The organism is Pseudomonas sp. W5-01 (genome assembly GCF_046540435.1).
Taxonomy (GTDB): domain Bacteria; phylum Pseudomonadota; class Gammaproteobacteria; order Pseudomonadales; family Pseudomonadaceae; genus Aquipseudomonas; species Aquipseudomonas graminis_B.
Genome location: NZ_JAXCIP010000007.1, coordinates 113,383 through 228,725 on the forward strand (window position 1 = coordinate 113,383; position 115,343 = coordinate 228,725).

Consider the following 115,343-nt stretch of genomic DNA (forward strand, 5'->3'; position numbering starts at 1 on the left):
AAAGTAGGTCTCGGCGCCGCCGATCCACTCAGGGTGACTGCGCAGCCCCGGCAATTGACGAATCCTCTGATGGAAGCGCCGGCCGAGGAAGTACGACACCAGGTCGCCCAGGATACCGCCGAGGAAGCCCAGCAAAAGCGCTTCGCTCAATGGGAGTATCCCGCTGCCGGCCAGTGCGGCAATCGCGAACAGCACAACGGTGCCGGGGACGACGATGCCGGCAATCGCCAGGCATTCGATGAATGCGACGATAAAAATCGCCGCGCCGAGCCAGGAAGGGTTGGCGCTTAGCCAAGAAGTGATGCTGTCGAGCCATGCGCCCATGGGTTCAGTTTCCTTGCTCGATGAGAATATAGTCGCGCCCTTCGACTTGCCCGCGTCTGATCGGGTTCCGTGTGCAGAAGCGGGCATAGGCGGCGTCAACGAACCGGTACATCAGGTGCTCGTCACGCCCGGCGGGAATGCCCAGGCGCGTGGTTTGAATAATCCGCGGCGGTCGCTGACCCACGTCCTCGACAAAGAGTTGCTCTTCATCGAAGCGCCTGGCGTCCCACATCGGCACTTTCAGGCCCAGCGCCTTGCACAATAATGTCTGTCCAGCGCACAGCCGCTCGGGCGTGCGCACGTTGCCACTGGCGTCGGGATTGTTCAGCAGCATGCGGGCGAGGGCGTTCTCATCGGACACCGCATCGACCCAGGGATAGGCCGATTTGATCAACACCGCATTGCCCGGGCCCTCCGCACTGAAGTTCAGCGAATCACCGCCGCGGGCGTAATACATATAAATGTGCCCGCCTTCCAGAAACAAAGCTTTACGTTTTTCCGTGTAACCGAGGGACGCATGACTGCCTTTCTCGGCCACGTAATACGCCTCCGTCTCAATAATCCGCGCCGACAACCACACCCCGTCGACCTTGTGACGAATGACCTTGCCGAGTAACTCCCGGGCAAGCGTCTGCGCATCGCGATGAAAAAAACTGTCCGGCAGGGCGCGTGGCGATTGGTCAGGCATAAACAACGGCAGTCAGAGAATGGACCGCGATCATATCAACATCGGCCTTAATTGGAGCTGAATGGGTGAGGGTGGGCGCGAAGCCGGGGACAGATTGATTTACGGTGAAGCGCTGTAAATAAATCAGTCCCCTACCAACGGGGAGCAGATCAAAAATCTCATTGCCCACACGTGCGCCTTCCCGGCTAAAGCCGGTCCCACTAAAAAGCATCGCGTCCCGCCAGTGAGACCGGCGGCGATCCCTGTAGACCGGCTTCAGCCGGGAAGCTCTTGATCTGCCTAAACGCGCTTTTGATCTTGATCTTCGTACGCAAGATTTCCAGACACCGCCAAACGCGACTTGGGTGCAGGCTGAACGCAGGTCTCGCGCAGTGGGCCGAGCCGCATGGATGCGGCGAGAGCGCCGTCAGGACATGGATGTCCGTTCGGCGCGGGCCCACGGAGCGAGACCGGAGTGAAGGAACCCTGACGAAGGAAGGGCCCAACCAGGAGCAGGCACCCTTGGTTACTTGGGGTGCTTTTCCAAGTAACTCGCCGAAGGCGAAACAGTTCCGCCGTTAGGCGGAATCCACGCTCGGTGGGCCTGGTTCACTGAACAAAACCTCCTTATTCCGACCATCCGCCTGTCGCCGCTGTCGTTCAGCACGCCCGACAGCTATAATCCGCCGCTTTCCCATTTGCCAAGACTCCCGAGACCATGACTGAGTCCGTTCTTGACTACATGACCCGCCTGGGTCGCGCCGCCCGCGAAGCCTCCCGCGTGATCGGCCGTGCCAGCACCGCACAGAAGAACCGCGCCCTCGCAGCCACCGCTGCCGCGCTGGACGCTTCCCGTGCCGAGCTGACCGCCGCCAACGAACAGGACCTCGCCGCTGGCCGCGCCAATGGACTCGAACCCGCTCTGCTCGAACGCCTCTCCCTGACCCCGGCCCGCATCGACAGCATGATCGCCGGCCTGCGCCAGGTCGCCAGCCTGCCAGACCCCATCGGCACCCTGCGCGACATGAGCTTCCAGCCCTCCGGCATCCAGGTCGGCAAAATGCGCGTGCCACTGGGCGTCGTCGGCATCATCTATGAGTCGCGTCCCAACGTAACCATCGACGCCGCCAGCCTCTGCCTCAAATCCGGGAATGCCACCATCTTGCGTGGCGGCTCCGAAGCCATACATTCCAACCGCGCCATCGCCGCCTGCATCCAGCGCGGCCTTGATGACGCAGGTTTGCCTGCCGCCGTCGTACAAGTCGTCGAAACCACCGACCGTGCCGCCGTTGGCGCACTGATCACCATGCCGGAGTACGTGGACGTCATCGTGCCGCGTGGAGGCAAAGGCCTGATCGAACGCGTCAGCCGTGATGCCAAAGTCCCGGTCATCAAACACCTGGACGGCATCTGCCACGTCTACGTCAGTGCCCATGCCGACCTGGCCGCTGCCCAGCGCATCAGCTTCAACGCCAAGACCTACCGGTATGGCATCTGCGGCGCCATGGAAACCCTGCTGGTCGATCAAGCCATCGCCGCAGAGTTTCTGCCTCCCATGGCTACCCAGTTTCGCGAGAAAGGCGTCGAACTGCGCGGCTGCGAGCGCACCCGCGACCTGATCGATGTCTTGCCGGCCACCGAAGACGACTGGCACACCGAGTACCTTGCGCCGATCCTGTCGATCCGCATCGTCACCGGTCTGGACCAGGCCATCGAACACATCAATCACTACGGCTCGCATCACAGCGACGCCATCATCTCCGACTCGCAAGCCCAGACTCGCCGCTTCATGGCTGAAGTCGACTCGAGCTCGGTGATGGTCAACGCGCCCACCAGCTTTGCCGACGGTTTCGAATACGGCCTGGGCGCGGAAATCGGCATCTCGACCGACAAGATTCACGCGCGCGGTCCCGTGGGGCTTGAAGGCCTGACCTGCGAGAAATACATCGTCGTCGGCGACGGCACGCAGTTGCGCGGGCAGGGGCCGGTCTGACTTGGTCCACGTCGGTCAGGCTTCAGGCAGCGGCGCGCAGGCAATGGCCGATCCGATTGCGGTTCCGCTGAACACGGCACGGGTGCCACAGCGCATCGGCATACTCGGCGGCACGTTCGACCCGGTGCACATTGGCCACTTGCGTGGCGCACTGGAAGTCGCCGAACTGCTGGAACTCGATGAGCTGCGCCTGACGCCCAGCGCCCGACCGCCTCATCGCGACACGCCAAGTGTCTCGGCGCAGGACCGTCTGGCGATGGTGCAGTGCGCGGTCGCCGGGGTGCCACCCTTGACGGTGGATGACCGCGAGCTGTTGCGCGACAAGCCGTCGTACACGATCGACACGCTGGAATCGATGCGCGCGGAACTCGCCGCCGATGACCAGCTATTTTTATTGCTGGGTTGGGACGCCTTTTGCGGGCTGCCTTCCTGGCATCGGTGGGAAGAGTTGCTGGAGCACTGCCATATCGTGGTGCTGCAACGCCCGGACGCCGACAGCGAGTCCCCGGATGCGATGCGAAATCTGCTCGCGGGACGTGCCGTCAGTGATCCAAAGGCCCTCAAGGGCCCCGGCGGAAAGATTACGTTCGTCTGGCAGACGCCGCTTTCGGTGTCTGCCACCCAGATCCGTCAACTGCTGGCCAGCGGTAAGTCGGTACGTTTTCTGGTGCCAGACGCGGTACTGGCCTATATCGATACGCACGGGCTGTACCGTGCGTCGAACTAAAGGTGTGTCGCTACGCAGCCAAGTGCGCGAAGAAACGCCCAAACATACGAGTTAAAAGAGTTTTTTATGACTGACAAACGCGCTGTAAACCCAATCATCGAAGTGATCAGGGCTGCCCTGGAAGACGTCAAGGCCCAGGATATCCAGGTGCTGGACGTTCGTGACAAACAAAGCATCACTGATTACATGGTCATCGCGACCGGTACCTCCAACCGCCAGATCAACGCGATGCTCGACAAGGTCCGCGAAGAAGTCAAAAAGCAGGGCCTCAAGCCGCTGGGCGAAGAAGGCAAGGGCGACAGCGACTGGGTGCTGCTCGACCTGGACATCGCCATCGTTCACATGATGACCGCCTCCGCTCGCCAGTTTTACGACCTCGAGCGTCTGTGGGCCGGTGCCGAGCAGAGCCGTTCGGCCAGCGCTGCACACCACAGCCCGGAAAACGCTCACGAGCATTTCGACAAGCTGAACAAAGACCAGGCCTAAGGCGTCGTTGTGCGTCTGCGTCTGATCGCTGTCGGTTCCCGCATGCCCAAGTGGGTGGAAGAGGGTTGGCATGAGTATGCCAAGCGTCTGCCATCCGAGCTGGCGCTGGACCTGGTGGAAATTCCGCTCAATACCCGTGGCAAGAACGCCGACGTGGCACGCCTCATCCGTCAGGAAGGCGAGGCCATGCTGGCGAAAGTGCAGCCGGGCGAGCGGATCGTCACGCTTGAAGTGCATGGCAAGCCCTGGAGCACCGAGCAACTGGCGGGCGAGCTCGATCGCTGGCGTCTGGATTCGCGCACGGTCAACCTGATGGTCGGCGGTCCGGAAGGGCTGGCGCCGGAAGTCTGTGCACGGGCCGAGCAGCGTTGGTCGTTGTCGCCACTGACGTTGCCGCACCCGCTGGTGCGCATCCTCATCGGCGAGCAGATTTATCGTGCCTGGACCGTGCTGTCCGGTCACCCTTATCACAAGTAGCGCCGCTGCCTTCACTGTGAACCTGCCCTAAATGTCTCAGCCGATCCGCCTGAAAGACCACGAAAAGGACGCACGCCTGGTGCGCAGCCGAGTCGTGGTCGGTGCAGTCGCGGTCGTCGTGCTGATCTGCGTGCTGATCGCGCGGCTGTATTTCCTGCAGGTCATCCAGTACGAGTACCACTCGACGCTGTCCGAGAACAATCGCGTTCACGTGCAGCCGATTCCGCCGAGTCGCGGGCTGATCTACGACCGCAACGGCGTGGTCATTGCCGACAACCGGCCGAGCTTCAGCCTGAGCATGACCCGCGAACGTTCCGGTGACTGGACCCAAGTGCTGGACACCATCGTTCAAGTGCTTGAGCTGACGCCGGATGATCGGATCATCTTCGAAAAACGCATGAAGCAGGGGCGACGGCCGTTCGAGCCGGTGCCCATTCTGTTCGAGCTGACCGAAGAGCAAATCGCCCGTATCGCCGTTAATCAGTTCCGGCTGCCGGGCGTTGAAGTGGTGGCGCAGTTGGTTCGTCACTATCCGCAGGGCGAGCACTTCGCCCACTCGGTGGGTTACATGGGGCGGATCAACGAGAAAGAGCTGAAAAGCCTCGATCCCGTGAATTACAGCGGCACTCACCACATGGGCAAAACCGGTATCGAGCGCTTTTACGAGCCCGAGCTGCACGGCCAGGTCGGCTACGAAGAAGTCGAAACCAACGCCCGCGGCCGCGTCTTGCGCGTGCTCAAACGGACCGATCCGGTGCCCGGCAAGGACATCGTCCTGAGCCTCGACATCCAGTTGCAGGAAGCCGCCGAAGCCGCGCTGGCCGGGCGTCGCGGCGCCGTGGTGGCGTTGGACCCAAGCACCGGCGAGGTGCTGGCGATGGTCAGCCAGCCGAGCTTCGACCCGAATCTGTTCGTCACTGGCATAAGCTTCAAGGCCTACTCCGAGCTGCGCGATTCGGTCGACCGCCCGCTGTTCAACCGTATCTTGCGGGGCCTGTATCCACCGGGTTCGACGATCAAGCCGGCGGTGGCGATTGCCGGTCTCGATACTGGCGTTATCACGGCGAGCACGCGGGTGTTCGACCCCGGCTATTACATGCTGCCGAACTACGACCACAAATACCGCAACTGGAACCGCACCGGCGATGGCTGGGTGGATCTGGACACGGCGATCATGCGCTCCAACGACACCTACTTTTACGATCTGGCCCACAAGGTCGGGATCGATCGGCTGTCGGCCTACCTGAACAAGTTCGGCATCGGCCAGAAAGTCTCGCTGGACATGTTCGAAGAATCCCCCGGCCTGATGCCCTCCCGTGACTGGAAACGTGTCACCCGGCGGCAGGCGTGGTTCCCGGGTGAAACACTCATTCTGGGGATCGGCCAGGGCTACATGCAGGCCACCCCGCTGCAGTTGGCCCAGGCCACCGCGCTGGTGGCGAACAAAGGCAAATGGAACCGCCCGCACCTGGCCAGGACCGTCGAAGGGCAGAAGCCGGTGGACCACAACCCGATGCCTGACATCGTCCTGCGTGATCCGTCTGACTGGGCCAAGGTCAACCACGGCATGCAGCAAGTGATGCACGGCGCTCGCGGCACCGCGCGCAAGGCCGCGATCGGTGCCCAGTACCGCATCGCCGGCAAGAGCGGTACGGCCCAGGTCGTGGCCATTCGGCAGGGCGAGAAGTACGACCGCTCGAAAGTCCAGGAACGCCACCGCGACCACGCCTTGTTCGTCGGCTTCGCGCCGGCCGACAGCCCGAAGATCGTCGTTGCGGTGATGATCGAAAACGGCGAGTCGGGATCGGGCGTTGCCGCGCCGGTGGTGCGGCAGGTCATGGACGCCTGGCTGCTTGATCCCCAGGGTCACCTGAAACCCGAATACGCCAGCAATGCACAGCCTCCGGAGACCGCGGCCCGTGAAGAGTAATTTCGACCGCATCCTGTCCAGCGAAGATGTGATGCGCCGTCGCGCCACGTTTCTGCAGAAGATTCACGTCGATGGCCCGCTGCTGATCCTGCTGCTGACGTTGGCGGCGGGCAGTCTGTTCGTGCTGTATTCGGCCAGCGGCAAGAGTTGGGACCTGCTGATCAAGCAAGCGACCTCCTTCGGCATCGGCCTGGTGTCGATGTTCGTCATCGCGCAGCTTGAACCCCGATTCATGGCCCGCTGGGTGCCCGCCGCCTATGTGATCGGCGTTCTGCTGCTGGTGGCGGTGGACGTCATGGGCCACAACGCCATGGGCGCGACGCGCTGGATCAACATTCCCGGAGTCATCCGCTTTCAGCCCTCGGAATTCATGAAGATCATCATGCCGGCGACCATCGCCTGGTACCTGTCCAAGCGCACGCTGCCACCGCACCTCAAGCACGTGGCGGTGAGCCTCGGGTTGATCGGTCTGCCGTTCATTCTGATCGTGCGTCAGCCGGACCTCGGCACCTCGCTGCTGATTCTGGCCTCCGGCACCTTTGTGCTGTTTATGGCCGGCCTGCGCTGGCGCTGGATCATCAGCGTGGTGGCGGCAGCGGTCCCGGTCGCGGTGGGCATGTGGTTCTTCTTCATGCACGACTACCAGAAGCAGCGGATCCTGACCTTCCTCGACCCGGAGAGCGATCCGCTCGGCACCGGCTGGAACATCATTCAGTCCAAGGCGGCGATCGGTTCGGGCGGCGTGTTCGGCAAAGGCTGGCTCATGGGGACGCAGTCGCACCTGGACTTCCTGCCTGAAAGTCACACCGACTTCATCATTGCGGTGCTCGGCGAGGAATTCGGGCTGGTGGGGATTTGCGCGCTGCTGCTGATCTATCTGTTGCTCATCGGCCGCGGGCTGGTGATCACCGCCCAGGCGCAGACGCTCTACGGCAAGCTGCTCGCGGGCAGCCTGACCATGACCTTTTTTGTTTACGTTTTCGTCAATATCGGTATGGTCAGCGGTCTGCTGCCGGTCGTAGGCGTGCCGTTGCCCTTCATTAGCTACGGCGGAACTTCGCTGGTGACGCTGCTGTCAGCGTTTGGTGTTTTGATGTCGGTCCATACGCATCGCAAATGGATCGCTCAGGTTTGATTAAGGTGAAGAACTCAATGCAAGTAGTGCGTGGCTGGGCTGCTCGATATGCGCCGCTGGTCGGTCTGATGGGCATCTTCGGCTCAGTGCAGGAATCACTTGCCGGTGACTATGACGGCTCTCCTCAAGTCGCCCAGTTCGTCAGCGAAATGACCCGCGATTATGGATTCGCGGGTGAACAACTGATCGATGTGTTCCGCAATGTGCAGCGCAAGCAGGCAATCCTCGATGCCATTTCCAGGCCTGCCGAACGCGTCAAGCCGTGGAAAGACTATCGCCCGATGTTCCTCACCGACGCCCGCGTTGCCCGGGGCGTCGACTTCTGGCGTCAGCACGAGGCCGCCCTGGCGCGCGCCGAGCAGGAGTACGGCGTGCCCGCTCAGGTGATCGTATCGATCATCGGCGTCGAGACGTTTTTCGGCCGCAATACCGGGAATTACCGGGTGATGGACGCATTGTCGACCCTGGCGTTCGACTATCCCCAGCGCGCCGACTTCTTCCGCAAGGAGCTGCGCGAGTTCCTGTTGCTGTCCCGCGAACAGCAGGTCGATCCGCTGACGCTCAAAGGCTCCTACGCCGGGGCGATGGGCTTGCCCCAGTTCATGCCGAGCAGTTTCCGCGCCTATGCAGTGGACTTCGACGGCGATGGCCACATCAACATCTGGAACGACCCGGACGATGCAATCGGCAGCGTGGCCAGCTACTTTCAGCGTCACGGCTGGGTGGCCGGCCAGCCGGTTGTCAGCCGCGCGGACGTGCGCGGTGACCGCGTCGATCAGGGCTTGAGCCCGGGCATCGATCCGGTGAAGACTGTTGGGGAGTTGCGAGCGTTGGGCTGGGCGAGTCATGATGCGCTGCGCGACGACATGCCGGTCACGGCATTTCGCCTCGATGGCGACAAAGGCCCTGAATACTGGATGGGCCTGAAGAATTTTTACGCAATCACGCGATACAACCGCAGCGTGATGTACGCCATGGCCGTGCATCAACTGTCTGAAATGCTTGTTCAAGCCCGGGACGTCAAGTAATGCGGCCACTGCCGATGCACCAACCATTGAAACTGATGGCCTTCACGGCACTGACGTTGCTGATCGTCAGCTGCTCGACCAGCCGCCCGACGACAACGACGCAGCGGCAGCAGGGCAACGTCATTCGCTCGCAGCCAGGGCTGGACATCAACAGGGCGCACAAAGACGGCGCGCCCTGGTGGGACGTTGATGTGTCGCGCATCCCCGATGCCATTCCGACCCTGCACACCGGCCCGTACAAGGCCAACCCGTATACGGTGCTGGGCAAGACCTATTTCCCCCTCAGCGATTCCAGGACCTATTCCCAGACGGGAACGGCGTCGTGGTACGGCACCAAGTTTCACGGGCAGAACACGGCCAACGGCGAAGTCTATGACCTGTATGGCATGAGCGCGGCGCACAAGACGCTGCCACTGCCCAGCTATGTTCGCGTGACCAACCTGGACAACAACCGCACCGTGATCCTGCGGGTCAACGATCGCGGCCCGTTCTATTCGGACCGCATCATCGACCTGTCCTATGCAGCGGCGAAGAAGCTCGGTTATGCCGAAAACGGCACGGCGCGGGTAAAAGTTGAAGGCATCGACCCTTCTCAGTATTGGGCGCAGCGCGGCAAACCGGCGCCGCTGATGCTGGATCAGCCGCAAGTGGCAAGCAGCAATCCGCCGCCTCGGCAGGCAGCGGCGCCGGTGATTACCGCATCGGCCGGTACGATCGAGCAATGGACGCCGCCACCGCAGCAACACGCCGCTCCGGTCACGCCCGTGCCGATCGACGCAAAAAAAAACGCTTCCGGACAAGCGTCTGGGCTGTTTCTCCAAGTGGGAGCCTTCGCCAACCCGGACGCTGCGGAACTCCTGAGGTCGAAATTGAGCGGGATGGTCCGCGCGCCGGTGTTCGTGAGTTCGATCGCGCGCAACCAACAGACGCTCTATCGCGTGCGGATGGGACCGGTCGACACGCCGGGTGAAGCCCAGCAGCTGCAAAACAGCGTAAGGTCGGCCAATCTCGGCTCGCCAAGCGTCGTCACGTCGGACCAGTAACGCTTTCATCAGCGATTAACGCCCCGGCAACGGAGGCGCGTTTCGCTGCCTGACCGACGACATGCCGACCGGGTTTGTCGTTGTCAGCAGCTTTTCACGGCACGTTCTGTAGAATGTGAGCCCGTTTGCCGGGGTAGCCCGGCACCCGCTTTGCCCGCAAGGGCATGTTTGCCCATTAGCATTTTCGAGAGACGGATGAACATCACCAGCTTTGCAAAACGCCTTTGCCTGCTTATCCCGCTATTCACCACGCCTGCCGTGTTTGCGGTCGAACAGATGACGCCATCGCCACCGCAACTGGCTGCCAAGGCTTATGTGCTGATGGACGCCAACAGTGGCAACGTTCTGGTCGAAAACAATGGCGACCAGCGCCTGCCACCGGCCAGTCTGACCAAGCTGATGACCGCCTACATCGCCACGCTGGAAATCCGTCGTGGCCAGATCGGCGAAAACGACCCGGTGACCGTCAGCGAAAACGCCTGGCGCACCGGCGGTTCGCGGATGTTCATCAAAGTGGGCAGCCAGGTCACCGTCAGTGACCTGCTGCACGGCATCATCATTCAGTCGGGTAACGACGCCAGCGTTGCGCTTTCCGAGCACATCGCCGGCAGCGAAGACGCCTTCGCCGACCTGATGAACAAGACCGCTGCCGACCTGGGCATGGTCAACAGCCACTTCATGAACCCGACCGGCCTGCCGAACCCTGATCACTACGCCACCGCCCATGACATGGCCCTGCTGGCGCGCGCGATCATCCACGAAGACCCGGCGCACTACGCGATCTACTCGCAGAAAGAGTTCTTCTGGAACGGCATCAAACAGCCAAACCGTAACTTGCTGCTGTGGCGTGACAAGACCGTCGACGGTCTGAAAACCGGTCACACCGAAGAAGCCGGCTACTGCATGGTGTCCTCGGCCGTGCGTGATGGCATGCGTCTGATTGCTGTCGTGTTCGGCACCAACAGCGAGCAAGCTCGTGCTGCCGAAACCCAGAAGCTGCTGACCTACGGTTTCCGTTTCTTCGAAACCCAGACCTTCTATCAGAAGGGCACCGAACTGGCTCAGGCGCCGGTCTGGAAAGGCACAGAGCGTCAAGTCAAAGCCGGTCTGGCTGAAGACCTGACCATGACCATGCCAAAAGGCGAGCTGAAGAAGCTGGCCGCGAGCATGACCATGAATCCACAGCTGGTTGCGCCGATCGCCAAAGGCGACGTCATCGGCAAGGTTGAGGTCAAGCTGGACGACAAGGTCGTGCACAGTGCCAACCTGATCGCTCTGGACGCCGTCGAGGAGGGTGGTATCTTCCGCCGCCTGTGGGATAGCATCCGCTTGTTCTTCTACGGTCTGTTCAACTGATCAACGATTGATCAAAAGCTGACCGTTGCTCCGTACGCCCCCGTCGCCGACCGCGCCGGGGGCCTGTCCGTTTTCCGGCTTACGAGGCCGTTACTGCCATGACAGATACCGAAGTAAAAGCGCCAAAAATCGAATTTCCCTGCGCCGACTATCCCATCAAGATCATCGGCGACACGGGCGTGGGCTTCAAAGACAAGGTCATCGAGATTCTTGAGAAGCACGCCACCGTTGACATGAAAACCCTGGCCGAGCGCCAGAGCAGCAACGGCAAGTACACCACCGTTCAGCTGCACATCATTGCCACCGGGCAAGACCAGCTTTACGACATCAACAGCGAATTGCGGGCCACCGGCTTCGTGCACATGGTGCTGTGATGGGGGCGGCTCTGGGCTTTCGTGAACTCGGTCTGACCGACTACGAGCCCACCTGGCAGGCCATGAAACGCTTCACCGACGGCCGCGACCGCGAAACCGCCGATGAGGTCTGGCTTGTGCAGCATCCGCCGGTCTTCACCCAGGGCCAGTCCGGCAAGCCCGAGCATTTATTGCTCCCGGGGGATATCCCGGTGGTGCAGGTCGATCGCGGCGGCCAAGTGACTTATCATGGCCCCGGCCAACTGGTGGCGTATCTGCTGCTGGACGTGCGCCGTCTGGGCTTTGGCGTTCGCGACCTGGTCACCCGGATCGAACACAGCCTGATCGACCTGCTGGCTGGTTATGGTGTCACCGCCACAGCCAAGGCTGATGCGCCAGGGGTCTACGTCGACGGCGCCAAGATTGCCTCACTGGGGCTGCGCATCCGTAACGGCTGTTCGTTTCATGGCCTTGCGCTGAACGTCGATATGGATCTGGACCCTTTTAAACGGATAAATCCCTGCGGGTATGCGGGGCTGGCAATGACCCAGCTGCGCGAACAGGCAGGTCCGATTGAATTTGCCGAGGTTAGTGCCCGGCTGCGTGCGCAGCTCGTCAACCACCTCGACTACGCTGAGCAGACGACCCTAACGGGCGGAATCGATTGATATGACTACTGCGTATGAGGCAGCTGACACTGTCGTGAATACAGAGAATGCCGTACAAACCCTGATCCCGACGGTGAACGTGGCCACGCCTGAGCGTGTGGCGCGTCCTAAAGTGGAAGCCGGCGTGAAGCTGCGCGGCGCCGAAAAAGTCGCGCGCATCCCGGTGAAGATCATTCCGACGGTCGATCTGCCCAAGAAGCCGGACTGGATTCGTGTGCGTATCCCGGTCTCGCCGGAAGTCGACCGCATCAAAGCGCTGCTGCGCAAGCACAAGCTGCACAGCGTGTGCGAAGAGGCGTCCTGCCCGAACCTGGGCGAGTGCTTCTCTGGCGGCACCGCGACCTTCATGATCATGGGCGACATCTGCACCCGTCGCTGCCCGTTCTGCGACGTCGGCCATGGCCGTCCGAAGGCGCTGGACACCGATGAGCCGAAGAACCTCGCCGTCGCCATCGCTGACCTCAAACTCAAGTACGTCGTGATCACTTCCGTGGACCGTGACGACCTGCGCGATGGCGGCGCTCAGCACTTCGCCGACTGCATCCGCGAAATTCGCCTGCTGTCGCCGAACGTGCAGCTGGAGACCCTGGTCCCGGATTACCGTGGCCGTATGGACATCGCGCTGGAAATCACCGCCGCGACGCCGCCAGACGTCTTCAACCACAACCTGGAAACCGTACCGCGCCTGTACAAGGCCGCGCGTCCGGGTTCGGATTACCAGTGGTCGCTGACCTTGCTCAAGCGTTTCAAGGAAATGGTTCCCCACGTGCCGACCAAATCCGGGCTGATGCTGGGCCTGGGCGAGACGGATGAAGAGGTCATCGAAGTCATGCAGCGCATGCGCGAGCACAACATCGACATGCTGACCCTGGGTCAGTACCTGCAACCGTCGCGCAACCACCTGCCGGTGCAGCGCTTCGTGCACCCTGACGTATTCGACTGGTTCGCCGAAGAAGGCTACAAAATGGGCTTCAAGAACGTCGCCTCCGGCCCGTTGGTCCGCTCCTCGTACCATGCGGACGAGCAAGCCAAGCTGGTCAAGTCGCTGCTAACGGCGGGTTGATCACGGCGTCGCTGACGCAGAAAGCAAAACGGGCCGGATAGAAATATCCGGCCCGTTTTTTTTATGTTGCGTTTGATTCTGCGCAGTTACGGCTGGCGTAACTGCTGCAGCAATTCCTGGGTCGGGTACCCGTCCGCCGGCCAGCCAAAGGATTGCTGCGCGCTGCGAATCGCCTTGCGCGTGTTGGCGCCGATGATCCCGTCCGGCGCGCCTGCGTCGTACTGTCGGGCCGAGAGCAGCGTCTGCAGCTCGATACGTTCGGTGCGGCTCAGCGGACGATCACCGCGCGGCCAGCTTCCCTGCACATAACCGCCGCCGCTGAATCGTTCGGACAGCAAGCCGATCGCCATCGCATAGGACGACGAGTTGTTGTACTTCAGGATGGCGCGGAAGTTATCCATCACCAGAAAGGCCGGGCCTTTATAGCCCGCAGGCAGCAGCAAGGCGGCTTGCTGTTGCAGCAGATTGGCCGGCAGCGCAGAGCCGCTCGGCAGCTTCAGGCCCAGCTGCTGCCATTCGCCGATGGATTTGCGCGTTGAGGCGTCCGCCAGGGCGTAGTCAAACCCCTGAGCCAGCTGCACTTCGAATCCCCAGGGCTGGCCTTTCTGCCAGCCCGAGCTTTGCAGGTAATGTGCAGTGGAGGCCAGTGCGTCGGTGGGGGAGTTCCAGATATCACGGCGACCGTCGCCGTCGAAATCCACCGCGTGGGTGTTGTAGGTCGTCGGTATGAACTGCGTCTGGCCCATGGCGCCAGCCCAGGAGCCCAGCATGCTCGGCGCATTGATGTCGCCGTGCTGAATGATCTGCAGCGCGGCGATCAGTTGATCCTGGGCGAACTGTGGTCGGCGTCCCTCATAGGCCAGCGTCGCCAGCGAGCGAATCACCGACTGCGTGCCCTGGAACTGACCGAAGCTGCTCTCCATCCCCCACACGGCGACCAGTGCCTGGCGATCGACGCCATAACGCTGCTCGATGGCGCTCAGCGCGTCGGCGTATTGATTGAGCAGGGCCTGACCCTTGCGTACACGCACGGCGGACATGGCGCCGTCGAGGTATTCCCACACCGGACGACTGAACTCCGGCTGGCTGCGATCGGCCTTGACCACGCTCATGTCCGGCGTGACGCCGGCAAATGCGTTATCAAACACCTCCGGGCGCACACCCGCGTTCAGCGCGAGAGCACGAAACTGGCTCTGCCACTCGCTGAAGGTCATTGCGGGCTGGATTTCAAAGTTACCGTCGTCAGGTTGCGCAACAGCGCCGGAGGGCACGGGCAGACTTTTGACGACTTGCGCCGCGGGTGCGGCCTGGAGCGGGGTGGCAACGGCAGCGGTAGGCTGCTCGGCACAGGCAACCAGCGCGAAGAGGCTGGAAGCGGCGATCAACTGGCGGAGGTGCCAGCGACGGGGAAAGCTTGGGGGCATTCTGGGGTCCACAGGGCTAAACCGGAAGGTGCAGACCTTAACATGCCGGCCCTGTCGGTGGGGCGTCAGTCAGTAACCTGAAGTTTTCAAGCCGCCATAACGGAAGAAGCCTCCCAGCTTTTAGACTGGAAGGCTTCGCGGCGGTAGCTGCCTTTGCCCTTGCCGGGTTGTTCCTGACGGCTGCGGAACAGTGGCTGGGCGATGATGGATTTGGCCTTGTTCGGCCGCTTTTTGGCTTTGCTCATGGCGTTCTCGCTCAAGTGGTGGGGTGGAGCAGCGGGGATATTCTGCCAGTTAGGCGCCGCTGTCCAATTAACCTGAGCTATCGAAACGTTACAGATTATTCCGCCGGCAATGCCAGCCGTTGCCCCGCCATCAGCAGCGTCAGACGACTGAGGCTGCTCCAGACCGATCCTTGCGCCTGGCCTTTGATTTGCGCGTCGATGTGTTGGGCGTCCATCAACAACTGGCCCCAGCGTCGCGCCGAGTGGCGTTGCAGGGCTTTGCTCATCAACGGCTTGCGCTTGTCCCAGATGGGCGGACGCGCCTGGCTGAAGGCTTTGTCCAGCGGGATGCCCTGACTGAACTGCAACGCCAGATTGGCCAGCACGCGAAGCTCGCGGGACAGCGCCCAGAGAATGACCGGAGGCTCGACGCCTTCGCCGCGCAGGCCTTCGAGCATCCGCAGCGCGTGGGCCGCTTCACCGTTTAGGATGGCGTCAGTCAGACCGAAAACATCGAAGCGCGCGCTGTCGGCCACCGCCGCCTGCACGGTCTCGACCGTGATCTGGCCTTCTTCGGCCATCAGCTTGAGCTTTTCGATTTCCTGCGCAGCGGCGAGCAAGTTGCCTTCAACCCGCGCCGCGATCAGTTCGATGGCGTCCGGGGTCGCTGCGAGGCCGGCCTGTGACAGGCGCTGACGAATCCATTGCGGCAACTGGCTGGCGTCCACCGGCCAGATCTGCACGAACTGTGTCTGCGGCCCTTCGACCAGCGCTTTGCCCCATTTGGTTTTCTGCGCCGAGCCGTCGAGCTTGGGCAGGCTGATCAACAGCAGCGTGTCTTCGGCAGGGCGGCCGCAGTATTCCAGCAGTGCGGCGGCGCCTTTGTCGCCGGGTTTGCCGGACGGCAGGCGCAACTCCAGCAGCCTGCGCTCGGTGAACAGCGACATGCTCGCGCCCGCCTGAAGCAGGGTGCCCCAGTCGAAGCTCGAGTCGGCGCTGAACACCTGACGTTCGTCATAGCCTTGCTGGCGCGCAGCCGCACGGATGGCGTCGCACGCCTCCTGACATTGCAGCGGGTCATCGCCGCTGACGATGTAGACAGGCGCAAGCGCACCTTGAAGGTGTTTGGAAAGCTGGGCGGGGGCGAGTTTCATGGGTCAGAAAAGATCAGGGCCGGCGAACCGGCCCCGACGCCGTCACTTGGACGGGATTTCGATAGGCGACTGCTGTGGCGTCTCGTCGCGAATGCGCTGAGCAGCGGCTTCGGCATCCGCCTGGGCGCGGGCAGCGGCGTCGGCTTTGGCTTGCAGCTCGTCAAGGCGCTGAGGTGTCAGCTGCTGCAGACGGGCCAGCACTTTCTGCACGAGGTCAGTGCGCATTTCCTTACGGATCTGATCGGCTTCCTGGTCAGAGCCGATCAGGTTGTTGCCGTCATGGACAAAGACTTTCTGCGACTGCACGGAGTCATCGAGCAGCAGAACATCTTTGCTGCCGTGAATTTCGTACTTCAGCACGGTGGTCAGCTCGTATTCGGCGGAGCGACCGGAGCCGGCGTAGCTCGCCGTGCGCTGGGCTTCGTCTTCACGGGCGATGAACAGCTTGTACTGGGCGCCGGTGTAGACGTGCACGCCGCTGTTGGTCAGGGTCTGACGCAGCTGGGTGACGACGTCGCCGTAAGCGTCGCGCGCGCTCACGTCCAGTTCCTTGATCGACAGGGCGTTGGTGCCGGTGCCGCGCAGCTGGAAACCGCAGGCGCTCAGCAGAACCGCGAGTCCCATTACCAGCAGATTGCGTTTGATCATCTTGTTGCTCCCTTGAATCCGTTAAAACCCGGCATCCCGGGTTCTTGAAATTTATGCGGGGCCTGCAGACAGGCGCCCGATGATTGCGTCAGCTGGCGACGATATTCACCAGTTTGCCCGGCACCACGATGACCTTGCGGATCGTCAGGCCGTCGATGAAGCGCAGCACGTTTTCGTTGATCCGTGCGGCAGCCTCGACTTCCTCGCGGGTGGCGCTGGCCGGCATCTCGATATGGCCACGCAGCTTGCCGTTGACCTGAATCACCAGCTGCAACGTGTCCTGCACCAGTGCCGAGTCATCCACCACAGGCCAGCCGGCGTCGATGATTGGACCTGAGTGGCCCAGCGCCGCCCACAATTGGTGGCTGATGTGCGGGGTGATCGGCGCCAGCAGCAGGGCGACCGTCTCCAGACCTTCCTGCAACAGCGCGCGGTCCTGAGCCGACACCTGCGGCGCTTTTTCCAGGACGTTCATCAGCGTCATCACCTGAGCGATAGCGGTGTTGAATTTGTGGTGCTGGCCCACGTCCTGACCTGCCTGCTTGATGGCCAGGTGGATCGAGCGGCGAATGGCCTTCTGGTCGTCGTTCAGCGCGGTTTTGTCGAGTGCGCCTGCAGCGCCCGCCGTCACGTGAGCCTGCGCCAGACGCCAGACGCGCTTGAGGAAGCGGTGGGAGCCTTCCACGCCGGAGTCAGACCACTCCAGGCTCATGTCAGGCGGCGAGGCAAACATCATGAACAGGCGGCAGGTGTCGGCGCCGTACTGGTCGATCATCGACTGAGGGTCGACGCCGTTGTTCTTCGATTTCGCCATCTTTTCGATGCCGCCGATTTCAACCGGCTGGCCATCGGCAATCAGCTTGGCGCCGATGATCTTGGCCTTGCTGTCGCGTTCGAACTCGACATCCGCCGGGTTGAACCAGGTTTTGCTGCCGTTGGCTTCCAGACGATAGAACGTCTCGGCCACGACCATGCCCTGGGTCAACAGGTTCTTGAACGGCTCGTTGGAGCTGACCAGGCCTTCGTCGCGCATCAGCTTGTGGAAGAAGCGCGCGTACAGCAGGTGCAGGATCGCGTGTTCGATACCGCCGATGTACTGATCAACCGGCAGCCAGTGGTTCGCGGCCTTCGGGTCGACCATGCCGCCTTCGTAGTGAGGCGAGGCATAGCGGGCGAAATACCACGAGGACTCGACGAAGGTGTCCATGGTGTCGGTTTCGCGCTTGGCCGGCGCACCGCAGGTCGGGCAGCTGCACTCGTAGAACTCGGGCATGCGCGCCAGCGGTGAGCCCGCGCCGTCCGGTACCACGTCTTCAGGCAGCTTGACCGGGAGTTGATCTTCCGGGACAGGCACGTCGCCGCACGTGTCGCAGTGGATGATCGGGATCGGGCAGCCCCAGTAGCGCTGGCGGCTGATACCCCAGTCGCGCAGGCGGAACTGGGTGCGTGAGTTGCCCAGTTCTTTCTTGAGCAGCGCGGCTTCCATGGCGTCGAACGCGCCGGTGAAGTCCAGACCGTCGAACTCACCGGAATTGATGAGCTGGCCGTGCTCGCCGTACGCGTCCTGCCAGGGCGCAGGGGTTTCATCGCCCGCGCTGGTGCGCACAACGGCTTTGATCGGCAGGCTGTACTTGGTGGCGAACTCGAAATCGCGTTCGTCGTGTGCAGGCACGGCCATGACCGCACCGTCGCCGTAATGCATCAGCACGTAGTTGGCGACCCACACCGGGAGCTTCTCGCCGGTCAGCGGGTGTTCGACGAACAGCGAGGTCGGCAGGCCTTTCTTTTCCTGGGTAGCGACGTCGGCTTCGGCGACGCTGCCGCTTTTGCATTCGTTGATGAACGCTTGCAGCTCGGGATTATTCTGCGCCGCGAGGGTCGCCAGCGGGTGCTCGGCGGCAACGGCGACGTAGGTCGCGCCCATCAGGGTGTCGGGGCGGGTGGTGAAGACTTTCAGGGTGCCGGCTTCGCCGATGGACGCCTGGTCGTACGGGAACTGCACTTCCATGCCGCGGGATTTGCCGATCCAGTTGCGCTGCATGGTCTTGACCTGTTCAGGCCAGCCCGGCAACTCGTCGAGGCTCTCCAGCAGCTCATCCGCATAGGCGGTGATCTTGAAGTAGTACATCGGGATTTCGCGCTTTTCGATCACCGCGCCCGAACGCCAGCCGCGCCCGTCGATGACTTGCTCGTTGGCCAGGACGGTCTGGTCGACCGGGTCCCAGTTCACGGTGCCGTTCTTGCGGTAGATCACGCCTTTTTGGAACAGGCGAGTGAACAGCCATTGTTCCCAGCGGTAGTAATCGGGTTTGCAGGTGGTGATTTCGCGGGACCAGTCGATCGCCAGACCCAGGCTCTTGAGCTGGTTCTTCATGTAGGCGATGTTTTCGTAGGTCCACTTGGCGGGGGCGACGTTGTTCTTCATCGCGGCGTTTTCCGCCGGCATGCCGAACGCGTCCCAGCCCATCGGCTGCAGCACGTTTTTGCCTTGCATGCGCTGATAGCGGGCGATCACGTCGCCGATGGTGTAGTTGCGCACGTGACCCATGTGTAGCTTGCCGCTGGGGTAAGGGAACATCGACAGGCAGTAGAAGGTGTCCTTGCCTGGCTGTTCACTGACTTCAAAAGACTTTTGCTCGTCCCAGAAGGTCTGGGCGGCGGCTTCGATTTCGCGGGGCTGGTAGAGTTCGTGCATGGCTACTTTTGGCTGAAATGAGTGACCCTTGACCGCTTCTCGGCGTGACCGGATCAGGAAGCCTTCGCATGCCAGACGGGGCCGTCCGCATTGCGATGCTTCCATGCCCGGTTGGGCGGAAGTGGATTTACAGGAAGCGCCGTAGCATACATGAGGCTACCAAGCCGAGGGAAACCCTGATTGCGTGCTCAAGACTCGGCATCTGCGGCATCCGCCGTTGGTCGCGGCATCGCGCCGGTTTTTGCAGTGGCGCTAAGCTCACTGACGGGGGTAAGTGTTTATCTTCAGTGAGGTGAACGGATGGCAGAGCTGCAGCATGAAGTAGAGCAACCTGATGTGTATGACCGTCTGATCGATCGTCTGGGCCTGGCTCTGGACACGGCAAAAACAGCGGTGCGACTTCGAAACGAATCCCCCGTTGAGCTTGAGTTGCGTGGCTTGAGTCACGCCGAGTTTCAGTTGATCGAGGCTTATCTGGGCAGAACTGAAGTCGTTGTCAAAGAGGATTCTCCGATCGCCACGAGGGGAAGTTCCAGCACCTCACGGGAGCCTTCAGAGCCGATGCGAGCGTCCCATCCCCACGCCAATGTCATCTGGCTCAAGGATCAGCGCCGAGCCAAGGTGTCGGCAAAGTTGAGTCGCTACAGTTCCAGCAAACATTTCAAGCGTTAACTTCTGCGGGGGCTGACCCCGGCCAATCGAGCATTGCTGCTTAGCGTCATTGCTTCTAGGCTTCGGGCATCTTTGGAGATGCCCGATGCCCTTTCGTTACTTCATCAAAAATCTGCTGCTGCCTCCGGGCCTTTTCCTGCTGTTGTTAGTGCTCGCCTGGTGGTTGAGAAACAGGCGACCGGTGTTGGCGCGGGTGCTGTTCGTGATGGGCGTTGGCGGGATGGCCGCGATGAGTCTGCCGATTGTGGTGGAGTGGTCGGCGAAGGGCATCGAGCGCATCCCGCCGCTGCCGCAGAGCGAGTGGGCAACGCTGGCCCAGCGCGCCGATGCGATCGTGATTCTGGGCTCGGGCCGGGAACGCAATGACCCGAGCTGGGGCACCGACATCCCTACGGGGGTTGCGCTGGAACGCATGAGATATGCCGCGCGTCTGTCGAAGGCGTCGGGCCTGCCGATCCTCACCACCGGCGGGCTGCATTACGGCGAGCCGCCGAGCGAGGCGGCGATCATGGCCGACTCCCTGCGCGACGACTTTGGCGTGACTGTCCGTTGGCAGGAAGGTGAAAGCCGCACGACCTGGGAAAACGCCAAGATGACGGCCGCGATCCTATTGCCCCAGGGCATCAAGCGTGTGGTCGTGGTGACCCAAGCGTGGCACATGCCGCGTTCGGTCTGGAGTTTCGAGAAGGCCGGGTTCAGCGTGGTTCCAGCCCCGGTCGGCTTCCTGAGCGTGGACAACGCCCGCCCGTTCGGTGGCTGGACGCCGGAGGCGAGGGCGGTGTGGCAGAACGGGCAATTGATCAACGAAGCGGCGGGATTGGTGGGGTATCGGTTGTTTTACCGGTGGGCTGAGCAGCAGGCGTTCGGTCCCGCTGTCAAAGCGCGTATCCCCTGACACCGCGCACGCTGTTAGTGGGACCGGCTTTAGCCGGGAAAGCGTCAGGTGTCACACCGCATGTTTGATGGTGTTCGTGCCGGCCTCTTCCCGGCTGAAGCCGGTCCCACTAATGGTCCGCGTGCATTCAGTCAGGCGGGTGCAGGTCAGTTGTAGGACCAAGCGCAGTCAGGGGAGCTGGCTGCGCTCGAGGGCTCACACCGCCTTCGCCATCCTGCCCGCGAAGAACGCCCAGCCGATCAGCAGCAGTGACAGCACGATCAACGGCCACGAGCGCCAGTGCAGGTACGGCGTGAGGTTTTGCATCGGGGTGACTTCGCCGTACATCACGGCGCGCTCGAACTGCGGCACGGTGGTAGTGATTTCGCCGAACGGGTCGATCAGCGCGCTGACGCCGTTGTTGGTGGCGCGGATCATCCAGCGGCCGGCTTCCAGGGCGCGCATCTGCGCCATCTGCAAGTGCTGCAGCGGACCGATCGAGGTGCCGAACCACGTGTCATTGCTCACCGTCAGCAGCAGATCGCTTTGCGCCGACAGCCCTGCGGCGAACTCCGGGTACACCACTTCGTAGCAAATAAACGGCGCGATCTCATAACCCTTGGCCTGCAACAGCGCTTGCCCGGACGGGCCGCGCGCAAAGTCGGACATCGGCAGGTTGAAGAACCCGATCAACCCCCGCAGCAGGTCCTGCAACGGCACGTACTCACCAAATGGCACGAGCTTCTGCTTCAGGTAAGTGCCATCGCCTTCACCGGTTACGGTAATGGCGTTGTAGTAACGGTATTCCCCATGGGTGCCTTTCTCTCGCAGTGGCACGCCGGTGATCAGCGCCGAATCGCGCTCGGCCGCAAACTTGCCCATCACCGACAGGTAGCCTTCGACCGATTCCTTGAGCACAGGCACGGCGGTTTCCGGCCAGATGATCAGGTCAGCTTTCTTCGAGGTGAACGTCATGTCGCGGTACAGCGCCAGTTGCGCGTTGAGCGCCGCCGGGTCCCACTTCATGCTCTGTTCGACGTTGCCCTGCATGGCTGCGACGGTCAGTGGCTTGCCGGAAGGCTCGGTCCAGGCGTGATGCTTCAGCGCCATCCCGGCAACCCATGGCGCCAGCAGCAACACAATGCCTGCCGCCAATTTTGGCGCGCGTGTCCGTAAGCGGGGCAGATTGCACAGCAGCGCGGCACTCAGGGCGAGCACAAAGGAGATCAGCCACATGCCGCCCAGTGGCGCGAGTCCTTTGAGAGGGCCGTCCAATTGGCTGTAGCCGGAATAAAGCCAGGGGAAACCGGTGAGGAACCAGCCGCGAAACATCTCCTGGCCGAACCACAGGGCTGCGAAGGCCAGAGAGTCTGCCAGCGGCGCTTCGTTGCGACGGATCCAGCGGGCCCAGATCCACGCCGGCAGGGCGAAGAAAAACGCCACCGCTGCGCAGAACAGCACCATCAGGAAAGCCGCCAGCCAGACCGGCGCTTCGCCATAGGTGTGGATGCTGACGTAAATCCAGCTGGTGCCGCCGCCGAACAGGCCGAACCCGTACGACCAGCCGCGCCAGAGGGCCTGACGCGGTGTGAGGTCACGCAGACCGAGATAGAAAACCACCAGCGCGACAATCGCCAGCGGCCAGATATCGAACGGTGCCAGGGCCAGGGTAATCAACGCGCCGGCCACCATGGCCAGCAGGTTACCGGGCCAGCCGGGGCGGGTGATCCAGCGCATTTACATTCCTTAAAGCGGGTAGGGCATTACGTGCGGTTGATCGGGCTCAGGCGCAGCAAGTGAATACGACGGCTGTCGGCATTCAGGATGCGGAAACGGTACGCGCCGATTTCGGTGATTTCATTGCGCTTGGGCAGATGCCCGAACGCGTTCATCACCAGACCGCCGACGGTGTCGAATTCGTCATCGGAGAACCCGCTGTCGAAGAACTCGTTGAAGCTCTCGATCGGGGTCAGCGCCTTGACCAGGAAATCGCCACTGGGCAGCGGCTTGATGTAGCTGTCTTCCTCGACGTCGTGCTCGTCTTCGATGTCGCCGACGATTTGCTCAAGCACGTCTTCGATGGTCACCAGACCCGCCACGCCGCCGTATTCGTCGATGACGATGGCCATGTGATTGTGGTTGGCGCGGAATTCCCGCAACAGCACGTTCAGGCGCTTGGATTCAGGGACGAAGGTCGCCGGGCGCAGCAGGCTTTTCACGTCGCCGCTGCCACCGTCTTCCTTGAGAATCAGCGGCAGCAGGTCTTTGGCAAGCAATACGCCCAGCACGTCATCGTGGCTTTCGCCGATGACCGGGTAGCGCGAGTGCGCCGAATCGATCACGGCCGGCAGGAATTCGCGCGGGGTCTGGCTGGCCTTGATGCTGATCATCTGCGAACGCGGCACCATGATGTCGCGGACCTGCAGGTCGGCGACCTGGATAGCGCCCTCGACGATGGCCAGCGCTTCACTGTCCAGCAGCTTGTTCTGATGGGCTTCGCGCAGCAGCTCCAATAGCTCCTGACGGTTTTTCGGCTCATGGGCAAATGCCTGGGTCAGTTTGCCCAACCATGACTTTTGCCCGTTGCTCGATCGGTCTTCGCTCATAGCCCTTACTCGTGGTCCTTGGCTGATGTTTCTAAATGGGGTGTATCGGAATGCGATGCTTCTGTATGAACAGCGTCGACAGGTTCGTCGTCTGCGTAGGGATCCGGATAGCCAAGTTCTGCAAGCAACTCCCGTTCCAGCGCTTCCATCTCTTCCGCTTCGTCATCATCGATGTGATCGTAGCCCAACAGATGCAGGCAACCATGAATCACCAGATGCGCCCAATGGGCATCCAGTGATTTGCCCTGTTCAGCGGCTTCACGGGTGACCACAGGCACGCAGATGACCAGATCGCCCAGCAACGGAATGTCCAGCATCTCGTCGGGGACGTCGGCAGGAAACGACAACACGTTGGTGGCGTAATCCTTGTGCCGCCACGTGTTGTTCAGCTCTCGGCCTTCCGCTTCGTCGACGAGGCGAATGGTCAGTTCCGAGTCAGCCGAACGCTGGCGCAGGCCCATTTCACACCAGAGGCGGAACTGGGCTTCGCTCGGGGCGCTGGCCTGACTCGCAAGTTGCAGATCCAGCTCAAGCATCGCGGCGAGTGTCCGGTGAGCCGTGGGGAGCGGCCGGATTGTCGGTGCGTTCTTCGTAGCGCTCGTAGGCTTCGACGATGCGCTGCACCAGCGGGTGGCGCACGACGTCCTTGGGCTTGAAGTGGGTGAAGCTGATGCCCGGCACGTCCTTGAGCACTTCAATGACGTGGTTCAGACCGGATTTCGTGCCCTTGGGCAAGTCGATCTGGGTCACGTCACCGGTGATCACGGCCGTGGAGCCGAAGCCGATACGGGTCAGGAACATTTTCATCTGCTCGACGGTGGTGTTCTGACTCTCGTCGAGAATGATGAAGCTATTGTTAAGCGTGCGACCGCGCATGTACGCCAGCGGCGCGACTTCGATCACCTGCTTCTCGATCAGCTTGGCGACGTATTCGAAGCCGAGCATTTCGTACAGCGCGTCATACAGCGGGCGCAGGTACGGGTCGATTTTCTGGGACAGATCGCCGGGCAGGAAGCCGAGCTTTTCGCCCGCTTCTACGGCAGGACGCACCAGCAGAATGCGGCGGATGGTCTCGCGCTCAAGCGCATCCACCGCAGCGGCCACCGCCAGATAGGTCTTGCCGGTACCGGCCGGGCCGATGCCGAAGTTGATGTCGTTGGCGAGAATTTCCTTCACGTACCGCTGCTGATTCAAGCCACGGGGGCGAATCATGCCTTTCTTGGTACGCAAAGCGACGCCGACCTCGGCAGCAGGGTGGTTGTCCAGCTCTTCGACGCCGGATTCCTGCAGAAACAGATGGACCATGTCCGGTGACAGCTCGGTCGCTTTCGTTTCCCGATACAGCCGGCGCAGCAGGTTCTCTGCCGAGGTGGTTTGTTTGCGTTCGCCGATCATCTCGAACTGGCCTCCGCGATTGCGGATCTCGATGTCCAGGCGCTGTTCGATCAAGCGCAGATGCTCGTCGAATTGCCCGCACAGATTGGCGAAGCGGTGAGCCTCGATAGGTTCGAGGCTGAAGCGATGTGGTTCGATAGGTGCGTTCAAAGTGGTTTTGGGCCGCCCGACGGCAATGTGAAGTGACGTGAAGGATAACCCCTGCAGGCAGTGTCCGGAAGGGTTCGCGCACTAATGGGTAAATGAGGTCAGCAGACGCCCGGCAGGATGCCCTTTGGCAGACAGCCCGCCGTGTCCGTGCGCCGAATCGCGGGCCGGTGCAGCCGACGTATGGCGGCTGTCCGGCACCTGATTCAACGCTTGGGCCTGCACGAAAAAATAGACGTGACGATTACATTGGGGCGCTTTTGGCTTATTGCAACAACGACCCGCGGAGCGAGTGGGGTTGGGCGCTGTCGATGTACACGTCGGTGAACTGGCCGATCAGCCGGGGGTTGTCGCAGCGGAAATTGACGATCCGGTTGTTCTCGGTACGGCCCTGCAATTCGCCCGGGTCCTTCTTCGAATAGTCGGTGACCAGAATGCGCTGCACGGTGCCGGCCATCTTGCGGCTGATATCCAAACCCTGACGGTTGATCAGGTCCTGCAGCTGCTTGAGGCGCTCTTTCTTCACTTCTTCCGACGTGTCATCGGCCAGATCAGCCGCGGGCGTGCCGGGGCGCGCGCTGTAAACGAAGGAGTAGGAGAAATCCATGCCGACGTCTTCAACCAGCTTCATGGTTTGCAGGTGATCCTTCTCGGTTTCGCCCGGGAAGCCGACGATGAAGTCGGAGCTGATGCAGATGTCCGGTACCGCCGCGCGCAGCTTGCGCAGGCGTGACTTGTATTCGAGCACGGTGTGATTGCGTTTCATCGCCGCAAGAATTCGGTCGGAACCTGATTGCACGGGCAAATGCAGATGCTTCACCAGTTCCGGCACTTCGGCGTGGGCCTGAATCAGGCTGTCGGAGAATTCCAGCGGGTGCGAGGTGGTGTAGCGAATGCGGTCGATGCCGTCGATGGCGGCAACCACGCGGATCAATTCGGCCAGATCAGCGAGGCGCCCGTCGTGGGTTGTGCCGCGATAGCCGTTGACGTTCTGGCCCAGCAGGGTCACTTCACGCACGCCGTTCTCGGCCAGATGAAGCACCTCGTTAATGACGTCGTCGAACGGTCGGCTGACTTCCTCGCCACGGGTGTAAGGCACCACGCAGAACGTGCAGTATTTGCTGCAGCCTTCCATGACCGACACATAAGCGCTCGGGCCATCGACACGGGGCTCGGGCAGGTGATCGAATTTTTCGATTTCGGGAAACGAGACGTCAACCTGGGGCAGGCGCGTGATGCGCGCCGCGTCGATCATTTCCGGCAGGCGGTGCAGGGTCTGCGGGCCGAAGACCACGTCGACGTACGGTGCGCGGTCGCGGATGGCCGCGCCTTCCTGACTCGCCACGCAGCCACCGACGGCGATGACCATTTCCGGGTTCGCCAGCTTCAGTTCCCGCCAGCGGCCAAGCTGGGAGTACACCCGATCCTGCGCCCGCTCGCGGATTGAACAGGTGTTGAGCAGGATGACGTCGGCGTCTTCCGCCCGTGCGGTGACTTCCAGTGCTTGATGTTCGCCCAGCAGATCGACCATGCGCGAGCTGTCGTACTCGTTCATCTGGCAGCCGTGGGTTTCGATGTAAAGCTTCTTGGCCATGCGCGGGTTCATCAGGTGATTCAAAGAACCGCGCATTATAGGGATGCGGGCCCCGGCTTCCTAGCGTCGTCTAACCAGCGGCATGCTATAGTTCGCGCCCTTTTCAAAACGCTGACCACTGCCTGCCTGTTATGACCAAACGCGAAGCTCCAATCTACAAGGTGATTTTTCTCAACCAGGGACAGGTGTTCGAGATGTACGCCAAACAGATCTATCAGAGCGATCTGTGGGGTTTTCTGGAAGTGGAAGAATTCGTCTTCGGCGAGCGCACCACCGTGGTGGTCGACCCGAGTGAAGAGAAGCTGAAGGCGCAGTTCGATGGTGTCGTACGCAGCTTCGTGCCGATGCACTCGATCGTGCGGATTGATGAAGTCGAGCGGATGGGCACAGCGAAGATCACCGAGGCGCGTCACACCGGCAACGTCATGCCGTTTCCGATGCCCATGCCGGACAAGTAAACGACGCTCTACAAGTAGCCGATACCGGACAGGCGATCGGCAATAACACCGGGATCAGGGCTTGACGCTGTCGGCAGGGAAGGGCGCGAACGGTGTGCGTCCTTCAGCGGTTTGCAGCTCCAGCAGGTATTTGCGGAAGATCTGCCCGAGCACTTGCGTGGCCACTTCGAGATCCTCGCGCTTCATCTGTGCCGACACTTCATCCGCCTGGTCCAGTGCATCTTCCGAACCGTTGACCGCCGCCATCTTCAGCACGATATACGCCTGAATGTTGTTGGCCTGCACCCCTTCGCCACGAAAGAACATCAAACCCAGCTGGTACTGCGCCTGGGCATGGCCCTGCAACGAAGCTTTTTCGAAATAGTTGAGTGCCTGGGGCAAGTCACGTGGCGCACTTTTGCCCTCGTAATAGAACTCCCCCAACTCGTATTGCGCCTGCGCATCCCCATCCTGAGCCGCCTGCTGACAAGCGGACAACGCTGCTGGCAGGTTGTCTGGCTGGGTATCGAGGGTGCAACGACCCACCGCCGGGATCAACAACGAGTTGCCACCTGCATTAGCCAGCAGGGGATGAAGAAGCAACAGGCAGCCCAATGCAAGGGTGCGGCCGGTGCGATTCATGGAAGTCGACTTACCTCTGAAAAAGGTGCGGGCATGCCCGTCCAGCGAAACGTGCTGGCTGCGCATTATGAAATAAGCGAGGGCAACCTTACAAAGTCTTTACTGATTTTCTGCTGCGCGGGCTTGATAGACCTGAATTCAGGGCGGTTGACCAGGCCGTAGACACTCGGGCGGCATCCGTTCCGCCCGGTCTGCCGGTCATTTCAGTTGAGCGAACGCCTTTTCTGCCGCGTCCAGCGTCTGCTGCAACTCCGCGTCACCGTGGGCGATGGAGGTGAAGCCGGCCTCGAAGGCGCTTGGCGCCAGGTAAACGCCGCCTTCCAGCATCAGGTGGAAGAATTGCTTGAAGCGATTGGCGTCGCTGGTCATCACGTCCTGGAAGGTGACGATTTCTTTGGCGTCGCTGAAGTACAGGCCGAACATGCCGCCCGCCTGGGTGGTCACGAACGGGATGCCGGCGGCGTCGGCGCGCTGTTGCAGGCCTTCCAGCAGGCGCGTGGTGAACGCAGTCAGTTCGTCGTGGAAACCCGGACGGCTGATCAAGCGCAGAGTCGTTAGACCTGCCGCCATCGCCAGCGGGTTACCCGACAGGGTACCGGCTTGATACACCGGGCCCAGCGGCGCGATGTGCGACATGATTTCGCGCTTGCCGCCGAAGCAGCCGACCGGCATGCCGCCGCCGATGATCTTGCCGAAGGTGCTCAGGTCCGGCTTCACGCCGTAGTACGCCTGCGCGCCGCCGAGGGCAACGCGGAAACCGGTCATCACTTCGTCGAAAATCAGCACCACGCCGTGTTCGTCGCAGGCCTCGCGCAGGCCTTGCAGGAAACCCGGCGCGGGCGGCACGCAGTTCATGTTGCCCGCCACCGGCTCGACGATGATGCACGCCACTTCCTGGCCAACGTCAGCCAGCATCGTCTTGACCGCGTCGATGTCGTTGAACGGCAGGGTCAGCGTGTGCTTGGCGAACGCCGCCGGTACGCCGGGCGAACTCGGTACGCCCAGGGTCAGTGCGCCCGAACCGGCTTTCACCAGCAGGCTGTCGGAGTGGCCGTGGTAGCAGCCCTCGAATTTGATGATGCTGTCCCGACCGGTAAAACCGCGGGCCAGACGGATCGCGCTCATGGTCGCTTCGGTGCCGGAGCTGACCATGCGCACCATTTCCATCGACGGCACGATCGAGCAGACCAGATCGGCCATCTCGGTTTCCATCGCCGTCGGCGCGCCGTACGACAGACCGTGTTCCAGCTGCTTGCGCACGGCGTCCAGCACGTCCGGGTGGCTGTGGCCCAGAATCATCGGGCCCCACGAGCCAACGTAATCGACGTAACGCTTGTCGTCTTCATCGGTGACGTAGGCGCCCACCGCGTGCTTGAAGAACAGCGGCGTGCCACCGACGCTTTTGAAGGCGCGGACCGGCGAGTTGACGCCGCCGGGGATGTGTTTCTGGGCGTTGGCGAACAGGGTTTCAGAACGGGACATGATGAGGTCTCTGTTTGAATCGGGAATGAATGAGTGCGTAACCGGCCTGATTCAGAATCAGGCGGGCTTGAACAAATCGTTGAAGGCGCGGGCGCGGCGGGTGACTTCCTGGGTGGTTTCCGCGCCGAACAGCCCGTGCACGACGGCCAGCAAGTCGGCGCCATGAGCCACCAGCGGCGCGGCGTTTCCCAGGGTAATCCCGCCAATCACCGCGATGGGCAGATTGATGCGCTTGCGCGCCTGGCTGAGCAGGTCGAGGCTGCAGGTCGGCGCGCCGGGTTTGGTCTGGGAATTGAAAAAGCGGCCGAAGGCGACATAGGTGGCGCCGTCGGCCTTGGCCTTGTCGGCCAGCTCAAGCTGCGCGTGGCAGGTCGCCCCGACAATGGCTTTGTGACCGAGCAGGGCGCGGGCGTCCGGCAGCGAGCCATCGGTTTGCCCCAGATGCACGCCGACACCCAGCCGCGCGGCCACTTCGGCGTCGTCGTTGATGATCAGGCGGGTCTTGTAGCGCTCGCACAGTTTGAGGAGCGCTGAGGCCTCGCGCAGGCGGCGGGTCTCGTCACCGGATTTGTCGCGGTATTGCAGAAGGGTCACACCGCCATCGAGGGCGGCTTCGACGTAAGACAGGAATTTGCCGGCCAACAGCTGGCTGTCGGTCACGGCATACAAGCCACGTAATCTCATCAAGGTGCCTCTTTTTCGTGGCGTTACGAGCAGAAATCCAGCGGCAGGCGGCGCGGAACAAATTGTCCCCGGCCCAGCTGTTCGGCATCGCGCAGCGTGCGCCAAGTGTAGTCCAGCGCCATTTGCACAGCGCCGATCAGGTCCTGACCCTGGGCCAGTCTTCCCGCCAGTGCGCTGGCCAGTGTGCAGCCGGAGCCGTGATAGCTGCCCGGCAGACGCTGACAGGTAAAGGTGCGTGACTGACCGCCGCGGATGTACAGGCGGTTGTGAACTTCGTGCTCGTCGCCATGACCGCCGGTAATCAACAGGTGCTCACAGAACGGCAGCAGCTTCTCGGCGCACTCATCGGCCGTGCCTTCAGGCAGCTCAGCCAGAATGCGCGCTTCCGGCAGGTTCGGCGTGGCGATAGTCGCCAGAGGCAAAAGACGCTCGCGCATGGCGTAACCCACTTCGTCCTTGCCCAACCGACCGCCGCCACCGGCACGCAACACCGGATCGCAGACCATGGGCAGATGCGGATGCGCCGTCAGCAGTTCGACGACGGTGTCGACCATCTCCAGCGAACCCAGCATGCCCAGCTTCACTGCCGCGACGACGGAATCGTTGAGCACGGCATTGGCTTGCGCCAGCACCCACTCACGATCCAGCACGCGAAAGTCAGTGACGTTCACGGTGTCTTGAACAGTGAGGGCGGTGATGGCGGGAGCCGCGTGGCAACCCTGGGCGAGCAGGGCTTCGATATCTGCCTGCAAGCCGGCGCCGCCACTGGGGTCGTGACCGGAGAGACAGAGGACAACAGGGCGGGAGCTATAGATATTCATGGTGCGCGAGCTTACCACTAAAGTTTTTGCCGGTGGGACCGGCTTCAGCCGGGAAGGCGCCAGTACAAACACCATCAATTTTGCGGCAGGACGCATGCTGTTAGTAGGACTGGCTTCAGCCGGGAAAGCGCCAATGCAAACACCATCAATTTTGCAGCGAGACATCCGACGCCTTCCCGGCTAAAGCCGGTCCTACACGGGAACAAACCCGCCCCGTACAATGCGCAGATTTAGATGGTGTCATCGAGCTATCGGTCGCTATCCTGTGGCGCTTCATACATTCCGCCAGAAGAGTGAATGCAAGTGCGTTGCCCGCTGACCTATTCGACCGATACAGCGGTCGCTCGCCGAATTGCGAAGCCGTGCGATTTGCCCACGGCAGCTCGTGGACTTCATCAGTGCCAAGGCGGTGCCCCATGCGCCTGGTGCTGATCTTCCTGCTCTGCCTGTTGCCGATGTTCGCCAGCGCCGTCGATTTTGATGAAAAGACCCGCAGCCTGGCACTGGGGCGCGACACCCAAGTGTTCGAAGACCCCACCGGCGATGCAACCATCCAGCAAGTCTCGTCCCCTGAGGGCGCCTCACGCTTCCAACCGCTTGCCGGTCAGTCGCTCAACGCCGGGTACTCTCGCTCCGCTTTCTGGCTGAAGGTGCGTCTGACGTATCGCCCCGGCAACCCGCTGGCGTCCGCCGACTGGCTGCTGGAAATGGCCTACCCGCCGATGGACCATGTTGATCTCTACCTCGGCGACGGCGACGCGCGACCCCGTCTGGCCTGGCAGACCGGCGACATGCTGCCGTTTGCCAGCCGGCAGGTTAAGCAGAACAACTACGTGTTCGATCTCAACCTGAACGCCCACGAAACCAAGACCGTTTACCTGCGCGTCGCCAGCCACGGCTCGGTGCAGGCGCCGCTCAATCTGTGGGCCAGTCACGCCTATATAGAAGAGCAGCCGTCGCGGCTGTACATCCTCGGCATGATTTACGGCGTGCTGGCGGTGATGCTCGTCTACAACCTGTTCATCTACCTCAGCGTGCGCGACACCGCGTACCTGTATTACATTCTCTACATCACCTTCTTCGGCCTGTATCAGGTGTCGGTCAACGGCGCGGCGATCGAGTATTTCTGGCCGAATAACCCGTGGTGGGCCAATACCTCAACCACCTTCCTCATCGCCGCCGCGATTCTGTTTGCCAGCCAGTTCACCCGTAAATTCCTGCAGACGCCGAGCCTCGGTCGCTGGCTGGACGTGCCGTTGCGGGTGATGATGGTCTGCGCCGCGGTGATCATGGCCCTCGCGTTGAGCATGGATTACGGCGTTGCGCTGCGCCTGGTGACCGGGCTGGTGTTGTTGTTCACGCCCGTCGTGCTGTTGATCGGGCTGGCGGCGTGGTTCAAGGGCCGGCGGGTCGCGCGGTACTTCATCATCGGCTGGTCGGCGTTCCTGATCGGCGGGGTGGTCAACGCGACCATGCTGCTGGGGCATCTGCCCAATAACTTCTGGACCATGTACGCCAGCCAGATCGGTTCGGTGATCGAGGTGGCATTGCTGTCGCTGGCGCTGGCCGACCGCATCAATGCCATGCGCGAGCGTGAGGCGCAGATCATGGCGGAATCTCAGCAGGGGCTTGAAACCCTCAACCAGCAACTGGCGGTGAGTAACCGATTGAAAGACGAGTTTCTGGCGACGCTCACCCATGAACTGCGCACGCCCATGAACGGCGTGATCGGTTCGCTGGAATTGATGCAGATGGACGCGGCGCAGAGCGAGATCGAGCTGTATCGCCAGACCGCCGCCGATTCGGCGCAAAGCATGATGGGCATCGTCAACGGCATCCTCACGCTGACCGAACTGCAAGCCGGTCGGGTGACTGTGCGTAGCGAGCCGTTCAGCCTGCGTCATGTGCTGTTTCAGCTGCGCAGTGGCTTCGAGCCGCTGGCCCGCAGCAAGGCGTTGGCGCTGAGTGTGGAGCTGGACGAAACGCTGCCGGACAGCCTTGAAGGTGACGGCGTCAAGTTGCGCCAGTGCCTGGAGTGCCTGCTGGACAACGCGATCAAGTTCACCAAAACCGGTTCGATCAGAATCCGCGTCAACGGCCAGCGCCCAGACGCCGAGCACGTGCGGCTGGTGATCGACGTCATCGACACCGGCATCGGCTTCAGTCGACTTGATGAAGAAACGCTGTACGCCAACTTCTTCCAAGTGGATGGATCGACGACGCGGGAATACGGCGGGCTTGGCATCGGCCTGGCGATTTGCCGACAGTTGATTGAATTGCAGGACGGGCGCCTGAGCCATCAGTCCGAACCGGGCAATGGCAGCCAGTTCCGCTTGAGCCTGGATGTGCAGATCGCCACGCAATCGGTGTAGGAGCGTGGCTTGTCCTGCGATCGGCCGGGAACCGGTCGTCGAATCGGCGCATGCGGTGGATCAGGAGAAATCGATGCCAAGTGTGCTGCCGCTCCGCGCCAGATCGCGGGACAAGCCACGCTCCTACGGTTGATCTGCATCCATTCCGAGATCGTGCGCCCACAAGGCAAAACCGCCGTGATTTCGTCTTCTATGGCGCTGTCGCCGGCGCAGTGTGCGTGATTCACTAGTTCAGCAGCACAACCGCCGCGTGCTGCCCGGACCGGAGTCGCCTCATGGACCAGCCCATCAATCTGCATCAGTTCGCCGAGACCCACGAGGTCACCAATCAGCCGCCTTCCCTGGACGGCACCAACCTGTACCGCATCGACCTGCCGCTGCAGGAGTGGTCGCGACGTTTCGGAGCAGGCTGGGCGCAAGACAGAATCGACGCCTATGGCGCGCTGGCCGGCGGCCCGTTGATGGAAGCGGGTTTTCTCGCCAACCAGAACAAGCCGGTGTTCGCCAGCCATGATCGCTACGGCCATCGCATCGATCTGGTGGAGTTTCATCCTGCGTACCACCAGTTGATGCAAACCGCCGTCGAGCACGGCATCCCGTCGCTGCCGTGGACCGATCCCAGGGAAGGTGCCCACGTCGCCCGCGCGGCGATGAGCTATCTGCACACCCAGGCCGAAGCCGGCAGCGGTTGTCCGCTGACCATGACCTTCGCCAGCGTCCCGGCCCTGCGCCTTCAACCGGACCTGGCCGAAACCTGGCTGCCGAAGGTCCTCGCCACCCACTACGACCCGCGCAATGTCGGCATCGCCCACAAGGCCGGCGCCACCATCGGCATGGCCATGACCGAGAAACAGGGCGGCACCGACGTGCGCGCCAACACCACGCGGGCGCATCCGGTTGGCCAGCCCGGACCCGGTCAGGCGTATGAGCTGGTCGGGCACAAATGGTTTTGTTCAGCGCCCATGTGCGACGCCTTTCTCACCCTGGCGCAGACCGACAAGGGCCTGACCTGTTTCCTGCTGCCGCGCCATCGCCCGGACGACACCCGCAACGCGTTCTACATACAGCGGCTGAAGAACAAGCTGGGCAACTGGTCCAACGCCTCCAGCGAAGTGGAATTCCGCGGCGCCCTGGCGTGGATGGTGGGCGAGGAGGGGCGCGGCGTGCCGACCATCATCGAAATGGTGGCGATGACCCGCTTCGATTGCATGACCGGTTCCAGCGCGCTGATGCGTCAGGCGCTGACCCAGGCCGCGCACCATTGTGCCCACCGCAGCGTCAGTGGTCGCTTGCTCAGTGAGCAGCCGCTCATGCAAAACGTGCTCGCCGATCTGGCACTGGAAAGCGAAGCGGCCCTCGCACTGACCCTGCGCATGGGACGCTCGCTGGAGCGTCTGGATGACGGCCACGAAGCCCGTTTCGCACGACTGGTGACAGCGGTGGGCAAGTACTGGATCTGCAAGCGCGCGCCGGCCATGATCAACGAAGCGGCAGAATGCATGGGCGGTGCAGGCTATGTGGAGGACACCATTCTGCCGCGCCTTTACCGTGAGGCGCCGGTCAATTCGACCTGGGAGGGTTCCGGCAACGTGCAGTGCCTGGACGTCCTGCGGGCGTTATCCAAAGAACCGGGCGTGCTGGATGCGCTGTTCGATGAGCTTGGCGACGGTCATGGCGACAAGCGTCTGGCCGCGCATATTCATGGCTTGAAAAAGGCTTTTCAGGACACCGGCGACATCCAGTACCGCGCCCGGCAACTGACCGAAGACATCGCCGTCGCGTTGCAGGCAAAACTGCTGCTGGAAGCGGGCAATGCCGTGGTCAGCGACGGATTTATTGCCGGGCGCCTGGAACGGCCGGGGCGCGTCTACGGCGCCTTGCCGCGCGGGGTGGATGTTCAGGCGCTGGTCGCGCGGTCATCGCCGCAGCTATAACGCGTCCATTGCCGCGTCTGCCACAGGCAACTCGTGCCTTCGTCATCTGTTGCAGGCAAGATATGCGCTTGCAAGATAAGAAGGATATGCATCGTGACCGAAGCTTTCATTGTCGTAGAAACTGCCGAACACGTCGTGGACCGGCTCGCTGAGCTCCACGCACGGGCAACCACCGCCTTGAGCCAGGCGCTCAAGCGCTACCTGAAAGACCGCGTCGAACCGACTGCCGCCGAGCGTCTGACGTTCCGCTACCCCGAGCTGCGTCTGACCTATCACTGCCAGGGCGAAGTGCCGCTGACCACCCGCGCCTACGCCAAGGTTCAGCTGCCGGGCACCTACAGCGTCACCGTCACCCACCCGGCGGCGTTCCGCAAATATTTGCTCGAACAGCTTGTGCCGTTGATGAACGACTTCACCGTGACGGTGGAAGTGGGCGTCAGCGAACAGAACATTCCGTACCCCTACGTGGTCGAGCAGGGCGATGAGCTGGCCGGTACCGGCGTCACCGCCGCGACCCTTGCGCGTGTCTTCCCGAGCACCGATTTGTCGGCGGCCACCGATGGCATCGCCGACGGTCTGTACGACTGGGCCAACACCGATCCGCTGCCGCTCGCGCTGTTCGACGCCGCCCGGGTGGATTTCTCGCTGCGCCGTCTGGTGCATTACACCGGCAGCGACTGGCGCCATGTTCAGCCGTGGATCCTGCTGACCAACTACCACCGCTACGTCGACCAGTTCATCGTGCATGGCCTGGAAAAACTGCGCGACGACCCGCGCTTCGTGAAGATGGTCCTGCCGGGCAACGTTGTTGTCGACAAGAGCATGGATTACGGCGAAGCCCAGGCCATCGTCTCCGGCGTGGTCTGGCACCGTTACCAGATGCCGGCGTACCACCTGATCGCCGAAGACGGCCATGGCGTGACATTGGTCAACATCGGCGTTGGCCCCTCCAACGCCAAGAACATCACTGATCACCTCGCGGTATTGCGTCCGCATTGCTGGCTGATGATTGGTCACTGCGGCGGCCTGCGTCAGTCGCAGACCATCGGTGACTACGTCCTCGCCCACGCCTACATGCGTCGCGACGGCATTCTTGACCGCGTGCTGCCGCCGAACATTCCGATCCCGGCCCTGGCCGAGGTGCAGCTGGCGTTGCAGGAATCAGCCGCCCAAGTCACCGGCGAACGCGGCGACGATCTGAAGAAGCGCCTGCGCACCGGCACGGTCCTGACTTACGACGATCGCAACTGGGAACTGCGCTGGGCTCAGGAGCGGCCGCTGATCAACCTGTCTCGCGCCGTGGCGGTGGACATGGAAAGCGGCACCATCGCCGCCCAGGGTTATCGCCTGCGGGTGCCTTACGGGACCTTGCTCTGTGTCTCGGACAAACCGCTGCACAGCGAGATCAAGCTGCCGGGTTCGGCCAACGCATTTTACGAGCGTGCGGTCACCCAGCATTTGAAGATCGGCATCGCCGCGCTGGACTTGATGCGCACGCAGCTCAACTCGCTGCATTCGCGCAAGCTGCGCAGCTTCGACGAACCGCCGTTCCGCTAAGGGCTCCGTTAAGGCGCTAGGCGTTCAACGAAAGGGCCACTAAAGTGGCCCTTTCTGTTTAGTGGTCTTTTCCGTTTCCGTCATCTCTACCGGTTTCCCATGCCCCGCAATCAACGTCCTGATCCCCGCCGTCCTTCACCCGATCGTCCCGGTGCGCCTCGGCGTGTCGCCAAAGCACCGCCCGCCGAACCTCGGCTGATTCTGTTCAACAAACCCTTCGACGTGCTGACCCAGTTCAGCGATGGCGAGGGCCGGGCGACGCTCAAGGATTTCATCGAGATCCCTGGCATCTACCCGGCCGGTCGCCTGGACCGCGACAGCGAAGGCTTGCTGCTGCTGACCAACGACGGCCAGTTGCAAGCGCGCATCGCCGACCCCAGGCACAAGCTGGCGAAAACCTACTGGGTGCAAGTGGAAGGCGAGCCGACGGAAGAGCAACTGCAAAAGCTACGTGACGGCGTCGAGCTGAACGACGGCCCGACCTTGCCTGCCCAGGCCCGGCAACTGGACGAACCCGAACTGTGGCCGCGCAACCCGCCGGTGCGATTTCGCAAAAGCGTGCCGACGAGTTGGCTGGAGTTGGTGATCAAAGAAGGACGCAACCGCCAGGTGCGCAGGATGACCGCAGCGGTCGGCCTGCCGACGTTGCGACTGGTGCGTGTGCGGATTGGAGACTGGAGCCTTGATGGGCTGGATCAGGGACAGTGGCGGGAAGTGCCGGCGAAGCTTTGAGTGAACAGACAGGCCCTCGCGAAGCAAACGCAACCCCGGTCGCTCCCACAAAAACCTGTATCTGCGCCGGTGCCGCTCAGCCGCGCAAATGCACGAGCGGCAGTTCGGTGCTTGCTAGGACCTGATTGAGCACGAAGCTGGAGCGCACGCTGGTCACGCCGTCGATGCGGGTCAGGTGGCCGAGCAGAAATTTCTGGTAGTGATCCATGTCCGGGACGACGACCTTCAGCTGGTAGTCGGCATCGATACCGGTCACCAGGCTGCATTCCAGCACCTGCGGCAGGTTACGGATGTGCTGCTCGAAATTCTCGAAGCGGTCGGGCGTGTGGCGATCCATGCCGATCAGCACGTAGGCCGTCAGGCTAAGGCCCAGCTTCTTGCGGTCCAGCAGCGCGACCTGGCCGACGATATAGCCATCATCTTCCAGCTGTTTGACGCGCCGCGAGCAGGGTGAAGGCGACAGGCCAATGCGCTCGGCCAGCTCCTGATTGGAAATGCGCGCGTCCTTTTGCAGTTCGGCCAAAATACTCAAGTCATATCTGTCGAGCTTGCTCACCATAAGCGCCTTTATTGAATGGATTGCGCAGGATTATTCATCTGAAGCGAATTATTGCGCAAGCGGTGTTTTCATCAGCAATATTCGCAATCCTGTGTCGTTCCGCAAAGCCTATTCTTTTAACCAGAATCACTGCCCGGACACAGCGTCCAGCGCGGCCCGCCGAATCAGGCCAGCCGCGGTCTCCAACCCGACAGGGTTGAGCAGGCCACCGGGCTACGCACTGTCCAGAAGACGATGCGAGGTGAGCCGGCGTCAAAAGCGTCGAGCCAGGACGAAGCATTCCAGAGAGGGCCATTGAGCCCTCTTTTTTTGTGCCTGCCTTTCAGCTCAGGCCGCAGTGGTGCTTCTACAGTTTCATCCGCCACGCTGATAGAGTGCGGCGAACGGCGCACCCGACTAGCAGTCCTATCAACAGGTATCCGCGCCGCAGTGAGGAAAGCATGAACACGCGCATCTGGCGTTTGGCAGGTGTCAGTCTCTTGGCCTTGAGCATCGGTGCTCAGGTGTGGGCCGACGACAATAATCAGCAGCAACAGCAACAACAGCAACAACAGCAGCAGCGCCAACAGCAACAGCGCGGGTTCGAGATGCAGCGTCAGCAGCAGGAGAAGCAGCGCGGATTTGCCGACGATCAGCAGCGTCAGCAGCAACGCCAACAGCAGGCGCAGCAGCAGCAACAACAGCAGCAGCGGCAGCAGGAGCAGCTGCAGCAAAACCGCCAGATTCAGCAGAACCAGCAAGAGCGCGCCAATCAGCAGCGCCAGCAGCAGGAACGCGAGCGCGACCTTCGCGACGATCAACGCCAACAGCAGCAACAGCAACAGCAGCAACAGCGCCAGCAACAGCAGGATCAGCAACGACGCCAGCAAGAGCAGCAGCAACAACAGCGTCAGTTGCAGGATCGCCAAGGCGGCCTGCCGATTCAGGGTCGGCCGGACACAGTGGTTCAGACCCAGGAGCCGCGGCAGGGCTTCTACCGCGACCAGCCCCGAGACAACCGCTGGCGCGACGGCGACCGTCGTCCTGATAACGGTAACTGGCAGCCCGGCCGTCCCGGTGGTCATGGCGATGGTTGGGGTTCGGGCCCGCGCTATCGCCCGGGTTACGAAATCGATCGCATGCCGGGCGGATATTCCCGCGTGCCGTATCGCGGCGGGGACTACTTCTACTCAGGCGGCTACTGGTATCGCCCACAGGGCCCGCGTTATGTGGTCGTCCAGCCCCCACGGGGTGTCCGCGTGCGCTATCTGCCTGACTACGCTCAACAGGTCTGGCTTGGCAGTGCGCTGTTCTTCGTCGCCGCCGGCACTTACTACACCTACGAGCAGAACACCCAGGAATATGTGGTCGCCGAGCCTCCCCAGAACGTCGAACCGGTGTACTCGCCGCAGCAGCCGCAGCCCGTTCAGCAGGCCGCGAATCCCTATGACGTTGTCGCCTATCCGCCCGAAGGCAAGCCGCAACAGGAAATCGAACAGGACCGCTACGACTGCTACCGCTACGCCGTGCAGCAGAGCAATTTCGACCCGGCAGGCGCGGCCTATCAGCCGGCACCGGAAGTGCTGGGTGTCTACCGTCAGGCGATGGCCAGTTGTTATGCAGGGCGGGGGTATAGCATTCAGCAGTGAGTGCGGTATGTAGCCTGGGATGCAAAATGCGCAGCGCACTGTTTCTGTAGGACCGGCTTCAGCCGGGAAGACGCCGGATTGAGCACCATCAGATTTGCAGTGTGACAACCGACGCCTTCCCGGCTAAAGCCAGTCCCACTAAAGTACACACCGATAGTAGGACCGGCTTCAGCCGGGAAGGGGCCAGTGCCCGCGCCATTAGATTTGCGGTATGACACCAGACGCGTTCCCGGCTAAAGCCGGTCCTACGCCCGTGTCAATTCAAAACCGGTCCATCCTCACGCCCCACCACTTCCTGCGGATCCGCGTGTACCAGCACTTCGGCCTTGGGGAATTCGTCCTGAATCGCCGCTTCCACCCGCTCGCACAAATCGTGCGCCACTGAAAGCGTCAGCGTGCCCGGCAACTCCAGGTGCAGCTGCACAAACCAGTGATTGCCCGAAATCCGCGTGCGCAGGTCGTGGGCACCCAGCACACCCGGCACGCCCTGGGCCAGCTCGAGCATTTTTGCGCTGACATCGACAGGCAGCTCAGCGTCCATCAGCACTGACACCGTTTCCCGGGCAATGGAAATCGCGCTCCACAAAATGTAGAACGCGATGGCCAGACCGAAATAAGCGTCCAGCTGTGAGTAACCGAAATAGGCCAAGCCCAGCGCCAGCATGATGCTGAAGTTGAGCAGCAGGTCAGAGCGATAATGCAGAGAATCGGCGCGGATCGCCGCCGAACCGGTTGCCTTTACCACGCGGTGCTGCAACATCAGCAAGGCAATCGTCAGACCAATCGACAACACCATCACCAGCAAACCCAACCCGGGAGCGCCGAGGGGCTGGGGGTGCTGGATGCGGTCCACCGCCTGAAAGCCGATCAAAAACGCACTTACCGCGATGAACAGCGCCTGGGCCATGCCCGACAACGCCTCGGCCTTGCCGTGGCCATAGCGATGATCATCGTCGGCGGGACGCAGCGCGTAATGCACGGCCAGCAGATTGAGGAAAGACGCAGCGCCGTCGAGCATCGAGTCCGTAAGGCCGGCCAGCAGACTCACTGAGCCGCTGAGCCACCACGCAACCGCTTTGGCAACGATCAGAATGCTCGCCACGGCAAGCGAGGCGCGGGTTGCCAGACGCAATAAGCGGGCGTGTTCGGGGCTGGTGCTCATGGCGCTTCCTTTAAATCACAGACTCAAGCGGACGGTACAAGGCCCAGGGAGGCAAGCTGCTGGGTGCTGCCTTTGTGCTGGATCAGACGAGGATCATCCAGCGGCAGGGTACGGCCGAGCTCTGTTTGAATGATGGCTTGCAGCTTGGCGTTGTCGACGGTGCCGTCAGTGCGCACCGCCGGTTCAAGCTTTTGCGGATCGATCTGAGCGTGAGTGCCGCCTGGCAGATAGATCGCGCCAGTGGCGAAGTCCACGCCGAACGCGATCACGCCGGGAATGATGTAGAACAACAGGCCGATGGCGTCGAGTATCACGATCGCCGGGTCCATTCGCCCGCTGCCCTGAATCTGGCCGCGACGATCCGGGTAGAAAATACTGCCGCAGGCAGTCAGTTGAGTCAGCAGGGTGGCGACCAGAACACCGCCAATCAAACGGGAAGGAATGCGCATGGGGATCTCCTCAGAAGAAGGCGCAACTATACAAGGCAAATGCCTAATCAATAAGAGTATCCGTGGGGGAAGACAGTTCGTTGGGGGGATGAGCAAAACAGGTTGATGCTGGGGCGCTTTGGAGTTGACACGGGGTTGGTGAGGGTACTGGCGCGTCTCTCCATGTCATCCATTCGTGTACGGTCGACGCAACCCGGTCATGGCCCTGGACCCAAGCATGCAGGCTTGGGTCCATCCATTTCACGACCTCCAAAATATCTCGGTGTATATCCATAAGCGGCTGCCAAAGCAGCGGCTCATGATGGAAACATCTGTTTCGCAAGTCGCGCCCCTTATTCAGTCGTGTACGCATCTTGTCAGGCTGACGCATGCTTTTAGGGCACGAATAGAAAACTCTCATCAGAGGTTTGGACAGCTTCTTGGTGGTTGCGCGGTTGAACAAGGATGTCCAAAATCCAAAACTGAGTTCTGCCACGATATTGTCGGGGCTAGCCTTAACCCTGCGCGCACCGAGGGCTCTCTTCGCATCGGCGATCTTGTTGTAGAGTTTTTGAAGGTCTGCGTCGGCAGGGTCATTCCACTCTTCATACCAGTCGAGCCGGTTGTATTCGATAGCCATCTCCTTCTGTATGCCGTTGCGCAGGGATACCTCAAGCACATGAAAAATCGAGACCAGAGATTCGGCAATTTTCATGTTGTGGACATACGCTTCCGCTGCCCGGTCGTGCTTGTTCTGATTCTTCTGAAGATAACGGGACATCCGGGGAGTGGAGAGCTTTGCCTCCAGCGTGTTCCAAACCATAGCTAAATTAACCTTCCTGGAAACCAAACTGCCGCCAAGAACTGTCTTGGGCGAAAAGCCGAAATTTTACACGCCGTGGGATCTCCATTGAAGCTAAGCCGCCGCTGAGGCGGTCTGCAGTGCGTGCGGGTTTCGTTCACTTCACACGGCAATGCCGCTGCCAGATCAAGACACCGCTGATAGCGAGAAATAATCCAAGGCAGGAAAGCCACTGCGTTGAGAACCCATCTTCGGATTTGACGTTGCTCTGTTCTGTGATAAATTTGCGTCGCTGCCCTAGCACCTCCACTCCCGGGCTTTTGAAACGGTGATGAGACTAGGTTAAGTTGTGGCCCCGCTTGCGGGGCTTCCTTGTTTCTGGCGTTTGAGAATCGGCAGCACGCTGTTCTCTGGCGGCCTTCGCAAACGCATCCCCACACAGGCTGGGGGCCTGCGATGCTCGTGGGTATACTCCCCGGCTGATCTGGGAGCCACCATGAATTCTTTGCCCATCGATGCCGTTCTCCCTGCCTTGCGCCAGGCCCTTGCCGACCGGGATGAGGCCGTGCTCGAAGCGCCGCCGGGCGCGGGCAAGACCACCCGGGTGCCGCTCGCGCTTTTGCACGAGTCGTGGCTGGGTGGACAAACGATCCTGATGCTTGAGCCACGGCGTCTGGCTGCTCGTGCTGCTGCTGAAAGACTGGCGAGCGAGCTGGGGGAGGGCGTCGGCGAGACGGTGGGTTATCGGATTCGTCTGGACAGCAAAGTCGGCCCCAATACCCGCATTGAAGTGGTCACCGAAGGCATTCTCACCCGGCGCTTGCAGGAGGACCCTTCGCTGGAAGGTGTCGGCCTCCTTATTTTCGACGAATTTCATGAAAGAAGCCTCGACGCCGATCTCGCGCTGGCGCTAAGCCTGAACGGTCGCGCGCTGTTTCGTGACGAGCAGCCGCTGAAGATTCTGCTGATGTCGGCGACGCTCGAAGGCGCGCGGCTGTCGAGCTTGCTCAACGATGCGCCGGTGATCAGCAGCGAAGGGCGCATGTTCCCGGTGTCGATGCAGTGGGGGCGGCCGTTTCAGCCGGGGGAGTTCATCGAGCCGCGGGTGGTGCAGACCGTGCTCGATGCGCTGGGCAATGAGGCCGGCAGCGTGCTGGTTTTCCTGCCGGGGCAGGCCGAAATCCGTCGCGTCAATCAGCAACTGATTGAAGCGGTGGGCGATCGCAGCGACGTGCTGCTGTGTCCGCTGCATGGCGAGCTTGACCTGAGCGCTCAGCGCGCGGCAATCGAACCCGCGCCCAAGGGCAAACGCAAAGTCGTGCTGGCCACCAACATCGCCGAGACCAGCCTGACCATTGATGGCGTGCGGGTGGTCATCGACGCGGGGCTGGCGCGGGTGCCGCGTTTCGATCCCGGCAGCGGCATGACGCGCCTCGACACCCAGCGGATTTCCCGGGCCAGCGCCACTCAACGTGCGGGTCGGGCAGGGCGGCTTGAGCCGGGCGTCTGTTATCGACTGTGGTCCGAAGCGCAGCACGATCAATTGGCGGCCTACGGCGCGGCGGAAATCCTTCAGGCCGACCTCGCCGGCCTGGCGTTGCAACTGGCGCGGTGGGGCGTCGAACCGGCGCAGCTGACGTGGCTGGACCTGCCGCCTGCCGCCGCGTACGCCCAGGCGCAAGACCTGCTGGCTCGGCTGGGCGCTCTGACGCGCAAGCCGGGCGAAGACTGGAAACTCACCCCTCACGGCCAGTCGATGGCGGAGTTGCCCGCTCATCCACGAATCGCCCATTTGCTGCTGCGCGGTCATGAACTGGGCCTGGGGCCGCTGGCGTGCGATGTCGCTGCATTGCTGGGCGAGCGCGACATTCTGCGCGGCGCCGGTGCCGATCTGCACAGTCGGCTCACGTTGCTGGCGGGGGCAGAACGCGCCGCGAAAGGCGCACAGGGCGGCGTGCAGCGAGCGCGGCAGTTGTCCCGCCAATATCGGGGTTATCTGAGGGGCGCGGCCCGGAAGCCGGTCGCCGATCCTGATCACCCGCGCTGGCTCGGCGCGCTGCTGGCGCTCGCCTATCCCGATCGCGTTGCACAGCAACGCCGTGCTGGCGGCGCGGAGTATCGACTCGCCAACGGACGTGCCGCCTTGTTCGCCGAGCCAGACGCATTGATGAAACAGCCGTGGCTGGTGGTGGCCGACCTGGGCAGCCGCCAGGGCCAGCGCGAGGAGCGTATTTATCTGGCCGCCGAGTTCGATCCCGACCTGTTCAACACAGTGCTCGCCGAACAGGTGACGCAGTTCGATCAACTGGATTGGGACGAGCGCGAGGGCGTATTCCGCGCCGAACGTCAGCGCAAGGCCGGTGAACTGATCATCAGCCGCGAGCCGCTCACCGGGCTGGACGATTCAGCACGGGGGCAGGCGTTGCTGGCGCTGGTGCGGCGCAAAGGGCTGGAGCTGCTGCCATGGACACCGGAGCTGCGCCAGTGGCAGGCGCGAGTCGGCCTGTTGCGTCAGATGGATCTCCAAAAGCTGAGCGAAAGCGAGTGGCCGGACGTGAGCAACGATGGCTTGCTGGCGACGCTGGAGCACTGGTTGCTGCCGTACCTGGGCAAGGTCACGCGACTGAGCCACTTTGGCAATCTGGACCTGTCATCGATCCTCCACAACCTGCTGCCATGGCCCTTGCCCCAGCGGCTCGACGAACTGGCGCCGCATCACCTGACCGTGCCGTCGGGTTCATCAGTGCGCCTGGATTACAGCGAGTCCCCGCCCATTCTGGCGGTGCGCCTGCAGGAACTCTTCGGCCTGGCCGACACCCCGCGCATCGCCAACGGCCGGCAGATCGTCAAGCTGCACCTGCTGTCCCCCGCACGCCGCCCGGTGCAAGTCACCCAGGACCTCGCCAACTTCTGGCGCAGCACCTATGCCGAGGTGAAGAAGGATTTGAAAGGCCGGTATCCGAAGCACTATTGGCCGGACGATCCGTTGATCGCCGAACCGACCGCGCGGGTGAAGCCGAGGAAGTGATCGGCTGCACAAAGGCATGACCCCGAGCGGATCAAAAAAAACTTCATCAGCCATGTGAGGTAAATACGAGTTCAACCCGTGTAATAGTAACGAATCGCATTAGCGTTCTTCTCATTACGGAGTCAGCTCGTGGTCAAGCTCTTTAACCGGACTCATGCATCGGTCCTGCTGTGTTCTGCCCTACCTGGTCTTGCAATGGCCGCTCAGACGGTTACCGAGCTGGCGCCCAGTGTCATCCAGTCCACACGCGATGCAGCTGACGGCTCGGGGAGCTATACGCTTTCTGAAGGGAGTACGGCCAGCAAGACCTCCACCCAGAATCGGGATGAAGCACAGACCGTCAACACGGTCACTGCGCAAACCCTGGATGACTATCAGGTCAAAGATCTCAACGACGCCATGCGCTTTGTCAGTGGTGTGAGCCAGACGAATACGTTGGGGGGCACGAAGGATGCTGTCATCAAGCGCGGATTTGGCAGCAACGACGACAACTCTATCTTGCGGGACGGGGTCCGCTCGGCGATCGGCCGCAATCTCGGCGCCACCACCGATCACGTGGAAGTGTTGAAAGGCCCGGCATCGCTCATGTACGGCGCGCTGGAGCCGGGCGGGCTGATCAATGTGATCAGCAAGCAGCCGCAATTCACCCAAAGCACGACTCTGACCGGGTCTGGTTACAGTGAAGGCGGCGGGACGTTTGGTCTGGACACCACTGGGCCGCTGGGCGATACCAACCTGGCTTATCGGCTGGTTGCCGAGCGCTCCCACGAGGACTACTGGCGTAATTATGGTGTCGATGAGCACACGCTGATTGCGCCCTCGATCGCCTGGGTGGGCGACCGCGCCAGTTTCTCGCTGGCCTACACCTACAACGATTACGCGAGCCCCTTTGACCGCGGCACCGTGTTCGCCAATGGCCACCCGGCCGACATCAGTTACCGCGACCGTCTGGATGAGCGCTGGGCCAAGACCGTCGGCATCAGCCAAAGCACCACCGCGAAGTTCGAGTACCAGCTCAATGACGCCTGGCGAAGCCGGTTGACCTACGGATGGACCGAGGATCGTTACAGCCTGGCGATTGCACAGCCGAGCACCTTGAAAGGCGATACCCTGCGCCGGATTGCCAACGGCGGACACTACGATTATGAGAGCCGTTATACCGCTCTGGACTTCATAGGCGATCAGCAGTTGTTCGGCCAGAGGCATGAGATCGTCGTCGGGGTGGACAACGAGTCGCTGGATAAATACCGCGGTAAAACCTATCGCAATGCCAGCAGCACCGCCGGCAACCTCAACATTCAGAACCCCACCTACGGCAATCTGGCTGAGCCTTCGACGGTCAGCGCGGTCCAGAGCAACGCCGAAAATAACCTGGTCACCACGTCGGCATACTTCAAGGACAACTGGCACCTCAATGATCGCTGGATTCTGGTATTCGGGGGTCGTCAGGAACACTGGGATCAATACAGCGATCAGGGGCTGGGCAGTTCGTACGCACCGGGCGCCGACTCCAACGGCGACAAGTTTCTCCCTTTTGGCGGGATTGTTTACCAGCCGACCGACAACGTTGCGCTCTACGCCAACTACAGCCGTTCCTTCGTGCCTAACGATGCCGACGATGCGGGCAACAGCTTCAAGCCTACCGAAGGTCGCAGCTACGAAGTCGGCATCAAATACAGCCCGGTCCAGGCGCTCAACGTGAACCTGGCCGTGTATGACATCGTCAAGAAGAACCTTGTGAACAGCGTGCTGCAGAGCAACGGCGACAGCATCGACGAAGCGGTGGGGAAGGCCCGCTCACGAGGGGTTGAGCTGGATGTGACCGGAGAGATAGCGCGTAACTGGAGCATCATCGGCACCTACGCTTATGACCACACGGAAGTGCTGAAAAACGAAGAGTCACCCGAGCAGGAAGGCAACCGCTTGCCCAATGCGCCGATGCACACCGCGAGCCTGTACCTCAGCCATCAACTCGCACTGCCTGCCGAAACCGGTAAGTGGCATGTCGGTGCAGGTGCCCGATACGTCGGAGAGCGGCCGGGGGACGACGCCAACAGCTTCTGGCTGGACAGCTACACAACGGCCGATGCCTTTGTGCGCTGGGATTTGCCCACCCATGACTACAAGACCAGCCTGCAGTTGAACATCGACAACCTGTTCAATAAGGAATACTACCCGGCCACCACGGGCAGCAGCACGCTCCAGGTCGAGGAGGGGGCGCTCCGAACCGCGCGGCTGACGGCCAGCGTCACGTTCTGATTGCAGCGACCGGTGCCGGGCAATCCAGCACTGGTCTGTTCAGATCAAGCGCCCCTGCCATGCACCTGGGAAGCAGGCTTTAGAGGCGCTTTTCTACTCGACCTTCGCCGGTACCCTGAATCGCGCAATCACCGGCATGTGATCAGAGATCAACAGGGTATCCGCCTGCCTCACCCGCGCCTCCACCCGCTTCAGCTTCGGGCTGTAGAACAGAAAGTCCTGCGTCCGGTCCGGGCCGCTGATGCTCGGGTCGTTGGGGAAGCGGGTGTACCACGTGCGACGATCCTCACCGGCTACGTCTTCATTGCTCGGGATCATCGGGAAGCTTTCCCACAAGCCCCGAAGCTCGCTCTCCGCCGAATACGGCGCGCGCTGTCCGGAAGGTAGCCGCTGATATTGCCCCTGTGGCAGCAAACTGAAATCTCCGCCAGTGATCCACAGCGTGCCGTTTTTCTCGAAGGCGTGTTGCAACCCACTAACCGCCGCGACCTGTCGCTGTTGCACGTCGCCGCCCGATTCGGCATCGCTTAAATGCGTATTCGTCACTGCCAGGCGCCCGCCATCTTTGAGCGGCAGGTAGCTGACCAGTAGCGCAGGCTGGGGTTGAAACAGTCGGCTGATGAAATGGCCGGACGGCGAGGGCAGTTGCAGGCGTTCGGCGCTGTCCATCTGGTAGCGGCTCAGCTTTGCCAGCTTGCGGCCGACACTGCCGAAGATGTGTTGATCCGGCACGAAGTCGGACTTCCAGTAAAACGCCTCGCTGCTGCACGGGTACAGGTCGGCGACGCGCGCCTGGAGCAGGGCCAGTTGATTGCCGTAGTCGGTGTTCTTCGCGCCGTCGTCGACTTCCTGCAGAAAGACGATGTCCGGCTGCTCGTCGCGGATGACCCGCGCCACTTCATCCAGGTTGTACGCAAGGTCTTCAGGCGTTGGCCGTTCATCCGGGCCGCTGCCGTCGGGCAGGTCGTACCAGAAGACATAACGTTTGCCGGCCAGGTACTGGATGTTCCAGGTCATCACTGTGAGCGTCTGACCCGGCGCCAATACCGGTGGCTTTCCGTCCATCGCGTTGCAGGACACCGCCGCGTTCTCGTGTCGGGCAGGGTGCCAGGTCACGTCATACAGCAGTATCCCGAACAGCCCGACACACACCGCGAGGTAAAGCAGATACCGCGTCGGGCGTGCCATCTTGTCAGGCCGACCGGGCAGGTGGGTCGATGAGCATGAACAACCGGAACATCACCACGCTGATAAACAACTGCAGGAAGCTGGAAATACTGTCCACTGCAATCGACAGCCCCGGGCTCTGTTGGTCCGGCAGCACGTAATAACTGAGCGCCTCAAGCAGCGACAGCGGGATGTAAACGCACAGCACGCAGACGAAAATCCGCACCACATGGCCCTGGGTCATCCTGAAGCTTTCGCGCATCGCCTCCAGCGGCCCCATCCCGCGCAACACCAGCAGGTATTCCGACAGCACCAGTTTGATCATCACCCACACACCCGGCAGGATGAACAGCGACATGCCGGCCATGATCAGCAGCGTGCTCAGCGCCGTCAGCACCGCGAAGGTGGGCCACAGGCGCAAGGCAACGGCCCACAGGTTGGATTTGACCGGATCTTCGCCACGGGTTTTGGCGTCCATAAACAGGATCAGCGCGCCGGTATAAAGCGGGTAGAAAAGCAGCCCGACCAACAGTGGCGCGGCCCCGGTGCTCGCCCCGAAGCCGACGAGCTGTTTGGTCAGGGCCTCCAGTACCACCAGCGGCAGGCACAGCGTAAGAATGCTGCCGAAGTTGCGTCGGAAGAAGTAAAACGAGTCTTGCAGAAGGGTCAGCGGATTCATGAACGGATCACAAGGATAAGCAGGCCAACACTGTAACGTAGCGCCGCAGAACCGGCCAACCGGCCGCGACCTGCGAGCCTTCTTAACTTTTTTTACATGCTATTGAAACGCCCTTGAACAGCCCCATTACTGGCTATGCCTGAGCAATGGCTCAGAACAGAATTCCTACGGCAATCTAACGAGGTCGCCATGAACAGCGAAGAACAAACCCTGATCGACGGCTTGTTTGGCAAGCTCAAGCAAGCAGAAACCGAATCGGCCCCCCGTGATGCGCAGGCCGAAGCGCTGATCAAGGAGCACCTGACTCGCCAGCCCGCTGCGCCTTATTACATGGCGCAGTCGATTCTGGTGCAGGAAGTCGCGATCAAGCAGCTGGAGGCCCAGAACCGTCAGCGCGACGAGCAGATTCAACAACTGCGGGCTGAGCTGGAACGGTCAAAATCCGCGGCGCCTGCGCCGTCCGGCAGTGGCGGCGGGTTTCTGTCGAGCATCTTTGGTGGCGGTTCGCGCGAGCCTCAGGCTCAGCAACCGGCTTCGTCGTTCTCGCGTCCATCGAATCCGCAGCCTTCGTCGGGCGGCTGGCGCGAAAGTGGCCCTGCAAGCGCGCCGCCTTACAACGCGCCGCAGCAGAACTATGCTCAGCCACCGCAAAACTATGCCCAACCGCAACAGGCACCGGCGGCGCCTGTCGGCAGTGGTTTCCTCGGTGGTGCACTGAAAACCGCCGCGGGCGTGGCCGGTGGCGTGATGCTGGCGGAAGGCATCAGCAGCCTGTTCCACCACAACAGCCAACCGCAGGAAGTCGTCGAGATCATCCAGGAGCAGCCGGCCCAGCCTGCCGCTGAACATGATCAGGGCGGCAGCGGTGGTTGGGGTGACGACCAGCAGCGCGTCACTGGCAACGACAACACCGGGAATGACGCCTGGGGCAGTGATTCCAATGGCTTCGCCGATACCGATTACGGCAGCGACACCGGTGGCGGCATGTTTGACGACGACGATTCGTTCGTCTGATAGCCGCAGCTAACGCCCTCCCTGTGGGAGTGAGCTTGCTCACGAAGGCGGCATTTCAGTCGCTGAAGAGTCGGCGGATGGCCAAGCCATTTCGCCAGCAAGCTCGCTCCCTCAGGATTGTTTCTATAGGGATCAGGTCTGCGCAGCACAACCGCACCCTCCACCCAATCCTTCTATCCCTTCCCCAAACTGGCATACTGAGCGCCGGTCCGGTTTTCGGATCCCTGTCGCTTGTCAGCGCATCGAGGAATTTGGGTGAGAAGAATCGCGGTCTTCGCCGACGTACAGAATCTGTATTACACAGTGCGTCAGGCTCACGGTTGTCACTTCAATTACGCTGCCCTGTGGGCTGACATCAGCCAGCGCGGGCAGATCGTCGAGGCGTATGCGTATGCCATCGACCGTGGCGACAGCAAGCAGCAGCAATTTCAGCAGATCCTGCGCAATCTCGGCTTTACCGTCAAACTCAAGCCCTACATCCAGCGCAGTGACGGCTCGGCCAAAGGCGACTGGGACGTGGGCATCACCATCGACATCATGGACGTCGCGCCGAATGTCGATGAAGTAGTGTTGGCGTCCGGCGATGGCGATTTCGATCTGTTGCTGGAGCGCATCATCAGCAAGCACGGCGTCGAAGCGATTGCCTACGGTGTGCCGGGGTTGACCGCCAACTCGCTGATCCGCGCGGCCAGTCGTTATGTGCCCATCGAGGGCGGGTTGCTGCTCAAGAATTGATACCAGCAGCGCGCTGATCAGGCCGCCCGATACATCTCACGTCCACGCACCACCCCGCTATTTGAAGGCCACGCCATGCAAGAACGTATCGCCGTCATCGACTTCGAAACCACCGGCATTTCCCCCAGCAGCTACTGCCGCGCCACGGAAATCGCCGTGGTGATCGTGGAGCAGGGCGTGATCGTCGAGCGCTATCAAAGCCTGATGAACGCTGGCGTGCGCATCCCGTCTTTTATCGAGTCCCTGACCGGCATCAGCAACAGCATGCTGCGCACGGCGCCGCCGGCTGACCGGGTCATGAACGAGGTCGCCGAGTTCGTCGGCCTGACGCCGCTGGTGGCGCACAACGCCTCGTTTGACCAGAAGTTCTGGGACTTCGAGCTGTCACGCATCAAGCGCAATCGCGTACAAAGCTTCGCCTGCTCGATGCTGCTGGCGCGACGTCTCCTGCCTCACGCGCCGAACCACAAACTCGGCACCCTCACCAGCTGGGCCGGCTTGCCCCACACCGGCAAGGCTCACCGGGCCATGGCCGACGCGGAAATGGCCGCCAACCTTACGCTGCACCTGGGCCACCAGCTGCGCGACACCCACGGTCTGGCCGGCGTTTCCCACCAGTTACTCTGCACGCTGCAAAAAGTCCCGGCGAAGAAGATTGCGGATGCCATCAGCAAGCATCGGGGGCTCTAGCCAGACTGTGGCGCAGGTGGCTCAAACCCAATCAGCATGCCCTATCAGGTGAATGAAGCCGGCATCGCCTTGGGTCAGTGCAGCAGACTCCGGGGAGTTGGCGATATTGAATGCGACCTGCCCACGGCTCGTGCCGCCGTCCAGCGATTGGACCCAATAGGCAAGGCCGCCAGCGTCGCTGCCTCGGCCCAAGACGTTGTGATACAGATTTTCGACGAAGGCTGCGTTGCTGCCATCGGGCAGGCGTTGGGAAAACTCGGCAGATTGCACAAAACCATCCGCAATCTGGGCACCGGTTTCGCCTGCGGCGCCGTGAGACAGCCAGAACTTCAGGCCTTCGATATCGGGAGCACGATCCAGGATGGAATACAGACGACCAATACTTGCCTGCGCCGAGTCGAGAACGAACAGTTCGCGATCTGCGAAATCCAGCACATTGAAGCCACTCAGGTCGAACGTCGCCGCAGCTCCCGTGGAACGACTAAGGGATAGCGTATCGGTATCGAGCGCGCTGATCGTGTAGGCGGATGCAGCGTCGTTGAAAATAAAGGTGTCGATACCGGCATTGCCCGCCAGATGCGAAGCCCCATTGCCGTCAAGCCTGACTTCCTGCTCGCTGATCTGATCGTCGCCAGCCGTGCCGGTGGCCACGCCCTTGCCCACCACCATATCCAGATTGTTCCAGGCGTTATGAGCCACGATCCTGATGTAGCCTGCCTCGCCCTCCGAGAAGTCATGGCTCTCGCGCGAATTCAGGAAGCCATCAGCAACCGCTGTTCGACTCAAACCCTGCTGCAGCAGCGTGTTCCAGTACGACACACCTGAATCATCGCCTGTGCGATGCAGTACATTCTGATAGAGCTCAAGCACAAAGTCCCGACTACCAAGCATGCTGAAGCGCTGTATCCCTTCAGCGGAATTCAGAAAGCCATCGCGAATCTCTGCATCCGAACTGCCCATCGCCTGATGCGTCAGCCAATAATTCAAGCCCTGATAATCGGGCGTCCGACCGAACAATGAGTAGAGCCTGGCAACGTAAGCCTGATCCTCGGTGAGCGCTGTGTGATGTAGGTCCATGCCAAAACTCAATGAAACAGTGGCGTCGCTCTCGGCATTAAAGGCGCCATACCGGCTGTGAAAAGCCATCAGCAGTTCGTCGACACTGGCATTGCGGTCCATGAAAGCCAGCTTTTCGACGCTTGAAAGCGAGTCCACATCGGACGTTTGCGCGTCATGAACGCTGAGGCTGGCACCACTCACAAGCGCGGCATCGTAGTGTGCAAAGTAGCGAGCACCTGCCTCGGTATACAAGGCGGTGTCTAAGCCGTTGCCACCATTGAGCATGTCCGAACCCGCCCCTCCCATCAGCCGATCATTGCCATCGCCGCCAAACAACTGGTCATTGCCCGCGTTGCCATTGAGGAAGTTGTCACTGGCGTTGCCGATCAGCGTATCCGCGCCTGCACCCGTTATGGCGTTCTCGATAACCGTACCGCGCGCGATGGCGATGTTCGATACACCGCCGTACAGGCTGGAAAAAGCTTCACTTCTCAGATCGACTGTTTGAGCGCCGGCATAGGTGCCGACGTTGATCGTGTCATTGCCGCCCGCATCATAAATTGTGCCCACCAGACCTGGCATGAAGTCGGTTCCGGCGTTGTTGTTGAAACCGTAGGTATTGTCACCTGTGCGGGTAACGGCGGTGCCGTACAGTGACTGGATGGCTACGATGTCCGCCAGCATAGGCGTAGCGACATAGCCGAAAGAGGCATTGGAATAGGTATTCTCGTCCTGACTGAAGTAGGACATTACCGAGTATTTCCAGCTGTCCTCTTGATAGAAAACATTGTTGGGGAAGGTCGCGCTCCCGTTGTAATTGCCCGCATGGCCCAACCCCAGCGCGTGGCCGATTTCATGAATGTAGGTTTGCTGATAATACAAACCGTATTTCACCCAATCGGAAGCGATGTTGACGCTGCTGTTCGAGATGATGCTGCCTGCATAGTTGGAGCTGCTATACGCACCGCTTTTGTTTTCGCTGAAATTGATCGCAGCGGCAGCGGTGGTTTCCACAAATTTCAGGCCGCTGACATTGGTCCAGCTTTGCAGCGCATATCGAGCAACAACCTGAGCATTCGCGCTCAAGCTGGCCAGGTTGACGGTGAGCGACCCACCGGCGTGCACGTCAAAGTGGTGTTGGGAACCGCCATAGGCGTCGTGCCAATAGCCATCAGTCAGGTAGTTGGCTTGCTGATCAAGCGTCAGGTGCCCAAGCGTCGCCTGGCTGGTGGCTGTCTGTTGGCTCACACCCTGGCTGTTCGCTCCGTCCGTCCAGAGTTGGGTGAGCGCATCGCACATCGAACACATGTAGAAACTCCGGGGCAAGGCAGGCCTGGCCAGGTCAATGACGCAATAATCGGGTAGGGATCGGTGATGAGTTCAATCCGCTGAGCCAGCTTTGAAAACGGGCTACATGACCTTCACGCGCGTTGACCCGCCTTGGTCTTGACGAGGGTGTGGCTCTTCGAGAAGGTACGGCAGGGCACGGTCGAAGACGCTAGTGCCCATTCCTGATGAGGTTGTCGGCATGCTTTCTGGCGACTAAAGGCGGTTTTTTCCAGGGCCGACGAAATACCGCTGGGAGAGGCTGGAGGAGGGCGATGGCCGGGCAGGCGTTGTCGGCAGGCTGCCAGCCGGGCTGTCATGGCGCCTATCGCTTACTGCGTACTTTCAATTCCCGATCATCTTGCCGCGCCCTCGTGAGCGGCTGCGAACACCTCGCCAGCAAAAGTGTATGGGTCGAATAAACCACATTTGTAACTGACGCCGGCGGCCCTGAGATTTCTAGAATCAGTCCCACAATAAACGACTGTACTAGAGCCATTCATGCCTGCCGCCCGCCGTTTTCCCCTGCTGCTCATCGGGGCCTTTTTCGCGCTTTATGTGATCTGGGGCTCAACTTATCTCGCCATCCGCATCGGTATCGAAACCTGGCCTCCGCTCATGATGGCCGGGGTGCGCTTTACCATCGCCGGCTCCATCCTGTTCGCCTTCATGCGCTTCCGTGGCGCGCCGATGCCCACCTGGAAACAGTGGAAATCCGCCGGCATGATCGGCTTTCTGTTGCTCGCCTGCGGCAATGGCGGCGTCACGTTGGCCGAGCACGCAGGCGTTGCTTCTGGTGTCGCAGCGTTGGCAGTAGCCGTGGTGCCATTGTTCACCTTGCTGTTCGGCCTGTTCTGGGGCCATCGCAACACGGGGCTGGAATGGGCGGGCATCCTGCTCGGCCTTGTCGGCATTTCTTTGCTCAACCTCGGCTCGAACCTGCAAGCCAGCCCCATGGGCGCGGCGCTGGTGATCTTCGCCGCCGCGACCTGGGCGTTCGGTTCGGTGTGGAGCCGCTACCTGCCATTGCCCGCCGGACCCATGGCCAGTGCTTGCGAAATGCTGGTGGCCGGCGCGGTGCTGTTGCTCGGCAGCTTCATCAGCGGCGAACGCATGACCCAATCCCCCGGCCTGTCGGGCTGGCTGGTGATGGCGTATCTGGTGGTGTTCGGCTCCATCGTCGCGTTCAGCTCCTACATGTACCTGCTGAAGAACGTGCGACCCGCCGCCGCGACCAGCTATTGCTACGTCAACCCGGCGGTGGCGGTGTTGCTCGGCGTGTTGTTCGCCGGCGAACACATCGGCTGGGCGGAAGGTGCAGCGATGGCGGTGATCATCAGCGCCGTCGTGCTCATCGGCCTGCCGCAGTGGCGCAAGCAGAAACCGTTGCAGAAAGGGTAAACTACGCGCCATTGTCTTCTACAGACTCTTGTGCGCTGACCTTTTTCCAACGGTACTGAAATGACATTCGCCTCCCTCGGCCTGATCGAACCCCTGCTGCGTGCCCTCGAAACACTGGGCTACCAGACTCCCACCCCCGTTCAGGCCCAGGCGATTCCGCCCGTGCTCGAAGGCCGCGACCTCATGGCCGCCGCCCAGACCGGCACTGGCAAGACCGCAGGTTTCGCGTTGCCTTTGCTGCAACGCCTGACCATGGAAGGCCCGAAGGTCGCCGCCAACTCCGTGCGCGCGCTGGTGCTGGTGCCGACCCGCGAACTGGCCGAGCAGGTTCACGAAGCCATCGCGCAATACGCCGAGCACCTGCCGCTGACCACCTACGCGGCCTACGGCGGCGTCAGCATCAACCCGCAGATGATGAAACTGCGTCGAGGCGTTGACGTGCTGGTTGCTACCCCCGGCCGTCTGCTCGACCTGTATCGCCAGAACGCCGTGAAGTTCTCCCAACTGCAGACCCTGATCCTCGACGAAGCGGATCGCATGCTCGATCTCGGCTTTTCCGAAGAACTGCGTGACATCTACGCCGCATTGCCGAAACGCCGCCAGACGCTGCTGTTCTCCGCGACCTTCTCCGATGCGATCCGCGCGCTGGCCGGGCAGATGCTCGACAACCCGCTGACCATCGAAGTCAGCCCGCGCAACGTCGCGGCATCATCGGTCAAGCAGTGGATCGTCACCGTCGACAAGAAGCGCAAGAGCGAACTGTTCATCCATCTGCTCAAGAAGCATCGCTGGGGTCAGGTGCTGGTCTTCGCGAAAACCCGCGTCGGCGTCGACCAGTTGGTGGAGCGTCTGCAAGGCCTGAGTCTCAACGCCGACGGCATTCACGGTGACAAACCCCAGGCCACTCGCCAGCGCGCGCTGGATCGCTTCAAGAGCGGTGACGTGCAGATCCTGGTTGCCACCGATGTGGCGGCTCGCGGTCTGGACATCGACGACCTGCCGACCGTGGTCAACCTCGACCTGCCGATCGTTGCCGAAGACTACATCCACCGCATTGGTCGCACCGGCCGCGCGGGCCAGACCGGTGAAGCGATTTCCCTGGTGTGCGCCGACGAAGTCGACCTGCTCAGCGCCATCGAAATGCTGACCCGCCAGACCCTCCAGCGTCGCGAAGAACCGGATTTCATTCCAGAACACCGCGTGCCGGCCACCGACGCGACCGGGCAGGTTCTGAAAAAGCCGAAAAAGCCAAAGAAACCAAAAACCAGCGGCGGAGGCGGCAAACGCAATCTGGGCAAGTGGGTCGACAGCGGCGAAGCGGCGGCAGAAGTGCCGTCCATCAAACCTGTGCGCAAAGTGCCGGTGTTCAACACCGGACCGCGCAAGCGTAAGCCGTAAGAAGCAATGCGGGTCGAGTTCGGGCGAGATCACCAGTACCCGGACTTCAGCGCGATCAATGGGGGAGCGCGCTGTGTCAGTGGGACCGGCTTCAGCCGGGAAGAGGGCAGTGTGAGCGCCATTAATTGTGCGGCGTGACGACCGGCGTCTTCCCGGCTAAAGCCAGTCCTACGGGTGTACGCGATCAATGTGGGACCGCGCTGTGTCAGTGGGACCGGCTTTAGCCGGGAAGAGGCCAGCATGAGCTCCATGAGGTTTGCGGCGTGACACCTGACGCCTTCCCGGCTAAAGCCAGTCCTACGGGTGTACGCGATCAATGCGGGACCGCGCTGTGTCAGTGGGACCGGCTTCAGCCGGGAAGAGGCCGTTTTGAGCACCATCAATTTTGCACTGTGACACCTGACGCCTTCCCGGCTAAAGCCAGTCCTACGGGTGTACGCGATCAATGCGGGACCGCGCTGTGTCAGTAGGACCGGCTTCAGCCGGGAAGAGGGCAATGTGAGCGCCATTAATTGTGCGGCGTGACGACCGGCGTCTTCCCGGCTAAAGCCAATCCTGCTAATACCTATCGCCGGCGCAGCACATCCTGATAAAGATCCGAATACCCCTGCACCATCTTCTCCGCGGTAAACATCGACTCAAACCGCTGCGCCGCCTTCAACCCCATCTGCGTCGCCCGCTCTCTGTCATTCCACAGCGTATTCATCGCGGCCGCCAACGCATCCGAATCCCGTGGCGGAACCACCAGCCCGGTCTCGTCCGCGATGTTGATAAAGGTGGTGCCCGTGCCCATTTCGCACGAGATCATCGGCTTGCCATACATCGCCGCTTCCAGCAGCGAGATCCCGAAGGATTCCGAACGCTGGTGCGACGGGAATACAAACGCTTCACACAGGATCAGCAGCGCGTTCTTGTCCTCATCCGGCAGGCTGCCCACAAACACGACATTGCTAAGCCCGAGCGCCTTGGCCTTCGCCTTGAGCTCCAGCTCCTGATGCCCGCCGCCCATGATCACCACCGGCAGACGATTCTTGTGCGCCGCCTCAAGCAGAAAATCCAACCCTTTGTAGTAACGCAGCGCACCGACGAACAGAAAGAAGCGCTCGCCCAGTTGCTGTTTCCAGTGCTCGAGTTTCGCCTGAGACGGGGCAGGGTAAGTGGCTCGATCCAGCCCGAACGGAATGATCTCGACCTTATCCCTGAACCGGGTCAGCACGTCGCTGCTGGCGGCATAGTTGGGCGAGGAAACGACAATCCGATCAACACTCCCCAGAAATCGGTTCATCAACGGCGCATACAGCTTGAGCAGCGTCTTCTGCTTGATGATGTCCGAATGGTAACTCACCACCGTCGGCTTTTTGATCTGCGCGGCGAAGTGCGCGATGTCCATGTACGGCCACGGGAAGTGGTAGTGCACGACGTCAGCGTCGCGCGCGAGCTCTTTGAAGTCCCGAATGCCCGACAGCGAAAAGCCCGTCGACGCGACGTACAGATCCTGCTTTGAACGGTGAGCGATGTGATTGCCGACCGTCTCGTTACGCGCCGCGCCCCGTGTGCTCAGCGACAGCACCTGGGACTCGATCCCGTGGGCCTGACAACCCTGTGCCAGCTGGAAGATGACTTGCTCGACCCCACCGCCCTTGCTTTCCGGGAAGTAGGTCTTGAAGAAGTGCAAAACTTTGGTCATCAGGATTCTCTGACGAAACGATAACGTCCGCTGTTCTCGCGATAGGTGCGTTGCGGGCAGAGCGGGGATGTGTGGAGCGGAGGATAAAGGAAAACCCGAAGCGCCACACAGCGCTTCGGGTTGGGTACTGCGGCGTTACGCGTCGGCCAGCATCCAGCCAAGCGTTTCGCTCAGCTCGGGTGTCTGCCAGCCCGGGACCAGCGACTTCAGCTTGCTGTTGTCGCCGCACAAGGTCTTCACCTCGTTGGCCCGCACGAAAGCAGGATTCACTTCGACGGTGAGGTCGTGGCCGGTGATGGCGCGACACATGTCGAGCACTTCACGCAGCGAGTGAGTCTTGCCGGAGCTGACATTCACGTACTGACCGAACGGCTTGGCTTCAAGCAGCCCGCGGTAAGCGGCCACCAGCGAACGGACGTCGCTGAAATCGCGCCAGACATCCAGGTTGCCCAGCTCGATTTTCTCGGCCTTCTCGCGGAAGTGTTTGACGATCTTCGGCAGCAGGAAGTTTTCCGCCTGGCCGACGCCGGTGTAGTTGAACGGGCGCGCGATGATGATCGGCAACCGCCCGAACCACAGACTGGCCATGTATTCCATGGCCAGCTTGCTCACGGCGTAATCGTTGGCCGGCGCCGGCCTGGTGCTTTCATCAAGCAACCCTTCCGACGCATTGCCATACACGTTGGCACTGCTGGCGATCAAAACGCTTTCCGGCGCCTTGCCGCAGTGGGCGATGGCTTCGAGCAGGTTGCGCGTCCCAATCAGATTGACCTGGTAAAACGCATCCGCCGCGCCGTGCCCGACAAACGCCAGTGCCGCGAGATGAACGACGATGTCCGGCTGAAGGTCCGCCAGCAGCTTGCTCAGACCCACCAGATCGGTGAGGTCGGCCTGATAATAATTGGCTTCATCGGACGGATTGCTGCCCAGGCCAACAACTTCGCAGCCCTGGGCTGTGAGCTCGGCGGCCATGTAGCGCCCCGTAAATCCATGAATACCCGTTATCAGCGCTCGCTTGCCGGCGATACTCATCAGAACGAGAACCCTTTTTCGTTACGACGCAGGTCCGCTTCGACCATCATGCGGCACAGCTCTTCCAGGTTGGTCTTAGGCTCCCAGCCCAGAACTTCCTTGGCTTTGACCGGGTTGCCGATCAACAGCTCAACTTCGGTTGGGCGATAGAACTTCGGATTGACCGAAACCAGAACCTTGCCAGTGGCAGCGCAGGTACCGATTTCTTCTTCGGCTTCGCCACTCCAGTTGATGGTGATGTCGACAGCCTTGAATGCCATCGCGACGAAGTCACGGACGGTTTCAGTGCGGTTGGTGGCCAGAACGAAGGTGTCCGGCTCATCAGCCTGCAGCATGCGCCACATGCCTTCGACGTACTCTTTGGCAAAGCCCCAGTCGCGCTTGGCGTCCATGTTGCCCAGTACCAGCGAGTCCTGCAGACCCAGCTTGATCTTGGCAACGGTGTCAGTGATTTTGCGTGTTACGAACTCACGGCCGCGCAGTGGCGACTCGTGGTTGAACAGAATACCGCTGGTCGCAAAAATGCCGTACGACTCGCGATAGTTGATTGTCATCCAGTGAGCGTACAGCTTGGCGACGCCGTAAGGGCTGCGCGGGTAGAACGGCGTGTCTTCAACCTGAGGAATGGCCTGAACCTTACCGAACATCTCGGAAGTCGACGCTTGGTAGAAGCGGACTTTCGGGTTAACGATACGGATGGCTTCCAGCAGATTCACAGCGCCCAGGCCGGTGATTTCGGCGGTGGTGATCGGCTGTTCGAAGGAAACGCCCACGAAGCTCTGCGCGGCGAGGTTGTACACCTCGGTGGCTTCGGTGGTCTGCAGCAGGCGGATGCTGGCCGACAGGTCGGTCAGGTCGTACTCGACCAAGTGCAGGTTTGGATTGTTCTGGATGCCCAGTTCTTCGATCCGCCAGAAATTGACAGAACTGGTACGACGATAGGTGCCGTAGACGGTGTAGCCCTTGCCAAGCAGCAGTTCAGCCAGATAGGCGCCGTCTTGACCAGTGATGCCGGTAACAATTGCTTTCATGCGAATCCTCTAAACCCCATAGCGCCGAAGACAAAGCCTGGCTGGGCGCCAAGCGTAAACAAGGGCGCCATCATACAGAAAATGAACGTGACGGACGACGGTAGAGAACGATGAGTTACTAAGCTGCGTCGCGTATAGTCGCGTTTCAGACGGGCACTCATCACCGGTTAGACCATGTAGCCGTACTGCGTGAAGCCTGCACCGTCACGACTCGGCAGCGAAATCGACTTGCGTGGATGCTCAGGTATACCTCGTTGGTTTTGATGAAGTTAAAACTGTAACAAGGATGACCCAGTGCGCCTCGCGGTTTGCGCCGGGTTTTGAAGTGGGAGTTGGGGAAATAATGCAGAAAAACACGGACAGAGCCCTTTTTGCCAATCAGCTAAGAGGGTTGGCAGTTGTAGCTGTCATCATCGTGCATTGGTGTGGCGTCTACTGGTACGCCCGGGAGACAGTAGCGTCGTACATTCACGCGCCGCTGGTCGAGGGACCTTCATCCCGGATGATTCAGTGGCTGACCATTCCGACCTTCAACTACGGGCCTTTCGGTGTCTCAATATTCTTCTTGATCAGTGGCTTCGTGATTCCTTTCTCGCTGGCGAGACTGGCTCCCGGCAAGTTCTTGATTGCCCGCTTTTTACGAATCTACCCGACCTATATCGCAGCCAGCTTGATAATGCTGGGGCTGGTCTACCTGTCCAGCGTTTACTGGGGTAAAGAATTCAGCATGCCGCTAGATCGGTTCGTTGAGAATTTGCTGCTATTGCAGGGTAACTTTGGAAGCCCGACGATCGACCTGGTGAACTGGACGCTGTCGATCGAAATCAAGTTTTATATAGTTGCCACGCTTCTTTATCGCTCAGTCAGGACTGGCAACGCCTACCCAATATTTTTGTTTTCCGCTGCTGTCCTTGCTGCAACTCAAGCGTTTCCTGACTGGCTTGGCCAGATGAACGCCTCCGCCGAGTTGATGGATTCGCTAAAGACGGAACTGATGTGCGTCATTTTCATGTTCGTCGGGACCGGTTTTTATCACCATTACACCGGTACCTACACGACGCGGCAATTAGTCCAGTACGCGGCGATATTGGTCATCCTGTTCATGATGTGCTGGCAGCATACATCGTGGGTCAACCAGATCCCTGACGTGCCTCAGAACTACCTGTACGGGCTGATTCTGTTCAGTGTCAGCTATGCGTTTCGTCGCTATTTCAGACCGATCCCTCCGATCGACTTCCTGGCTAATATCAGCTACTCGGTCTACGTGCTGCATTCGATCATCGGTTATCTGTCGATTCGGATCTTGATGGATCAAGGCGTCATTTACCCGATTGCCGGGCTCATCACGCTAGTCTTCGTACTGGTGCTGGCGTACGCGCTGCATGTTTTGGTAGAGAAGCCAACCATGCACTTGGGCAAAAGGCTGTCGGGCAACAAGCCTTTGATTGATCGTAAGGTAACGGTGGGCGCGTCCTGATCCAACCCAAGGGATAGGAATGACGAGACACGGATATAAAAAAGGGGGCCATGATCATGGCCCCCTTTCTTTTGAACCTACGACCCTTGAATTGGGAGTCGCAGTGAGTGGTTACTGAAACCTGATCGATTTCACGAAGAAGCCTAGCGTACGGTCATCCTGTCCCACCCCAAGTTGCTTTGGAGACGTTGCGTCCGGCGTTTCGAAGGTAATAACCAGCTTACCCGAAGCATCCGGAGCCGGGAGTGGCACCCTGACAGGTTCATCCGAAACGTGATCAATGCTCGCGTCATAGACAGGCTGCCCATTGGCGAGAATTTTGATCCGTTGGCTTTTCAACGACGCGGTGAGAAGCGGGTGCATCTCGATATCGAGCGCTTCAGGCGCTCTTTTCGGAACATCGCAGGTATAAGTCCCCACCTTGCTGTTGATCCAGCGCCCATCAGATTCGGCGGCACCAAATCCAGTGACACGGTTTGAATCCACAAGGCCTGCGCTTGAGAAGTCAATTGTGTTCCGACACGCATCTGTTTGCTTGAGCTGCTCGGCGATACAGCCGGCATTGTTGATGGTGATACCCCCTTGCCGACTTACCTCGCACTCAATCATGTCGTATTTCGCTGAGCCCTCGCTGCTGACGATGTAGCCATAGTTAGAATAATCATCCAGCTTGTCCGCCAGTAGAATGTCTGGGATCGCCAGCGTTCGCGGCGTGTGCGCCATTGCCAGCGAAAACATATAGTTGAATGTCTTGTAATAGCCCGCTAGGCCGATTACCGCATTGGCCTTGCCGGGTATTCTCGGGATGTCGGTTGAGGTGATGTTGATGATCTTTTTCTCAGTCTGCAGAAGCTCAGAGAAATCGATCACCTGATACGGAATGATCACAGATTTGATAATGACCCACAGGCAGCCGCCAGCAATCAACGCTTCGGCGGCTGAGGGCATGCGAAGGGTTGTCAGTACCGTCGGACCCACCCGCAGGACAAACTCACCTGCAACGATGGCCATGGCCACGAAGAGGTAGCTGATGATTCCGAATCCGTACTTCTTCACCGCATAGTTGGAACCGAATCCGAACTTCACAAGCACCATCTGAAGCAGGCAAAGTGCTGCGACCCCCGCCCCATACAACGCAATGTATTTAACGGCGGGATGAGAGAGCCTGCTGGCCGGCTTCATGTGCGCGATGATCAATCCAGCCGAGATCACCAAAGCCAATACGCAAAGTGTTCCCAGACCCAGCGGGTAGCTGACGCGTTGAAGTTCAAGCCCGCCATCGTTCTCCGCGATCTTTCGCATGGCGGCAAATGCCGGGTTCAATACCACGCCACACAGAGCAATCACCGGGACGATCAGTCCTGCGAGAGCAGTCGTCCGGCTTTTCTTCTGGATGATGTCCTGGAAGCCATTGAACAGTGCCATGGCCCCGAGCATTGCCAGCAGTTCGAGCGTAGGCAGCAGATGGACACCCGTGTTGAGCGCAATGACCCCAATCAGGAATACGTATGCGGCCCAACGTCCCTTCTTCGACTCCAGATACACCGCGCCCGCTATGGCAAGCACGATGATGGCTTGCGCCACTAACTGGGAATAGAAAAAGTTGCTGACGACTTCTGCACCGTGCACCTCAAGTTTCAGCGTGAACCTGTTAAGCAGCAGCGCCGCCGCCAAGGCTGCGGTGGATAGCCACCCAAGCGGTTTCGGCAGCGTGTTCAACAGGTAGACGAATCCACCCCATATAGCACCCAGAGACATCAGGGTGACGACTTGGATACCCAGCAAATTCGAGTTGAGTGGCCACCCGAGGATGGCCGCAAATACATGGCTCAGCCTCGGGTAGTAATTCATCTCTCCCAAAGTAGGATCATTCGAGTCCATCAAATGAAACTGCTCTGAAATGCGATAGGTCAACGCATAGTGATGCGCCAGATCCACCGATTGACTCCACAGCGAGTCAAGGTTGATGAGCACCATGAGCCCTGCTACCAACAGCAGTACTAAGCACAGAAAACGCGATGGCAGCAGCCACATTCGATCCACGTCCAGATTTCCTTATCCGTTGCTTAGCTTTTTGGCGATCAGACGACCCTCACGGATGGCGTAGTTCGTACCACGGTCTTCCGGATAAATCTGGGCCATGGTCGAGATCAAAGCATTGTCATAAGGCGTGGAAGCATCGGGTACATATTGCGAGTAGTTACGCTCAGTCACTGGCTGCGCATACTCCGAACGCCAGACCTTGAAGTCGATGATCCAGTCTTTTTCAAAATGTGGAAACATGCGTTTCAGGTGGGTGAGGGCGAAATCGAGATACTCCGCGTCAGAGTATTGCCATACCGGGTCTTCAGTGGCCAGGTAACGCGACAGGTAAGCGATGTGGCTGCCCTTGTAGTTCTCGGGGGTGTCAAAGTTGGTGTGCTCAATGACGCCCACGAAAGGAAATCCAGGGTCGTTGACGTTCAGCCAGTAGGTGTCGGACAGGCTCTGTTTCAGCCTCAATACCAGGCACATGTTGCCCAGATATTTGACGCGACGCAGCTTGGCGAGCCAGGCGTCATCTGCCGAATTCTGGAACATGTCAGCGATGAGCGGGAAGGACGGTGTGAACAGGAACTTGTTGCCCTCGACCGGGCCGCTTTCAGTCATCACGGCTGACATCTGCTTGCCTGCCGTTACAACGCCGGTCACCTTGCTGCCAAACGATACTTCCCCGCCATTGGCGTGGATGGCAGAAACCATTGCTTCAGCGAGGCGACCGAACCCGCCTTTGAAGTAAGCCAGCTCTTCGCCGCCTTTGTCGTTGCGAGTGCTGCCGCGCAGGACCAGCTTCTTCCACATCCAGACGGCGTTGACAGCCTCTGCATAAACGGAAAACTTCGAGTTGATAAGCGGTTCCCAGACGACTTTGTAAACCGACTTACCGCACATCCCCTCCAGCCACTCGCGAATGCTCAAGTGCTCGATGGTTTTCCAGTCCTTGATACGACGGACTTGAAAAACCAGCAGCCCGAGACGGATGCGATCCACCAGCGAAAGGGCTTTAAAGCGCAGGAGATCCAGAGGGGTCGAGAGCTTCCACATCCGGCCATTGAAATACATGCCTGTGCGGGTTGGCAGCAGGATAACGTCGCCCTCAAGGCCTAATTCCTTGACGAGTTCCGGGACAAATACGTCGTTGTTGAACCAGTGATGGTAGAACTTCTCGACTCGCACGCCGTCTTCGAATTCGAAGATACCGGCCAGACCACCCGGGGTGGAATCTGCTTCAAGAACCCGTACCCGCTTGCCCTGCTTCGACAGCACATAGGCTGCCGTGAGGCCTGTGAATCCGCCCCCGACAATCACAACATCATAGTTATTCATTTACGATTCCAATGTAAGTTTGCGCAATCACTCAGTGGCTGCTTTGAACAGGGCAGGACGGGACCATATTGCCAAGGCGCCAACGATGGTGGTCGGTAGCCAGAGCGCAAGATGGACAATCACTGCGTAGCTGCCCGCTTGCGCAGTGGTTCCGCCAATAAGGGTCACGGCGGTAAAAGCTGCCAGGTGAAACGGTCCCACATAACCCGGAGATGACGGCGCCAGTGTCGATAGCGTCGCAATAGCCATGACCAACAAGGCCATAAGCGGGCTGGCATCCAGACCTAACCCGAGCAATGCAAAAAAGAACAGGCCGGATTCCCCCAGCCAGACAAGCATCGAGAGCAGCAACATGAGGCCCAGAACGCGTGGTCTCGACATCACCTCAAAGCTTTCGAAAAGGCCGCCTACCGTGCGGAAAACGGTTTGTAACTTAGGCGGAACCTTACTGGTGGGCTGGTCATTTCCCAGCTTTGTGAACAACCGCGCGAAAGCGCCCGAAAAGAAGAAACCGAGAGCCAATGCAATGCCACCCAGTGCCGCAAGGATGACAGCTGTCTGCCTGATGGCCGGCGGTATATCAAGTGTGCTCACTGCCAGAATGCCTAACGCCAGGCACGCGATGAGTGTGACCAGGTCGATCAGGCGTTCTACCACCAGACTCGTGGTGGCCACCGTCTTGGTGACGCCCATAGCGCCCGGAAAGACCAGCGCCCGGATGACATCTCCAAGGCGAAGCGGCAGGACGTTATTAAGCGCAATTGCACCCAGAAAAGGTGCTGCGCAGTTCCGGAAACCAACGGCGTGTGAAGCGGCGGAAAGCATCACCGACCACCTGAAGATACGCACGGCATATCCAAAGGCCAGTGATGCTATTCCGAGCACGAGGTAGTGCCAGCGGAAGTGCTCAAGCGCGTCCATGACTTCCGAGAAGTTCACGAGTCGCGCAATGGCCAGCAGGCAGACGAGGGTTACAGCGGCCCCGATAACATGCTTGATCCAGCGCTTTTGCTTGGGTTGCGTTGCTGCTGTCATCGTTTTTCTCAAATGCGCCAAGGAGCTTTGTCTGCGGCCCAGAGAGCCTCGAGCTCGCGCTTGTCGCGCAGCGTGTCGCACGGCTGCCAGAAACCGGTGTGATGGAACGCGCTCAGCTGCCCGTCTTTAGCCAACTGCATCAGGGGCTCGCGCTCCCAGGAAATCGCGTCGCCGTCGATGTACTTGATCGCCTCAGGTTCCAGCACGAAGAAACCGCCGTTGATCCAGCCAATCTCGTCGCTTGGTTTCTCTTCGAAACTGGACACGCTGTTGTGCTCGTTGATATTCAACACACCGAAACGGCCTGGCGGCTGAACAGCTGCAACGGTAGCCAGCTTGCCGTGCTGACGGTGGAAAGCCACCTCGGCGCTGATGTCGATATCAGACAAGCCGTCGCCGTAAGTCAGGCAGAAAGTCTCATTGTTCAGGTAAGGGGCAACGCGCTTGAGACGTCCGCCGGTCATGGTTTCAGCGCCGGTATCTACCAGCGTGATGCGCCAGTCTTCGGCCTGACTGTTGAGAATCTGGGTATCGCCAGTTGTCAGGTCGATAGTCATATCTGACATGTGACGGTAGTAGTTGAAGAAGAACTCTTTGATGACGTAGCCCTTGTAGCCCAGGCAAATAACGAAATCCTTGATCCCGTGATTGGCGTAGGTACGCATGATGTGCCACAGCAATGGCTTGCCGCCGATTTCTACCATCGGCTTTGGTTTAGTGTCGGACTCTTCCGCAATGCGGGTTCCCAAACCACCGGCTAAAATTACAGCTTTCATGCTAACAATCCTTATAGTTTCAGGTCTGCGGGTTCAAAGTTGAGGCTTTGCTGAATAACGGCAACAGGGTCTGCGCGCAGGACCAGATAGATGCGCAACAAATACTCACCGATGATGCCGAGCAGGAAAGAGTTAAGCCCTATTCCGAACAACACCAGTATGTGGATGCTCGCCAGGCCTTGGGGAAGATCGGGATGAGCAAAACGCAACAGCAGGTAATAAGCGGCGCCCACTAAACTGGCCGCCAGTATCAAAATGCCGACGAAAGAGGCCGCACGAAGGGGAACCGTCGAGTGGTTGAGAACCGCAGTCAACCCCAGACGGATCAGCCTGTTTACGTTGAACTTGCTCTCGCCAGCGATGCGCGCATCGCGGTCGTAGGCAATCCCGGTCTGATTGAAACCGATGCCAGCGATCATCCCGCGCAGATACGGGTTGGCGGTTTTGCTCTTCAACAGCACTTCGATGACCTTGCGGTCCATCAAGCGGAAGTCGCCCACATCCCGTGGAATCGGGTGTTCGCTAACCTTGTCGATGGCCCAATAGCCCAGACGCCTGAAGTTGTTTAGCAGCCAACCTTCCGGTCGTTTGCGTCGCACGCCATAGACGACTTCGTGGCCTTCCTGCCAGCGGGCAAAAAAATCTTCAAGGAGCTCGGGAGGATCTTGAAGGTCGGCGTCAATCTGCATCACTGCGTCGCCGCGTGTGTGCATATAGTTGGCCAGGATTGAACGCTGGAACCCGTAGTTCCGCGAGAACCGGATCGCTCTGACGCGGGGGTCTTTGCTCGCGAGTTCAGCGAGCATGGCCCACGTGTTGTCGTCTGAATGATTGTCCGAAAAGACAAACTCAAGATCACACCGGTCGCTCATCTTCAAGGCCAGGGCATCGAGGCGTTTGTAGAGGTTTTCCAGATTGCCTGACTCATTAAGGACCGGGATCGATATCGAAATCAGAGGCCGCTTTTCTGACATTGTTATTTCCTTATCAAATCCGTTCATTCAAGCGTTCATCCTGTACTTCAGGTATTCGACGACCGCTGGTATGGCCTCTCGAAACGGTGAGTCCTTCAGCACCTGTGGACGCTCGAACACAAGGTCGAAATTGTCTTGAGTAGGCTCTGGCAAGGCGCCCAGTTGCAGCAAGTGAGTCTTGCCAAATGCGCCAAAGATGGATTCCGCCAAGCTTCTGAGGGTGATCGGGCTTCCGTGGGCGAGGTCAACGAGGCCGATAAGTTTTGCGTCAACCAGCGACTTGGCCGCGCGCGCATCGTCATCCACGTGATGATACTCACGCAGTTGTCGGCCCAGGGTCATGGCGAATGGCGATTCTGTACGGATGGCCGTCAGGATCTGCCCAAGGAACATGAACGGACTTGGATCGCCGCCGCCGTACAGCGTGTGGATACGCACGTGTGTGGCCAGTGCTCCGTCAGCGTTGGCGTTCTCGACATACTCGCTCAGCGCGAGCTTGCTCTGGACGTAGCTATTGCTGGTCAGGGTGTGCTCCATGGCCGTGCCAAAAGTCACGACCCGGATGCCCGACCGCGCAAGGCTTCCGATCACATTGCGAGGCAAGTGATAGTTGACCGCTAGCAACTCTTCGGCGCTGAGCCGAGGGTCCAGAAGCCCCGAGCAAATGTAAACAACCGATCGTTCAGGCGGGCACTGGGAGAAGTATTCGCTTATCCCGGCGTGCCCGCCTGCACTCGACCACCGCTCGTAAATGCTTCGATCTACGCAGGTGACGTCGCTTGGCGCGTATTGAGCAGCTATCGCCTGCCCCAAGCGACCCCGGCTACCCAGGATGAAGATCATTCCTGGATGCCTGCACGCCACTCATTAATCTGCGACAAAGTAATTTCCCGTGTTTTTTCGGGCGCTGCATAGAAGTCGCGGTACCAGACAGCAGTCTGGCGCACGACCTCATCAGTGTCCCAGACGGGAATCCAGTTCAGCTGGTTTCGCGCGATGGAACTGTCCAGTGCCAGTGAACCGGCTTCTGGCAGAGGGTTGTCCATATATTCAAGCTCCGGACGCTGCCAGTGCGCGCTCATCAGCTCGAGCACGTTTCTTACGGAATACTGTTTCAACTCCTGAGGGCCAAGGTTCCAGGCCTTAGCCACCCGCTCCGGCTGATCGGATAACAGGCCGGCCAGAATCACCAGATACCCGTGAACCAACGCGAGAACGTGCTGCCATGGTCGGGTCGCATCTGGATAGCGCAATGTCATTGCACCACCGTCTATAGCCGCTCGAACAAAGTCAGGAATCAATCGGTCTTCTGACCAGTCGCCGCCGCCAATGATGTTGCCACCGCGAGCGGTCGCAATCGCCGGACCCTTGCCTTCGGAGGCCGGGTACGAGGCTGCGTAACTCTGGATGATCATTTCAGCTGCTGCTTTGGAGGCGCTGTAAGGATCTTTGCCGCCCAATGGGTCATTTTCCCGATACGGCCAGGCCCACTCGTTGTTTTTGTAAACCTTGTCAGTCGTAATGCACAGCACACCCTTCACACTCTTCACCAAGCGTGCGGCTTCCAGCACATGCGCCGTGCCCTGGGCATTGACCAGAAAGGTGTTTACAGGCTCGCGATAGGATTTACGAACGAGGGGCTGAGCAGCGAGATGGAGTATCAGGTCAGGCTGGAAGGCTTCAACTGCGTTCAACAGGGCGTCGAAATCACAGATATCCCCCAGCGTACTCGCCATTTCCTGTTCAAGATTGAGCTGTGTGAACAAGGAAGGGCTGGTATCTGGTGCCAGCGCATAACCTGCCACTTCTGCACCGATAGACTTCAGCCAAAGACAGGCCCAGCCTCCGGTGAAGCCGGTGTGGCCGGTCACCAGGATCTTTTTACCAACGAGTCGGTCTTCGAACTGCAATCTGGATGTCATTAAACTCGCACCGTCATTGGTCTATATCGGTCCCAACCCTTGCACGGGCGACCTTTTAAGTGGCGCGAATAATACCTTGAATGCTGCAGCTTGTGCAGAAGCGAGGGCCGCTTGATCGGAGGGGATCGACGAGGGGCCGCGATGATCGTATGCACGCGAGGTATTAGTCGTTTGAATGCAGGCTTGGTGGTCAGGTTCAAAGCTCATGCACGGCCCCCCTCCCGGCGGGAGAAGGGCCAAGATTTGAGCGCTATTCGGCCAGCATCTGAGAGGCGAGAAACAGCTGTTTCGCGCTTTGATCCCATGTGAGCCAAGGCATGGATTCAGATTTCGGATGCTCCGCATTGCGGTGCAGACCAAGCCAGGTTGTCAGGCTGTCACTCAGCGCTTGAGGCTGCTCTCCCTGGAAGTAGAAGGCGTGCTCGCCTGCCACTTCACGAAACACAGGGATGTCCCGGGCGATCAGCGGCAGCCCGTATTGAGCGGCTTCAATAAGTGGCAGTCCGAAACCCTCACCAAGCGACGCAGCAATCAACGCATCGGACTGTGCATAAAGGCTGCACAGATAATCATCGTCGATGCCCTCAAACCAGAACAGTCGCTTGCCGGATTCCGGGTGGTCTCTCAGCCTTTCGACAAGCGCCTCAACCATCCAGCCCTGCTTGCCCACGATCAGCAAATTGGCGTCCTGCTGGCTTGCCCAAAGCAGCTCGAAAGCATCCAGCACCTGCGCATGTCCCTTTCTTGGCTCTACAGTGCCCACCATCAAAAATGACGGACGGGCCTGAAGGCTGGAGAGGACATTTTTGGGAATGGCCGTCGTACCCTCAGCGCTGGTCGGCTTGGTGATGTCTGCCCCCAGGTGGAACCACGAGATATTGAAAGGCCGTCTGGACGGTTTGCGATGTTCTGCAACCCACTCAGCCATTTCATCCGCGACCGCTTGGGAGATGCAGATCACTCCGTCCGACTCGACAACGACTTTCAACCATTCATCCAAGATGTCAGCCGCGCCGGCGGGGAAACACTGCGCCAGCTTTTTAAGCAGCAGGTCATAAACCACGAACTGCACGGTGACGCCACGGCGCCTCATGTCTGCAAGTGCCTGCCGCTGTCTTGGAACAACGACGGGCTGCAGGTCCAGACCGACGAAATGATCGCCGGAGTGGAAAACCACCGGCTCGTCCTGAAGAAGATGATTCGGGCAGTCCAGGAAACCCAGTGTGAACTGTCGTGCATACCGGTAGCCGTCTTCGTCCTCGGTCGCATAAACAGGCTCGACACGATAGTTGCCCGGAGGCGTAGTCAGCCATGTTTCAAGGATGCTGCGAACAACGCGCTGGATTCCGCTCTTGGCATCGCGATTAACCAGTTCGGAAATGTCCACGAGCAGTTGAGGTTTGAAGATCGTAGGCTTCAGGCTCTGGTCAATGGACTCTGCAACAGCCATTGAGCTTTCGTAGCTGAAGCCTTGTTTTTCCAGGCCTGCAATTGAGGTCACAACCTCCGACACGGAATGGTAGGAGTCTTCGTGAAACCTCTCAATGGCTTGCCTGTAGAGGAATGCGCAGGCCCGAGGAGAGTGTCGAGTGTGAATCAATTGCTGGCCTTGCGCGCCGATGCGCTCACGCGCGGCAGTGTCATGGCGCAGCAGATTCAACGAATCAGACAGCTCGGCGTCGTCGAAATCATCAGGCAGTTTGACCAGGCTGGAGGTCGGTATGTCCGACATGCTGCCGTTGGCGTTCACGATCGTGGCAATGCCGTAATTCAGGCAATCGAGTACGGCGGCAGAGGTTTCGCCGCGCGACAGCGTCCGCAACTGGACCGCCGCATCGGCGACCTCCAGGTACGCCTTGAACATGTCGGCATCTGCCCAGCCGGTGATTTTGATACGGTCGCGGCAGGGGCTGGCATTGATCTTCTTGAGCAGGTTTTCGCCAAACTCACCTTCACTGTTCTGCCCGACGTAGACCAGGTGACAGTGCTCGTCCTGCGCCAGCTGGGATTCAAGCCAGGCGTCCAGCAGGCGATCGTTCAGCTTGGACGGGCCCAGCAGACCAAAGCTGCAGACCACGAAGTCGCTTTCAGAGAAACCCAGTTTCGCTTTCGTCTCTGCGTGGGTACGCGCGTTGGGGAAGCGAGGTGTGCGCAGTAAGGGGATCTCGGCCCACTTCAGGCCAGAGTTTTCGCCGTACCACTGCTGTGCCAGCCGAATCGAGTAATGGGAATGAACAATGATCCCCTCGGCTTGCTGAAGGACTCGCAGGTTGCACGAGTATTTCCAAACCGCATCGGCTGTGTCAGCGCCATTGACACGCTGGCTGACGGCCTTGTACCCGTGACCGAGGTAAAGCGCCCGCGTCCAGAAGCCCTGATGCCCTAAGTGAACCTCCATGTGTGCCGCAATGCCCGACAGAAAAAAATCGTGAAGGACAACGGTCCCCGGGATCTTTTCGATCAGGTGGAACATGTGTTCATGAAAGCTGGAGTTGCCGAAGTGATAGATAACGCGATCAAACACGTGTGCGTTTTCTTCAAACCACGCGACCGAGCGCAGCTTGTAATTGATCCCGGCGTCTGCGGGCGAGACCGACTCCTGAGCCACGATCACATCAATCTGGTAGTGGGCGGCGAGTTCAGGCAGCAGTTCGGCGCTGTAGTCGCTGATCCCGCTACGGGCAGGCGGGAGCGGGGACACATAAGCCAGGCGAGGTCGCTTCGGCGCACGCACCGGATTCGGGATCGAACGGCGGCCTGCGATCAGTTCCTTGATCGCCTGCACGGCGCGAATGGCAGTCTCGTCCCAACTGAATCTGCGCGCCTGCTCGATGGCCAACTCTGCCAGCCCAGCCCTGAGCGCATCATCGACCAGTACCTGTTCCATCTTCGCCGTGATGGAGTCGATCTGGTACGGGTCGAACAGCGCATCCGGGTTGCCGAGCACTTCCGGCAGGCTGGATGTATTGGACGCAATGACGGGTTTGCCGCAGGACATGGCTTCCAGCGCAGGCAACCCAAACCCTTCGTGCAGCGACGGGAAGATAAACAATTTGCACGCGTTGTAGAGCGCAATCAGGTCGTCTTCGCTGACGTACCCGGTGAAACATACATCCGCTTTCTTCAGGCCGCTGCTGACAACCAGGTCCTGAAGACGGGTGCGTTCATCGGGCTGAATGTTGCAGACGATGACCAACTGATGAGCACGACGCACCGGTTTCGACAGTTTGCCGAATGCGCTGATCAGGCCCTCGATATTCTTGCGCGGGTCGATGCCGCCCGTGTACATGACGAATGGCCGGTCAATTCCCAGCCGCGTCTTGAGAGCGGCATCCCGTTGATCGTCAGGGAGGGGGCGGTAATGATCTGTGTCGATGGCGGTGGAAATATTGACGACTTCCTCGGGTGCGAACCCAAGGTGGTCAATGACTTCCGATCGTGACGAGCTTGAAATCGCCAGCACCAGATCGGCACGGCGCAAGTGCTGAAGCTTGGTCTCGTACCAGCTGCGAACCGGCGGTGAGCCCAGGTAGGCGTCAGGATTGATGTAAGGGATAAGGTCGTAGACGATCGTGGCTGTAGGAATCGATGAGTTCAGCATCTTGATGCTGGTCACGGCGTCGTCTACCAGGCCTTCAAACAGGCTGGAAACCAAGACAAGATCCGGGTCCAGGTTGGCGATGAACGCCTCCCGCACCAATTCGGAGGCATGCCGATTCCATGTGTTATCCGGGTTGAGCGCGCTGACCTTGCTGTTCGGCACCCACGTCTGGATATGACTGGCAGGCAGAAGGCCGTAAAGCTCGTCCCTGATGTGATCGACAGCATCGCCGAACAGCCCATTCAGGACGACGAAGACTTCAACGTCGCTACGGTTTTTGATGAAGGCCTTGGTGAACGACAGCGCGTACCGCCCGATGCCCCGATTCCTGTTTTCCGCTTGGGCGCCCTGAAGGTCAATAACGACGCGCATCAATTCGAATCCTTACGTTGTTCGTTGCTGTTGAGGCGGTTGTAGATAGCTTTCGCATTTTCCGTGAGGTGAGCCGGAGCAGCAGGGACATCACTCGGATCAGGCGTGAAGGTCGGCGTAGGCTCCGGGTACTGGACCGTCTGCGGCGTCACCACTGTTTCCGCCCGGAGACGAGCGGCGAGGGCTTGCAATCTGGTTTGCAGGCCGGGGATGCGAAACAGTACGCGCTTGACGTTCTTGCGCAGGCCGGGTCGGTTCAGGACGCCTTTCAGGACTTTCTTGATTGCCCGCTTAAGTGTCCGCGACGGCGATGAAGTCACCGATCTGCCGAGCATTGCGCCACCACGCAACGGCCCGGTGACGCGCCACGATGTGCTGTTTTTCAGCTGGCTGACGTACTCGTTTAGCTGGTGATGCTCGGCGCTTAACGCTCTGATTCTTTCATCCTTGTGAGCGACATCGTCTCTCAACGCATTGATCTGGCTGAGGCGGTTTTCCGCCTCGGTGTACCACATGTGCGCGTTTCGGGAGGACTCATCGAGCATTTTCACCATTGAGGCGTTCGCGAACTCGAGCGAAGTATTAGCACTTTCCAGGGAGGCATTGGCAGCCTTGAGCTTGTCCACCTTGAAATCGAGGACCGCAGCTTTGACGTCTTGCACCTGGTTAGTCATCGCCGAGTACTCTAGCTCAACGTGATCGACACGATGATTCAGCAGCGCGGCTGTACTGCTGACGATCTCCCGCTGCTCCTCCAGCTTCGCTACCTGATTGGCTTCGAGGCGGGATTGCAGCTCACCAAGCGTCACCGTTTGGTTTGTTGCCAGCCGCTGTTCCATTTCACCGAGCTTTGCCGCTTGGCCTTCTTCAAAACGACGTGCCAGCTCATCAAGGCTCAATCCGTAAGCCGCGTCAAACGCTGGATCGAATGTAGAAATATCCAGGGTCCCTGCCGCTTTTTGAGCAATGATTGCGTAATCCGGACTCGTCCCGCCGATCACGTCCATCAGCCCGACGGCAGGACTGTCCACCAGCGCCGGGTTTTCCTGCAGGCGCAGCAGCTTCGAACGAGTAAAGCCACTGAAGGACACGAGGAATTCCAGCAGCATGTGTGGAATCGGCTTTTCGTGAGTGGGATCGAGATAGAAATTCTGCGTCCCCACAATCAGGTTCTCTGCGTTGGGCGTTTCGAGAATCAGCAGGCCACCAGGCTTAAGGACTCGGTTCGCTTCGGCGACCAGTTGTTTCAGGTCGTCGAAGGGGATGTGCTCGACGATGTGAAAACCGGTTAACACACAGAGTGAGTCGCTTGGCATCGCCTTCAGATAGAGCAGGGCGTCGGCTTTCTCAGCAGGCAAGTGGCGGGCCTGGCAGGCTTCCAGCATGCCTTCGTCCAGATCCACACCCGTGGCGTTAAAGCCGTTTTCTACCAACGTTTCCAGCCACTCGCCGCGCCCACAGCCTACGTCGAGCGCGCGGCAGTCGTCATACAGACCTTGCAGCGGAAGGATGAACGGAAGGTAAACCTGCAATCGCTGCTTGATGGTTTCGTGAGAACCGCGATGCTTGTCTTCAAAGGCGCGATAGAACTGCTGGGTCACTGAATGCACTCCACAGTGGGTTGTATCCAGGCTGAGCCCACGAAAGGAATTTTGTCCGCGTTGATCACGTTAAACACCAGTGCCAGATCTCGCCATTCGTAATTTGCGTTGAGGTGAGTGTCCGCCGTATGCAGGGCGACAGCGATGGAGTATGAGCCAACGCCAATATTGGCGTCGAACCTGAAGACATACTCCAACTGGGTACCCCCTTCGAGCGCGCCCATCTTCTTGTCCAGATGATGGGTGTTGGTGCCGTAAATAGGCTGGCCCAGGCGGTCCTTGATCATGTAGCCCACGACCAGCTCGGGAATGGGGCTGTTGACGCTGACTTTTATCTTCAGGCTGAGCGATTGCCCGACGGATACGAATTCGATTGGGGCGTCCTGCTCGTTGTAGAGCGCAAGACTCTCAATGGTCGCTTCGCCGGAGCCTGAACGCGTTTGCACGCTCCCGTCGGCAAGCTTGTGCACTTGAACGGTGGCGTTCTCTTTCTCGGAAATAATGGCGTTGTAAAAATCCATCACTTCTTCCGGTGCACCGTCCTTGATAACCGTGCCCCCTTCAATCAGGAGCACACGGTCGCACAGCGCCTGGATCGAGCTTCGATCATGGGAAACGATCAGCAACGTGGTGCCTTGATCCTGGAACTCACGGATCCTGTCGAAACTTTTGTGCTGAAAGTAGCTGTCCCCTACCGACAGCGCCTCATCCACGATCAGGATTTCCGGGCGCTTGGCAGTGGCGACCGCGAAGGCGACCCTCATCTGCATGCCGCTGGAATAGGTGCGAACTGCCTGATCGAAGTATTCGCCTACTTCGGCAAACGCCTCGATCTCAGCCATCACTTCATCAATCTGCTGAGTGGTAAAACCCATCAAACCCGCAGCGTGATAGACATTCTGGCGACCCGTCAGCTCCGGGTTGAAACCCATGCCCAGTTCCAGAATCGCAGCGATACGGCCGTGCACCTCAACGGAGCCCGTTGTCGGCTGCAGGGTGCCGGTAAGCATCTTCAGCAGCGTCGACTTGCCCGCACCATTCTGGCCGACAATGCCAATGGCTTCGCCTGCATTAATCTCGAAATTGATGTGCTGAAGCACCCAATGCTCTTCGCGGGGAGCGCTCTTGATGCCCAGCCAGCGGCCAATACGTTGCCACTCGCTGCGGTAGGTTCGGTAGGCTTTGCCGAGGTCTTTCGCGCGCAACAGGCTCATAGGGCGTCCACCATTTCAGGCGCTGCTCGGCGGAAGATGTAAAGGCCGAAGCCCAGCAGCACGCATGTGATCAGAACAGTGATACCTATCTGCGAGAAGTCAGGCGCCACGTTGTAAACGAAGACATCGTGGTAAGCCGTCACGATCGGGTACATCGGGTTCCAGGCGATCAGCGACTTGAGGTCTTCGGGGATGATGTTGATCGGGTAGACGATCGGCGTGAACCAGAAAAGGATCTGCAGCACGATAGGGATGACCTGACCGATATCACGCACAAATACGTTGAGCACACCGAGGATCAAGCCCAGCCCGACAGCTAGCGCCGCGACGATGAGAATCAAGGGGACGGCCCACAGCATCTCCCAGGTCGGCCATTGACCGAGACAAATAAAGACAGCAAGCACGGAGAGCAGCAGCAGCAGATTATTCAGCAACGCCGAGCCCAAAACGATGAAGGGGAGGGTGATCCGCGGGAATCTCATCTTCTTCATGAGATTGCCGTTCTCGATGAAGAGCGTCAGGCATCGGTTGATGATCTCCGAGAAGAGGCTCCACGCAAGCGTCCCTGCCATCAAGTACAGCGCGTAGGCGTATTTGTTTTCGATGCCGGGCAGTTTCGCGGCAAGAACGTTGGACAAGATCAGCGCGTAGATCAGCACGTTCGCCAGCGGGTTGATGATCATCCACAACCCACCCAGGCTGCTGCGGGAGAACCGAGATACGAATTCGTTGCGGATCGAGGTGCCGATAAAGCTCCTGTAGCTGTACAGCCCTCTCAACAATCCAAACATGTGTTCACCTTTAAATCCTGAAGCTTCAAATGGGGCTCTCTCTTCTGGCAATGGCTTCCCTGCGGCGGGCGTCGAATGCTAACGCTCCTTACCAATCAGAGGGAAGGCAGTGGCCGGGCAATGTGGGAATACTGGTAATCCCGTCTTGAGGGATCGCCCCTGGCAGAAAGGCAGGTGTCGCGGAGGTCGAGCGCATGCCAGAGCGCCCGGCAATCGCCAGGCGCCTTGTTCATAACGTTCGCGGAGGGTGATGATTTACTGACCAGCGCGGCCGTAGACATCCTCGAAACGCACGATATCGTCTTCGCCCAGATAGTCGCCGCTCTGCACCTCGATCAACACCAGGTCTATGACACCCGGATTGGTCAGTCGGTGCGTGTGACCAGCACGAATAAAGGTCGACTCGTTGGTATTGAGCATGAGCTCTTGATCATCGTTGACCACAACGGCCATACCGCTGACGACAATCCAGTGTTCACTGCGGTGATGGTGCATCTGCAACGACAGCGACGCTTTAGGCTTGACCACGATGCGCTTGATCTTGAAACGCTCACCGTTTTCCAGCGTGGTGTAGGTGCCCCACGGGCGGTGGACGGTCTGGTGCAACTGGTGAAGCGTGTGCCCTGAGCTCTTTAGCTGTGTGACGATATGTTTGACGTCCTGCGCGTGATTCTTGTGCGCAATCATCAGCGCGTCAGCCGTATCAATGATCAGCAGATCCTCGACACCCACCAGCGCCGTTAGTCGCTCTTCGCTGTTCACGTAGTTGTTACGTGAGCCATGGGACAGCACTTCGCCTTCGAACCGGTTGCCGTCATCGTCCTGAGCGGTCAGTTCGCTCACAGCGTTCCACGAACCGATGTCACTCCAGCCAATGTCACAGGGAACAGTGGCAACCTTGTTGGAGCGCTCCATCAAGGCATAGTCGATGGAGATGTCCGGGACCTTGGCGAAGGAGTCGGCGTCGAGCGACAAGCATTGGTAGTCAGTGCCTTCGGTCAGACGAGAGCTTGCGATCGACGCCGCAGCGGCTTCAAGCACGTCGGGGGCATGAGTGGCGAACTCTTCCAGCACGGTACCGACCTGGAAGCAGAACATGCCCGAGTTCCAGTAGTAGTTACCAGCCGCCACATAGGATTCAGCGGTTTTCAGATCGGGTTTCTCGACGAACCGCGCGACCTTCAAGCCGCCCTCTTGACCCGTGGATTCACCGGCCTCGATATACCCAAAGCCTGTTTCCGGGTACTGGGGCTGGATGCCAAACGTAACGAGCCAGCCTTTTTCAGAGAGCCGCACAGCGTTATCAACCGCGGCAGCAAAGGCTTTCTCGTCTTGGATCAGGTGATCGGCGGCCAGGACCAGCATGTGAGCGTCTGGACCTTGCAATTCCTTGATCTGCAGGGCTGCCATGGCAACCGCCGCAGCGGTGTTACGTCCGAAAGGCTCCAGGATGAAAGCTTGGGCGAGGCCTTTTTTGTTTACAGCGCGATACTCATCCTCGGTCTTGAAGAGCAGATCGCGGTTGGTCACTGTCAGGACTTGGGAGACACCCGCCAGCGCAGAAGCGCGCAGGAAGGTTTTCTGAATCAGGTTCTGACCGTCTGGCAGCATCATGAACGGCTTGGGATGGGCCTCGCGAGAAACGGGCCACAACCGGCTGCCGACGCCGCCTGACAAAATTACGGGTATCAAATCCATCTTGGTAAACCTCATGCAAACTGACAGCTAACTGATGATAAGGCGGAGAGACTGGACATCTCCGCTTTGCGCTATGGCAGGTAGGCATGCCAAGGGTGAAAACCATGCCAGGGAGAGCGACCTATCTGGAATCCGGGATGTTCGTGCGCGCAAGGGTACCAGAGAACGGTTCGCACTCTAAGCTGCCAATGCAACGGTACGCAGATTTGGTTCGCCGAGGGAAACGCGTTGTTCGCTCACGAAGGGCAGGTTGGTCATGGAAAGCAGAAGGTTGCCCGGAATGGCAGGTGTTCGCTAATAAAGTGATTTGGGGTGCTGAGCGCGGGCCTCAGGCAAACGCTGCAGCAACACGTGATGAACCTTGCCCGATACAAACATGGTCGAACCTTACATCCGAAGCAATGGAGCCTTAAAGGAACAATCAGAATAGCGCTTATCACATATGAAGATGCCCCGCGAAGGGGCTGGTCAACGTCAATGAGAAGTTTCCAGCCTATATGTCGGACTACTTTAGTTTATTGCCTAGGCACTACAGTCAGAAACCTTTCAATTGTTTGGCATATAACGATATCTGGCGATAGGCTATCTACAATCTCAGATAGACAATCTGGCCCCCAATAGAAATGGAATTCAGCGAAAAGCCGTGAGCACCACCAAGAAAGAGTGGTTGAGACCTCTCCACGCTCAAACGAAGACCCCCCGAAGCAAATGACACGTTTCTGGATGGGTGCATTACTGCATCGCCAGATGCGTCGTAGTCCAATATTGCCTTCTGATGGGTCAAACTCGTCTATTGCCTCAGGTGTCAGAATGTCGCCGTTTTGATCCAGCAAGCTCTCGTACAGTGGAGGGCGTTCGACGATGTAACCATCTTCGGAAAATCGAATGCCAAGATCACCAGGAGCATCGCCGTGCATAACAGGCCCCAACCGATATACAGAGTAGGATTGAGGTGCTAGGCGGTCGAGCAAAGCATCTATTAGAAGCTTGCTGCCATACGTCGACATATGAGTATCAAATGCCCTGAAAGTAGATTCAGCGTGGACTTCATCCGGAATATAGTCGGCGCTATAAATTAGGCTTCTACGAATATCCGGTAGATTTTGTACGCCATCCACTATTGATTGTAAGCCTTGAGATCCCTTTGTTGCATGGAATGGAGCATTCCAATACATTACGGAGGATTTTTCAGGGATGATAATTTGGATATAGTCATAGCCGCTGCTGATAGAGCGGGCGTGTCTTGACTGAAAGATTTGCAACCACCCTCTGCTGTCGATAAAGGTTTCGCCATTGTAAAGTCCTTCAACATTGTTAGTGCCTTCTCTAAGAAAAATCTTACCTCCTGCACCTATAATAGCGGCGCCGTCAGACGAGATTCGGCCAAACGAGAGTCCCTCTTTAAGGCTATCCGCAACCGCAACAGACTGCGACACTAAATGAGGAGTTACCAAGAGCGGGTAGCTGACATCTGAACACGAAAGCTTAAAATTTATTGAACAGGTAGAGGCCCCCTGATGAAAATCTTCCGTGCTCAGATCGAACTCGAACAGAAAGGCATTGGCGTATGTTGCTAAGTCCGGCCTGTCAGCTGGTTTAATGATTATTTTTTTAATCCATCTTAGCTCGCCGGAAAAGTAAATATGAAGGGCTTTGTGCTTTACAAGCAACTCGTCGCTGCAGGAAAACCAGCCAAAAAATCTGCTGCCTTCATTTCTCTCTATCCAGCCAGTTATCATGGAACTCTCCGTTATCAGATGTCATTACTGTCAGAATCTTAACACCAATCCTCTCGGGCTGAATTTTCAATTACCAGCAGTGATCAACTTCCCAGCTCCAAGCGTCAGAAATAATCGTGTTCAGATCAGATCTGCCGGGCTGCCATCGTAATATTTGTGAGGCTTTAGAAGCGTCAGCGACCAAACGCGCCGGATCACCCAACCTACGCGCCAGGGTGACTACGGGGATCTCGCGCCCCGTTAGCTCCCTGGCGCTGTTTATCACCTGCTTTACGGAAAAGCCCGAGCCATTTCCCAAGTTGAATTGGTCGCTTTTTCCACCGTCGAGCAGATATTGCATTGCCAGCAGATGAGCGCTGCATATATCTAGCACGTGAATGTAATCTCGAACACAGGTGCCGTCTGGCGTTTCGTAGTCGTCACCAAAGATAGAGATTGCTTTCTTTCTACCCGACGCGGTTTGCAGGACCAGCGGAATCAGGTGAGTTTCTGGGTCATGGCGCTCCCCTAATCCAGTGTCGGGTGCACAGCCAGAAGCGTTAAAATAACGCAACGACACTGACCTGAACTGGTAGGCAGTATCGTAGTCCTCAAGTAACTGCTCTACCATCCATTTGCTGCGCCCGTAAGGGTTAATGGGATGTTTCGGGTGATCTTCTTGGATGATGGCGGATATGGGATTTCCATAAACCGCCGCAGTTGACGAAAATACAAAGTTACTAACCCCTGCTGATATCATCGTATTGAGCAAGTTGGCCGTTTTGCAGAAGTTATTAGCATAGTATTTTGCCGGATCTATTGAAGACTCCCCAACTTGAATGAATGACGCAAAATGCATGACGGCACAGAAGTCGTGGTCTTTAAATAATTGCTCAAGCAATGCTTTATCTGAACAGCACCCGACGAAGAGTTTAGCGCCTATTACAGCATCTGCATGGCCCCCGCTGAGGTCGTCCAGTACGATAGCCTCGTATCCGGATCGTATAAGGGTATGCACCATGTGGGAGCCGATATACCCCGCCCCACCTACAATCAGTACTTGCATCAGATTTCAACCCGTGAAAGCGTGGTCTTAGTGGTTTGTTGCTTTAAATTGCCGCACAGGAACTTAGTTTTCAATTCACATTGAGCAGTGGTGTAGCGTTTCAAAACTGTCAACTGGGCCTGAGTGCCCGCAGACTTTAAGCGTGTGGGCTGCAGCCGAAGCTGCTCAAGAATTGCGGCCCAGTCTCGCGGATTTTTCGCAAGGAAGCCATTAGTCTTATGCTTGATGCTTAGCTTGAACTCGCCTACCTCCGATGCCAGAACAGGAACTCCTACCGAACCCGCTTCGATAAATTTCACATTTGATTTTGCGCGGTTGAACACGTTGTCGATAAGTGGGACAAGCAGCAAGTCATGTTTGGAGATAAATCCCAGCATCCCGTTATAATCTAATATGGGGTAACTTGATACGTTCGCGAGTGCAAGCAATCGTTCAGAAACTTGTGCCGCACCGAGTACTGAAAGCTTGCAGTCTGCGTTTTTCAGGCAAAAATTAAACAGCGTCTCTTCGATAATGTCGAAGTCTTCCTTATGAGAAAACGTTCCAGATGCGTAGATGAGTTTGAAAGAATCTGGTGCGAGGACAGCATCGGTTGAAGTGAATGGTTTAACCTTGTTGCGGTAGACTTCGCAAGGGATTTTATATTCCGATGCTATGTGGGATCTTAGCAGTGGGGTAGAAACAATGCATCCGTCCATTAGCTTAATGAAGTTTTCGTACGCACTGGCAACGAACATTGCTTCATCGATATTCCACTCGCCGCCTGTCACTGAACCAATCGTAGCTACAAACTTAGGGAACACTAAGTCATCAATTTCTCCGACGCACCGTTTGCCATTCATTCGAGCATATTTAAAAAACTCGGCAACGTTCCCTTGCTCCATAAAGCATCGCTGAAAGACAATGACATCAGCTCGATCTATCAATGGCGCCGCGCCGCCGATATCCAAGGCGACGTGCGCAACGGTGCACTCTACTCCAATACTCCCAAGGGATTCAGCCAGGTGGATTGATCTGTAACGGGTTGACCCATTATCCAGGCCTGCCGAGCTAAAGATCAGAGCATTACAGGTTTTTAGTGGAATTTTGAAATGGACAGGGTCGAAGTAGTCAGCTTTTTCCTTCAGGCAATAGCTTGTATGTGGGTCATCATTTTTAATTAATTCCTGTTTGACTGTAAACTCATGATCCCCCCCGAGCGAAACTTCGAAATTACCCAGGGCAGCCTTGGCAACCAAGTTCTCTGATTGTGCAAGGGATTGAAAAAGTTGAAAAAAGTAATCTCTAGAGATTATTTCAGGGAAGAACGAGGACCGAGCTTTGCCAAATCTTTCGAAGAAAGCCTCCGCCCCTAAATGAATTTTCTGGGCAACGACGAATTCATTCGAGAGAGGATTTGGAATCTTTTTGAATGATATATTGGCTCTACCCGAAACCGGGTTTGTTAGTATTCCCCTGGCCGATGGTTCTGGCGCAGAAAAAAGAATTTCAAAAAGAGTGGTATTTGCTTCTATGAAGTCAGCATAAACATAAGGGTCTCCCTGTTCGAACAAGAATCCAGAGTGAACTACACCCTTGCTCACCCTTTCGCGAGAACCAACATAGCATCCCCTGACGTTTGTTTTCGAGGCTAGTTTTCCGAGGAAGTATTCCAGCCGAGATTGAATATTTAATAGCCACCCGACATCTACGAACAGCACGGATTTTTCGTTCAGAATGCCATTTTCTGAAAGGTATAATTCAAGGTTTTCACGATTTTTTACGTTTGCAGAGTGGATGCGGCCTGAAAGCTGAGTAAGTAAACGGCTTAGGCTATGGTAATCCTGCCATCCAGGCACGTAATCTTCGGATTGAAAACTATCCAGAAGTATTGCTCTGACTCCACTATCTTGCGGGTTGAGTCCTGATTTTTTCAGAAAATACGAGACGTCTTTTTCTTGAAGATGGAGCCCATCAAGAATAAATGCTATGTCGTTGGATGATAGTGGGTTTTGAAAAGTTGCGGGAATAACCGTCGCACGAGAAAGATGCATATAGCACGATGAGATTTCATCCGACGCTAGCTGATCTTTGTAAAGTATGTCGAACGCTTTTTTTATGATTCGGCCATCTCGAGCCATGAATACAATTTTGTGTATGCCTGCATCCTGAGCTTGCGACCTTACGTACATCGCCATCATGGCCGCCAAAGGCCCTGTTATCTCGAACCCGATCTGAGTATAAAAGTCGCATGAAATGCCTGGCGCTTCCTTGTGCCAAAGATCGCTCTGCTGTTCACAGTAGCTATCCCAGATTCTGCCCTTTTGAGAGAGCTTCTTTTTTTGATCGAGAGACAGTCTGAAGATTTTCCGGGAGTGCTCTCCGATAGGCGAAAACCTCTTTGTGTCAAACCCTGCTAGCTTAGGTTGGCGGACATCACCTTCCCAGTTATCCCCGATATGGAAAATGTCCACTGGGGAATAGTTTGACCTGCCAGCGATATCAATTAGCGACTTGAAAAGTTTGCCGGTTTCTTTCTTCTTACCTAGCGTCGATGACAGGAGTAAATGGTCCCAATGGGAATAGCCGCAGTTCCGTAAAATAGCTTCTATTGTATGTTGGTCCAAGTACATGTCACTTGCGATGTATATTGTTTTTCCCTTCGTTCTGGCGTAGTCGTACAGTTTCTTTCCGAGGGAATGGGGAACGCAGACGCTGAGCTCGACAGACTTTTCGATGGCGGAATTGTTGAAAAAGGACATATGCTCGTAAATAGAGTCGATGGATACATCATCCTTCTCCCCCAGATGGCGCCCCAGTACCATCCCTGCGGTATCCATGCGCTCTTTTAGTAAGGGCAGCGCTGCTGGCTCGTGTTCCGTAAGCTGATATTCTATCAGGTCAAAAATTACTTCTGGATCACGGAACTGCCTTGTTACCAGCGTATCAAATATGTCGAACGATACGACTCGGCATTCGTCGATTTTTTTGATGAAAGCTTCGTAATCCGAGTCCGAATGGTAGATTCCATCAGGTAGAAGTTCGAGGATCTTTGGCGCGACGCTATCTACATAATGACGTTCAGAAACCTTTGTTCGAGCGCGCTCGGCCATTGACAACCTTTTGTCAATATCCTTGATTAATTCGAGCACGCTGGACGCCATGTCTCCGACATCTAGGTATTTAACGACGATCCCAGCATCATCTTCTACAAAGGTATGCATCCCGCCTGCTTCGCTACCAAAGCACACAATCGGCATACCCGCTTCAGCAGCCTCCATGCATACCAATGGGTAAGGATCTTCCCGAGAAGTAAGTAGGAAAATATCGCCTGATGCAAAATATTCTCGCGGGTTTTCTTTTGGCCCAACCCACTCCACGAAACCTGCTAAATGACGGCTTTCAATTTCGCTTTCAGGATTAAGGTCTTTACCACTGGCAGATCCGATCCAAATCATCTTGAAGTCAGATACACCCCGCCGGAGTAAGATCAGTGCTGTCTCACAAAATAGATCAAACCCCTTCCTTTTCTCCACAGCGCCGCAGCCGAATATTATTGTTTTTTTGCTTTTGAGATGCCTTTTTGAACGATAGAAATCGAAAGGCTCAATGAAGGGCTTTAGAAAAGAAATCTCACGTTCGTCTACATTCCTTTTTCTAAGTGACTCCACTGATCCTGGGGAAACCGCAATGTATTTATTGCATATTTTCGATAAGGACAGGAATTGAGCTTCAAAAACTTCAAACACGTTCTCCATCTCGTGAACGTGAGTAATGAATTCAGCCCCTAGATATTTCAAATGTTCTGCATAAGAGCCGGATGCGATTGTGTTGACATAGATTGACTGAACGTTGCTGCCGCAAAAGTCCCGAAGTTCTGCGGTCAAGCCATTCTTGTGTGCGTGGTCTAAATAAAAGCAAGGGGCGATTTCCTCAAATCGCTTGTTCCAGACCCCTTGGGAACCAATAATGATCGAAAATTTAATACTAGTATTTTTTTTCACCCAACGCATTAGAGACAACAAAACCGCTGGTGCGCCTGTCTGAGATGCTTCATGGCTCAAAAAAATAACTGTCGGCTGATGAGCGCCAGGGTCATATAAAGGATCGACTTCTACTTTTTTTATTTTTCTTAGCTCGAATTGCCCGTATTGCACCCAGTGAGCAAATGGATTCACTCCAGCTTGTGCAACGTCCGCGTTGGTTCCTAAATAATAATGTGTGTTAAATTCTTTATTAGGATTCCTGTGCTCTTTCCAGCCGTGTTGACAGTAATGTTCTATTGGGTCTGCGCCTGATGCCGCTACATCCTCATAGTTTTCGTAGTAATAGTTATGGCTGAAAAGACCGCTCAGCGCGATCAATTCATGATCCTCGGAGGTGTAATGAGGTCCAATATCGTTGGCCGCGCGCTCTTCCGTTCTACCTTGTTCAGGGCCGGTGGTGAATATTGACAGCGCTGTGCCTTCTGGGTCGTTGCTGCGTAGCCAATGCTTACGTCCCATCCTGATATTGATGTCAATGACTTCAGCGAGCTCAGGATTTTCCTGTACAGCTTTCTCATAATATGAGACCGCACGCGCGTATTCGCCGTTTCGGAAAGCTGCGTTCGCCTGTGATAGGGTGGAAGTCATATATTCGCTTGTCATTTAATCAGCACCAGCATTAAAAGTTCTTTATTGAGCACATAAATCATTTTGGAATTCATGGTGTTGGCCTATCAGGCGGTTATTTTCTTTGCGGCAATTTGTTTGATAGAATTCGCCAACATTTGCCACTCGTTCCAATCCGTTTTAACCAGCTCATTAGAGTGCTCGAGATCACTTAACTGGTTTCCGAGACTGCTGATGAGTCCCGCGATTAATAATTTGTCGTTTTCCGCCAGCGCGCTCCACACTTGTAAATCCATCGCATCAGGTTTTGCGAATCGCAACTCCAAACGCTGACCTCTGGCGTCCTCTGTCTCTGCAAACCAATTTTGCAGTGCCGATTTCGAGTCCTGTGGGAATTCCAATCGGGGATTAGTGCCAAAAGTAACCCCTGAGTCGTCTAGCGTCGCCAGGCGATAAGACAGCCTGCCCCAGCTGGATGTGCCAATAGTTAAGTTGGATATTGAGATGCCCAAGCTGCGATAGTCTCCCTGCTGAAGGGTATCCTTTAGAGTGATTTTGTCGTATCTAGGCACCATAGGCCATGCGTTTAGAGTCTCGTAGAGAGCGCCTAGTGCTTTTCTGATCTGAGATAACTTAGTTGGAAATTGGTGCTTGTTCGCACCTGAGTTGACATAAGACTTTAGCTTTTTTAGCAGCTCTAAAAGTGCCGACCAATCCGTTGGGCCCAAACGACTGATGACTGCGTTCGGCCCTTGGTAAAGCGCGCCTTGACGCGGCTCTATTGTCAGCCACTCAGTCGCGGAGTTCTTCATGCAGCTAAGCCAGTCTAAAGTAGTCGGCTTAACGCTAATGCTGGGCATATCTGGGTTGAGCGAGACCCTGATTGTAATACCTTCAACTATCTTATAGTTCACTTCGGCATTAGTGAGGCGTATTTCGACAACGCTGTTGGGCTCACTCTCTTTCAATATGCTGGTGGATATCGCTTCAACATTCCAGTAATCAGGGAAGGCACTGTATACCTTTTCCAAGGCTAGACGCTGGGCAGTTATTAATGAAAGATATTCTTTATTTGATACCAGCTTTTGTTCAAGTTCTTCCTGGATCATATGTAGCTTTTGCGTCAGCTCTCGATTCTCTTCTTGTAAATCTAGCAATTCATCCCCGATGCCTGAGTAGTCGTCGCCATAACTTCCCTTCGACGGGCATCCTTCGTCGTCTACTGACTTCGCTACACGATCATTATGCCCAACTCCGACCATATCCAAGCCTAAGGGTGAGGTATTCAGAAGCACGCTTTGGTAAAGTTGACTGTGCAGCTGTGCAATTCTGGACTCATTGGCTATATAGCTTTCAAACTTGTTAGACACCTCATTCGACACAGGATTTTCAGATGGAACAGAATGCTCGAAGACAAGCTTCAGCTTGTTTTTCAGATTTTCAAGGCCTGCTCGGATCGCTTGCGGCGTATCCGCGCTGACAATCAGACAGCGGTCCGGGATTCGTTGAGATAACAACATCAACTGTTCAGTATCCTGACGCCATTTCTTAAGAGTACCCTCCACATCGACTATCAGTTGCCCAGAGCCTGATGTCACGGCATTCAATGTTTCCACAGGTGAAGTGTAAACTAGGACAAACTGAGTGTGTTTACCCAAGTCTTCCCAGGACTTAACTACTTCCTCGATCATCTTGGGTTGCCAGTACCAAGCCTCAAAAGTCGCATTATTGCGTTTGAATATAAGTTCTAGATCTGTCTTGGCATCTGACCCGTGGGCGTTGGCACCAAAATCCTGCAGATGCTCGAAATCTGAGGTGACGTCAGTGAGCTGTCCCAATGGCGTAGCTTTGGAGTGAAGTAGCTCAGCAAACCAAGCTGTCCTCCCGGCACAGTTTCCCACGATACAAAAGTTTTTAATGACTTCTGCCTTTTGAGCCTTTTTTACTGTGCTTTTACTCTTCATCAATCATTTGCTCATTATGTCGCAGCTTGTTGAAAAACAAGATGCCAAGTAGGTCAAAAATCGGTTTAGTACAAGGTGCTCAACGAGCTGGTTTTCGAGCTTTGAGATCTTTTGCTGGCAAGGCCAGGCCACCATAAGCCCCGCTTAGATAATCATGACTCAGCGCCGGATGATAATAAGGATCGACCTGTCCGTGCAGTGACCATTTCTCGATAAACCCCTGCTGCTCGCGATGGGCCCGTGCTCGCTTCTCCGGGGTCTGATCCTTCCCACGACTTGCGGACTCTGCGTGAATCAACTTCGCAAAGGCCGTCCAGACCAGATTCAGCCCTGACTGCTGTATACGCAAACACAGGTCCACATCATTGAACGCCACCGGGAATGCTTTTTCTTCGAGCCCGTCGAGGTCTTCATAGACCGACTTGCGCATCAACAAGCAAGCCGCGGTCACAGCGCTTTGGCGCCGAGTGAGCTGGTTGGTCGCCAGGTAGCCCGCGTCGTTTTCTTCAAGATTATTGCCTGCATGGGCAGCCAAGCCATTGATGCCGACGACAACGCCGCCGTGCTGCACCATCCGGTTGGGCCACAGCAACTTTGCACCCACTGCGCCGACGTTCTCGCGCAGCAGCTGGCTGAGCATTTCCTTCAACCAGCCCGCTTCGATGATCTCGATATCGTTGTTGACCAAGCCAATGATTTCCCCGCTCGCCTGTTCCACCGCGCGGTTGTTGATCGCCGAGTAGTTGAAAGGGAACGGGTGCGGAAGCACTTTCACGCCTTGGGTTGGCAGGTAACGCAGGTATTCCAGGGCTTCAGGGTCGCTGGACTGATTGTCGACAACGATGATTTCCAGTTGCGGGTAATCAGTGTTGTTGAGCAGGCCTTCGATGCACGTTCGCAACAGTCCCACCTGGTCGCGCGTCGGCACGATGAGACTGATGCGAGGTAGCGTCAGCGGCAGGGGCCAGCGAGCGCGCAGCAATGCCGGGTAGTTCGGCAGCGCGCTGACCGTTGTGCCCGGTGTCATGCTCTGGCACAGCCAACCGATCGCCTGATGACGGTCCATCGACGGCCACGCCAGTTCAGGGCTGGCCGAGCACTGGTGGTGTCGGTGATAGACGACCTGCGGCAGGTGGACCACGCTGGCTTGGAGCCGCTCGGTGGCAAGTACGATGCCTGCGATGAGGAAATCCCAGTTCAGCGAGTGCAATTCGTTGGCTGGCGCCAGCAGTGAAAGCGCCGCCTGCACGATGTCTGCGCTAAAGATAGCGCCGGGGGTAAAGATATCTGCGCCAACAAACAGGTCTACGTCCCACACGGGTTTGAGCCAGGGGAGGGTGCGTTCGCCTTGCGGGCCGTCGCGGTCGCAGTCGGCGTAACCCCATGCAACGCCTTCGTCGAGCAGGCCGACCAGATGGTCCAATGCGCGAGGCGCGAAGTGATCACCTGCCCGGATGGGAACGATGCAGTCGCAACCCGTTTCCAGCAGGTCTCTGACTTCTGGCAGCAGGTTATCCACCGACGTCCTTGCGACTTTTAGAGGCGCAGCGCTGTGCGCGCGCAAACTCGCAAGGCTGAGACCCTCCAGCGTCATGTCGCCGTCACTGATCAGCAGTACACCGATCTTGGTTTTCAGGGGGCTCGCATTCCGTGGAGGCGTGTGCTGAAAGACCTCGAACCACTGCGGGTAATGATGGAAGCCGGCACTTTTCGGTAGGTGGAGTGATTGCTCCCTTGCGATCTGGGTGAGCAGCGCCATGGTCTGTTCGTCAGGGCCGTGATCGTCATGCTGACGCAGCAACCCTTCAATACCCTCGGGCCAGCAGCACATTCTGATCGGGCTGCCTGAAAGAGGATGGCCAAGGTCATTTTCAACGTGGAGGATATGGACCTCACCATCTGCCAGTTCCCACGGAAGGTCGAGATTGAAGCCGTGGTCGCTGGTCGGTCGCTCAGCGAGCGCATGGTGATGGATGTCGCAGGATGCACGACCCACGACTCGATCGCCCTCACGAACGACCACATCAACATGGCGCGAAGGCGCATCGGGGTCCCAGGACCATCCGTTCAGGCGCAGTCCGCCGCTGTGCCAGACTCGCGAGGCCACGGGGGCCGGGTCTTTACTGGGGCGCGTCGGCAGTTGCAGATCGCCAGCGAGGCAAAAGTCCTGGTTCGCAATCCGAGCGCTGATGTGTTTCGCGCCCTCCAGCCAACTCTGCCGCAGTTGCACGGCAAAGCCATGAAAATGGTCACCGATCTCGGCGTTCGGTTGAAACTGATCCGCGCGGGTTAAAGCTACGCACGCGCCATCGATCATCACTTCGACGACCAGGCGCTGTTCCGGCTGCGCATCGTCCAGCGCCCAGCCTTGCAGGACATCGCCATAGAGGCCAGTAACTGCGCCGCGCATTGTGGACGATTGACTGGCTTGGCAAGTGGCAGTTGGTTTCGTTAGCACGTCTTCTGACATCACGCCCGGCTCAGTGAAAAAGGAAGGTGGTTCATCGGCAGCGCGCCAGCCTCTTTGGCGACTGCGCTGGTCATCGCATACAGCGGCAGTCCTAGGGTTGAGGCAAGGTCCGGTGCGTGCCAGCCTGCACCGGGCGCGGCATTCAGGCTCAATGCTGCATCGCAACCCGTCAGCGACAGGCAGTCGATCTTGTCCAGGCCTTGCACTTCAGGCAATGCATGAACTGCGCCAGTGGCGATCAGGGCTTTCAACCACGGGTAGTCGCCGTCGGCTAGCAGCACCACGGGAAGGTTATCCCGAGTCACGGATCTGGCGAAGTCGATCCATCGCCCCGCGATTTCCGCATCGCGCAGGTCATCGGCGATCAGCAGTGTGTGCGGTGCTTGCCCTTTTACACGTACCGCCTTCGCATTTTTGTCGATCACAATTCGTGCATTTGGCAGTGCCGCAGCATAGCGCTGGCGGAGGGCTTGCCAAGGCAGACTCACACTCTGTGCCTGCCGCGCAAATTCTCTCCACCCACGATCGGCGCGCTGTGCCAGCAGTTCGTCATCGCTGCAGCGGATGCGGTATGGCTTATCGAGCCGTGCCGCGAGTGTCAGCAGTTCTGCAGGGCAGCCTGTCAGCTGGCGGTATACGAGGTCTTCCAGTGGCAGGCCGCGGAGGTCGGTGACCAGTTGGTCTGCATCTTCCGGGAGCCGGTATTCAAGGGCCAAGTCCAGAGGCGCCCATTTTGCGCGCACTGTCGCCATGGTGTGGGACGCCTGATGACGCCACGTCAGGCTCAAGGATTCGTCAACGTCGGCGCCGTGGATGTGCAGGCTCTTCAGGGCCGGCACTTTTTCGGCTGCCGCTGCCGCCAAGTGCGCTGAAAGGTGGTTGATACGTGCGCGCTGCAGCGCCTGGCGCGCAGGTTTGATCGGGTCGCGCAGGCAGAATGCCTGGTAACGGTCGGATGCGTTCGGATAGCGACGTTTGAGGATGGCGTTGTTGTGCGCGACGCGCATCGACTTCTCTTCACCAAAGGAAATGCCTCCCTGGTGGGCCACAAACACATTGGGTGCTCCCATGTGGCGCCATCCAAGTGAGCGTGCACGCAAGCACCAGTCTGTTTCTTCGCCATAGCCGCGCAGCAGGTGTACCTCATCAAGGTAACCCACCTCGGTAATCGCATCGCGCTTTATATAGAGGCAAAACCCGCAACCTGTTTCGATCTCCATGGCGGCCGCATTGGCAGTCTGCGCCAGTTGGTCGAGCTCGGCCTGTTGTTCGGCGGTGGGCATGCTATGGCTGACGCGGCTGACCGGAAAACTCATCAGTTCACCGTTATTGGTGAAAGGCGTGACTGAGGCGATGTCCTTGTCGCTGTACGCAACAGCGCGTAGGCGATCCAGCCAGTCGCCGTGCACGCGGGTGTCGGCATTGAGCCAGACCACATCGCGCTCGGTGTGCAGTGCCATTCCACGGTTGACGTTGCGAATGAAGCCCAGATTGGAAGCATGTTGGATATGTTGTATCTGGCCATCATCGGCCAGCCTTTGCAGGGCTGTGCGTAGCTCCGCATTCGGAGTCGCATCGTCGAGCACGATCAGGCGATGCGCGGTCCGATTCAGGCTTCGGTTGCGCAACACGCTGTTGATGCATTCCAGAGTTTCTTCGTAACCGTCGTACACCGGGACGAGGATATCGACCGGCTCCAGGCGACTGGTTTTTTTGCCCACTGGCGAAGAGGGATTGAAAGGCGGGAGGTTGGAAAGTGGACTGCCAATAAGGGGCGTGCCGTCGGTGCATCGGACGTGCAGCGTTGGTGCAGGATCGGCCACTCTAACGCGCAGACCTCCGTGTGCTTCACAAATGCCTGCTTTAGAGAGCAGCGGGTGCGGCAGGTCAGCGAAGTGTGTGATGCGCTGCCCCCCGGATTCGATCTGAATGGAAACAACCGAGGCAGGGGATCTCAGGCTCACCGCCCACCCGGTGATCTCATTGCTCTGCGGGTCGAAGCGCGCAACGCCGACTTCGGCCGGTGCGTCGGGCTGAGCGGCCAGCATCTTCAGCACCAGCCCCAGTTCGGCAGCGTCGTCTATCTCAGGTAGGTGCGTGAAGATCAATCGACGCAGTCTGGCAGGTGGCATGCTTTGACTGCGGGCGTGCCACAACATGATTCGCAGGCCAGGGTCCGTAGGCATCTGTTGCCATGCAGCGGCCAACAAGCGAGTCGCGAGTTCTGGCTGTTGAAGTGCCAGGGCGCTGCGACCGGCGAGCGCCCGCACATCGGCGCGGCCCGGCAGTGCCTGAGCAGCGGAGCCGAGGAACAGGAAGGCATGGTGCAAGCGTTGCTGTTGCAGGGCCTCGATGCCCTTCCAGATCAGGGCTTCGGGTCGGTACTCGGGGGTCTGGAGCGCTTTATCAATTAAAAACATGGCACTCCCATGTTCGCCAATCTGGCGTGCATGGTGAAATTGCTCCATGAGCGTTCCACGCTCAAGGTCGGTGTGTTCTGAGTGGGCCATGGGGGGTTCGCATAAAAATAAAGAGGGGCGCCCAAAGGTGCCCCTTTTTTCCGAATACCCCCAGCCTTGCGGCTGAGGGTATTCAAAGTTGCAACGGTGCGAGTGTTTAGACTGCGCCGTGTACCACTACAACGTTGGAGTTGTGATCAACGCCTTCTGGCGAACCGACGATGCCGATAACAGCGTCAGCCTGAGTCACAGCGCCTTGGTCGACAGCGGCAATCCAAGCAGCCTTGCCAGCGTCGGTGTCTGGAACGTTGGCACGGCCCAGTGCGTTGTTGTACAGCGAGTCGATGAACTCGGCGTTGGCGTGGTGAGACGCTTCAGCAGAAGAGTAGATCGAGGTTGCAACGTCAGCACGAGTGCTGCCGCCGATCAGAGTGCCAACCCAGTAGCTGGTGTCAGCAGCGTCTGCAGCACGGCCCAGAGCAGTGGAGTACAGCGACGAGATGAAGTCGTCGTTCGACTGCGCGTGAGCTTGAGCTTCAGCGGAGGTGCTGATTGCAGCTGCCACTTCGGCTTGAGTTTTGCCCGAAGCCAACTGATCCTGCCAGTAGGTTTGAGCAGCATCATCAGCGCCATCAACGCGACCCAGCAGCGTTGTGTAGGTCTGGTCCAGGAAACCGTCGTTGACAGTACCTTTGTACTCGGCGGAAGCCAGGAAGCTGGTAGCGATGGTGCTCAGCGAAGCGCCGTTCTGAACAGCAGTGCTGTAGAACTCGGCACTGGCGTTATCAACATCACGGCCCAACAGGCCATCGAACAGGCGCAGAGCAGCTGCTTCAGCGTCAGTTTCAACGATTGCCAGGGTGTGGTCATCGGTGAAGGTGACGAACTCGCCGCCCTGAATAGTAACGTTGTTGCTGCCGGCGTTAGCACTGGTCAGATTCAGGAAGCTGCCGGTGACGTCAACGGTGAAGTCGGTGCTCGCACCCGAGACGTTGATCACGTCACGGCCTGCGCCAGCCAGAATGACGTCGTTGCCTTCGCCAGTGTTGATGATGTCGTTGCCAGCGCCAGTTTCGATGTGGTCGTTGCCCGCGCCGCCGGTGACGACGTCGTCGCCGCTGCCAGTGATCAGAACGTCGTTACCAGTGCCGCCATCCAGAGTTACGTTGGCAGTGCCAACGTAGGTCAGCTTGTCGCTACCATTGCCGCCGTTGATGACCAGCTCTGTTGCAGCAACTGCTTCAACTGCGAACAGACGAGCTTCTGCCGCTGGAGCAGCTTGCTCAGTAACAGTCAGGCTGACGTTGCTTTCGCTGTCGATAATGATCACTTTAGCGTCGGCCACGTCTGCTGGCAGAACCAGAGTAGTGTTGGTGCCGGCAGCGCCAGTGGTTTTGATTGCCAGAACGTCAACAGCCTGACCTTCTGGAGCAGTGATAGCGCCAACGCCATCCCAGCCAGCCAGAACTACGGACGAACCGGCGTTGTCCAGACCCAGCAGCGAGGTGATGGCAGCAGCGGTAGCAGCCGAGATGTCTGGGTTGCCAGCGATAGCGTCTTTGAAATCAGCGCCAGTGGTAGGAGCATCATATTGCAGTGCCATGAGTCATATTCCTGATGTTTCAGGCCAGTTGGCCTATGTTGCTATCTGTCTGCGTAATCGCAGGTTTTTCCCTGAGAGACTTATGGCGGAGAGCGTTGATCTCGGTTTTGGGAGTAATTGAAAGCTGTAGTGCGACCAGCGGTTCACTGCCGCTCGGTCCAAAAAGCATTTGTTCGGCAACGATGGCTTGCGGCGCTGCGCCGGCAAAAACCACATAGCCCGTCAATTCGTAGAGTGCGCGATCCGGACCCGTCAAGCCAAAACCCACGGCGACGAGTGCTGCGCTTTTGTTGCGAGCTCCGGTGAAACTACCGGTAAGAACTTTCTGGCTTGGGCCTGCTCCGGCAATAGTGCTGGTGTAAGCAAGGTCAACCCCGGTCGGTTTGTTGTCCCAATGGACAGAAAAACCTTCCAGCCGCGTTGCGCCTCGCTCATCTCCCAGGCATTCGTCTCCCACTGAGACATCGCCTTTGGATTCAAAGTGACCAGTCAGCTTGAGAACCGCGCGCACTGGCGCAGTCGCGGAAAAAGCTACGGCTTCTGGTGCTGGGGTAGCGGGCATGAAGTTGCGCATGATCGCCGACGACGTGTCGATGCGGTCTATACGCAGGTCCACGGGGTCGATTTCGACATCAGCCAGATAATATTCGGTGATCAGAACAGTTGAAACGCCACCTTTGACACGACCGATAATGCAGTCGCCCAGTCGGGTGAGCATGTTCTTGGAGACGCCTTCGGCAGGGAAAAAATCGATGACACCTTTGCCCAGAGGGGCCTGTTGCAACGCGATGCAGACGCTTCGCTCGGCGATGGGCTGGGAGGCATAACGAAAGATGTACATCCCGGGCTCAAGGAGCGTCACGCGGGAAGTAATTTTCAGGCCATCTAATGTTTGCGACTGCACTCAATAAGCTTCCTTCTTATCCCGAGTTATCAGCAATTGATAGCGATTAATTGATCCATCAACGCTGTAATCGTACTGCACAACTTAGTGGCGCACTGGTGGCATCTGCCGAGGGCGAGGTTAATCGATCCCTCAGAAATGTCAATTCAAACAGTAGGAATTTTCCGCCCCATCAGTACGAATTCACCGTAGGCATAGTGATATGGATTCACTCGATTGTGGTTACCGTTGGTCAGAAGCGTTCCTATTGTCGTGGGCATTGACCGCACCGGAATCTGATTGGGCGCGTCTTCAGCAGGGCTTGACACCGAAAGGGTGGAGCAAGAGGTGTTAGGGCACTGGATTTAGCCGATGTGCCGGGGATGGTAGGCAGCCATGAAATCCCAAAGATGCGATACCTTCAGATATTCTGCGGCTCTAGCTCGGGCGTTTAAGGCTATCGCCGCACCTGTTTCAGCGTGTTCTCTGGTTACCCGGCTGCGTCAATGAGGTGTGGATTAGCCCCTTTCCCTGAGTCGCCGTCAGGTTCGCCTGTCTGACGTGCTGAGCACTGATGATCGGCTGCAGCGGGGAGGGATCGCTGTCAACGCTATTAATGCCACTGGTTTAAGGTCATGGGTTCGTTTTAAAACGAGCAACGGTAGTGGCGTGGCGTACACAATGCCTGCAACATTGCTGGCATGATCAGTGATGCTTCATCCGATTGGATATCGACATGACGAACTTATTAGATTTTTTTGGAGTGCATCCAAATGCCTTTATTGTCCAGCGTTGCAACATTAAGAAAACTTAATCTCAAAAGCTCGATGCCTCGGCGGCTGATGGCTCTTTGAATGCTGCCTAGCTGGGTAGTCGCTGGTACACTCCCGGGCTTCGCAGCCCTTTCTCATCAGTAATGGATTCTATGAGTCGCTCACACGAAAATAACCTGCAGGCGGCCCTCAAGGCGTGTCGCGGAAGCTTCCTCTCAGTCGGGTTTTTCAGTTTTTTCGTCAACACGTTGATGCTGGTCCCCACGTTCTACATGATCCAGATTTCGGGCCGGGTAGTGCCCAGTAGCAGCACCTCCACCCTGATCATGCTCACCCTTATTCTCACTGTTCTGATGATCACCCTGGGCTCTCTCGAGTGGGTTCGTTCGCGCATCATGGTACGCATTAGTAACCGTCTGGATGTGCTGCTGAGCCGTGATGTCTACCGAGCGAGCTTCAAGAAAGCATTGAGCAGCGGCGGCATGGATGCGTCGGCACAGTCGTTGAATGACCTCACTTCCCTGCGGCAGTTTTTGACGGGCAACGGGCTGTTCGCGTTCTTCGACGCGCCGTGGCTCCCGGCGTACACCGCTGTGATGTTCATGTTTCACCCGTGGTTCGGATGGATGACCGTCATCGCGGCCGTTGTACTGGTGTTGTTGGCTTACCTCAATCACCGCTATACCGGCTCGGCGCTGACCGAAGCCAATAAACAAAGTCTCACTGCCAACCTGCAGACCACCAAAAGCTTGCGCAACGCCGAAGTCATCGAGTCGATGGGCATGCTGGACACCCTGATGGGTCGTTGGGCCACGCGGCAGCGCCGCGTATTGGTCCTGCAGTCCGGTGCCAGCGACAAGAGCGGCGTCATCACATCCATTTCCAAAACGTTTCGGGCCTGGGCGCAGTCGATGATGCTGGCGGCCGGCGCTTACCTGGTGGTCACCCACGATATAAATCCCGGCTTGATGATGGCCGGCTCCCTCTTGCTGGGCCGCGCACTTGCGCCTATCGATTTGATGATCGGCAGCTGGAAAGGCTTCGTCGCTGCCCGTTTGCAGTACCAGCGGCTGAATGACACGCTGGACAAACTCAACGCTGAGCCTGATCGCATGTCCCTGCCGGACCCTGAAGGGCATTTGCAGGTCGAGAACCTCGTTGTAGCGCCACCCGGTGCCAAAGCGGCGGTGATCAGAAACATCAGTTTCGTGACGCCCGCTGGCAGCATCGTCGGTATCGTCGGGCCAAGTGCGGCAGGCAAGTCGACGCTGGCGCGTGCGTTGCTCGGTATCTGGCCGCCTCAGCACGGCGTTGTGAGGCTAGACGGTGCCGACATCAGTACGTGGGACAAGCAGAAGCTCGGCCCGCATTTGGGTTACCTGCCTCAGGACATCGAACTCTTTGAAGGCAGCATCAGCGATAACATCGCTCGCTTCACCAAGGTCGACCCCGAGAAGACGGTACTGGCAGCCCGCATCGCCGGTGTCCATGAAATGATTCTGCAATTGCCGGACGGTTACGACACGGTCATTGGAAGCGAAGGCGTCAACCTGTCCGGTGGGCAGCGCCAGCGCATTGGTCTGGCGCGTGCGGTGTATGGCAACCCTCGGTTGATCGTGCTGGATGAGCCCAATTCCAACCTCGATGAGGTCGGTGAGCGTGCATTGGGCGTGGCACTGCAGAAGATGAAAGAGACCGGGGCGACGGTGTTCATTATTTCGCACCGTCCCAATGTCCTCTCGCGACTGGACCGCATCATGGTCTTGAACAGCGGCACGATGACGATGTACGGCCCCCGTGACCAAGTGATCGCCGAACTGGCTCAGCAACAGGCCAAAGCTCAAGCCCAGGCACAGGGTCAAACCCCGCCTCGTGTCGCCCCTGCTGCGACCGGCGCTATTCAGCCCAGCGCCTGAAAGGAACGCATGAATGACCAGTAACTCGATGACCGTGCTCGACGAGCATTCTGACGACATGCCAATTTCCGACCGCGGCATCCGCCGGGTCGGGATGACGATTGTTCTGGTGACCTTCGGCTTGTTCGGCACCTGGGCAGCCTTCGCCCCGCTGGGCAACGCCGTTTACGGTTCAGGTGTTGTCACCGTGCAGAGCTACCGCAAAACCGTCCAGCACCTTGAGGGCGGGATCGTAAAAGAACTGCTCGCCCGCGACGGTGACACGGTGCATAAGGGCGATCCGTTGATCATCCTTGACGACGGGCAGCTCAGTTCAGAGTACGAATCCACCCGAAACCAGCTCATCACCGCGCGCGCCAAAGAGGCCCGCCTTCGCGCCGAACGTGACAACCTGCCCGCTATCCCGGCATTGAAAATCGACGGTGTCGAAAGCGATCGTGCCCGCGAGGCCATCGATGGCGAGGCCCAAGTGTTCAGGTCGCGGCACGACGCGCGCCTGGGTGAAATCTCGGTGCAGCAAGAGCGCATCGGCCAGTTGAAACAGCAAATCATTGGCCTCAACGACATGATCGGCACCAAGGTCAATCTTGAGAAGTCTTACACCCGCGAGATCACCGAGCTTAAAGATCTGCTGCGCCAGGGCTTCGTCGATAACCAGCGTTTGCTTGAGCAGGAGCGCAAGCTGGACATGCTCAAGTCGGAGGTCGCCGACCACCAGTCGACGATCACCAAGACGCGTCTGCAGATCAATGAAACCGAGATGCAGATCGTCCAGACCAACCAGAAATTCAGCTCCGATGTTGCCAAGGACCTGAGCGACGTGCAGGCGCAGGTCTTCGACTTGCAGGAGAAGGCGAGTGCGCTCAAGGACAGGTTGTCACGCATCGTCATTCGCGCCCCGGAAGACGGCATGGTGCTTGACATGAAAGTGCACACCATCGGCGGTGTTGTGAGCGCGGGAACGCCGCTGCTGGACATCGTGCCGGAGTCTTCGGAGTTGGTGGTGGAAGCGCACGTTTCGACGAACGACATCGACCGCATCACTCTTGGCAAACTCACGGACGTCCGCTTCAGCGCATTCAATAGCGCCACAACGCCGGTCATTCAGGGGGAGGTCACGCGAATCTCGGCGGACCGTCTTACCGACGAGAAAACCGGCGAGGGCTACTACCTCGTGCGGGTGAAAATCACCGATGACGGCCTCAAGCGCCTGGGCGACCGCAAACTGCAGCCGGGTATGCCGGCGGAAGTGCTGATCAACGCGGGCGACCGCACGATGCTGCAGTACCTGCTCAAGCCTGCGCGCAACATGTTCGCCAAGTCGATGATCGAGGAATGACAGTGGTGCGTTTTATTCCCGGTTTGCTTTTTGGATTGTTCGCGCTCAATGCTCATGCCGCTCAACCTGTAGCCCCGCAGCAAGTCAGCGCCTCGACCTACTCCCTGGACCTGATGACGCTTTACAAAGAGTCTCGCCTTGAGGATCCGCGCATTCTGTCGGCCTATGCCCACGCCCGGTCTGCCAAGCAGCAGGAGCGAGAGGCGTTCGGTGGACTGCTGCCCCAAGTCTCGGCGAGCAGCAACTTCAACCGGATTTTGCGCAAGGACGAACAGACGCGAGAAATCTACGACAACAAAAGCTATGGGCTGAACCTCAGTCAATTCATTTACAACAAGGAAGCGTGGGAGCGCTATCAGAAGGCCAAGAGCGTCACGTTGCAAAAGGCGTCGCAGTCCGAGGACTCTCAAGCCGAAGCGACGGTGGACCTGGCTAAACGTTATTTCGCTGCTCTGGCCGCTGACGATGCGCTGGAGTTGGTTGTGGCCGAACGGCGCGCCACCCAAGGCAGCCTTGACCGCGTCAACGCCATGTATGCCAAGCAGATGGCCAAGATTACGGACATGCTGGATCTCAAAGCTCGGGTCGACTCATTGCTGGCCCAAGAGATTGAAGCGCGTAATCAGGTGCGTCTGTCACGGGAAGGGTTGTCAGAAATTGTCGGACGCCCGATCAACGATCGCTTGAGCCGGATACGTAATGACATCGCGCTTGAGGCGCCCACCCTGCCGCTGGATGCCTGGATCGCGCAGGCGCTTAACAGCAATCCTCTGCTCAAGGCCTATGAGAGCAATCTGGCGGCCGCCGATGCAGCGGTGCGTGAAGGCAAAGGCGGACATTACCCTTCGCTTAGCTTCAACTTGGGTGCTCAGCAGAGTGACGTCGGCTACGACAACACCCTCACCCCGCGCAGTGACAGCTATGTCGCAACCATCGGCCTGAAGGTGCCGATTTATAGCGGCGGCTCGACCTCTGCACGTGTCAGCGGGCTATATGACGACCAATATGCGGCCGAGCAGGACCTGGAGGGCGTGCGTCGGCAAGTGGTGAAGGAGACCACCAACGCGTATCTGACGGCTCAATCTGCCGTGGACAAGATCCGCGCCGGGCAGAATGCGTTGTCATCGGCCAAGCAGTCGAGCATCGCGGCGCAGAAGGCGTTCACCTACGGTGTGGTTAACGCCGTGGACGTCCTGACCGCTGTACAGAATGAATTCAAGGCGCGTAGCGATTTGCTGAAATCGCAGTACGACTTCATCACTAACCTGTTCATTCTCAATCGCTGGGCCGGCAAGCTGTCGCAAGAGAGCGTTGCCAGCGTCAACGTGTGGCTCGGTGGCGATGATTCGGAAGCGCTGAAAGACCTTGGTAATTCAGCGCCAAAGTCCAAGTAGTCAGCAGTCAATCAAGCTTGCCGGTGTGCCGCCAACACTTTGCGGTACACCGCCAGCGTCTGCCGCGCGCATTCCTGCCAAGTGAATTGGCGAGCGCGTTCCAGCCCTATTTCAACCCGTTCGGTCCGGAGCGCTTCATTACTCAAGACATCGAGCATGGCCGCCGCGATGCTTGCAGCGTCATTCGGGTCGACGCCCCAGGCGGCATTGCCAGTCACTTCCGGCAGCGACGTGGTGTTCGACGCGATGACCGGGCACTCGGCTGCGAATGCTTCGATGACCGGCAAGCCAAACCCTTCGTATAACGACGCGAACACCAACGCGCTGGCGCTCTGGAGCAGTGCGAACACATCGGATTGCGGCAGATAACTGAGCCAGCGCCCTTCGCCCTTTGCTTCCAGCGCCTTGAGCTGCGGAATCAGGTCTTCGTTGGCCCAGCCATCACGTCCTACCACAATCAGCGGATGCTCTTTGCGCACCGACTCCGGCAACGCGTTGAACGCCTCCAGCACCTTCGGCAAATTTTTGCGCGGCTGCAGCGTGCCGATGAACAGGAAGAAACCGGGTTTGAGTTGATGCTTGTCGAGCACAGCGTCGCGGGTTTCGAGGGGGATGCGCTCGAAATACACCGGGTCCACGCCCAGCGGCGTCACGCTGATTTTCTCGGGGGCAATCCCCATGTGCGTGACCAGATCGTGCTTGCTGTGCTCGGAGATGGTGATCAAGTGGTCGGCACTGTGCACGCTTCGCGCGAACAGCCAGCCCTTGAGGGTTTTGAGGTTCTGTCTGATCCACTCGGGATGGATCAGCGGAATCGCGTCCATGACTGTGGCAATCACGGGCACGCCACTGATTCTCGGGATCTGGTGATCGGAGGCGTGGACGATGTCGACATCGCGAGCGATGGCGGAGGAGTTGGGCAGCGGCAGGCCGAGCAAGCCGCTCGCCAGCACTTGAATGCGGAAATCAGCTGAGAGCGTCTTGGGTATGCCGCACGCCAGTGTGGGCAGATTGCGGCCGAACGCATAAGGCTTGACGGTGATGCCTGGCTCTTCGCTTTGCTTGAGCTCCTCCATCGCCTGCCACAGGGAGCGGGTGTACACGCCGATCCCATCGAGATGACCGGCACGTTCACATCCTGCCCAGACGGTGCAGCTCAAACCAATATCCATACGCGTTTCCAAACCAACCCGGTGAGTCATGAAATCAAGGGGCGCGAGCCTATCATGAGTCGCGTTTTCGGGCATTTCCTTCCGCGCATGATCTCACCGCGCCATTGCGTTTCCCTCCCCAACCCCTCACCATCGCTTTCCGTTATCCATTGCCTGATGGACAAGACAAATTGGCGACACGCCCCGCTCAAAAGCGCCCTGGATTATGGATGCTTCTGGCGCTTGCACTGACGTGCACGGCGTGTGTCGGCTATCTGAGCGCGGATTGGGATTTCTCCCTGATCAGCCGCCGCGCCGAGGCGCTGTACGGACCGTTGGGCGCCGGGAAGCAGCGCATCGATGCCTGGCAGAACCTGCTGGCGACCGAGAAGCAGGTCGGCGAGATGGACAAGCTCAACGTCGTGAATCTGTTCTTCAACAAGCAGATGCGCTATGCCGAAGACATCGACTTGTGGCACGAGGTCGATTACTGGGCGACGCCGGTCGAGTCACTGATCAAGGGCGCGGGGGATTGTGAGGATTACGCGATCGCCAAGTATTTCAGCCTGCGCCGCCTGGGCGTGCCCAGCGAGAAGCTGCTGATCACCTACGTCAAGGCGCTGCGCCTGAACCGCGCGCACATGGTGCTGACCTATTACTCGAGCCCCAATGCCATGCCGCTGGTGCTCGACAGCCTGATCGACGACATCAAACCCGCCAGCCAACGAACCGACCTGTTGCCGGTGTATGCCTTCAACGCTGAAGGGCTGTGGCTGCCGGGCGCGCAGGGCAACAAGAAAGTGAGCGACACCAAGCGTCTGTCCCGGTGGCAGGACGTGCTGAAAAAAATGTCTGCAGAAGGCTTCCCCACCGAGCCCGAGAATTAGGAGTACTGATGTCTCTGTTCAAACAGCTGTTGATCGCGATCTGTCTGTTCATGGTGGTTGCCTTCGCGGGGAGTTTTGTCGTCAGCCTGGAAAGCTCGCGGGCGCAGTACGTCAATCAGTTGCGCTCCCACGCCCAGGACGCCGCGACCTCGCTGGCACTGTCGCTGACGTCCAATATCGACGACCCGGCGATGGTCGAGCTGATGGTGGCGTCGATCTTCGACAGCGGTTATTACGCGAGCATCCGCGTGGTGGACCTGGCCAGTGGCAACGCGATCGTCGAGCGCAGTGCGACGCCGGACAATCAGGGCGTGCCGCAGTGGTTTATCAACGCCATCGGGCTTGAGCCGGCGGGGGGCGAGGCGATTGTCAGCCGCGGCTGGCAGCAGACGGCGCGGGTCGAGGTGGTCAGCCACCCGATGTTCGCGCTGGCCAAGTTGTGGCAGAGCGCGCTGGGCAGCCTCGGCTGGTTGCTGGTGTGCGGCGTGGTCAGTGCCATTCTGGGCGCGATGCTGTTGCGCCGGCAGCTCAAGCCGCTGGATTATATGGTGGCGCAGTCCCAGGCGATTGGCCGTCGCGAGTTTCTCGTTCTGCCCGAACTGCCGCGCACGCCGGAGCTGCGCCGGGTGGTGCAGGCGATGAACCAGATGGTCGAGAAGCTCAAGGCGCTGTTTCAGGAAAGCACCGAGCGCAGCGAGAAGCTGCGCATTGAGTCGTATCAGGACAGCCTGACCGGGCTGTCCAATCGCCGTTATTTCGATATGCAACTCAACGCCCACGTCAGCCATCTGGAAGACGGCCGCGCGGGGTATTTGATGATGTTGCGCGTCAACGACCTGGCTGGCTTGAACCAGCGTCTGGGCGGCAAGCGCACCGATGCCTTGCTGGTGGCGGTGGCTGAGCAACTGGTGCGTCACTGCGAAAAGTACCCTGAAACCCGAAATCTCATCAGCCGCAGCCGTGGCGGTGAGTTCGCCGTGCTGGCGCCGGGTATGGTTCACGATGAAGCCGTGCAACTGGTGCAGAATCTCGACGCGGCGCTGCAGAGCCTTGAAGCGACTGGCGCCTCCGATGTCTCGCCCGTCGCGCACATGGGGCTGGCGCCGTACAGCCCGGGCGATGCCTCGTTGACCTTGCTGGCGCTGGCCGATCAGGCGTTGTCTCAGGCTGAAAGCGGCGGCGAGCAATCGTGGTATTGCATCGAGCGTGGCGCGATTGGCGATCTGGGTGAAGATCAGCACGCGTGGCACAGGACCCTGGATCATGCGCTGGAGCACGGGCGTTTTCAGCTGTTCTTTCAGCCGGTGGTGGCGTCGGGCGATGGCTCGACCGTGATGCATTACAAGGTGCTGTCACGCTTGGTCGATGCTGACGGCGAGACGATTCCGGCGGGGCGCTTTCTGCCGTGGCTGGAGCGCTTTGGCTGGTCGAGCCGACTGGATTTGCTGATGTTGCAGCAGGTGCTGGCGCATCTGGGCACACACAATGAGCGCTTGGCGCTGAACCTGTCGGCGGCCACGCTCAACGATGCTGCGGCGCTGAATGAAGTGTTCAACGCCTTGCGCCATCACCCGAAACTCGGCGCGCGCCTGACCTTCGAGATCGGCGAGGAGCAAGTGCCGGAGCAAGCGGTGCTGGAGAAGCTGACCCGCCGCCTGCAAGAAGCCGGTTATTCCCTGGCGCTGCAGCGGTTCGGTGGACGTTTCAGCATGATCGGCAACCTGGCGCATCTGGGGCTGGCGTATCTGAAGATCGACGGCAGCTACATCCGCACCATCGACCAGGAAAGCCACAAACGGTTGTTCATCGAAGCGGTCCAGCGCGCGGCCCACAGCATCGATCTGCCGCTGATTGCCGAGCGGGTTGAGACCGAAGGCGAACACCGGGTGATTCTGGAAATGGGCATCGAAGGGGTGCAGGGCCGGCTGTTTGGGGATCCTGCGCCATGGAAGTGATGGGCTGAAGAATGTGTCTGCCGGTGAGACGCAACGAAGCTGGCCGACGCACGCCTGATCTTTTCGAATCAATCAATCAATCAATCAATCAATCAATGGAAGTGCTCGTATGAAGCTATGGACTGCAGCATTAATCGTGGCAACCCTTTCAGGTTGCGGCACCATCAAGACCCTCAATGACGAAAAAGGCGCTGCGGATACACTGGCGCGCCACAGCTCCAATTGCCAATCCATACCCCGTGCCTACAGCGGTGCGGTTTACCAGTTCTGCACCTTGAACGCCCCGCCAGTTTCCGGCCCACACTGGTCTGCGCCCACCATTGCACTGGACATGGCCCTTTCTGCGGTCGCCGATACCGTGCTGCTGCCCTACACCGGGTATCAGCAATACCAGCAGGGCGACATCAAGGTCCGACGCAAACAGTACTGATCGGTCTGCCTTAACGTCTGCATCACGCACGCGAACGCGGGCATACCCGAGATCGGGTATGCCCGTCGTTTGCAGAAAGGTAAGTGCTGAAAGTAACAGCTTCAGATCAGCCGTTGTTCATCGTCATTGATCAAGTCGCTCAGGCCGCCCAGTGTTTCCCGGGCCTGGGTTCGATCCATCAATTTCGCCTGTGCGGCGGCGGGGAGGTCGGTGATGTTGAGGATGCCTTTGCTGGTCAGGACCTGAATCAGGTCGTCCAGTACCCGGATCATGTCCATGTCGCTGGACTTGAGCTGGATCAGGCTCTTCTCGACCACTTCGTTGGCAAACCAGGCTTGCACCTGATGGTCATCGGGCGGCAGTTGCTCGCTCGCTTCGGCAAAGGCCGTCGCTTCCACGCGAATTAGCGTGCCATCGGCATCGCGCTGAACGTAAAACATGGCTCATTCCTCAGGGACTGACCGGGCTGGCAACCGTCAGGGACGGCTGCCAGCACAGTACAACAGCTCTCGCGACTCAGCTATCAGTGGTGATCGACTTTGATGGTCGGATCCGCACCGCTCACCAGCGAGTTGACCATGGCATTGCTCCAGGTCACGCCCTCCACCTTGATGTGCACGTCGGCCGTGTTGGCAGCGGCGGCTGCGGTCACGTTCGACGCGAACTGTCCGGTGGTGCTGACTTGCAGAATGGTGTCACGGCCATCGTTGGTGACTTGCAGGTACTTGCTGAGGGTGTCGGTGTCTTCACCCTGCAGCAGGTCACGCAGGTCGATCCGGTCGCCTTCGCCCTTATTGAAGTCCTTGATCACGTCAAAGCCACCGCTGTTGGTGTCGCCTGCTTTCCAGGCGAACGTATCGGCACCTGCGCCACCGGTAAGGATGTCGTTGCCTTTACCACCCATCAGGATGTCGTTGCCGTTGCCACCATTGAGAATGTCGTTGCCACCCTGGCCGAACAGAATGTCATTGCCATTGCCGCCCAGCAGGGTGTCGTTGCCGTCCTGGGAGGTCGACGACGAATTGGCCAAGTGAGCCACTGCGTCAAGGTTGTTGGTCACGAACGAATGCAGCGTCTTGTCATCGATGGTCGACACGTTGACGTGCAACGTGTCCGCCGCAAACGCCTTCAGCGCCGTAATGCCTCCCTGGGTGTTGAAGGTGATCAGGTCACCGAACAGGATGTCATTGCCGTCGCCACCGTTGAGGGTGTCGCTGCCCGGCGCGATATCTTTCTGGTCGCCCAGTACCGCTTTCGCCAGATCGTCAGCGTTGACGTTGGTCTGCGCGTGCCCGTCGCTGTCGTAGTGATTGAGCGTGCTCGTCTTGACCGCCGAGTTCAGGCCGATCGCTTCGATGGTCGGCGACTGCTTCAGCAACAGCGCGTAACCGGTGTCCGCTTCAGCCAGCACGACGCTGCTGCCGTTGGTTTCAGGCGAATTCAGGCTGTATTCCGTACCGCCCTTGCCGTCGGCATGACTGGCGAGGGTGCCCATCAGCTTGCCGGTCGTGCTGCTGGCGTAGCTGTAAACGTGGCCCACGGTGTCGATGGCGACTTTGCCGTTCACCGAATACGTGCTGCCCAGATGCCAGCTTTCCAGGCCCGTCGCCAATGTGATGGCCGTGCCGTTCACCGTGCCGAGCACCGTGCTGGTGTTCTGGTAAACGTTAGGCTCGCCGTCGGTGATGAAGTAGGTGCGGTTCTCGCCCGTCGGGTTGGTGCTGTTCAAACCGGCGAACCAGTTCGCCGTGGTCTTGAAGGCATCTTCGTAGTTGGTGGTACCGCCCGATGTCATGGTCGCCAGAGCAGCGGCCAGGGTTTTCAGGGCGGCAGCCTTGTCAGACATGTCCACAGAAACGGTCGAGCGCACGTTGGTATCGAAATCCACCAGCAGCACGTTGATCTTGCCTGCATTGGCCGTCTGAGCACCGTTCGCCAGTTTCTCGAAGACCGACTGCAGCTGGGTTTTCGCAGTGTCGAGGGATTTGCCCATGCTGCCCGAGCTGTCGACGATGAAGGCGATGTTGTAGCTCTTGCCCTGCACGATGGTCGTGCCGCTGACGTCGCCAACGATGATGTCGCCACCGGTGGTGCCAGTGATCGGCGTCGGATCGGTGCCGGCCAGGCCTTCACTCGAGTTGTAGGTCTGAGACTCGACGGTGACGGTGATCGCCTTGCTGTCGCTGGCGCTGGCCACCGCGCTTGGGACGCCTGGAACGTTTGCTTCGGTCGCCGTCGCCGTGACGTTGAGCGTGAACTTGCCGCTGAAGTAATCAGGCGTGGTGATGCTCAGCGTCGACAGGTCGAATTGGCTGACGTCGATCGTGTCCATCACGGTTTTGCCGTCTTCGACGTGAGTCGTCACGGTGGCCGTGTGGCCCGCGGCGTCGGTCAGGATCGAGCCGGCCGGTGCGCCGCCGCTCAGGGTGGTGACGTGAGTCTCCGAACCGTCGAGGCTGTCACCGAACACCGCTTTGACCGGGCTCAGCTTGATCGCGGTGCCTTCGGTGCCGTGGTTCAGCTCGTAACCGGTGTAATAACCCTCACCGCTGCCAACCGTGCCTTCGTGCAACGGCGAGACGTTCAGGCCGGAAGCCTTGAGGTCATCGACCGTTGCGAACAGCAGCACGTTGCTGCCGTTCAGGGCCACGGTCTGGGAGGCGCCGGTGCTGATGTTCTTGTCGGTCAGGCTGATGTTGTAGCTGCCCGGACCTGCCTGGTTGTAGTGGTAAACGTCCAGGGTGTAGTAGCCGGACTCCGTCGGCGTGAAGCCCGCACTCTGAATCTTGCCGCCCGCGCCCCATGTGGCGTTGGCTGCGGTCTGACCGCCTACGGTGATCAGCAGACTGTCGTCCGCGGTGCCGGAGAAGGTGTAGGTGTGGCCAGCTTCCATGTAGACCAGACCGGACAACTTGGTGCCGGTGCCGACCGCGACGGACGAGTCCTGTGCACCGCTTGCGACGCTATGCGTGGTCGGATCCACGGTGGTGTTGAAGCCGGCCTTGATGGTCGCTTCGTTGGCGCCGTTGCCGTCGGTGCCCATGTTCTTCAGCGTGCCGACATAAACGTCTTTCACCAGACCGGTCGACTGAACCACGCCGGAACCCAGCGTCACCAGCGGTTGGTCGGCAACAGGTGCCACGCTGATGGTGCCGGTGGCGTTGACCGAACTCGCCAGACCCTGATCGTCCACGGCCTTGTAGGTGAACGAGGTGCTGCCCGCCCAATCGGCGGCTGGCTTGAAGTACACCGTTGCAGCGTTGCCGACTGCGACGATGTTGCTCAGGCTGGTCAGCGCGACCTTGCCGGCTGCATCGGCGTAGAAGGTGCCGTGTGCCGCCATGTCGACCAGGTTGAAGTGGTCGATTGTGCTGTCCACGTCGGTCGCGCTCAGCGTTACGGCGATGGCCGGGCTGTCTTCGTTACCACTGCCGGTTGTGGCGTCGGCCACTGGCACATCGTTGACCGTCGTGATGTGAATCGTCGACGTGGTGTTGATGATGTTGTTGGTGGCGCTGCCGTCGTTGACGCTGATATTGATGATGCGGTCGTCTTTGACAGGGTCGTGGGACGTGCTGTCGAAAGTGATCGACGAGATCGCCGTCTGGTACTGAGCCGCCGTGCCCGCACCGAACGTGATGACCTTGCCGGTCACAACGTTGTTGGTGACGATATCGGTGGTGGTGACGCTCAGGCCAGCGGTGTTGCCGATCGCCAGCAGATCACCCGCCTTGTAGTTGGTCAGTGTGACCGTAGCGCTTTGCAGCGTCGGGCTGTCGGCATCGCTGACGGTGAAGTCGCGAGCGATCAAGCCTGGGCCTTTGCCCGGCGCAGTGACATCGCCGCCGACCAGGGTTTCGTTCCAGGTGTTGCCGAATTCCTTGCCATCGCCAGTGTGGCCGATGACCGGAGCGTCGTTCACCGCGGTGACGGTGATTGTGCTGCCGGCAACCAGCGAATCCTGCGTGCCTGTACCGTCGCCTTTCGCGCCGGAATCGGTCACTTGGACGGTTACGGCACGGTCACCCGCCTGAGGGTTGTCGCCCGGGCTGTTGAAGGTGATCGACTGGATCAGCGCCTTGTACTGGTCAATGGACGCGATGCCCTTGATCTGGAAGCCGTTCACCAGACCGTCGGCGTTGTGAGTTTCTACCACGCTGACGCCTTTCGGCGCAGTGCCGGTGAACGTCAGCACGTCGCCTGCCTTCACATCGACCGAAACCACCGCCTTGCTCAGGGTAGTGTTGTCGACGTCGGCCAGGTTCAGGTTCTTGACGATCGAGACCGCTGCATCGTTTTCGGTGAAGCCGACCGATGCAGTGCTCACGGTCGGTACATCGTTGACCGTAGTGATGTGGATCGTCGAGGTCGTGGACGCGATGTTGTTGACCGCGCTGCCGTCATCAACAGTGATGTTGATGAGGCGGTTCTCTTTCGACGGATCGTGGGACGTGCTGTCGAAAGTGATCGACTGAATCGCCGTCTGGTACTGGGCCGCAGTGCCTGCACCAAAGGTGATGGTCTTGCCGGTCACCGCGCCGGAAGCGTCTTTTACATCACTGACGGTGTAGGTCAGGGCGCCCGGTTTGCCGACATTCAAGACGTCGCCGTCCTTGAAGTTGGTCAGCGTGACGGTCGCGCTTTTCAGCGAGGTGCTGTCAGCGTCGTTCAGGGTGAAATCGCGAGCGATCTGACCCGGGCCTTTGCCCGGCGCGGTGACATCGCCACCCACGGCGGTTTCGTTCCAGGTGTTGCCGAACTGTTTGCCGCTGCCGGTGTGGCCGATGACTGGCGCATCGTTGACGGCAATCACGTTGATCTGGCTGTCGTGAACAACGGTCAGGTTGTTGGTGCCATTGGCATCTGCGTCGGTCACAGCGATGGTCACGCCCCGTGGCGCGGTGCTCGGATTGTCGCTGTTGTCGGCGTAGGTGATCGACTTGATCAGGGTTTCGTAATTGGCCACCGAAGCCTTGCCGGTCAAATCGATAACGATATTGCCGTTGGCGTCGTTGCTCAGCTTGTAGCTGATACCCAGATCGGTGGTACCGGTGGTGCCGTCGCTGCCGCCTTTGTAGTACTGGGAAACGATCAGGTCTTCAGCCTGGATGCCGGTCAGCGTGATCTTCGCGCTGGTCAGCTCAGTGCTGTCGACGTCAGCGATGCTGAAGTCTTTGACGATCGCAATCGGCGCACCGTTTTCGGTGTAAGTGATGCTGCCGAAGTTGACCACAGGCGCGTCGTTGACGGCCGTGACTGTGATGGTGCCGGTTGCCGGAGTCGTGGACGCCAGGCCCTGGTTATCGACGGCGGTGTAGGTGAATGGCGTGCTGCCGTTCCAGTTCGCGTCCGGCTTGAAGTAGATCGTCGCGCCGTTGTCGGTGGCGGGGATGTTGGTGGTACCGGTCAGCGGCTGAGTGCCCGCCGCGTCGGAGTAGAACGTGCCGTTGGCAGGCGTGTTGACCAGGGTGAAGTGGTCAATGGTGCCGTCCACGTCAGAGCCGGTCAGCTTGACGGCAACGAGGGTGTCTTCGTTGCCAGTGCCTGTGGCCGCGTTGACCACTGGCGCGTCGTTCACTTCCGCAACGTTGACGGTCAGCGAGCAGGTGGCGGTTGCTTTCTGCCCGGTGAGTTCAGTCGACGTCGAGCTCACCTGCAAGGTGATCGAACCGTTGAAGTCAGCCGGTGGCGTCAGGGTCAGCGTGGTCAGGTCCCAGCCATCGATGACGACTTTGCCGTCGCCGGTCGGGATCGAGGTGTAGCTGTTTTTGCCATCGGTCAGCACAGCGCCAACCGGAATGCCGCCCACGGTCAGGCCGCTCAGGCTTTCCGAACCGTCGGTGTCGACCAGTGCAGTGCTGACATTGATCTGGATCGCGGTGTCTTCATCGCCCTGGGCGTTGCTCACGGTGACGGTCGGGGCATCAGCCACCGGCGTGACGTTGATGGTGCCAGTTGCGGTGGTGCCGGCTGGCAGGTTCTCGTTATCAACAGCGGTGTAGGTGAAGGTGGTATCGCCCGCCCAGTTCGCGTCCGGCTTGAAGTAGATCGTCGCGCCATTGTTGGTCGCAGCGATGTTGTTCAAGTTGGTCAGCGGCTGAGTGCCGGCGGCATCGGAGTAGAAGGTGCCGTTGGCTGGCGTGTTGACCAGGTTGAAGTGGTCAATGGTGCCGTCGACGTCAGAGCCAGACAGCTTGACCGCGATGGTGGTGTCTTCGTTGCCCTGGCCCGATGCAGCGTTGACCACTGGAGCGTCGTTGACGGCGATCATGTTCATCTGGCTGTCGTGAACGACGGTCAGGTTGTTGGTGCCACTGGCATCTGCGTCGGTCACAGCGATGGTCACGCCGCGTGGTGCAGTGCTCGGGTTCTCGCTGTTGTCGGCGTAAGTGATCGACTTGATCAAGGTTTCGTAATTGGCTACCGAAGCCTTGCCAGTCAGATCGATAACGATGTTGCCGTCGGCGTCGTTGCTCAGCTTGTAGCTGATACCCAGATCGGTGGTACCCGCGGTGCCGTCGCTGCCGCCTTTGTAGTACTGGGAAACGATCAGGTCTTCAGCCTGAATACCGGTCAGCGTGATCTTCGCGCTGGTCAATTCAGTGCTGTCGACGTCGGTGATGCTGAAGTTGTTGACGATCGCGATCGGCGCACCGTTTTCGGTGTAAGTGGTGCTGTCGAAGTTGACCACTGGCGCATCGTTCACCGACGCGACGTTCACGGTCAGGGACTGAGTCGTGGTTGCCGATTGGCCGGTCAGCTCGGTGGAGGTCGAGCTCACTTGCAAGTTGATCGAGCCGTTGAAGTCTTTCGGCGGCGTGATCGTCAGGTTGGTCAGATCCCAGCCATTGATGTAGACAGCGCCGTCGCCGGTCGGAATCGAGGTGTAGCTGTGGGTGCCATCCGTCAGCACGGCGCCCACTGGAATACCGGACACCACGAACGGGCCCAGGGATTCCGAGCCGTCGGTGTCGACCAGCGCGGTGCTCACGTCCAGCTTGATCGCCGAGTCTTCATTACCTTGGGCGTTGCTGACAGTGACGGTCGGGGCGTCGGCTACCGGTGTGACGCTGATGTTTCCGGTTGCCGGGGTGCTGGCCAGGCCCTGATTGTCGACAGCGGTGTAGGTGAAGTCGCTGGTGACGCCCGCCCAGTTTTCGGTTGGCTTGAAGTAAATCGTCGCGCTGTTGTTGGTGGCGGCGATGTTGCTGAGGTTGGTCAGCTCTTGAGTCCCTGCAGCGTCAGCGTAGAACTTGCCGTTGCTGGCCATCGACACCAGATTGAAGTGGTCGATGGTGCCATCGACGTCAGCGCCCGTCAGGTTGACCGCGATGGCAGTGTCTTCGTCGCCTTGGCCCAGTGCCGCGTTGACGGTCGGGGCGTCGTTGACGGCAATCACGTTGATCTGGCTGTCGTGAACGACGGTCAGGTTGTTGGTGCCGTTGGCATCTGCGTCGGTCACAGCGATGGTCACGCTGCGTGGTGCAGTGCTTGGGTTTTCGCTGTTGTCGGCGTAAGTGATCGACTTGATCAGGGTTTCGTAATTGGCTACCGAAGCCTTGCCAGTCAGATCGATAACGATGTTGCCGTCGGCATCGTTGCTCAGCTTGTAGCTGATACCCAGATCGGTGGTACCCGCGGTGCCGTCGCTGCCGCCTTTGTAGTACTGGGAAACGATCAGGTCTTCAGCCTGAATACCGGTCAGCGTGATCTTCGCGCTGGTCAATTCAGTGCTGTCGACGTCGGTGATGCTGAAGTTGTTGACGATCGCGATCGGCGCACCGTTTTCGGTGTAAGTGGTGCTGTCGAAGTTGACCACTGGCGCATCGTTCACCGACGCGACGTTCACGGTCAGGGACTGAGTCGTGGTTGCCGATTGGCCGGTCAGCTCGGTGGAGGTCGAGCTCACTTGCAAGTTGATCGAGCCGTTAAAGTCTTTCGGCGGCGTGATCGTCAGGTTGGTCAGGTCCCAGCCATTGATATAGACAGCGCCGTCGCCTGTCGGAATCGAGGTGTAGCTATGGGTGCCGTCAGTGAGCACGGCGCCTACTGGAATGCCGGACACCACGAACGGGCCCAGGGATTCCGAGCCGTCGGTGTCGACCAGCGCGGTGCTGACGTTCAGCTTGATCGCCGAGTCTTCATTACCTTGTGCGTTGGCAACGGTGACGATTGGGGCATCGGCCACCGGTGTGACGCTGATGTTTCCGGTTGCCGGGGTGCTGGCCAAGCCCTGATTGTCGACAGCGGTGTAGGTGAAATCGCTGGTGACGCCCGCCCAGTTTTCGGTTGGCTTGAAGTAAATCGTCGCGCTGTTGTTGGTGGCGGCGATGTTGCTGAGGTTGGTCAGCTCCTGAGTCCCTGCAGCGTCAGCATAGAACTTGCCGTTGCTGGTCATCGACACCAGGTTGAAGTGGTCGATGGTGCCATCAACGTCAGCGCCCGACAGCTTGACGGCAATCGGCGTGTCTTCGTCGCCCTTGCCTGCGGTGTTGTTCACGACCGGCGCGTCGTTGACCGGCGTGATGCCGATCTGGCCAGTGGCGCTGCCCGACAGGTTGTTGGTGCCATTGGCATCAGCGTCGGTCACTTCGATGGTCACGCCGCGTGGGGTGGTGATCGGGGCGTCACTGCTGTTGGCGTAGGTGATCGAGTTGATCAGCGTAGTGTAGTCAGCGATCGAAGCCTTGCCGGTCAGGTCGATGATGATGTTGCCATCTGCATCGTTGCTGAGGTTGTAGCTGATGCCCAGAGTGGTGGTGCCACTGTTTGCACCGGTGTAGTACTGGGAAACGATCAGGTCTTCGGCCTGAATGCCGGTCAGCGTGATTTTCGCGCTGCTCAGCTGGCTGCTGTCGACGTCGCCGATCTGCAGGTTGCTGACCAATGCCTGAGGCGCGCCGTTTTCGACGTAGTCAGGATTGGTGAAGGTGACGGTTGGCGCGTCGTTGATCGGCCCGACGTTCACGGTCAGCGACTGAACCGTGGTGGCCGAGTCCTTGTTGGCGCTTTCGGTCGACGTCGAGCTCACCTGCAGGTTGATCGAGCCGTTGAAATCTTTCGGCGGCGTGATCGTCAGGTTGGTCAGGTCCCAGCCATTAATGTAGACAGCGCCGTCGCCCGTCGGAATCGAGGTGTAGCTGTGGGTGCCATCCGTCAGCACGGCGCCGACTGGAATACCGGACACCACGAACGGGCCGAGAGATTCCGAGCCGTCAGTGTCGACCAGCGCGGTGCTGACGTTCAGCTTGATCGCGGAGTCTTCATTACCTTGGGCGTCGGCAACGGTGACGATCGGGGCGTCTGCCACCGGCGTGACGTTGATGGCGCCGTTGGCTGGCGCGCCAGTTTGCAGGCCCTGATTGTCGACCGCGGTGTACGTGAAGCTGGTGTCACCGGCCCAGTTGGCGTTCGGCTTGAAGTAGATCGTTGCGCCGTTGGCGGTGGCGGCGATGTTGCTGAGGTTGGTCAGCGCCTGGGTACCGGC

General features: G+C 58.9%; 83 protein-coding genes and 2 pseudogenes (2 of these 85 only partly in view). 34 read left to right on the forward strand and 51 right to left on the reverse strand.

The window, feature by feature from the left end:
* The 3 genes in view from SLW75_RS21605 to SLW75_RS21615 are tightly spaced (at most 4 nt apart) and all read right to left on the reverse strand, a layout consistent with a single transcriptional unit that may run on beyond the window.
* Positions 1 to 324 carry the 5' portion of a bifunctional DedA family/phosphatase PAP2 family protein gene (locus SLW75_RS21605; protein ID WP_410935401.1) on the reverse strand. The gene continues 993 nt to the left of window position 1, outside the view, so only the first 324 of its 1,317 coding nucleotides appear in the window; its start codon is at positions 322 to 324; its stop codon lies off the left edge, out of view.
* A gap of 4 nt (positions 325 to 328) precedes the next feature.
* Positions 329 to 1,012 carry a DNA-3-methyladenine glycosylase gene (locus SLW75_RS21610; protein WP_296306863.1) on the reverse strand — a complete coding sequence of 228 codons (684 nt, stop codon included), beginning with the start codon at positions 1,010 to 1,012 and terminating at the stop codon, positions 329 to 331.
* On the reverse strand, positions 1,005 to 1,181 hold the full coding sequence (locus tag SLW75_RS21615) for a hypothetical protein (protein ID WP_192133520.1): 177 nt from the start codon (positions 1,179 to 1,181) through the stop codon (positions 1,005 to 1,007). Before SLW75_RS21615 ends, SLW75_RS21610 begins: the two co-directional genes overlap by 8 nt.
* A 528-nt stretch (positions 1,182 to 1,709) precedes the next feature.
* On the opposite strand from SLW75_RS21615, the gene SLW75_RS21620 reads away from it, so the two are divergent.
* From SLW75_RS21620 to lipA, 12 genes are all read left to right on the forward strand, one after another.
* Positions 1,710 to 2,984 carry a glutamate-5-semialdehyde dehydrogenase gene (locus tag SLW75_RS21620; protein ID WP_192133522.1) on the forward strand — a complete coding sequence of 425 codons (1,275 nt, stop codon included), beginning with the start codon at positions 1,710 to 1,712 and terminating at the stop codon, positions 2,982 to 2,984.
* Positions 2,985 to 3,066: 82 nt separating this feature from the next.
* Positions 3,067 to 3,711 (forward strand): nicotinate-nucleotide adenylyltransferase, encoded by a 645-nt coding sequence (gene nadD, locus SLW75_RS21625; RefSeq protein WP_167355788.1) that lies wholly within the window; start codon positions 3,067 to 3,069, stop codon positions 3,709 to 3,711.
* 66 nt (positions 3,712 to 3,777) lie between these two features.
* Positions 3,778 to 4,197 carry a ribosome silencing factor gene (gene rsfS / locus SLW75_RS21630; protein ID WP_065988378.1) on the forward strand — a complete coding sequence of 140 codons (420 nt, stop codon included), beginning with the start codon at positions 3,778 to 3,780 and terminating at the stop codon, positions 4,195 to 4,197.
* Positions 4,198 to 4,206: 9 nt separating this feature from the next.
* Positions 4,207 to 4,674 carry a 23S rRNA (pseudouridine(1915)-N(3))-methyltransferase RlmH gene (rlmH, locus tag SLW75_RS21635; RefSeq protein ID WP_065988377.1) on the forward strand — a complete coding sequence of 156 codons (468 nt, stop codon included), beginning with the start codon at positions 4,207 to 4,209 and terminating at the stop codon, positions 4,672 to 4,674.
* A gap of 31 nt (positions 4,675 to 4,705) precedes the next feature.
* The gene (mrdA, locus tag SLW75_RS21640; protein ID WP_065988376.1) at positions 4,706 to 6,604 is read left to right on the forward strand and encodes a penicillin-binding protein 2; all 1,899 of its coding nucleotides are present in this window, start codon (positions 4,706 to 4,708) and stop codon (positions 6,602 to 6,604) included.
* Positions 6,605 to 6,635: 31 nt separating this feature from the next.
* Positions 6,636 to 7,739, forward strand: coding sequence for a rod shape-determining protein RodA (rodA, locus tag SLW75_RS21645; protein WP_065988478.1), 1,104 nt, complete (start codon positions 6,636 to 6,638; stop codon positions 7,737 to 7,739).
* 17 nt (positions 7,740 to 7,756) lie between these two features.
* A complete protein-coding gene (gene mltB / locus SLW75_RS21650) occupies positions 7,757 to 8,767 on the forward strand; it encodes a lytic murein transglycosylase B (protein ID WP_410935402.1) in 1,011 nt (336 codons plus the stop codon).
* The gene (locus SLW75_RS21655; RefSeq protein WP_065988374.1) at positions 8,767 to 9,810 is read left to right on the forward strand and encodes a septal ring lytic transglycosylase RlpA family protein; all 1,044 of its coding nucleotides are present in this window, start codon (positions 8,767 to 8,769) and stop codon (positions 9,808 to 9,810) included. The genes mltB and SLW75_RS21655 overlap by 1 nt, the downstream gene beginning before the upstream one ends.
* Before the next feature lie 195 nt (positions 9,811 to 10,005).
* On the forward strand, positions 10,006 to 11,166 hold the full coding sequence (locus tag SLW75_RS21660; protein ID WP_192133526.1) for a D-alanyl-D-alanine carboxypeptidase family protein: 1,161 nt from the start codon (positions 10,006 to 10,008) through the stop codon (positions 11,164 to 11,166).
* Positions 11,167 to 11,264: 98 nt separating this feature from the next.
* Entirely contained in the window at positions 11,265 to 11,540 is a 276-nt protein-coding gene (locus SLW75_RS21665) for a DUF493 domain-containing protein (RefSeq protein WP_065988372.1), read from the forward strand.
* The gene (lipB, locus tag SLW75_RS21670; RefSeq protein ID WP_065988371.1) at positions 11,540 to 12,187 is read left to right on the forward strand and encodes a lipoyl(octanoyl) transferase LipB; all 648 of its coding nucleotides are present in this window, start codon (positions 11,540 to 11,542) and stop codon (positions 12,185 to 12,187) included. Before SLW75_RS21665 ends, lipB begins: the two co-directional genes overlap by 1 nt.
* A gap of 1 nt (position 12,188) precedes the next feature.
* A complete protein-coding gene (gene lipA / locus SLW75_RS21675) occupies positions 12,189 to 13,250 on the forward strand; it encodes a lipoyl synthase (RefSeq protein WP_065988370.1) in 1,062 nt (353 codons plus the stop codon).
* A gap of 86 nt (positions 13,251 to 13,336) precedes the next feature.
* Here lipA and SLW75_RS21680 read toward each other — a convergent pair whose 3' ends face one another.
* The 5 genes from SLW75_RS21680 to leuS all read right to left on the reverse strand — a co-directional run bounded on the left by SLW75_RS21680 (position 13,337) and on the right by leuS (position 19,395).
* Positions 13,337 to 14,674, reverse strand: coding sequence for a lytic murein transglycosylase (locus tag SLW75_RS21680; RefSeq protein WP_410935403.1), 1,338 nt, complete (start codon positions 14,672 to 14,674; stop codon positions 13,337 to 13,339).
* An 86-nt stretch (positions 14,675 to 14,760) separates the two neighbouring features.
* The gene (gene arfA, locus SLW75_RS21685) at positions 14,761 to 14,919 is read right to left on the reverse strand and encodes an alternative ribosome rescue factor ArfA (protein WP_037017982.1); all 159 of its coding nucleotides are present in this window, start codon (positions 14,917 to 14,919) and stop codon (positions 14,761 to 14,763) included.
* A gap of 95 nt (positions 14,920 to 15,014) precedes the next feature.
* On the reverse strand, positions 15,015 to 16,052 hold the full coding sequence (holA, locus tag SLW75_RS21690; RefSeq protein ID WP_410935404.1) for a DNA polymerase III subunit delta: 1,038 nt from the start codon (positions 16,050 to 16,052) through the stop codon (positions 15,015 to 15,017).
* Positions 16,053 to 16,094: 42 nt separating this feature from the next.
* Positions 16,095 to 16,700 carry an LPS assembly lipoprotein LptE gene (lptE, locus tag SLW75_RS21695; protein ID WP_065988367.1) on the reverse strand — a complete coding sequence of 202 codons (606 nt, stop codon included), beginning with the start codon at positions 16,698 to 16,700 and terminating at the stop codon, positions 16,095 to 16,097.
* Positions 16,701 to 16,788: 88 nt separating this feature from the next.
* Entirely contained in the window at positions 16,789 to 19,395 is a 2,607-nt protein-coding gene (gene leuS, locus SLW75_RS21700; RefSeq protein ID WP_065988366.1) for a leucine--tRNA ligase, read from the reverse strand.
* Between the two features lie 300 nt (positions 19,396 to 19,695).
* Here leuS and SLW75_RS21705 point away from each other — a divergent pair, with 300 nt between their 5' ends.
* Positions 19,696 to 20,067, forward strand: coding sequence for a hypothetical protein (locus SLW75_RS21705; protein WP_065988365.1), 372 nt, complete (start codon positions 19,696 to 19,698; stop codon positions 20,065 to 20,067).
* Positions 20,068 to 20,152: 85 nt separating this feature from the next.
* On the forward strand, positions 20,153 to 20,962 hold the full coding sequence (locus SLW75_RS21710) for a YdcF family protein (RefSeq protein WP_410935405.1): 810 nt from the start codon (positions 20,153 to 20,155) through the stop codon (positions 20,960 to 20,962).
* Between the two features lie 195 nt (positions 20,963 to 21,157).
* Here SLW75_RS21710 and lnt read toward each other — a convergent pair whose 3' ends face one another.
* The 5 genes from lnt to miaB form a co-directional block, all read right to left on the reverse strand.
* Positions 21,158 to 22,678 carry an apolipoprotein N-acyltransferase gene (gene lnt / locus SLW75_RS21715; protein WP_410935406.1) on the reverse strand — a complete coding sequence of 507 codons (1,521 nt, stop codon included), beginning with the start codon at positions 22,676 to 22,678 and terminating at the stop codon, positions 21,158 to 21,160.
* Positions 22,679 to 22,704: 26 nt separating this feature from the next.
* Positions 22,705 to 23,547 carry an HlyC/CorC family transporter gene (locus SLW75_RS21720; protein ID WP_065988361.1) on the reverse strand — a complete coding sequence of 281 codons (843 nt, stop codon included), beginning with the start codon at positions 23,545 to 23,547 and terminating at the stop codon, positions 22,705 to 22,707.
* A gap of 5 nt (positions 23,548 to 23,552) precedes the next feature.
* The gene (gene ybeY / locus SLW75_RS21725) at positions 23,553 to 24,083 is read right to left on the reverse strand and encodes an rRNA maturation RNase YbeY (protein WP_296310834.1); all 531 of its coding nucleotides are present in this window, start codon (positions 24,081 to 24,083) and stop codon (positions 23,553 to 23,555) included.
* Positions 24,076 to 25,092, reverse strand: a complete 1,017-nt coding sequence (locus SLW75_RS21730; RefSeq protein WP_065988359.1) for a PhoH family protein — start codon at positions 25,090 to 25,092, stop codon at positions 24,076 to 24,078. The genes ybeY and SLW75_RS21730 overlap by 8 nt, the downstream gene beginning before the upstream one ends.
* A 262-nt stretch (positions 25,093 to 25,354) precedes the next feature.
* Complete coding sequence (gene miaB / locus SLW75_RS21735; protein WP_172609812.1) at positions 25,355 to 26,683, reverse strand: tRNA (N6-isopentenyl adenosine(37)-C2)-methylthiotransferase MiaB; 1,329 nt, start codon at positions 26,681 to 26,683, stop codon at positions 25,355 to 25,357.
* Positions 26,684 to 26,814: 131 nt separating this feature from the next.
* Between miaB and SLW75_RS21740 the strand changes: the two genes are divergently transcribed.
* Positions 26,815 to 27,141 carry a DUF1820 family protein gene (locus tag SLW75_RS21740; protein ID WP_065988358.1) on the forward strand — a complete coding sequence of 109 codons (327 nt, stop codon included), beginning with the start codon at positions 26,815 to 26,817 and terminating at the stop codon, positions 27,139 to 27,141.
* Positions 27,142 to 27,195: 54 nt separating this feature from the next.
* On the opposite strand, the gene SLW75_RS21745 is transcribed toward SLW75_RS21740, so the two are convergent.
* From SLW75_RS21745 to SLW75_RS21760, 4 genes are all read right to left on the reverse strand, one after another.
* Positions 27,196 to 27,762, reverse strand: coding sequence for a tetratricopeptide repeat protein (locus SLW75_RS21745; protein ID WP_065988476.1), 567 nt, complete (start codon positions 27,760 to 27,762; stop codon positions 27,196 to 27,198).
* 198 nt (positions 27,763 to 27,960) lie between these two features.
* Positions 27,961 to 29,244 carry a glutamate-1-semialdehyde 2,1-aminomutase gene (gene hemL / locus SLW75_RS21750; RefSeq protein WP_065988357.1) on the reverse strand — a complete coding sequence of 428 codons (1,284 nt, stop codon included), beginning with the start codon at positions 29,242 to 29,244 and terminating at the stop codon, positions 27,961 to 27,963.
* Positions 29,245 to 29,301: 57 nt separating this feature from the next.
* Positions 29,302 to 29,928: a thiamine phosphate synthase gene (gene thiE / locus SLW75_RS21755; protein WP_410929872.1), complete on the reverse strand. Its 627-nt coding sequence runs from the start codon at positions 29,926 to 29,928 to the stop codon at positions 29,302 to 29,304.
* Positions 29,929 to 29,951: 23 nt separating this feature from the next.
* Positions 29,952 to 30,749, reverse strand: coding sequence for a hydroxymethylpyrimidine/phosphomethylpyrimidine kinase (locus tag SLW75_RS21760; protein ID WP_065988475.1), 798 nt, complete (start codon positions 30,747 to 30,749; stop codon positions 29,952 to 29,954).
* Positions 30,750 to 31,165: 416 nt separating this feature from the next.
* Between SLW75_RS21760 and SLW75_RS21765 the strand changes: the two genes are divergently transcribed.
* The 4 genes from SLW75_RS21765 (at position 31,166) to SLW75_RS21780 (ending at position 37,344) form a co-directional block, all read left to right on the forward strand.
* A complete protein-coding gene (locus tag SLW75_RS21765) occupies positions 31,166 to 33,121 on the forward strand; it encodes a 7TM diverse intracellular signaling domain-containing protein (RefSeq protein WP_410935407.1) in 1,956 nt (651 codons plus the stop codon).
* A 287-nt stretch (positions 33,122 to 33,408) separates the two neighbouring features.
* A complete protein-coding gene (locus tag SLW75_RS21770) occupies positions 33,409 to 35,055 on the forward strand; it encodes an acyl-CoA dehydrogenase family protein (RefSeq protein ID WP_410935451.1) in 1,647 nt (548 codons plus the stop codon).
* Positions 35,056 to 35,148: 93 nt separating this feature from the next.
* A complete protein-coding gene (gene amn / locus SLW75_RS21775) occupies positions 35,149 to 36,612 on the forward strand; it encodes an AMP nucleosidase (protein ID WP_410935408.1) in 1,464 nt (487 codons plus the stop codon).
* Positions 36,613 to 36,711: 99 nt separating this feature from the next.
* Complete coding sequence (locus SLW75_RS21780) at positions 36,712 to 37,344, forward strand: pseudouridine synthase (protein WP_410935409.1); 633 nt, start codon at positions 36,712 to 36,714, stop codon at positions 37,342 to 37,344.
* Between the two features lie 76 nt (positions 37,345 to 37,420).
* Here SLW75_RS21780 and SLW75_RS21785 read toward each other — a convergent pair whose 3' ends face one another.
* Entirely contained in the window at positions 37,421 to 37,903 is a 483-nt protein-coding gene (locus tag SLW75_RS21785) for an Lrp/AsnC family transcriptional regulator (RefSeq protein ID WP_296315060.1), read from the reverse strand.
* Positions 37,904 to 38,301: 398 nt separating this feature from the next.
* Positions 38,302 to 38,781, reverse strand: a pseudogene (locus tag SLW75_RS21790) (hypothetical protein); the annotation flags it as partial.
* 15 nt (positions 38,782 to 38,796) lie between these two features.
* On the opposite strand from SLW75_RS21790, the gene SLW75_RS21795 reads away from it, so the two are divergent.
* Positions 38,797 to 39,531: a DUF6515 family protein gene (locus tag SLW75_RS21795; RefSeq protein WP_369320126.1), complete on the forward strand. Its 735-nt coding sequence runs from the start codon at positions 38,797 to 38,799 to the stop codon at positions 39,529 to 39,531.
* A gap of 256 nt (positions 39,532 to 39,787) precedes the next feature.
* Here the strand turns inward: SLW75_RS21795 and SLW75_RS21800 are convergent, their stop codons facing one another.
* The 3 genes from SLW75_RS21800 to SLW75_RS21810 are packed head-to-tail and all read right to left on the reverse strand — an operon-like array spanning position 39,788 to position 41,944.
* Positions 39,788 to 40,693: a cation diffusion facilitator family transporter gene (locus SLW75_RS21800; RefSeq protein WP_410935410.1), complete on the reverse strand. Its 906-nt coding sequence runs from the start codon at positions 40,691 to 40,693 to the stop codon at positions 39,788 to 39,790.
* Between the two features lie 23 nt (positions 40,694 to 40,716).
* Complete coding sequence (locus tag SLW75_RS21805; RefSeq protein WP_065988349.1) at positions 40,717 to 41,142, reverse strand: polyribonucleotide nucleotidyltransferase; 426 nt, start codon at positions 41,140 to 41,142, stop codon at positions 40,717 to 40,719.
* Positions 41,143 to 41,185: 43 nt separating this feature from the next.
* Positions 41,186 to 41,944: a hypothetical protein gene (locus SLW75_RS21810; protein WP_410935411.1), complete on the reverse strand. Its 759-nt coding sequence runs from the start codon at positions 41,942 to 41,944 to the stop codon at positions 41,186 to 41,188.
* A gap of 475 nt (positions 41,945 to 42,419) precedes the next feature.
* Here SLW75_RS21810 and hrpB point away from each other — a divergent pair, with 475 nt between their 5' ends.
* Positions 42,420 to 44,951 (forward strand): ATP-dependent helicase HrpB, encoded by a 2,532-nt coding sequence (hrpB, locus tag SLW75_RS21815; protein ID WP_410935412.1) that lies wholly within the window; start codon positions 42,420 to 42,422, stop codon positions 44,949 to 44,951.
* A gap of 195 nt (positions 44,952 to 45,146) precedes the next feature.
* Positions 45,147 to 47,210, forward strand: a complete 2,064-nt coding sequence (locus tag SLW75_RS21820) for a TonB-dependent siderophore receptor (protein ID WP_410935413.1) — start codon at positions 45,147 to 45,149, stop codon at positions 47,208 to 47,210.
* A 93-nt stretch (positions 47,211 to 47,303) separates the two neighbouring features.
* Here SLW75_RS21820 and SLW75_RS21825 read toward each other — a convergent pair whose 3' ends face one another.
* Complete coding sequence (locus SLW75_RS21825; protein WP_410935414.1) at positions 47,304 to 48,398, reverse strand: endonuclease/exonuclease/phosphatase family protein; 1,095 nt, start codon at positions 48,396 to 48,398, stop codon at positions 47,304 to 47,306.
* Between the two features lie 4 nt (positions 48,399 to 48,402).
* Positions 48,403 to 49,056 carry a YciC family protein gene (locus tag SLW75_RS21830; RefSeq protein WP_410935415.1) on the reverse strand — a complete coding sequence of 218 codons (654 nt, stop codon included), beginning with the start codon at positions 49,054 to 49,056 and terminating at the stop codon, positions 48,403 to 48,405.
* A gap of 189 nt (positions 49,057 to 49,245) precedes the next feature.
* Here SLW75_RS21830 and SLW75_RS21835 point away from each other — a divergent pair, with 189 nt between their 5' ends.
* The 3 genes from SLW75_RS21835 to SLW75_RS21845 all read left to right on the forward strand — a co-directional run bounded on the left by SLW75_RS21835 (position 49,246) and on the right by SLW75_RS21845 (position 51,495).
* Complete coding sequence (locus SLW75_RS21835; RefSeq protein ID WP_065988344.1) at positions 49,246 to 50,070, forward strand: DUF2076 domain-containing protein; 825 nt, start codon at positions 49,246 to 49,248, stop codon at positions 50,068 to 50,070.
* Between the two features lie 255 nt (positions 50,071 to 50,325).
* Positions 50,326 to 50,805 (forward strand): NYN domain-containing protein, encoded by a 480-nt coding sequence (locus SLW75_RS21840; RefSeq protein WP_192133557.1) that lies wholly within the window; start codon positions 50,326 to 50,328, stop codon positions 50,803 to 50,805.
* Positions 50,806 to 50,880: 75 nt separating this feature from the next.
* Positions 50,881 to 51,495: a PolC-type DNA polymerase III gene (locus SLW75_RS21845; protein WP_065988342.1), complete on the forward strand. Its 615-nt coding sequence runs from the start codon at positions 50,881 to 50,883 to the stop codon at positions 51,493 to 51,495.
* A gap of 21 nt (positions 51,496 to 51,516) precedes the next feature.
* Here the strand turns inward: SLW75_RS21845 and SLW75_RS21850 are convergent, their stop codons facing one another.
* Entirely contained in the window at positions 51,517 to 53,862 is a 2,346-nt protein-coding gene (locus SLW75_RS21850) for a DUF4214 domain-containing protein (RefSeq protein WP_410935416.1), read from the reverse strand.
* 519 nt (positions 53,863 to 54,381) lie between these two features.
* Between SLW75_RS21850 and yedA the strand changes: the two genes are divergently transcribed.
* Together yedA and SLW75_RS21860 are read left to right on the forward strand one after the other, a co-directional pair.
* Positions 54,382 to 55,281 carry a drug/metabolite exporter YedA gene (gene yedA, locus SLW75_RS21855; protein WP_065988340.1) on the forward strand — a complete coding sequence of 300 codons (900 nt, stop codon included), beginning with the start codon at positions 54,382 to 54,384 and terminating at the stop codon, positions 55,279 to 55,281.
* Between the two features lie 60 nt (positions 55,282 to 55,341).
* Entirely contained in the window at positions 55,342 to 56,679 is a 1,338-nt protein-coding gene (locus SLW75_RS21860) for a DEAD/DEAH box helicase (RefSeq protein ID WP_296315014.1), read from the forward strand.
* Positions 56,680 to 57,244: 565 nt separating this feature from the next.
* Here the strand turns inward: SLW75_RS21860 and SLW75_RS21865 are convergent.
* The 3 genes from SLW75_RS21865 to gmd form a co-directional block, all read right to left on the reverse strand.
* Positions 57,245 to 58,366, reverse strand: a complete 1,122-nt coding sequence (locus SLW75_RS21865) for a glycosyltransferase family 4 protein (protein ID WP_410935417.1) — start codon at positions 58,364 to 58,366, stop codon at positions 57,245 to 57,247.
* A 135-nt stretch (positions 58,367 to 58,501) separates the two neighbouring features.
* Positions 58,502 to 59,398, reverse strand: coding sequence for a GDP-mannose 4,6-dehydratase (locus tag SLW75_RS21870; RefSeq protein ID WP_065988337.1), 897 nt, complete (start codon positions 59,396 to 59,398; stop codon positions 58,502 to 58,504).
* Entirely contained in the window at positions 59,398 to 60,429 is a 1,032-nt protein-coding gene (gene gmd / locus SLW75_RS21875) for a GDP-mannose 4,6-dehydratase (protein WP_410935418.1), read from the reverse strand. The genes SLW75_RS21870 and gmd overlap by 1 nt, the downstream gene beginning before the upstream one ends.
* A 232-nt stretch (positions 60,430 to 60,661) precedes the next feature.
* Between gmd and SLW75_RS21880 the strand changes: the two genes are divergently transcribed.
* Positions 60,662 to 61,906 (forward strand): acyltransferase family protein, encoded by a 1,245-nt coding sequence (locus SLW75_RS21880; protein WP_410935419.1) that lies wholly within the window; start codon positions 60,662 to 60,664, stop codon positions 61,904 to 61,906.
* 111 nt (positions 61,907 to 62,017) lie between these two features.
* On the opposite strand, the gene SLW75_RS21885 is transcribed toward SLW75_RS21880, so the two are convergent.
* The 20 genes and pseudogenes from SLW75_RS21885 to SLW75_RS21980 all read right to left on the reverse strand — a co-directional run bounded on the left by SLW75_RS21885 (position 62,018) and on the right by SLW75_RS21980 (position 95,969).
* Positions 62,018 to 63,940, reverse strand: a complete 1,923-nt coding sequence (locus SLW75_RS21885; RefSeq protein WP_410935452.1) for a hypothetical protein — start codon at positions 63,938 to 63,940, stop codon at positions 62,018 to 62,020.
* Between the two features lie 21 nt (positions 63,941 to 63,961).
* Complete coding sequence (locus SLW75_RS21890; protein WP_410935420.1) at positions 63,962 to 65,272, reverse strand: NAD(P)/FAD-dependent oxidoreductase; 1,311 nt, start codon at positions 65,270 to 65,272, stop codon at positions 63,962 to 63,964.
* Positions 65,273 to 65,299: 27 nt separating this feature from the next.
* A pseudogene (locus tag SLW75_RS21895) lies at positions 65,300 to 66,329 on the reverse strand (lysylphosphatidylglycerol synthase transmembrane domain-containing protein); the annotation flags it as partial.
* Positions 66,316 to 67,083: a glucose-1-phosphate cytidylyltransferase gene (gene rfbF / locus SLW75_RS21900; RefSeq protein WP_192133578.1), complete on the reverse strand. Its 768-nt coding sequence runs from the start codon at positions 67,081 to 67,083 to the stop codon at positions 66,316 to 66,318. The pseudogene SLW75_RS21895 and the gene rfbF, both read right to left, overlap by 14 nt.
* 11 nt (positions 67,084 to 67,094) lie before the next feature.
* Complete coding sequence (locus SLW75_RS21905) at positions 67,095 to 68,057, reverse strand: glycosyltransferase family 2 protein (RefSeq protein WP_410935453.1); 963 nt, start codon at positions 68,055 to 68,057, stop codon at positions 67,095 to 67,097.
* Positions 68,058 to 68,084: 27 nt separating this feature from the next.
* A complete protein-coding gene (locus SLW75_RS21910) occupies positions 68,085 to 68,900 on the reverse strand; it encodes an NAD-dependent epimerase/dehydratase family protein (RefSeq protein ID WP_410935421.1) in 816 nt (271 codons plus the stop codon).
* Positions 68,897 to 69,979, reverse strand: coding sequence for a CDP-glucose 4,6-dehydratase (rfbG, locus tag SLW75_RS21915; RefSeq protein ID WP_410935422.1), 1,083 nt, complete (start codon positions 69,977 to 69,979; stop codon positions 68,897 to 68,899). Before rfbG ends, SLW75_RS21910 begins: the two co-directional genes overlap by 4 nt.
* 250 nt (positions 69,980 to 70,229) lie before the next feature.
* Entirely contained in the window at positions 70,230 to 73,952 is a 3,723-nt protein-coding gene (locus tag SLW75_RS21920) for a glycosyltransferase (protein WP_410935423.1), read from the reverse strand.
* Positions 73,952 to 75,553 carry a methyltransferase domain-containing protein gene (locus tag SLW75_RS21925; RefSeq protein ID WP_192133588.1) on the reverse strand — a complete coding sequence of 534 codons (1,602 nt, stop codon included), beginning with the start codon at positions 75,551 to 75,553 and terminating at the stop codon, positions 73,952 to 73,954. Before SLW75_RS21925 ends, SLW75_RS21920 begins: the two co-directional genes overlap by 1 nt.
* Positions 75,550 to 76,767 (reverse strand): ABC transporter ATP-binding protein, encoded by a 1,218-nt coding sequence (locus tag SLW75_RS21930; protein ID WP_192133590.1) that lies wholly within the window; start codon positions 76,765 to 76,767, stop codon positions 75,550 to 75,552. Before SLW75_RS21930 ends, SLW75_RS21925 begins: the two co-directional genes overlap by 4 nt.
* Entirely contained in the window at positions 76,764 to 77,558 is a 795-nt protein-coding gene (locus tag SLW75_RS21935; RefSeq protein WP_410935454.1) for an ABC transporter permease, read from the reverse strand. The genes SLW75_RS21930 and SLW75_RS21935 overlap by 4 nt, the downstream gene beginning before the upstream one ends.
* A 255-nt stretch (positions 77,559 to 77,813) precedes the next feature.
* Complete coding sequence (locus SLW75_RS21940; RefSeq protein ID WP_410935424.1) at positions 77,814 to 79,256, reverse strand: mannose-1-phosphate guanylyltransferase/mannose-6-phosphate isomerase; 1,443 nt, start codon at positions 79,254 to 79,256, stop codon at positions 77,814 to 77,816.
* A gap of 515 nt (positions 79,257 to 79,771) precedes the next feature.
* Positions 79,772 to 80,995 carry a hypothetical protein gene (locus tag SLW75_RS21945; RefSeq protein ID WP_410935425.1) on the reverse strand — a complete coding sequence of 408 codons (1,224 nt, stop codon included), beginning with the start codon at positions 80,993 to 80,995 and terminating at the stop codon, positions 79,772 to 79,774.
* Between the two features lie 70 nt (positions 80,996 to 81,065).
* Positions 81,066 to 82,040, reverse strand: coding sequence for a UDP-glucose 4-epimerase GalE (gene galE / locus SLW75_RS21950; protein WP_192133595.1), 975 nt, complete (start codon positions 82,038 to 82,040; stop codon positions 81,066 to 81,068).
* On the reverse strand, positions 82,040 to 86,668 hold the full coding sequence (locus tag SLW75_RS21955; RefSeq protein ID WP_410935426.1) for a glycosyltransferase: 4,629 nt from the start codon (positions 86,666 to 86,668) through the stop codon (positions 82,040 to 82,042). The genes galE and SLW75_RS21955 overlap by 1 nt, the downstream gene beginning before the upstream one ends.
* Before the next feature lie 71 nt (positions 86,669 to 86,739).
* Positions 86,740 to 88,596 (reverse strand): hypothetical protein, encoded by a 1,857-nt coding sequence (locus tag SLW75_RS21960; RefSeq protein WP_410935427.1) that lies wholly within the window; start codon positions 88,594 to 88,596, stop codon positions 86,740 to 86,742.
* Between the two features lie 79 nt (positions 88,597 to 88,675).
* Positions 88,676 to 91,066, reverse strand: coding sequence for a glycosyltransferase family 2 protein (locus SLW75_RS21965; RefSeq protein WP_410935428.1), 2,391 nt, complete (start codon positions 91,064 to 91,066; stop codon positions 88,676 to 88,678).
* Positions 91,066 to 93,534: a glycosyltransferase gene (locus SLW75_RS21970; RefSeq protein ID WP_410935455.1), complete on the reverse strand. Its 2,469-nt coding sequence runs from the start codon at positions 93,532 to 93,534 to the stop codon at positions 91,066 to 91,068. The genes SLW75_RS21965 and SLW75_RS21970 overlap by 1 nt, the downstream gene beginning before the upstream one ends.
* Before the next feature lie 148 nt (positions 93,535 to 93,682).
* Positions 93,683 to 95,128: a DUF4214 domain-containing protein gene (locus tag SLW75_RS21975; RefSeq protein ID WP_192133605.1), complete on the reverse strand. Its 1,446-nt coding sequence runs from the start codon at positions 95,126 to 95,128 to the stop codon at positions 93,683 to 93,685.
* Positions 95,129 to 95,147: 19 nt separating this feature from the next.
* Positions 95,148 to 95,969 carry a hypothetical protein gene (locus SLW75_RS21980; protein WP_192133657.1) on the reverse strand — a complete coding sequence of 274 codons (822 nt, stop codon included), beginning with the start codon at positions 95,967 to 95,969 and terminating at the stop codon, positions 95,148 to 95,150.
* A 967-nt stretch (positions 95,970 to 96,936) separates the two neighbouring features.
* On the opposite strand from SLW75_RS21980, the gene SLW75_RS21985 reads away from it, so the two are divergent.
* Genes SLW75_RS21985 through SLW75_RS21995 form a run of 3 tightly spaced genes read left to right on the forward strand, consistent with a single transcriptional unit; the run spans position 96,937 to position 101,433 of the window.
* Positions 96,937 to 98,700, forward strand: coding sequence for a type I secretion system permease/ATPase (locus tag SLW75_RS21985; protein WP_192133607.1), 1,764 nt, complete (start codon positions 96,937 to 96,939; stop codon positions 98,698 to 98,700).
* Between the two features lie 13 nt (positions 98,701 to 98,713).
* Complete coding sequence (locus SLW75_RS21990) at positions 98,714 to 100,039, forward strand: HlyD family type I secretion periplasmic adaptor subunit (RefSeq protein ID WP_192133609.1); 1,326 nt, start codon at positions 98,714 to 98,716, stop codon at positions 100,037 to 100,039.
* On the forward strand, positions 100,036 to 101,433 hold the full coding sequence (locus SLW75_RS21995; RefSeq protein WP_192133611.1) for a TolC family outer membrane protein: 1,398 nt from the start codon (positions 100,036 to 100,038) through the stop codon (positions 101,431 to 101,433). The genes SLW75_RS21990 and SLW75_RS21995 overlap by 4 nt, the downstream gene beginning before the upstream one ends.
* 11 nt (positions 101,434 to 101,444) lie before the next feature.
* Here the strand turns inward: SLW75_RS21995 and SLW75_RS22000 are convergent, their stop codons facing one another.
* Positions 101,445 to 102,605, reverse strand: coding sequence for a glycosyltransferase family 4 protein (locus SLW75_RS22000; protein WP_296311442.1), 1,161 nt, complete (start codon positions 102,603 to 102,605; stop codon positions 101,445 to 101,447).
* A 170-nt stretch (positions 102,606 to 102,775) separates the two neighbouring features.
* Here SLW75_RS22000 and lapG point away from each other — a divergent pair, with 170 nt between their 5' ends.
* From lapG to SLW75_RS22015, 3 genes are all read left to right on the forward strand, one after another.
* The gene (gene lapG / locus SLW75_RS22005; RefSeq protein ID WP_410935429.1) at positions 102,776 to 103,471 is read left to right on the forward strand and encodes a cysteine protease LapG; all 696 of its coding nucleotides are present in this window, start codon (positions 102,776 to 102,778) and stop codon (positions 103,469 to 103,471) included.
* A gap of 8 nt (positions 103,472 to 103,479) precedes the next feature.
* Positions 103,480 to 105,426: a cyclic di-GMP receptor LapD gene (gene lapD, locus SLW75_RS22010; protein ID WP_410935430.1), complete on the forward strand. Its 1,947-nt coding sequence runs from the start codon at positions 103,480 to 103,482 to the stop codon at positions 105,424 to 105,426.
* Between the two features lie 109 nt (positions 105,427 to 105,535).
* On the forward strand, positions 105,536 to 105,856 hold the full coding sequence (locus SLW75_RS22015) for a YceK/YidQ family lipoprotein (protein ID WP_192133618.1): 321 nt from the start codon (positions 105,536 to 105,538) through the stop codon (positions 105,854 to 105,856).
* A gap of 101 nt (positions 105,857 to 105,957) precedes the next feature.
* Here the strand turns inward: SLW75_RS22015 and SLW75_RS22020 are convergent, their stop codons facing one another.
* A complete protein-coding gene (locus SLW75_RS22020; RefSeq protein WP_065988311.1) occupies positions 105,958 to 106,296 on the reverse strand; it encodes a tryptophan synthase subunit beta in 339 nt (112 codons plus the stop codon).
* Positions 106,297 to 106,379: 83 nt separating this feature from the next.
* A protein-coding gene (locus SLW75_RS22025; protein WP_410935431.1) for a retention module-containing protein crosses the window boundary here: on the reverse strand, positions 106,380 to 115,343 show its 3' portion. It continues 3,300 nt past the right edge of the window; 8,964 of the gene's 12,264 nt are visible here — the last part of the coding sequence; its start codon lies beyond the right edge, outside the window; it ends in the stop codon at positions 106,380 to 106,382.

What these genes read in the sequence shown, in the direction of transcription:
- SLW75_RS21825 (WP_410935414.1), bottom strand. Translation starts at nt 48,398, where the DNA reads ATGGCACGCCCGACGCGGTATCTGCTTTACCTCGCGGTGTGTGTCGGG.
- lnt (WP_410935406.1), bottom strand. Translation starts at nt 22,678, where the DNA reads ATGCGCTGGATCACCCGCCCCGGCTGGCCCGGTAACCTGCTGGCCATG.
- rfbF (WP_192133578.1), bottom strand. Translation starts at nt 67,083, where the DNA reads ATGAAAGCTGTAATTTTAGCCGGTGGTTTGGGAACCCGCATTGCGGAA.
- ybeY (WP_296310834.1), bottom strand. Translation starts at nt 24,083, where the DNA reads ATGCTTGAGCTGGATCTGCAACTTGCGAGTCAGGCCAGCGCCCCGAGC.
- SLW75_RS21740 (WP_065988358.1), top strand. Translation starts at nt 26,815, where the DNA reads ATGACCAAACGCGAAGCTCCAATCTACAAGGTGATTTTTCTCAACCAG.
- gmd (WP_410935418.1), bottom strand. Translation starts at nt 60,429, where the DNA reads ATGAAAGCAATTGTTACCGGCATCACTGGTCAAGACGGCGCCTATCTG.
- SLW75_RS21765 (WP_410935407.1), top strand. Translation starts at nt 31,166, where the DNA reads ATGCGCCTGGTGCTGATCTTCCTGCTCTGCCTGTTGCCGATGTTCGCC.
- yedA (WP_065988340.1), top strand. Translation starts at nt 54,382, where the DNA reads ATGCCTGCCGCCCGCCGTTTTCCCCTGCTGCTCATCGGGGCCTTTTTC.
- SLW75_RS21920 (WP_410935423.1), bottom strand. Translation starts at nt 73,952, where the DNA reads ATGCGCGTCGTTATTGACCTTCAGGGCGCCCAAGCGGAAAACAGGAAT.
- lptE (WP_065988367.1), bottom strand. Translation starts at nt 16,700, where the DNA reads ATGATCAAACGCAATCTGCTGGTAATGGGACTCGCGGTTCTGCTGAGC.
- SLW75_RS21850 (WP_410935416.1), bottom strand. Translation starts at nt 53,862, where the DNA reads ATGTGTTCGATGTGCGATGCGCTCACCCAACTCTGGACGGACGGAGCG.
- SLW75_RS21955 (WP_410935426.1), bottom strand. Translation starts at nt 86,668, where the DNA reads ATGACAAGCGAATATATGACTTCCACCCTATCACAGGCGAACGCAGCT.
- lapD (WP_410935430.1), top strand. Translation starts at nt 103,480, where the DNA reads ATGTCTCTGTTCAAACAGCTGTTGATCGCGATCTGTCTGTTCATGGTG.
- rfbG (WP_410935422.1), bottom strand. Translation starts at nt 69,979, where the DNA reads ATGACATCCAGATTGCAGTTCGAAGACCGACTCGTTGGTAAAAAGATC.
- SLW75_RS21995 (WP_192133611.1), top strand. Translation starts at nt 100,036, where the DNA reads ATGACAGTGGTGCGTTTTATTCCCGGTTTGCTTTTTGGATTGTTCGCG.
- mrdA (WP_065988376.1), top strand. Translation starts at nt 4,706, where the DNA reads ATGTCTCAGCCGATCCGCCTGAAAGACCACGAAAAGGACGCACGCCTG.
- rodA (WP_065988478.1), top strand. Translation starts at nt 6,636, where the DNA reads ATGCGCCGTCGCGCCACGTTTCTGCAGAAGATTCACGTCGATGGCCCG.
- SLW75_RS21780 (WP_410935409.1), top strand. Translation starts at nt 36,712, where the DNA reads ATGCCCCGCAATCAACGTCCTGATCCCCGCCGTCCTTCACCCGATCGT.
- SLW75_RS21945 (WP_410935425.1), bottom strand. Translation starts at nt 80,995, where the DNA reads ATGATAACTGGCTGGATAGAGAGAAATGAAGGCAGCAGATTTTTTGGC.
- SLW75_RS21865 (WP_410935417.1), bottom strand. Translation starts at nt 58,366, where the DNA reads ATGACCAAAGTTTTGCACTTCTTCAAGACCTACTTCCCGGAAAGCAAG.
- SLW75_RS21835 (WP_065988344.1), top strand. Translation starts at nt 49,246, where the DNA reads ATGAACAGCGAAGAACAAACCCTGATCGACGGCTTGTTTGGCAAGCTC.
- SLW75_RS22000 (WP_296311442.1), bottom strand. Translation starts at nt 102,605, where the DNA reads ATGGATATTGGTTTGAGCTGCACCGTCTGGGCAGGATGTGAACGTGCC.
- arfA (WP_037017982.1), bottom strand. Translation starts at nt 14,919, where the DNA reads ATGAGCAAAGCCAAAAAGCGGCCGAACAAGGCCAAATCCATCATCGCC.
- SLW75_RS21985 (WP_192133607.1), top strand. Translation starts at nt 96,937, where the DNA reads ATGAGTCGCTCACACGAAAATAACCTGCAGGCGGCCCTCAAGGCGTGT.
- SLW75_RS21940 (WP_410935424.1), bottom strand. Translation starts at nt 79,256, where the DNA reads ATGGATTTGATACCCGTAATTTTGTCAGGCGGCGTCGGCAGCCGGTTG.
- SLW75_RS21845 (WP_065988342.1), top strand. Translation starts at nt 50,881, where the DNA reads ATGCAAGAACGTATCGCCGTCATCGACTTCGAAACCACCGGCATTTCC.
- SLW75_RS21905 (WP_410935453.1), bottom strand. Translation starts at nt 68,057, where the DNA reads ATGTCAGAAAAGCGGCCTCTGATTTCGATATCGATCCCGGTCCTTAAT.
- hemL (WP_065988357.1), bottom strand. Translation starts at nt 29,244, where the DNA reads ATGTCCCGTTCTGAAACCCTGTTCGCCAACGCCCAGAAACACATCCCC.
- SLW75_RS21705 (WP_065988365.1), top strand. Translation starts at nt 19,696, where the DNA reads ATGGCAGAGCTGCAGCATGAAGTAGAGCAACCTGATGTGTATGACCGT.
- SLW75_RS21890 (WP_410935420.1), bottom strand. Translation starts at nt 65,272, where the DNA reads ATGAATAACTATGATGTTGTGATTGTCGGGGGCGGATTCACAGGCCTC.
- rsfS (WP_065988378.1), top strand. Translation starts at nt 3,778, where the DNA reads ATGACTGACAAACGCGCTGTAAACCCAATCATCGAAGTGATCAGGGCT.
- SLW75_RS22020 (WP_065988311.1), bottom strand. Translation starts at nt 106,296, where the DNA reads ATGTTTTACGTTCAGCGCGATGCCGATGGCACGCTAATTCGCGTGGAA.
- galE (WP_192133595.1), bottom strand. Translation starts at nt 82,040, where the DNA reads ATGCAAGTACTGATTGTAGGTGGGGCGGGGTATATCGGCTCCCACATG.
- SLW75_RS21745 (WP_065988476.1), bottom strand. Translation starts at nt 27,762, where the DNA reads ATGAATCGCACCGGCCGCACCCTTGCATTGGGCTGCCTGTTGCTTCTT.
- SLW75_RS21860 (WP_296315014.1), top strand. Translation starts at nt 55,342, where the DNA reads ATGACATTCGCCTCCCTCGGCCTGATCGAACCCCTGCTGCGTGCCCTC.
- SLW75_RS21970 (WP_410935455.1), bottom strand. Translation starts at nt 93,534, where the DNA reads ATGGAGCAATTTCACCATGCACGCCAGATTGGCGAACATGGGAGTGCC.
- SLW75_RS21990 (WP_192133609.1), top strand. Translation starts at nt 98,714, where the DNA reads ATGACCAGTAACTCGATGACCGTGCTCGACGAGCATTCTGACGACATG.
- SLW75_RS21980 (WP_192133657.1), bottom strand. Translation starts at nt 95,969, where the DNA reads ATGTACATCTTTCGTTATGCCTCCCAGCCCATCGCCGAGCGAAGCGTC.
- SLW75_RS21885 (WP_410935452.1), bottom strand. Translation starts at nt 63,940, where the DNA reads ATGTGGCTGCTGCCATCGCGTTTTCTGTGCTTAGTACTGCTGTTGGTA.
- SLW75_RS21660 (WP_192133526.1), top strand. Translation starts at nt 10,006, where the DNA reads ATGAACATCACCAGCTTTGCAAAACGCCTTTGCCTGCTTATCCCGCTA.
- miaB (WP_172609812.1), bottom strand. Translation starts at nt 26,683, where the DNA reads ATGGCCAAGAAGCTTTACATCGAAACCCACGGCTGCCAGATGAACGAG.
- holA (WP_410935404.1), bottom strand. Translation starts at nt 16,052, where the DNA reads ATGAAACTCGCCCCCGCCCAGCTTTCCAAACACCTTCAAGGTGCGCTT.
- SLW75_RS21805 (WP_065988349.1), bottom strand. Translation starts at nt 41,142, where the DNA reads ATGCGCATTCCTTCCCGTTTGATTGGCGGTGTTCTGGTCGCCACCCTG.
- thiE (WP_410929872.1), bottom strand. Translation starts at nt 29,928, where the DNA reads ATGAGATTACGTGGCTTGTATGCCGTGACCGACAGCCAGCTGTTGGCC.
- SLW75_RS21710 (WP_410935405.1), top strand. Translation starts at nt 20,153, where the DNA reads ATGCCCTTTCGTTACTTCATCAAAAATCTGCTGCTGCCTCCGGGCCTT.
- mltB (WP_410935402.1), top strand. Translation starts at nt 7,757, where the DNA reads ATGCAAGTAGTGCGTGGCTGGGCTGCTCGATATGCGCCGCTGGTCGGT.
- SLW75_RS21620 (WP_192133522.1), top strand. Translation starts at nt 1,710, where the DNA reads ATGACTGAGTCCGTTCTTGACTACATGACCCGCCTGGGTCGCGCCGCC.
- SLW75_RS21680 (WP_410935403.1), bottom strand. Translation starts at nt 14,674, where the DNA reads ATGCCCCCAAGCTTTCCCCGTCGCTGGCACCTCCGCCAGTTGATCGCC.
- SLW75_RS21665 (WP_065988372.1), top strand. Translation starts at nt 11,265, where the DNA reads ATGACAGATACCGAAGTAAAAGCGCCAAAAATCGAATTTCCCTGCGCC.
- SLW75_RS21810 (WP_410935411.1), bottom strand. Translation starts at nt 41,944, where the DNA reads ATGGTTTGGAACACGCTGGAGGCAAAGCTCTCCACTCCCCGGATGTCC.
- SLW75_RS21965 (WP_410935428.1), bottom strand. Translation starts at nt 91,066, where the DNA reads ATGTCAGAAGACGTGCTAACGAAACCAACTGCCACTTGCCAAGCCAGT.
- SLW75_RS21960 (WP_410935427.1), bottom strand. Translation starts at nt 88,596, where the DNA reads ATGAAGAGTAAAAGCACAGTAAAAAAGGCTCAAAAGGCAGAAGTCATT.
- SLW75_RS21785 (WP_296315060.1), bottom strand. Translation starts at nt 37,903, where the DNA reads ATGGTGAGCAAGCTCGACAGATATGACTTGAGTATTTTGGCCGAACTG.
- SLW75_RS21720 (WP_065988361.1), bottom strand. Translation starts at nt 23,547, where the DNA reads ATGAGCGAAGACCGATCGAGCAACGGGCAAAAGTCATGGTTGGGCAAA.
- SLW75_RS21930 (WP_192133590.1), bottom strand. Translation starts at nt 76,767, where the DNA reads ATGAGCCTGTTGCGCGCGAAAGACCTCGGCAAAGCCTACCGAACCTAC.
- SLW75_RS21655 (WP_065988374.1), top strand. Translation starts at nt 8,767, where the DNA reads ATGCGGCCACTGCCGATGCACCAACCATTGAAACTGATGGCCTTCACG.
- SLW75_RS21870 (WP_065988337.1), bottom strand. Translation starts at nt 59,398, where the DNA reads ATGAGTATCGCCGGCAAGCGAGCGCTGATAACGGGTATTCATGGATTT.
- lipB (WP_065988371.1), top strand. Translation starts at nt 11,540, where the DNA reads ATGGGGGCGGCTCTGGGCTTTCGTGAACTCGGTCTGACCGACTACGAG.
- SLW75_RS21830 (WP_410935415.1), bottom strand. Translation starts at nt 49,056, where the DNA reads ATGAATCCGCTGACCCTTCTGCAAGACTCGTTTTACTTCTTCCGACGC.
- lipA (WP_065988370.1), top strand. Translation starts at nt 12,189, where the DNA reads ATGACTACTGCGTATGAGGCAGCTGACACTGTCGTGAATACAGAGAAT.
- SLW75_RS21800 (WP_410935410.1), bottom strand. Translation starts at nt 40,693, where the DNA reads ATGAGCACCAGCCCCGAACACGCCCGCTTATTGCGTCTGGCAACCCGC.
- SLW75_RS21975 (WP_192133605.1), bottom strand. Translation starts at nt 95,128, where the DNA reads ATGGCACTGCAATATGATGCTCCTACCACTGGCGCTGATTTCAAAGAC.
- SLW75_RS21935 (WP_410935454.1), bottom strand. Translation starts at nt 77,558, where the DNA reads ATGTTTGGATTGTTGAGAGGGCTGTACAGCTACAGGAGCTTTATCGGC.
- SLW75_RS21910 (WP_410935421.1), bottom strand. Translation starts at nt 68,900, where the DNA reads ATGATCTTCATCCTGGGTAGCCGGGGTCGCTTGGGGCAGGCGATAGCT.
- SLW75_RS21610 (WP_296306863.1), bottom strand. Translation starts at nt 1,012, where the DNA reads ATGCCTGACCAATCGCCACGCGCCCTGCCGGACAGTTTTTTTCATCGC.
- SLW75_RS21760 (WP_065988475.1), bottom strand. Translation starts at nt 30,749, where the DNA reads ATGAATATCTATAGCTCCCGCCCTGTTGTCCTCTGTCTCTCCGGTCAC.
- hrpB (WP_410935412.1), top strand. Translation starts at nt 42,420, where the DNA reads ATGAATTCTTTGCCCATCGATGCCGTTCTCCCTGCCTTGCGCCAGGCC.
- leuS (WP_065988366.1), bottom strand. Translation starts at nt 19,395, where the DNA reads ATGCACGAACTCTACCAGCCCCGCGAAATCGAAGCCGCCGCCCAGACC.
- SLW75_RS21820 (WP_410935413.1), top strand. Translation starts at nt 45,147, where the DNA reads ATGGCCGCTCAGACGGTTACCGAGCTGGCGCCCAGTGTCATCCAGTCC.
- SLW75_RS22015 (WP_192133618.1), top strand. Translation starts at nt 105,536, where the DNA reads ATGAAGCTATGGACTGCAGCATTAATCGTGGCAACCCTTTCAGGTTGC.